Here is a 111,334-nt window from a genome sequence, read left to right on the forward strand (position 1 = left end):
AGACGACATCGTCGGCGAAGATCTCCAGCTCCGGCTTGGTCGAGAACTCGCCGTCATCCGACAGAAGCAGCGTGTTGCAGGCCATCTTGGCGTTGGTCTTCTGCGCGTATTGATGCACGTTGATGCGGCCCTGGAAGACGCCGCGCGCCTTGCCGGTTACCACGTTGCGGATCACTTCGGTCGACGTGGTGTGCGGCACGGCATGGTCGAGCACCATGGTCACATCGGTGTGGGTGTCGCCGGCGAGAAGATTGATGCCGCGCAATTTGAAGTCGGCGCCCTCGCCTGTCGTCCTGACCACGACCTCCTGGCGCACGAGCCTGCCGCCGGCGTTCATGACGAACAGCGTCAGCTTCGCGTCCTTGCCGATATGCGCCTTGAACTGGGCGAGATGCGTGGCCGTGTCCGGCTGCTCCTGCACGATGAGCCAGGTCACCTCGGCGCCGTCGCCGATCACGAGCTGGCTGACCGAAGAGACGAGCGCCTCGTCGCCCTCGCCTGCCTGACGCTCGACGACAATCGCCTTCGCACCGGCGCCGACACGCGCCAGCAGCCGCACATGCGACTGGCCGCCGGCCTGCAGGTTCTGCAATTCGACCGGCTTTTCCAGCTCGGCGCCGTCGGCAATATCGACGAAATAGCCGTCGGCGACGAAAGCCGTGTTCAGCGCGCCGATCGCGTCGTCGCTGCCATAGGGATCCAGGCCGGGCGCGACGCTGCCGTCGGTCAGCTTCTCCGACAGGCGCTGCACCGTCACGCCGTCGATCTCCGTTAGCTTCATCTGCGAGACGCCGTTCAGCACCGGCAGCACGGCCGAGCCTTCAAGAACGGGCGCAAGCGCCTTGACGACGGCGCCGGCCTCGAAAGCCGGCACCGACGTCAGCAGCCGGCGCAGGTCCGTATAATGCCAGGATTCGACGCGGCGCGTCGGCAGGCCGTGCTTGATCGCCTCGATCGCATCGTCGCGCTTGACCATCACCGCGCCGTCGCCGGGCAGCAGCGACAGCCGTTCGCCGAAGGCGTCGATCAGCGCCGTCTCGGCCAAGGTCCGCTGGGGCTGTGCATGCATGTTCATGACTTTTGCCTCGACCGCTCCCATGTCACGCGGCTTGCCCGATCACGCCGGCATAGCCATTGGCCTCGAGATCGAGCGCCAGCGACTTGTCGCCCGACTTGATCACCTGGCCCCTGTAGAGCACGTGCACCGTATCAGGCACGATGTGCTCGAGCAGGCGCTGGTAGTGGGTGATGACGACGATGGCCCGGTCCGGCGAGCGCAGTGCGTTGACGCCGTCCGAGACGATCTTCAGCGCGTCGATGTCGAGGCCGGAATCGGTTTCGTCGAGAACGCAGAGCTTCGGCTCAAGCAGCTTCATCTGCAGGATCTCGGCGCGCTTCTTCTCGCCGCCGGAAAAGCCGACATTGAGCGGCCGCTTCAGCATGTTCATGTCCATGTTGAGCGAGGCTGCGGCGTCCTTCACGCGCTTCAAAAATTCCGGGATCTTCAGCGGTTCCTCGCCGCGCGCCTTGCGCTGCTCGTTCATCGCCACCTTCAGGAATTCCATGGTCGCGACGCCCGGTATCTCCATCGGATACTGGAAGGCGAGGAAGATGCCGGCGGTGGCGCGCTCGGCCGGATCCATTTCCAGGATCGACTGGCCGTTATAGAGGATGTCGCCTTCAGTGACCTCATAGTCCTCGCGGCCGGCGAGGATATAGGAAAGCGTCGACTTGCCCGAGCCGTTCGGCCCCATGATGGCGGCGACCTCGCCGGCTTTCACCGTCAGATTCAGGCCGCGGATGATCTCGGTGCCGTCGTCGACGATGCGGGCGTGCAGGTTTCTGATCTCAAGCATTGTTCTTTTCTCTAGTTAACTCGCCAGGGGGTGAGGGCAAACTTCCCCTGATCGTCCAAGTGGATCCATTCACCGAACTCCATAGCCAAATCGATCACGTTGTGCACATAACTGTGCCGGACCTTAAGATCGGCGGATTTGCTCGCCTCAACGGGATCGACTTGGGTACGAAGCCTACGGCCATTTAGAAAAATTGATTCATCGACAAAGTAGAAGAACGTCATCCTGAAGTTGCCGGTGTAGTCACCACCAAACCGCTCTGCGGCTTGTCCGTGATCATAGTCGAAACCTAGCGATTTCAACCTATCGTACCAAGTAAGACAGGTTCCCTTTGCAGGCAGATAGTTGCTGACAAGGTGCAACGTATCCACGTCAAATCTATCTTCCCGCTTGGTAGCGGATTTGGTAGCCACGCCGGATAAACCACCCAGTGTACCGCTCACGTAGTCGGGCCATTCCCGCCATTCCCCCCACCACGAGGTGCTGTGAAAATAGCTTAGCTCAGATGCGTCTACGCCTGACCGGAAAGCGCAGAATTGACGCCAAATTTCCATGAAAATCCGTTCCCGGCCTCCGAAATCCGAGGCAGGTCTTCCAGCCAGGGACGAAAACCACGCAGCCATAGGAGATTCAACGTCTTGCTGAACCCCTTCCGAGCTTTGCAGTGCCGCCGTTTTACGGCCGAAGAGTTTCACCCCACGCTCCCCTCGAGGCTGATGCCGATCAGCTTCTGCGCCTCGACGGCGAACTCCATCGGCAGCTGCTGGATGACGTCCTTGACGAAGCCGTTGACGATCAGCGCGATCGCCTCTTCCTCGGGGATGCCGCGCTGCATGACGTAGAACTTCTGGTCCTCGGAGATCTTCGAGGTCGTCGCCTCGTGCTCGAACTGCGCCGTCGAATTCTTGGCTTCCATGTAAGGCACGGTGTGCGCGCCGCACTGGTCGCCGATCAGCAGCGAGTCGCAATTGGTGAAGTTGCGCGCGTTGGTCGCCTTGCGATGCGCCGAGACCTGGCCACGATAGGTATTCTGCGAGAAGCCGGCGGCAATGCCCTTGGAGATGATGCGGCTCGACGTGTTCTTGCCGAGATGGATCATCTTGGTGCCGCTATCGACCTGCTGATAACCGTTCGACACCGCGATCGAATAGAATTCGCCGCTGGAATCGTCGCCGCGCAGGATGCAACTCGGATATTTCCAGGTGATCGCCGAACCGGTCTCGACCTGCGTCCACGAGATCTTCGAGCGATCGCCGCGGCAATCGCCGCGCTTGGTGACGAAATTGTAGATGCCGCCCTTGCCCTCGGCGTCGCCGGGGTACCAATTCTGCACCGTCGAATATTTGATCTCGGCATCGTCGAGCGCGATCAGCTCGACCACCGCAGCGTGCAGCTGGTTCTCGTCGCGCTGCGGTGCCGTGCAGCCTTCGAGATAGGAGACATAGGCCCCCTCCTCGGCGATGATCAGCGTGCGCTCGAACTGGCCGGTGTTCTTCTCGTTGATGCGGAAATAGGTCGACAGCTCCATCGGGCAGCGAACGCCCTTGGGCACGAAGACGAACGAGCCGTCGGTGAACACTGCCGAATTCAGCGTCGCGTAGAAATTATCGGAGGTCGGCACGACCGAGCCGAGATATTTTTTCACCAGCTCCGGATGCTCGCGGATCGCTTCCGAGATCGAGCAGAAGATGACGCCCGCCTGCGCCAGTTCCTTCTTGAAGGTGGTGACCACCGAAACGGAATCGAACACGGCATCGACCGCGACGCGGCCCGATTTATAGACGTTGTCGCTGGCTTCCTCGAGCTCCGAGGCATCGGTCTTCTGCACGCCGGCCAGGATTTCCTGCTCCTTGAGCGGAATGCCGAGCTTCTCGTAGACCTTGAGCAATTCGGGGTCGACCTCGCTCAGCGACTTCGGCCCCGGCGTGCTCTTCGGCGCGGCGTAGTAGTGGATGTCCTGGAAATCGATCTTCGGATAGTGGACGCGCGCCCAGGTCGGCTCTTCCAGCGTCAGCCAGCGGCGATAGGCCCCCAGACGCCATTCCAGCATCCAGTCCGGCTCATCCTTCTTGGCCGAGATGAAGCGAATGATGTCTTCGCTAAGGCCCTTGGGGGCCTTGTCCATCTCGATCTCTGTCTGGAATCCGTATTTATACTGGTCGACGTCGATCTTTCGAACCCGATCGATCGTCTCCTGCACAGCAGGCATAAGCGTTCTCCATCCACGCCGGGGTCAAGGCCCGGCAGTTTTCAAACTATGGCACCGCCGAAATCGCGTCCCAGGGAGGGACTCGCGGCGGAGTAAGTTTCATATAGTGCGTGTCCGCCGGAAATTCACCCGGCCAGGACAAAACGCACGGCTCTACCAGGCCCTAAAGCCTGAATTCTTGTTCAGGCAGCGGAAATCCGAGAACCGCAAGGCGTTTCTCGCTCCGATGCTCCGCCGTCAGGCGGCTTCTTCCTTGCCCGCGCGGCGGGCGACGATGCCGGCCAGTGCCGCCCGAAACGCCGCGATATCGTCGGCGCCGGTCGCACGGCCGATCGAGACGCGCAAGGCGCCCAGGCTGTCGCCATGCCCCATCGCCTTCAGCACATGGCTTGGCCCGACCTTCCCCGACGAGCAGGCTGAACCCGCCGACAGCGCGACGCCGGCGAGATCGAAAGCGATCTGCGCCGTTTCGGCCTTGACGCCGGGAATAGCGAAGAATGTCGTGTTGGCAAGCCTGGGAGCGCCATTTCCGAAAATTTCCGCGTCTGGCGCGAGGTCGCGCACGATCGCCTCGACCTCGTCGCGCCGGCTCGCGATGGCGTCCATGTCGGCGAGACTGGCCAGCGCGGCACGCGCCGCAGCGCCGAAACCGGCGATCCCGGCGACGTTTTCCGTGCCGGCGCGGTGGCTCTTCTCCTGGCCGCCGCCATTGATCAGCGGGCGCGGCATCATCAGGTCGGATGCGGCCACGATCGCGCCGACGCCCTTCGGGCCGCCGATCTTGTGCGAGGACAGGATCAGATAATCGGCATAAGGAATTGACATATCGAGCGGAATCCGCCCGGCAGCCTGCACGGCGTCGACGACCAGCACCCCGCCGGCGGCCTTGACGATCTCGCCGATGCGCCCGATCGGCTGGATAACGCCGGTCTCGTTGTTGGCGGCGTGGATCGCCACCAGCGGCAGACCAGCGGCCTTGTCATGCGCGGCGAGCGCGGCGGCCAGCGCCTCGATATCGGCAATGCCGTTCGGGTCGACGCCGATCTTCGTCACCTGCGCCGGCGCGAAGCGTCCACCATTCAGTATGCAGGGATGGTCGGCTTCGGAGACGAAGAGATGGCACATGCGGATCGATCCGCGTCCCATCTGCCAGTCGGGCGTAAGCAGCGTCGAGGCGGCTTCGGTGGCGCCGGAGGTGAAGACAATATGTTCAGGCTTGGCGTTGACCAGCCGCGCCACGTCGCGGCGCGCGTCCTCGACCAGCCGGCGCGAGGCGCGCCCTTCCGTGTGGACCGATGACGGATTGGCGGCATCAAGCGCGCCGACCATCGCTGCCCGCGCTTCCGCAATGAGCGGCGCGCTGGCGTTGTAGTCGAGATAGGCGCAGATTGCGGCCATTTTCGCTCAGTTCGTCCTTCCGCCGACTATCCCGCGAGGATAGCGCGTTATTTCCTTGAAATTGCAAGGCAAGCCGTCCTATTTACCCGGCTTGCGGCGCGGGCGGCCGGACCATCGGGTTTCGGCCTCCCAGTTTTGAACAATTCTAAACTAGCTTCTAGGAACACGCTCGCCCGGCGTCAAGGCCACAGAAGATGTGGGGCCGCGGGTGAGTCGGGATCAGGAAAGTTCCGGGCGAGCGCATTCATATGCCATGTGGAGTATTTTATGCCTGAGGTCATTTTCGCCGGTCCGGCTGGTCGCCTGGAGGGACGTTATCAGCCCTCGAAGGAAAAGAGCGCCCCGATCGCCATCGTGCTGCATCCGCACCCGCAATTCGGCGGCACGATGAACAACAAGATCGTCTACGACCTCTTCTACATGTTCCAGAAGCGCGATTTCACCACGCTGCGTTTCAATTTCCGCGGCATCGGCCGCAGCCAGGGCGAGTTCGATCATGGCACCGGCGAATTGTCGGACGCGGCCGCCGCGCTCGACTGGGTGCAGTCGCTGCATCCGGATTCGAAGAGCTGCTGGGTCGCCGGCTATTCCTTCGGCGCATGGATCGGCATGCAGCTCCTGATGCGCCGGCCCGAGATCGAGGGTTTTATTTCGGTCGCGCCGCAACCCAACACCTACGACTTCTCGTTCCTGGCGCCCTGTCCGTCGTCCGGCCTCATCATCCATGGCGATGCCGATAAGGTGGCGCCGCCGAAGGATGTGCAGGGCCTGGTCGACAAGCTGCACACGCAAAAGGGCATCACCATCACGCAGAAGACGATCCCAGGCGCCAACCATTTCTTCGCCAACGATTCCGAACTGCTGATCCAGGAGTGCGCCGACTATCTCGACCGTCGCCTGGCGGGCGAGCTGGCCGATCCGAGGCCGAAGCGGCTGCGCTAAGCGCGGAAGGCCGCCAGTCAGGGCGTCTTAAGGAATCTGGGTTTGATCGACTCCGGCCTCGACCGTATCGGCTGTCGAAGCCCTGCCTCTTGGCGCGCGGGACGGTACCAACCGGAACGTCCGCTTGCGCACCGGCAGCTTCGAACCGGTCTGGCCGAAGATGAAGCCGAGCCGGGCAAACACCAGCCCCGATAGCACCGCGAACGCCAGTCCGAGCCCGAAGCCCGCGACCGTGTCGCTGGGATAGTGCGCGCCGACGAAGATGCGTGTCGAAGCGATGCAGGCGGTGATCGCCAGCGCGATATACCAGCGCCGCGGGAACAACAGCAGCAGGATGCCGAAGACGGCGCCCATCGTCGTGGCATGGCCGGACGGGAAACCGGCAAAGCGCGCGTCCATGGCGAAAGGATGCAGCGACAGGACGCCAAAGCTGTCGAAATAAAGCGGCCGGGCGCGGCCGATTCCGTATTTCAGCACGTTGACCGCAAGACCGGAAAGGCCGACGGCGCATAGCACCAGGAACGCGAAACACGTCCAGTTGTAGACGATCATCCGGCCATGCCGGGACAGGCCGCGCCAATCCGTCAGATTGGCGGCGACGAGGCAGAGTGCCGCTGGAATGAGATACCAGCCGCCGAGGCCGAATTGCGTGAAGAAATCGGTGAAGCGCGCAAAGCCGGAGGACCATTCGCCGCGCATCTCGCCCGCTCCGGCGTCGAGGCGCAGGAAGATCGCCACGGTGAGCAGCGCCCAGGCCATGAGCCAGACGCTCCACAGAATTCTCGGATAGCGCGCCGGACGCACGGCAAAGCGTCGCCTCACGATCGACATCGTGTCGCGGAAATTGCCGAGCGAGCGGCGGTAGAGGGCAAGGGGCGGCGCGGCGGACATGGCTGGGCGCTTATAGGGACATTCGATGCCCGACGCTATTCATCACGGCGCCACCCGGTAAAGCCCGAGCGACAGCTTGTCTCCCGACGAATAGTTGATGCCGTCGATCTCGGTCAGCCGCTTTGCCGACTTGCCCTGAGCGGCCAGCACGTTGGTAAGCTTCTGCTCGTCCTTGATCGGCGCCAGCCCGAGCGCGCAGGATGGATCGGCGAGCAGATGTTGCCCCACGCCCTCGATGTCGGTCAGCACGGTCTTGGTGCCGACCAGGAAGACCAGGCTTGGCTCCTGGAACTTCGCCGAGGCAAGCACCGTGGTGTCGCAAGGGCGGTTGGCGTCGACAGCGGCCTTGACGGCGGGGCTCAGCCAGATCGGTTTCAGCGACGGCGCGATCACGCCGAACAGCAGGCTGAAGGTGATGCCGGCGCCGACCGCGATGGCCGCGATGCGCGGCAGCGGCACCTGCAACTGCCTGGGGAAGGCAAGATAGCCGGTGACCAGAGCGGCGATCGCCGCCGGTATGCTCCACCAGGAGAAGGTCTTGGCTAGGTAAAGCGGCGCGCCGACGCAGACCACGGCAAGGCCGATCGCCACCACGGCAAGGCCGAAAGCCGTCGCCCACCACAGCCATGTCTGCCAGCGCTTCAGCGGCGCGTTGGCCTTGTCCGCCGGCAAGGTGAGCAGCCAGCCGACCAGAAGCGCCATGCCCGGATAGGCCGGCAACACGTAATGCGGCAGCTTGGTCGGAATCGCCTCGAACACCAGCCAGAACGGGATGTACCAGGCCAGGCAGAAGCGCAGCCGCGGATCGTCCCAAAACCGGTTGATAGCCTGGAGCCCGGCGCCGACCGCAATCAGCCCGAAGGGCCACATGAACAGCGAATAAGTCAGCATATAGAAGCCGGGCGGCAGGCCGTGCGATTCCTCGCCTTGCGCCACCTTGTTCAGCATGTCCTTGCCGACCGCTTCCTGGAAGAAGGCCCCGCCGCTCTTCCAGGTGATGAGGATAAGCCACGGGAGCACGATCGCCAGCACGATCAGGACGCCGCGCACCAGCTTCATCTTGAGGAGCCAGCGCCAGTCGCGGTCGAAGGCAAAGAGGGCAGCGGCGGTCAGCAGCGACAAAAGCGGTGAAACCGGGCCCTTGATGAGGATACCGAAGCCTTGCGCGATCCAGAAAATCCACGGCAGATGCCCGGGAACCGGATCGTTGCGCTTGGCTGCCCAATACACCTGCGCCAGCGCGCCTTGCGCCATCACGCAGCAGGCGAGAAGCATGGCATCGGTCTTGGCGTCGCGCCCCTCGAAGGCGGTGGCGAAGATCGCCGCCATCATCAGGCCGGCGGCCAGCCCGGCATTGGCGCCGAAGAATTTTGTCCCGGTCCAGCCGATGCCGACGACCGCGAGCGCGATGCCCAGCATCGAGACCAGGCGATAGACCCAGATCGGCGCCGCGGCCCCCTCGCCGCTCAGCGCGACCGCCGCCGACTGCAGCCAGTAGATGCCGATCGGCTTCTTGTAGCGCGTGACATCCTGCAGGCGGATATCGACATAGTCGCCGGTCTCGACCATCTGCTTGGTCGACTGGACGAAACGGGATTCATCGCGGTCGACCGGCGGCAGGCTTGCCAACCCGCTGACGGTCATGACGATGCTGAACAGAAAGAGGAAGAGGGAGTTCCTGTTCATCGCGGGAGCTTTTCCGATCTGAAACTGCGGGATGGCCCCGTCGCGGTGCATGGCGCCGTGTCTTTGCGCGGCGCCTCATTACGCCAGCAAAAAGGGCGAAGCAAGGACGCCGGCGCCGCATACGCCGGACGCAAAACCGGAAACCACTCTGCTGATCGCGTGTTTGTTGGTTGAAGCGCGATCGGACGCAAAACCGGAAACCACTTTTGCTGATCGCGCTTGGATGCTAAACGCGCGCCTTCATATCAAGCATGGCCAAGCGCCCGGCGACCTCCAGGAAGAAAAAATGTCCGCCTTCAAATCCGATTTCCTGCGCATCATGAGCGAGCGCGGCTTCATTCACCAGATTTCGGATGAATCGGCCCTCGACCAGCTTTTCGCCAAGGAAACGGTGAGCGCCTATATCGGTTTCGACGCCACCGCCAAGAGCCTGCATGCCGGATCGCTGATCCAGATCATGATGCTGCATTGGTTGCAGCAGACCGGTCATCGGCCGATCGCGCTGATGGGCGGCGGCACGTCGATGATCGGCGACCCGTCCTTCAAGGACGAGGCGCGCAAGCTGCTCACTCCTAAGGACATCGAGGACAATCTCGTCGGCATCCGCCGCAATTTCGCGCCTTACCTGAAATTCGGCAGCGGCCCGGGCGACGCGGTCATGGTCAACAACGCCGACTGGCTGATGCAGATCAACTACGTCAATTTCCTGCGCGATGTCGGCCGGCATTTCTCCGTCAACCGCATGCTTGCCTTCGATAGCGTGAAGCTGAGACTCGATCGCGAGCAGTCGCTGTCCTTCCTCGAATTCAACTATATGATCCTGCAGGCCTACGACTTCGTCGAGCTCTACAAGCGCGTCGGCTGCCGGCTGCAGATGGGCGGCTCGGACCAGTGGGGCAATATCGTCAACGGCATCGACCTCGGCCACCGCATGGAGGGCGTGCAGCTCTTCGCCATGACCACGCCGCTGCTCACCACCTCCTCCGGCGCCAAGATGGGCAAGTCCGCCTCGGGCGCGGTCTGGCTCGATGGCGACATGCTCTCGCCTTACGAATTCTGGCAGTACTGGCGCAACACCGAGGACGCCGATGTCGGGCGCTTCCTGAAGCTCTACACGACCCTGCCGCTCGACGAGGTGGCGCGCCTTGAAAAGCTCGGCGGCTCGGAGATCAACGAGGCGAAGAAGATCCTCGCCACCGAGATCACCGCCATGCTGCATGGCCGCGAGGCGGCCGAGACCGCAAGCGAGACGGCGCGCAAGACTTTCGAGGAAGGCGCGCTCGCAGACACTCTGCCCAGCGTCGAGGTCGCCAAATCGGACCTTGAGTCAGGCGTCGGCATCCTGGCGCTGTTCGTGAGCGCCGGGCTGGCCGGCTCGAACGGCGAAGCGCGCCGGCATGTCCAAGGCGGCGCCGTGCGCATCAACGATCAGCCCCTGACCGACGAGCGCCGCGTCGTCACGCTTCAGGATCTCGGCCCGGAAGGCGTCGTGAAGCTTTCGCTCGGCAAGAAAAAGCATGTGCTGGTACGGCCGATCTGATCGGCCGAACCTTACTGCGCAGTTTGGGACGGTTGCTGCCTGTACTCGAAGATCGAGCGGAATATGCCCGGCGCCACCACCGATAGCGGATTGATGTTGAGCGTCGGCTTGTTGGCATTGCCGCGCAGCCGGTAGGTGACACCGATCAGGCCGCGGTCGCGCCCGTTGCCGAGCAGCGGCCCGAACAGCGGCAGCTCGCCGAAGATGCGGTTGAGGCCATAGACCGGCATGAAGGTGCCGGTCATGTCCATGTTGTTGTTGGGATCGTAAAGCGTGCCCTGGAAGGTCGTGCCGATGCGCGGGCCGCGCAGCAGGCCGTTCGCCAGTTTCAGATAGCCGGAGCCCTTGTCGATCTCGGCAAAGCCGCGCTCGAACTGCACCCTGGACGTGTCGATGTTGCTTTTGACGGCTTGGTTCAGGCTGCGTGTATCGCCAGCCGGCGTCGTCGACACGATCGAGGCCAGCTTGGGCTCGTTGACGACATAGAAGTTGCGGGCATCCACCTGTCCCTTCATCGGCCCGTCGCCGGCGCCCGAGAGCGACAGCGTGATCGCGCCGCCTTCCATATGCTCGTAGACATTGAGGAAACGCAGGATCGCGCCGGCATCGGCAGACTTCACCCTGAGCACGCGGCCGCCTTCGCTGGTGGTGTTGTTGATCGTGATCGCGGCGCCCGAGCTTGCCGCGGCGGTGACGTTTAGCCCATTCACCCGCGATCCGGCGGCGCTGTATTCGAGCTTGAGGTTGGAGAGCACCTCGTCATGAAAACCGGTCAGCGATGTCACATCGGCGCTCACCGAGATCGCGTCGCTGCCGGCGCCCTTCGTGGCTGTATCGACATCCGAGGTGAACTGTTTGATCAGCGAGCGGGCGTCGAGCGACGCGCCGCTGACATCGACAGCGTAGCTCTTGCCTGAACGCTTGACCGAAACGGCGATGTCGTCGCCTCTGTTCAACGCGACTTTGCTGAAGCGGGCCGCGGACAGCGAGCCGTTGACCAGCGTCACATTGCCGTCGATCGAGAAGCTTTTTCCGTCGAGAGCGAAATCGGTCAATGTGGTGGTGCTGCCGGACTTCGCCATGTCGAAAGCGACCTTGGCGGGAATGCCGGCGCCCTTGCTCCAGCCCGCCCACGGAATGTCGAGCCTGGCATTGGTCAGGTCCGCCGAAACCTGCTGGGCGCCCTCGCCGCTCTTGTCGATCGCCACCTTGATGGTTCCCGACAGCAGGGCCGACAGTCCAGGCATGCTGGCGTTGCGCGTCTTGTCGTCGAGGACCAGCGTAACCTTGCGGCTTCGCGCCGGCCCGTCGTCGGCGAGCGGCTCGACGAGATCGAGGTCGGCCGGAATGCCGTTGAGCTTGGCCTCGGCGGAAATCACCGCCTGCTTTGGCCCGACGGTGATCGAGCCATCGGCGTCGGTCACGGTCTGGTCCTCGAAAGGCTTCGCCAGCGACAGGTCCCGATAATCGAGCGAAACCAGCCAATCTAGCTTCGAGGTGTCCATGCCCTTGGTCAGCGGAATGTCCGCTCTGACATGGCCGGTGACGGTGCCGGACAGGTCTTCCGGTGCCAGTCCGACATGGCGCATGGCATTGATCGGCTCATAGGAGGCCAGTTCGGCGATCGCCGGCGCCTCGCCCGCCACGTCGATGTCGAGCCCCCCGATCACAATCGGTCGGTTTGCATTCTTGACCGTCAGCGTGCCGCCGCTTGCCGCCACAGTGCGGCCGCTCGGCATATAGACGCTGCCCGAGGAGAGCGCGATATCGACATCGTTACCATGGAACGCAACCGCGCCGACGGCGTCGCGGACCGGCGGGATGCGCCCGGCGGTATCGAAGCGCGACCCTTCGATCTGGAAACGGCCGAATACTTCATCGCCGGTAAGCGGCACGCCGTTGCCGAGGCGCCCCGGCGCGACCTGGAACTGCAGATTGGCGTCGGTCACCGTGCCGCCGAACAAGTTGCCCAGCACCCAAAGCCGCGCGTTGCGGGCCGAGAACCACGGCCACAATTGCTTGACATGCGAGACTGGCATGTCATGCACGTTGAGCGACAGCGATACCCCTGGCGGGCCGTGGTCGATGAAGGCGACGGTGGCCGCGCCCAGTACCTCGCCCGGTCCGCCGGAGCGCACGCCGATCTGCTCGGCAACGAGCTTGCGGCTCTTCGGCTGGTAGACACCGGCGATACGGGCCAGGAACTGAAGCGCCGGTTCCTGCGATTCCGAAGGCGCCAGCGTCGAGCCGTCGCTGGTGAGATCATAGCGGTAGGCGGGCTCCTCCCCCGCAGCTGCCGGCTTCGGCCCGATCGATCCGGCAAAGTTGAAGCTGGAGCGGCTGCTCCTGATCAGCAGCCGGTCGACCGAGATCTTGTTTGAACCGGCCACCAGCGTGGCATCGGCTTCGACATCGGTCGGCAGCAGCCCGCGCTCGCCCAGGTCGAGCACCGAACCGTTGAGGGAGAGCGAAGCCGCGAGGCGCGACGGGTTGTCGCCCGACGCTTCCGAGCCCGAAAGCTTCAATGCGATCGAACCCAGCTTGGCGCCATCGGCCGGGGCGGCCTCGGTCGAACTGCCCTTGCCGGGGGCGCCTTCTATCTCGAGATTGGCGTCCAGCGACGAAATGCGCCTTGCCGTCGCATCGCGCGTCGCCGAGGCGGTCAAAGTCGCGTGCCGGCCATCGACATCGGCATCGTAGGAAACCTGCATGCGTCCCGCGCCTGTCTGCGCGACGGTCGCCGAGGCGATGGTCACGCGCTTGACCGGTCCGGCGTCCGGCAGCTTGAACTCGACATTGCGCAGATCGATCTGTCGCATCGAGTCCTCGCGCACGGCATCAAGCGCGCCGTTGACGCCTGAAAACACCGCCGCCGACACTTTCTCCGGGTCGACAAGGCCATCCGCGTTGCGCAGCGCCGCCGTCAAGTCGCTGCCTCCGGAGGGCATGGCCCCCACCACGATATGGGCATCGGAAAATCTGGCGCTCGTCAGCCGGACGTCGCCCGAAAGCAGCGGCAGAAGGCGCATGCCGAAACGTACGCGTCCGATATCGGCCATCGGCTTGCCGTCGGCCGTCTTCAGGCTGACATCGTTCACCTGCAGGGCGACGAAGCTCGACCCGTCGAGCGTCAGCCGAGCCGGGCCGACGGCGACGTTGACATCGATGCCGGCCAGCTTCTCGATGGCTGTCTCCGCCTCAGTCCGCAGGCGCTCCGTGCCGATGCCGGAGGCGCCGAGGACATAGACACCCGCCGCCGCCAGAAGCATGAGCGCGCAAAACCCGGCAAACACCCGGCCGAGGACGCGGAAACGCCGCCGCACGGCTGCCCGGCCGAGCGGCGGCACGCTGCACGCGGACGGAAGCCTCGCCAGGTCGGTGATCTCGTCACGCCTGAACCTGATCTTCTCGTGCTGCGGTTCTTCCTGATCCAAGCAATATTCCGTTGTGACGAACTCGTCGTGGACGAATCCCCGCCTCACGTTATATCGATGATTTCCCGCGCGTAACCGCAAACAAGGGCATCGATATGGCTGACCTCGAGGTGGGCGACGCAGCGCCGCAATTCGATCTTCCGCGTGACGGCGGCGGCTCTCTCAGCCTCGCGGCGTTCCTGGGCAAGCCAGTGGTACTTTACTTCTATCCGCAAGACGACACCACAAGTTGCACCGCCGAGGCCATCAGCTTCTCGCAGTTGAAGCCGGAGTTCGAGAAGGCCGGTGCCGTGGTGATCGGGCTGTCGCCTGATAGCGCGAAGAAACACGACAAATTCAAGGCGAAGCACGATCTCACGGTCGATCTCATCGCTGACGAGGAGCGCAAAGTGATCGAGGCCTACCGTTTGTGGGTCGAAAAGACGATGTATGGGCGCAAATATATGGGTGTCGAGCGCGCCACCTTCCTGATCGGGAAGGACGGGCGGATCGCCCGTATCTGGCGCAAGGTTCGCGTCAAGGGCCATGCCGAGGCCGTGCTGGAAGCCGTTCGCGCGCTCTGAGCGTCGCCAAAGCCCGCCAAAGCAATCGACAATTATGGTCGTTACTCGTCAGATGCCTCAGGCTTCGGCTGCCGCCGCGTCCTCCAGGATTTCGAACGATGGCTCACCTGATCGGCCAGCGCGGCAAGATGGCCACGCAAGCCGCGCGCGCCCATCATGGACGACAGCGTGACTGATTGCGTGGCAAAGCGCCGCTTGAAATCCTCGCCGCCGCAGAGAAAATCAATCGTGGCAAGGCCGCGGTCGAACGACCATTGGATATAGTCCATCATCAGTACCATACCCGGCGAGGCGCGCTCGTATTCGGGATCATAGGTGGTGACGAAAGCCATCATCGTGCCGTGCTGCTCGAAATTGATCGAGACGGCGACGATCGTGTCGTCAAGCTCCAGCACGAAGATGCGCAACAGCCCGAGGTCGGCCAGCACCGAAATAAGCGCGGCAAGAACCGGCGAGCCCTTGTCGAACAGATCCGAGGCACGACCATGGCGGGCGAGCCAGAGGCGTTTCAACGTCGCGACGCGCTCGAGCACCGGTTCGCGCGGGTCCTCCGCATCCAGCAGCCGGAAACGCAATGCACCGCTTTCTTCCATGAACTTGCGGCCGCGACGATAGTTCTGCCGGCCCTTCTTGGACAACGTCTCGAACCATTGCGCCCCACACTGCCAAGAGCCGGCGACACGATAGCTGAGTTCAGTGCGGTGGTTGGGCCGAAGCGCCTCGCCGTGAGCCGGTTTCAGCAGGGCATGAACACCGGCATCCGGCAGCAGGCGGTTGAGATAGATCAGGTCGAAGCCACCGTGGTCAAAAACATACTGCCAGAGGCGGGAGATCGCCCGCGGGTCGCTGTCAGGTGCAACCAGCGCGTCGCCATAGTCACTGTGATCCTTCGCCGCCCATTCGAGGATGCGGATGCCGGAACGCCTGAAGGTCGCGAGCGCTATCACCCCATCGAGCCGGTCGCCGTTCCAGGCGAGCCCAATCCTGAGCGCGCGCCGCTCCTGCTGCGGGGTGGTGCGCCACCAAGCCGCGATCCAGTCCGGGTGCTGGAAGACAAGCCCGCCAGCCCGCTGCCAGAGCGCGGCCCAGGCCGGTGCGATCTCGGCCAGGCGGGCCGCCGTTGTCACGACTTCGAAGGTGCGTGTCCGCGGGATTGCGAGCACAACGGGAGCGTTCATGGCCGTGTCCCCTCCGAGGCTCGCGAGGCGCGTGACCGTGGCCTTCCGGGCCGGATGCGCTTGGCGATATGTCCCCACATCCGCTTCAGCGGCATGACGTAAAGGCCTGCGAGCGACTGATAGTCGCGCACATCGCGGTCGACCAGCCCGAACTTGAAGTCCTCGTCGGGCCTCGGCACACACAATGTTCCGAAGAGCCGGTCCCAGAACGAGAAGAGCAGCCCGAAGTTCTTGTCGTAGTGGCGCGGATCGACGCTGTGATGCAGCTGATGCCAGTGAGGACACAGGATCAAGTTGTTGAGCGGGCCGAACGAGATCTTGAAATGCGTGTGCCTGACGAAATCCATCATCAGGATGTTACGCATGACATAGACGTTGACGCCAAAAACGGTCAGTTCGACAAGGTTCAGCGAAATCAGCGACCAGATGCCGAAGCAGAGCCCCACGACGATGCCGTCCCAAGCTCGGTTCATCAACTCGTCGAGCGGATGGACCCGGTCCTTGGTGATCCCGACCATCACCTCGGCCGAGTGATGCACCTTGTGCAGTTCCCAAAGCAGCGGATAGCGATGCTGGGCGACATGATAGAGGTAATAGGAAATGTCGTAGGCGAGGAGCATGCTGACGGTGAAGATCAGAACCGTCACCGGCCCTGCCGGCCCCTCGGTCAGAGGCGGCTGGAAGTGGAACAGTGTCGAAAACAGCCAGTTGGTCCCGTACCCCACCACCGTGACGAAGACGATTCCGGCGGGCAGCATCAGGAAAGGCATCAGGGCCTTCTTCGTGATCCAGAACAGCAGGTCGGCCTTCGCGGAAGGATGGGTGATGACCTCACGCGGGATGGCGAACTCGAAAAACTCCTTCCAGCTCTTCTCCTCGACCGCGCGCCAATAGGCCACAAGCGCGCTGACAAAGGCAGTCAGCAGCAAAAGCCCGGTCGCCAGCAGACTGGTGCCCGAAATCTTGTCGAGGATCTTGCCAACCAGATCGCCCAGCATTCCCACCGCCACGTTGAATCCCAAATACCAACACGCCTTTACTCTAAAAACGTCAACTAAACGCAATCGAAGACAGTTAAGAAACCCGAGCCTTGCTCTGCGAGCTCCAGGCTGCTCCTGGCAGAACTTTGGTGCTCATCGCCAACGCGACATGGCGTCCGCGTCCTAAAGATTTTCGCGCAACCTCGTGCCCGCACTGCGTGCATCCGGCGCCGCGCGGTCGACACGGCAAGCCTTTGTTAACCCTAATAATGTGTAATCAGGCTTGTCGTTGGTCCGTAACGAAAGCTTGGTCCCCGTGAAACCAACCGGTCAGTCAGCTGTCTTCGGCAGGCGTAAGGAACCGCACACGGTCATCATCGCCCGGGGCGACGAGATCAGGCATTTCACCATCCGCCCCTGGGTCGCGGCCTTCATCGGCTCGGCTCTGGCGGCGATCGCCATCGGCTATCTGCTCGCGACTTCCTATCTGGTGCTGCGCGACGACCTGATCGGCGCCACGACGGCAAGGCAGGCGCGCATGCAGCAGGCCTATGAGGACCGCATCTCGGCCCTTCGTGCCCAGGTCGACCGCATCACCAGCCGCCAGCTTCTCGATCAGCAGCTGATGGAGACCAAGGTCAGCGAGCTGCTGGCCAGGCAGACCCAGCTCAGCGAGCGGCACGGACGGCTCGGGCCGATCCTCGAGCGCGCCGAGAACGAGGTCGGCGACATGCCCGCGACGGGCTCAACGGCACCCAAGCCCGACGAGCACGCCGAGGTCACCGGCAGCCTTTCGCAGGCGCCGACCTATTCCGTCGCATCCTTGGACGCCGGCGATACAAGGTCCTTCTCGCTCTGGTCGACACGGTCCGATCCGCTTGACGGCGAAACGGCGGCCGATCGCGCCGACAAGCTGTTCGTCTCGATCAATGCCTCGTTGAAGGCCATCGAGGGCCAGCAGCTTTCGCGCATCGCCACGCTTGCCGACAATGCCTACAAGAATGCCGATGCCATAGCCCAGGCACTGGAAGCGGCTGGCCTGCCGGTCGACGGCGAACTGAACAAGAGCGATGTCGGCGGCCCGCTGGTTCCGCTTGATCCCTCCACGGGTTTCGACAGCAAGGTCAAGGAGTTGGACGAGGCGCTCGATGCGCTCGACCAGGTCAAGAAAGAGGCGCGCAAGCTGCCGCTCGCCAATCCCGCCCCGGGTCGCACGGTGACCAGCCCCTTCGGCGTGCGCACCGATCCGATCCTGGGCAGCGCCGCCCTGCATACGGGAATGGATTTCAGGGCGCCGATCGGCATGCCGGCCAAGGTCACCGCCGCCGGCGTCGTCACAAGAGCCGGCTGGGCCGGCGGCTACGGCCGCATGGTCGAGGTCGACCACGGCAACGGCTTTGCCACACGCTACGGACATCTGAGCGAGATCGATGTGAGTGTCGGCCAGAAGCTCGCCGCCGGCGACGTCATCGGCAAGACCGGCAGCAGCGGCCGCTCGACGGGTCCGCACCTGCACTATGAAGTGCGCCACGATGGCGAAGCGGTCGACCCGCTGCGCTTCCTCACCGTTGGCAAGAAGGTCGCGCAGTACCTTTGACCGGCTGATCCAAACCGGCGCCGTGCCCGATCTCGATCATCCGATCGACAATCCCGGCGTCGATATCGGCCGCGGCTCGCGCCGGCCAGTCAGGCTTTGACATGGATATCCCGCGGGAATCTCGTCAGCGTCTCGTTGCCGGCATCGGTCACCAGAATGGTTTCGCTGATCTCGATGCCCCAGCCGTCCATCCACATGCCCAGGATGGAATGAACGACATTGCCGGGCTGGAGCACCGTCTTGTCGCCCGGTCTCAGGCTGATCGTATGCTCGCCCCAATCCGGCGGATAGGCGAGGCCGATGGAATAGCCGATACGCGATTCCTTCTTCAGCCCGTGGCGCTCTATGACCTTGCGCCATGCGGCTTCGACCGCTTCGGCGGTCGTTCCCGGACGTGCGGTTTCGAGCACCGCATCCATGCCCTCGATCACCGCCTTTGCCGTGTCTGCGACGCGAGCCGGCGTCTTGCCGAGTTGCATCGTCCTGGCGAGCCCCGCCGCATAGCGACGGCAGACGCCGGCAAGCTCGAGCGCGATCGTTTCGTCCTTCCCGAACCGCCTGTCGCTCCACATGATGTGCGGCGCGGACGCGTTTTCGCCGCCGAGGATCGTCGGCGGCAGCGCCGTGATGTCGCCGGCGAAATCCGGGCTGCCGGCGATCTGCGCCGCCTGGATGGAAGCAATCGCGTCGCATTCACGCATGCCCGGCGCGATGACTTCGTAGGCCCGCGCGACCGCCGCCTCGGCCAGCCTTGATGCGTTGCGCAGATAGGCGATTTCCGGCGCCGACTTCACCGCGCGGATCCAGTTCACGAGCAGATCGGCATCGTGCCATTTCGCATTGGGCAGCCCGGCGACGAGCCGTGCATGGGCCTTCGGCGAGAAATAATAGGCTTCGAGCTCGACGCCGATGTTGCGGCTGCCCCAGCCTTTGGCGACGATCCAGGCCGCGATCCAGTCCATGGGATGACGATCGGCGCGCTGAACGTGGTCCTCCGGAAATCCGATCACGTTTTCCGGCTTCATCCAGGCCGTCAGCAACCCGCCGGCCGCATCCATGGCGCGGCCGATCCAGACCGGCTCGGCGTCCTCGATCGGCACGAGCACCACCTGGGGCGTGTAGAACGACCAGCCGTCATAACCGGTGATGTAATGCTGGTTGGCGACGTCGTTGACGATCAGGAGTTCGATGCCGCGCTTGGCCATCTCGGCGCGGATTTTTCCGAGCCGCTGCTGGTATTCTTCGCGGGCAAAAGGCAGTTCAATCATCTTTTCTCCTCACCGGCTCGATCTGGTCGGGACGAAGCCCTGTCGTCCACCATTGCGGTGGTTTTGACCGGCGACAATCGGCCAGGACGATGCATGGGCAGGGCCTAGCCGAACGGGGGAGCGATTGACTCGAAGCAAGTTGTAGGATGATATGTATCACCCGATATCCAGACATGAACCTTGATGACCGTTCATCGCCTCTCGCCGGAAATCCTCAGCGCCATGGAAGGTGCCGTCGGCCGAAACGGCATTGCCGTCGAGCCGGCTGGAATGGCGAAATATCTGGGCGACTGGGCGGGCGACTATCAGGGTGACGCTCTTGCCGTGCTGCGACCTGGTTCGGTAGCCGAGGTGCAGGCGCTGATGCGCCTGTGCAATGAGCTCGGACTCGGCGTCGTTCCACAGGGCGGCAACACCGGCCTGGTGTCAGGCGCGATCGACAGCAAAGGCGGCGGCCTGGTTGTCTTAAGCCTGGAGCGGCTGAACGCCATCCGGCAGATCGATGCGGATAATTTCACGCTGCGTGCTGATGCAGGCTGCGTGCTGCAGACGATCAAGGACGCCTGCGAGGCGCGGGATTGCCTTTTCCCGCTCGCGCTCGGTGCGCAAGGCAGCTGCCAGATCGGCGGCAATGCGGCCACCAACGCCGGCGGCGTCAACGTGCTGCGCTACGGCATGGCGCGCGACCTGATCCTGGGCCTCGAAGTGGTGCTGGCGGATAGCGAGCTGTGGAACGGCTTCTCCGGTCTGCGCAAGAACAACAGCGGCTATGATTTGAAGCAGCTTTTCATCGGCTCGGAAGGCACGCTGGGGATCATCACCGGTGTCGAGGTCAAGCTGTTTCCGAAGCCGGCCAAGACAGAGACCGCCTATCTCGGCCTGGCCTCGTTCGAAGCGGCCGTCACGCTCTTCAACCGGGCACGCCGCGACTGTTCGGACCTGATCTCCGCTTTCGAGATCATCGGCGCCGAATGCATCGAGCTTGCCCGGCTGGTCGACCCCACGACGAGAGCGCCGGTCCCGGCACCCGTCCAGGTGCTGATCGAATTGTCGTCCAGCGCCGCCATCGATCTCAACGGCCTGCTGGCCGGGTTCCTCGGCGATGCGGTGGAGAGCGGCCTTGTGACCGACGCGGTTCTCGCCGCGAGCACCGCGCAGGCCAGGAGATTTTGGGCGATCCGCGAAGGCCTGGTCGAAGGCCAGGCCAAGCGCGGCTATCATGTGCGCACCGATCTGTCGGTGAAGATTTCCGATATCCCGGCCCTGATCAAGCAGGCCCGCCGCTTCGTCGCAAACGATCATCCCGGCTGGATTCCCCTCGCCTACGGCCACGCCGGCGACGGCAACATCCATTTCAACGTGCTGCCGCCGGCCGAACTTGCCGAGCACGAGGCTCGTGCGCGTGGTGCCGAGGTCGTCGCCGGGCTCTATGAAATCGCCGCCGGCCTCGGCGGCTCGATCAGCGCGGAGCACGGCATCGGCCGCAGCCGCCGCAAGGAGTTCTGGGCCGGACTATCGCCGACGCATCGCCGCATGGTCGCGGCGCTGAAGAATGCCCTCGACCCCAAGGGCCTGATGAATCCCGGCTGTCTGTTGCCCGCGACGGAGACTTTTCCATGAAGCAGAGACTGGCCGCCATCGGCACCGTCGAGACATTGCCGCATCGGGTCGCGGCCTTCCTCAGCCGCGAGATCGAGTCCGGCGAATTGAACCCCGGCGCGCGCCTGCCGACCGAGCAGGAACTGTCCGAAAAATTCGGCGTCAGCCGCAACGTGGTGCGTGAGGCGATCGCCCAGCTCAGGGCCGACGGCATGATCGAGGCGCGGCAAGGCATCGGCGCTTTCGTGCTGGCGCCCGAGCAGCGAGCGGCGATCCGCATCGACCGCGAGGCGCTCAAGGACACGCACAACATGGAGCGGCTGTTCGAGCTGCGCTGCATCCTCGAGGCCGAATCGGCAGCGCTTGCCGCGGCGCGGCGCAATCAGGGCCATCTCGATTCGATCAAGGCTGCGCTCGACCGCATGGGCGGCGAGGAGCGTTGGGAAGAAGGCAGCATCGACGCCGATCTGCTCTTCCACCGTGAGATCGCGCGCGCCACCGGCAACAGCTACATCCACACCTTCATCTCGTTCGTCTGCGAGCAGATCCGCCACTCGATCCACTACGCGCGCATGACCAATCCGCTGCACGATCTCGTCGAGATCAATGTCGGCGAGCATGTGCGTATCTATGAGGCTCTGGTGGCGGGCGATCCGGCGGCGGCGGAAGCGGCGATGCGGGCGCACATCGTCGGCGCCGCCAACCGCGTCGGCGTCAAGCTGCCGCTCTCGAAAGCCAACGGAGCGAAATAGCCATGCCGGCGAGCGTCACCCGCATCTCCGATGTCTGCCTGCTGGTCGAAAACATCGAAAGGACGGTCGAGTTCTACGTTGAAAAGCTCGGCTTCCGCCTGCGCCGCCGCGCTGAAGGCTTTGCCGATTTCCATGGCGAGGGCGTGACGCTCGCCGCTTGGGAGCTCGACCACATCAACCGGCATACGGGCGTGTCCAACCTGAGATCGCCGCGCCATGCGCACAAGGTCTGCGTCGCCGTGCAGCTCGACACGCCGGCCGATATCGACCGGCTGTATGGCGAACTCAGCGCCAAGGGCGTGCCCTTCTACGGCCCGCCCGAAAACTACGTCTGGAACGCGCGCTGCGCCTATTTCACGGACCCGGACGACACGCTTTGGGAGCTTTACGCCTGGCTCGACGGCGGCCCTGGCGACTACCACGACGAACAGCCGTAGACGACGCCGAGCCGAAGGGAACGGCGCCTGGAGAAGAGACGAGAAAAGTCTGCAACAGGAGCGAAAAATGAGTGGGAACAGGGACTTCGAATTGAATCGCCGCGCTTTCGTGAAAGGCGGCATGGCTGCCGTGGCGGCCGTATCTGCCGGCATGCAGCTGGTGCTGACGCCCGGCGCCAAGGCCGCCGGCAAGGTCGTCATCCAGTATGACTGGCTGATGTCCAACGGCCAGATCGGCGACATCGCGGCCGTCGCCAATGGCTACTTCAAGGACGCCGGGCTCGAGGTCGAGTTCAGCCCCGGCGGTCCGAATGCGTCGACCGTGCCGCCGGTGATCTCGGGCGCCGCGCAGCTTGGCCAGTTCTCGGAAACGCCGCAGCTCTATTCGGCCCGCGCCAGCGGCGTGCCGATCAGGATCATCGCCTGCGGCTTCCGCACCGGTCCTTATGCATTGACGTCCAAGCCCGCAAAACCGATTCGCGGCGTCGCCGATCTCAAGGGCCAGAAGATCGGCATCCAGCCGACGGCGCGCTTCGTCATCGACGAGATCCTGGCCAAGAACGGCATCGATCCGTCGGAGGTGACCATCGTCAATGTCGGCTTCGACAAGGCGCCGCTGGTTCGCGGCGATGTCGACGCGATCGGCGGCTGGATTACCAACACGCAGGCGCTCAGCGTCGTCGGCGACGACCGCATCGACCTCTTGACGCGTGACCTCGGGCTGAGCTCCTACGCCGATGTCTATTTCGCGACCGACGCGGCAATCGAAAAGGATCCTGAGACGCTGGCGAAGTTCATCGGCGCCGTCGGCAAAGGCTGGGGCTGGGTCCACGCCAACCCGCAGGAGGCGGTCAAGAAGATGGTCGCCGCTTATCCCGAAATGGATCTCGGCTGGGAGGAAAAGACCGTCAATCTGGTGCTGAAACTCTCCTTCGACGGCGCAACCGCCAAGGATGGCTGGGGTACGTTCGACCCGGCCTCGATCGAGGAGCAATTGGCGCTGCTCGACAAGGTTGGCCAATATCCGAACGGCCGCCCGGCGACCGCCGATGTCTACACCACCAAGATACTCGAACTCTCGGCCGCCGACCGGCCCAAGCTCGACGCGCCCGCCGCGTGATGCCGGACGCGATCGAAGCGCGACAGCTGGATGTCGGCTATGGCGGCGGCCGGCAGACAGCCGTCAAAGTGCTCGCCGGCCTCGACCTCACCGTCGCGGCCGGTTCCTTCCTGTCGATCCTGGGGCCGTCCGGCTGCGGCAAGTCGACCTTGCTCAGAGTGGTGGCCGACCTGCTCGACCCGCTTGGCGGCTCGATCAGCGTGCTGGGCGAAACGCCGCATACGGTGCGCTCGCGCCGCGATGTCGGCTTCGTGTTCCAGGATTCGACCCTCCTTCCCTGGCGCACGGTGCGCGACAATGTGCGCCTGCCGCTCGGCGTCGGTCAGGGCAGCCTGACGCGCAAGATCGAGGATCGCAGCACGGAACTGCTGGAATTGATGGGGCTCGGCGGCCTCAGTGAGCGCCTGCCGCATCAGCTCTCCGGCGGCCAGCGCCAACGCGTGGCGATCGCGCGTGCCTTGCTCGGTGAGCCCAAGTTGCTTTTGATGGACGAACCCTTCGGCGCGCTCGACGAGATCACGCGCGACCGGTTGAACGACGAACTGCTGGCGCTTTGGCGGCGCAGCGGCACGACTATTCTTTTTGTCACGCATTCGATCGCCGAAGCCGCCTATCTCGGCGAGCGCGTCATCGTGCTGGCCGCCAATCCTGGGCGCGTCGTCAAGGACCTCGACATGCGGCCCTTCAAGCGGGAGGGCAACCGCTGCAAGCGCGAGGATCCGGCGATCGTCGCCGCCATGGCGGACCTGCGCGTCGCGCTGGAGCGCGCATCGTGAGACAGGCGCCGCTCTCCCCGCAAATGACGGTCGCGCTTCCCATCCTGGGCGCGGCTTCGATCCTGCTTGCCTGGCAATATCTTTTGCCGTTGCTCGGCGTGCCGGCCTATATCGTGCCGACGCCGACAGCGATCTTCGGCGTGTTCCAAAAGAATTTTGCGCTCCTCATCGACAATCTGAGGCCGACGCTGATCGAGGCGCTGGCCGGCTTCGTCATCGGCAATTTCGCCGCCGTGCTGCTCGCCGTGCTCTTCGTCCACAGCCGCGTCCTGCAAGCCGCCTATTTCCCGATCGTGCTCTTCTTCAACACCATTCCGATCCTGGCGCTGTCGCCGATCATCATCCTGATCTTCGGACTCGGCATGACGCCGAAGATCGTGATTGCCGCGGTAATCTGCTTCTTCCCGACGCTGGTGAACATGATCCGCGGCCTCGATTCGGCGAGCGACAACGAGCACGAGCTGTTCCGCGTGCTGTCAGCGACACACTCGGAGATTTTCTGGAGCCTGCGTCTGCCCCGTGCCCTGCCGATGCTGTTCTCTTCGCTGAGGATCGCGTCGGCCACCGCCGTGATCGGCGCCATCGTCGGCGAGTGGATCGGCTCGGACAAAGGGCTCGGCGCGCTGATCATTCAGGCGACCTTCAACTATCAGTCCGATCGGCTTTATGCGGCGATCGTGCTGTCGTCGTCGCTGTCGATCGCGTTGTTTTGCCTCGTCGTCCTGATCGAGCGGCGAATCATCAAATATTGAGCAAGACGGCGGCCCCCGCGCCGTGTGCTCACGCATCGAGATAGGAACATCCTCCCGAGCAGGCATTCATCGCGCATTTATTCGGCCTGCGGTAGGATGCCGGCGTGCAACCAAACCGGGAGACAATTCGTGTCAAAAGCTTTTCACGTCTCGATCCGAACGATGCTGGCCTTCATATGTCTGGCCGGGCTGGTCGCCGTGGCGTCCGCCCTTTTCCCCGCCTCCGCCTCGGCGCAGCAACTGCGGCGATGCGCCAATGAAGGCGGCATATGCCGCTTGCCCTACCCCACCCAGGTGATCTACGGCGCCCGAGGCCGAACCACCGCACGGTTTTTCGACCGTCGGGCTGTGCCCTGCTCGAACCGCCTGTTTGGCGACCCTGCTCCCGGCCGCGAAAAGGCCTGTTATTTCGTGGCGCGAGGTGGCGGCGGCTATGGCGATGACGACGACTACGGGGACGACGATTACGGCTCACGCCCCTACCGTGGCGAATGGGTCGCCTGCGCCAGGGAGGGTGAGTTCTGCGATTTCAGCGGCCGCGCGATGGTCAGATACGGCGCACGCGGCCAGTACACGCAGGATGTTTTCAGGAACGGCGTCAGATGCGGCAACGACGCCTTCGGCGATGACCCCGCTCCTGGCGCTCACAAGCGCTGCTACGTCAGGCAGTAGCCGTGCCTGAACCCGGCGCGCAATAAGGTGGCGGCCCAAGCAAGGGCCGTCGCCGCATTCTGCTTCAGCTTGTCCGGCAGGCTGGTGGGCGATGACGGGCTCGAACCGCCGACATCTTCGGTGTAAACGAAGCGCTCTACCAACTGAGCTAATCGCCCGCTTGAGCGCGGACCTTTAAGCAGTTAGGGCCGTATTCGCAAGGCTAAATGAACAGACGGCGCACCCGTCGGGGCGCGGATTTCGCCAGCCTCGGCGCCGCTGTCAAAAAACCTTCTCCTGATTGCTATAATGCTTGAATGCCGCGCTTGACACCCGCAGGCGAACCCCTTATCCACCGCCCCAACGACGAACACGCCTGACACGTGCTCGTCAAGTGCGCGGGTGTAGCTCAGTCGGTTAGAGTGCCGGCCTGTCACGCCGGAGGTCGCGGGTTCGAGCCCCGTCACTCGCGCCATTTAACTTCCTGAAATCTATGTGTTTTTTCCAATTTCTGAGCGAAGCCTGGGCGGGACTGTCCGTCCATGTAAGCACCATGTAAGCGATCTCACTGGCGGAGGTAGCGTGGCCGATATAAAAGTCCCTTTCACCACTAAGCAAGGCAAGCAGGTCCTTATCGTCTTCGACGACATGGGCGAGCGAGTCGCGATCTATGCGAAGGTGAACGGAAGCGACCAACAAGTCGGCACGTTCGAATTTGATCATAGTCCCGAGGGTGATGGCCTTCTCATGACGTTGGCCGACATCAATCCAGACTATAAGAGGCAGGGCGTCGGTCAGAAGGTACTTGAAGAAGTCACGAGGCAAACCGGGCAAGAAATTTGGGCTCGCGACTTCGACGGCATAAAGCGTGATGACGGCAGCCATCTGACCGGCGACGCTCCGCCTTTCGTGCAAGCGATGAAAGAAAAGGGGCTGATCCTAAAATCAGCCGCCGATTACCCAGATCCTCCCCACGATGACTATGACAGATAGCCCGGCCGCCGAGCAGCCGGGCCTTGCATACGGAGGCGCTCAGACGTTGTTCGCGGCGGCGACCATATAGCGCGCAAGCGAGAGTTCAAGTAAGTCGGCCATGTTTCTCAGACGATCGCGCACTCCAATTAGCCCGTCACCGTAACATACAGCTAGCGATCCGCCCTCCGACTTTTTCCCTTGTCCATCGCGGCGACCGTTTCGATTAACTCGGGCTTGGACTGCCTCAAACTGGATGCTGCCAGACGGATCGTTATCAGGCAGTTATGCCACTCTTCGTTTGTTGGAAGCCCCCCCGCCAACTCTCGGTAGAGGTCTCCCGAAAGAGGCTCCCATTCGCCAGCCGCCAACACGGAAAAATCCTCATCACTCTCACCGGCGGTCTCCGCCGGGGGCTCTCGGTTCGCAAGGCGCCGAACGTCTTCCGCTACTGAAGCGTGCGCGTCGTTTGCGTTGGCATAATCCTGAAGCCGAAGCCTCTCGCCCGCCCTCAGCTTCACCATCATGCCGTCAATGGTATAAGCCGGGACGGCGAAGATCCTCATTCCCCTCTCCCATTCTTCGGCACAGGCGGCCTCGAACTCTTTCTCGCCAGCGTCATAGCCGAGGAAACGAAGCTGCTCGTCGTGCCTCTCGCGGTATGCGTCCCATTCGGCCTTCACCAAGACGCGCTGCTGGTCCACCTTCTCTTGCCATGCCTCCACCGGAGCTGGGCGCGGCCACTTGCCGTCCTTCACGTCTGCGACCGTAGCCTTATCCAGTGCTGCACGGTTCATTTCCGAGAGGTCTTCTGGCATTTGTGGTGCCTTCCAGTCCATCGGATGAAGCGGACGCGGCCCGGCGTCCTTCTCGGCTTTCTTACTTTTGCGCGCCTGGGATCGTTCGATTTTCTTCAGCCGCGCATGCGCGACATCCAACTCTTTGTCGAGCCGGAACAATTCGGCGTCAGGATGCCCTTGCCACTCTGCGTCGTTCGTCTCCTCTGCAGGAGCCAGACGCGAAGCCGCTGCAGCGGTCGCCAACGCAGCCGTAGCTGCAGCCGAGGATGCAAGAATTGCGCGACGATCGACATGCTGGTTCATGAAACTCTCCTGTGCAAACCGTTCGGATGTGTTTTCCGCAAGCGCATGCGAGAACAGTCGCAGTTTACGAAAGAAGGCTATCTGAAGTAGATCCTGTGGATAAGCTACAACCTTGCCAAAAGAGGTTGTGAGCGCAGCCAGTGCGCGAGTCATTGCCCAAGAAGTCATGTTTATCGGTCCCCTGGTTTTACCGGCTGTTCAAGGCCGGGCTGCAAACCCCTGCAGCTATATTCGGCGGTCGGCGCCGAAGCCGGGAGTTGAACACCTGCCAGGACGACAGGCCTAAGCTTTTTAGGGGTTTCCCCCACTGGACAGCGGCTTAGCTCCCGGCCATATTCGGCCGGTCGGAGCCGCGCCGCCAAGCGCGTCCGTTGTGCGCAGGAAACCTGCACACTCTCGCCCGCTCTTCCTCGCCAAAGGAAGAACGACCTCGCCAAAGGTCACTATGCGGGCACAGTCCTAGTCCGGGTGTTCAAGCCCACGGACACGCTGCGCTGATTTGCAAAAATCGTCAAGAATGCTCCCCTTCCTAGGGGAAGTATTTCTTGTGCAAGGCCGCTTTTCAGCACGGGCTAAGAGATGATACGTTCTCGATAGTTGATCCGGGGGGATCGGGAAATGTTGTTTCGAACAGCATTGGCTTTTGCCGCATGCTTGGTGCCGAGACTGGCATCGGCCAACGATGACGTTTTGCAGTTTCAAATCGAGAGCGAGCTGGCTTACTTGAAAGTCGGTTACGGGATTGAGAGCGTAGAAGTGCGGGCTGAGGGCGTCGGCACCAAAGTTCTCATCGGCGTAGATTCCGTCGTTTCCAACTTCAGCGATGTCATGTGGGACACTGCGCAGCGGGCAAGTCTCATGAGCCCGGCGCCTGTCTTGCTCTTGGCCATCGAACAACATTCCGCGTTCGAAGGAGCTACCGGGAAGCGTCTCTGCTATCTGCGCGCTCGCAAGGGCCAGGTTTTTGAGGGGACGTGCTGATGAGGAAACTGCTTTGCGCCTTGGCGCTACTGGCCTTGAACGGCTGCGCAGCCGATTACCTGAACAACTACGACACAATGACATTGGCCTCTGGCGACGCCAACAACCAGAACCAACTCCTGCAGACGGTCAATCCCTACAATCCAGCATCGAACAACACGAGGATTGAGGGCGACGGTGCCAGAAGCGTTGCCGTCGTCCAGAAGTATAGACAGCCGAGCGGCGCCAATACAGCAGCGATTTCGGCGCCCACGCTTCCCCCGCCGCCAGCGCCGGAGCATTGAGCAATGGCCGATGACGTCTACCTGCGAACGTATCGGAAGTATGGCGGCCGAAAGGGGGGACTGACTGCCGTCAACGATTTGATCAATAAACTCCCGTTGGCCGCTGATCGGGTGCGCGTCATGGAAGGTCTTGAGCGCACCGGTCGGTGGGAGATCAAATGGCACCACACAGCTCGGGAAGGCGTCAAGCACAGGGATGACGGCTTTGTGAAAGCCTACCTTGGGCGGGAAGATTAGAGACACCCTATTGAAGCATCGGTTACGAAGCAGGCTTTCCCTCCTCGACAAGGCCGCGGCCCGATTAAAATTCTGGCTGGCTTTCCCATTCGTTCGGGCAGCATTCAATCTGCGCGAGCGTAGGCGTGATCGCTTACGATATCCAAGGCGGTGGTTGAGTCCGCAACAGATCGTCAGTCTTGATCTCAGCTTGATCGACGATGAGGATCAACCGAAGATCGATCGCAGCATTCTGGATCTTTTGGTCGCTAGAAGAGACCAGATAAAGGCCAACAGTAGCAGGGTTTCTGTCGTCAACCTCTCCCTATCGGTTTTCCTCCTGGCTACGTATTTCAAGGTTGGCGCAGATGTGAGCGTGCTCGGAATATCGATTAAGGACTCCCCCGGAGTGCCTGAATTTCTCCTCGCAACAAACGCCACTATGGCATTGTACATTTCGATCCTACAAGGCAATGTGTCCATCCTTGAGGGTGCAATTGGCCACTTAATTGGAAAGGTCTTCCCCCTCGGGATGTCCAATGTTATGCGTGCGGCACTATTAAGCGATGCTTCAATAGGGAAATATTTACCACTTAATATGCATCATCTTCTATTTACTGACTTGCATAGGCGTCTTGAGAATTTTCTCGCCTACTTTATGATTGTCGTTGCCTTCGGTCTTGCCCTCGTGATTATAGGATTTAATGCTGCATTGATCTATAGCATCTGGCAACAGTCGTCCATTGGTGTATACAGCAAGATCGTTGTATTCTATGTCGCTATCTGCGGTTTTTTTCTCTTTTGTCTATGTTTTTGACGAGGCTTCCGACCGCCTTTACCGACTATTCGCTCTTGCATCAGATGCAAATAGCAGAGCAGCTAAATCCAAAGCATGCTGAGGAAATTAGAAGGCAGGCTTATCGATCCTCCATAGAAGATCAGGGTGATTTGGAGAGAAGGGGTTTCATCAAGCCGCGCTCACCCGACCTGCGTAAATGATCGTCCCGCTCTACATCGCCGCAATCGGCCCTTGCGATGCTCGCCAGCGTGGTCTGGCGCTATCAGCGGCGCAATATGCGCGGGATGGTGGCAAGCGCTACTATGGCGATCTAGTGCTTCCCGTGCGCTAAGGAGGGGATCATGAGGCCTGACTATAGCGGACGACTTGCTTTCATTGGTGTTGCCCTGCCAATCTTTACTGTCGTGATGGTTATGATGTTCGGTTCGGAAGGCGATCCCATCACTGATTGGCTCTATAGGTGGTCTACGCTGATTACCGGCGTGGCGGCTGTCGCGGCCGCAGTGATGACCATCCGCCAAATGCAGCAAACTGACGAGGCGCAAGAGGATCGCCACAGACAGCTCGTTGGCCTGAGTCTACGTGCTGATCAACTTAGAGCGGAAAGGGCTACGTTTCCCGCTGCCCTGGACATTCGAATATGGGTTGATGATGTCGATCGGCTCAAGCTGCGCAACACGATCGAGGAAGCCATAGGCGAACTGGATATGAACGATAGCTTCGAAGTAGCCACGCGAGCTTTTGCCTTGCAAAACATCCTCAAAAGGCGGGCGCTCATCGAAGCGACCGATCTTTTTGGCCACCGGCTTTTCACGATCTACGAAGAACTTGTAGCGAAGTCTGACTCCGTAGCATTGGAAATCGCGGATTCGGCTGGCGGTCGTCTGAACTTTGGCGTCACGGATTCTGACCGTGAACTTGCGCGTGCGGTGTTGATGGATTTGGTGGGAGCCAAACCGTACTTAGAGGAGTTGGCCACACGGCTGATCTGGCTCGACCAGGCCTATCGCGACGGGCCGTCCTTGCGGTCGGCCGATTGATCGCCAGCGCGGTCTACGCACGTAAGGCTCTCGGCTCAGGCGCGGCGGAGCGTTCTTGGGACTTGAAAAAGAAGCTGATCAGATTCGTCTCTAACTTCCGCTCGCTCCGCGTCGCCATTAGAAACGGCTGCAATTGCCGCTTCCTTGGCGAGGCCAAGATCGTCGATGTTGATATCGCTCCACTCGACGCGGCCTGCTTGAAAATAATGGACGGGGTAACGCATGTTCTTTTTCCTTTTGGGTTGCCGAGGGGTCATCATATCAGCTCCGAGGTGATTCCTGTAGGTTCTTCCGCTGCCCCGGCGTCACTGCATGGTTCGTGAATTGCAGGTTCCTGTCATCTCGGCCGGCGGCGCGGCACTCATGGCAATAGATCACCTTCACCAAATCCCAATGAAGGCAGCCGTGATCCGGGCCTAGCCGTTTAACCAGTTCAGCGACATCGAGCAGCGCCGCGTCCGCCTGCATGTGAGACAATAGACCGAGAGGCCAGTGCCGGCCTGGAGCTTCTTGCCAAGCGTGTCTTCAACGAACGGAAACTTGTTGCCCATCGCGATCTCCAAAGAGGTCGCCCCATCCGCCGCCGATATAGGACACCTCCTGACACTCGCCAAGAACGAAAGCAGAACATTTACGTTCCATTAGCGACGGCTTGACTAAGCCGCTGCACGCCCCAGACTCATCCCTTATGGCGAAGGGCTCTTTCAATATTGGCGATGAGGTCGCCATCACCGCGACCGTGCGCAGACGGGTGGCTGAGGATCGCGTGAGCGTATCGATCCCATCCTACAACCAGCCGCATTCCATCGTCGATCGGACATCGAAGGTGAAGCACGGCCAGCCGATCGAGCTGATCGGCGATGTCACCCGCGTCGACGAGGGCAAAGTGACGGTCAATCTGGGTGTGCCGGTCACCGTCAACGCCAATACGGTGAGGCTGGTGAGCGCCTACGTCCCTCCGAAGAGAAAGACGCCACTGATAGACAAAGCGACATGAGAACAAAAGGGGGATTCACAGCGAATCCGGTTCGATCTATGATTCAGTCATGGAACACGCGCTTGATGATCTTGCTCGCATCCTGAAGACCCCACCAGACCGTTTGCGGGACCGCTATGGCGCCTTGGCGCTCCGCCTGGCCGAAAGCCTCTGTGCCGGCCTCGCTGCCGGCATTGGCTTTGCCATCGTCCACGCCTTTGCCGGTTAGGCTTGCTTTAGCTCCCGCTTAAATCCTATGCTCCTCTCGGGAGACAAGGGGCGTGGGCAGGCGTTTTCACGGCGTTGGTGACAACCGATAACCGCCGACGCGTTATCGGTACAGGCGGGCTTCAGCTCGTGCGCCCTGGTAGGGCGAACGCTGGTTCTGCAGCGAAACGGTGAGCCAGGAGTTTAATGACGCTTGTTTTGACTCTCGCGGCGACCGGCATTGTCGTCCAAGTGGGCGATAGACTCATCTCGGAGAAGGGTTCCCTTAAGCCTGTCGACGAAATAGCCACGAAGCAAGTCCTCTATCGGGCCAAGGACGCGCTTGTAAGCATCGCCTATGCCGGCCAGGCAACGATGGCCGGTGTGCCGACCGATGAAATGATCGCCGCTTACCTTTCTGGCGACATCAGTCTTGGAAAGCGCAATTTCAGCGAAAGGTTTGTTTTAAAGAGCAGCGAGCAAAACAACCAAATCTGGCCGCTCAAGCATGCATTGGGGCATCTTCTGCGTAAGCTAATATCGCACATATCCGTTGGAAATACTCTCGAACTCTCAATCACCGGCTTCGTTATCGACGCCGGTGAGGCAAAGCGCTTCATTCAGACTTACAAGCTCAATCCAGATGGGAAGCGCAACGTGGAGCGTCCGCCCCCCAACGCGAAGGGCCTTTGTCAATCTCTGGGGCGTGGTAGGGAGACCGAAAGCAGCACAAAGCGACGTCCAGTATTCGTCGGCTCTGAAGGAAGCTGGCGGCACATGGACCTTTGAAGATCTCAATTCCTTCATCTCAAACCCGGCTTTCGCTTTGCCTGGAACAGACATGATTTTCCCGGGCCTGCGAGACGAGAACCAGCGAGCAAACCTGATCGCTTACCTACGGACCTTGAGCGACAGGCCGTTGCCACTTCCCGAGAATTGATTGCTCCTGCGAAAATGCGGCGCGACTGCGCTTCGGCGAGGCCCGCGCCCTCCTGGCTGAAGAAGACCGGCCGATTGTCGTCGTCGCAGAGCTGGTCGGTATCCAACGTTGGCAAATTTCAGGCGTCAATTCAAAGCGTTGAAGGGGCCGCCAGGCGAATGCCGCAGCAGGTTTGCCGTCTAAGATTTTTGATCCCGGAACCATTCCAATCTTGTCCCGTTCAGCCAACGGGCGAAAAGACGGGAGAGACAAGATGGCTGTGAGATGCCGGATTTCCATCGACGATGAGAGGGATGTCGACGAGCTCGCCTTCCAGGAATTGCCGCGGGTTGGCGAAAGCGTGTCGATACCGGTCGGAGAGTCGAGCAGGGACCTTCGTGTGCTTCGTGTCGTGCATGTGCCCGGCAGCGAGCAAGGCGCAACGACGATGCTGGAGCTGACCAGCAGGATTCTTTAGCGCTGCCCCCTCGGAATCATTCGCCCAGCACAACCCCGGAAGCGACGATCTGGGCCGTCCGTTCGGTGAGCTTCTGGCGCTTTACCAGCGTGGGCTTTTCGTAAGGCTTTTTCATCCTACCGTTCCAAATCGGCGCGCAGACAGGACGATGAACGCGCTCGCCTCAGTTGCGTTCCGCAATAAGGGGCCGCTAAAAAGCCGCAAAAAATGGAAGGCGGGAGGTCTCAGGCCCTGGCGAGCAGCGCCTCGACCTCCTGCGATGTCGGCATGGAAGGCGCAGTGCCGGGGCGGGTCACCGAGATGCCGGCGACCGCGCAGGCAAAGCGCACGGCCTCCAGCGGCTCGACGCCTTTTGCCAGGGCGGCCGTGAGACCGCCGTTGAACGCGTCACCCGCTCCCGTCGTCTCGATCACCGGACCGGCATTGACCGCGTCGACATGCTCCGAACTGTTCTTGGTGTGGAGCAAAGCGCCCTTCTCGCCGAGCGTCACGATGACTGCGCCGACACCCTTGGCCAGCAGCGCGTCGGCGGCGCGGCGGGCGTCGTCGATCGAGGAAACCTTGATGCCGGTCAGCCCTTCGGCCTCCGTCTCGTTGGGTGTGACATAGTCGCAGAGCGCGTAGACGCTGTCGGGCAGGCTGGCGGCGGGGGCGGGGTTGAGGATGGTCGTCACCCCTGCCCCGCGCGCGATCTCGAGCGCCTTCAATGCTGCGCCGATCGGCTGTTCAAGCTGGGTAACGAAGACGCCGGCGGACCGGATCAGGTCGGCATGCGCCTCGATGTCGGCAGGCGAGATCAGCATCGCCGCGCCCGGGCTGACGATGATGGCGTTGTTGCCGCTGCCTTCCTCGACAAAGATGTAGGCCGCGCCCGTATAGCTGTCCGGCGTGTCGATGACGGCGCTTTTCACACCTGCGTCCTTCCAGGTCTGCTTCGCCATGTCGGCAAAGGCATCGACTCCGAGCCTGGTCAGGAAAGTGATGTCGGCGCCGAGCTTGCCTGCCGCCACGGCCTGGTTCGAGCCCTTGCCGCCCGGGCCGAGCTTGAAGGAATTGCCGAGGATCGTTTCGCCCAGGCGCGGCTGGCGGTCAGCGCGATAGGCGGTGTCGGCGACGAACACGCCCAGGATCACGACAGGCTTCATGATGACGGGCTCGCCTGTGGCCATGTCCTTACTCCGCCTCCGGCGGCACGACGCCCTTGCGGAAGGCAAAGCAGCCATAGAAGCGGCGCTCGCCGGTCTGGATCACGCAATAGGCTTTCTTGGAACGCTCGTAGAAGGCGTAGCGCTCGATCGAGATCATCGGCCAGGGCTTGCCCTCGGCGGCGTCGATCTCCTTCTGCACCTCCCTCTGCACCGGCGGGATTTCGTTTGGTTTGCCGACGATCTCCATGCGCGCTGCCGCATCGTCGACGAAAGTATCCAGCGGATAGAGCGACAACACCGCCTTCACCACCTCCGCCGCCGTCGCGTCGATACGCAACAGCTTGCCGAGCACCGTCTGCCTGGCCACGGAATCGGACGGGAAATTGGTGTCGGCGATGATCAGGTCGTCGCCATGGCCCATCGCCCGCAGCGCCTGGAGCACATCGGCATTGAGCAGCGGGTTGATCCCTTTGAGCATGGTTTCCTCTTGAAGGGTTGTGTGCGGTTAGAGACGCTTGCCGGTTGCGGCGTCGAAGAGGTGGACCTGGTCGAGACGCGGCTTGAGCTTGAGCGTGTCACCGGGCTTGAAGTCGTGTCGCTCGCGGAATAGCGCCACCATCTCGCCCTCGCCGAACCGTACGAACACCAGCGTCTCCGAGCCTGTCGGTTCGACCACCGAAATCGTGGATGCTACGCCGTCGGGATGGATTTCCAGGTGCTCGGGGCGCACGCCATAAATGACGGCCTGGCCGTCCGCCGCGGCGATATTGGTCGGCATCGGAAACGCCGAGCCTGCAATGTCGACCACGGGCTTCCCGCCCTTTTTAACGGTGCCCTTGAGCAGGTTCATCGCCGGCGAGCCGATGAAGCCGGCGACGAACAGATTGGCCGGCCGGTCGAACAGCTCCAGCGGCGCGCCGACCTGCTCGATGCGGCCGTCGCGCATCACCACGATCTTGTCGGCCATGGTCATGGCCTCGATCTGGTCGTGGGTGACGTAGATGGTTGTGGTCTTCAGCCGCTGGTGCAGCTCCTTGATCTCGGTGCGCATCTGCACGCGCAGCTTGGCGTCGAGGTTGGAAAGCGGCTCGTCGAACAGGAACACCTGCGGGTTGCGCACGATGGCGCGGCCCATGGCGACGCGCTGGCGCTGGCCGCCCGAAAGCTGGCGCGGGTAGCGCTTGAGATAAGGCGCGAGGTCGAGGATGTCGGCGGCACGCTTCACCCGTTCGGCGACGACGGCCGGATCGGTGCCGCGCAGCTTCAGCGCGAACGCCATGTTCTGCTCCACCGTCTTGTGCGGGTAAAGCGCGTAGTTCTGAAACACCATGGCGATGTCGCGCTTCGCCGGCGGCAGGTTGTTGACGACCCGGTCGCCGATCGAGATCGTGCCGCCGGAAACCGTCTCAAGCCCGGCCACCATCCTGAGCAGCGTGGACTTGCCGCATCCCGACGGGCCGACCAGCACGACGAACTGTCCGTCGGCAATATCGACGCTGACCTCATGCAGGACCTTGACGGTTCCGAACGCCTTGGCCACACTGCTGATCGCGACTTGAGCCATCGTCTCCCCTTTATCGTTTGCGGTGAAGCTAGCCATTGCGAACGGCAACGGCAAGTCGGTATCTTATAGATAAAAAGCCAATCTTGTTGACAAGGTAATCGATTACGCGAATAGTGGCGAGTGCCAATCCGAGAGCAGGCCTGTTATCCTGAAATCGGAGATCCGGCGACGCAGGGTGGGGTCCCACGTCCGGTATGATCGAGGAGAACCGAGAGGCGTTTCGACGTCTGAGAGATTGGCACTTCAATTCAAGCATTGTTGTTCTGGGAGGAACCTGTAGATGAGAGTCGATCTGTATGAAAAACTGATGCGCGCCGGCGCCAGCCGCCGCGATGTGCTGAAGGGTGCGGCCAGCATGGCCGCAATCGCCGCCGCCTCCGGCGCCGGGCTCGGAGCACTGACGAAGCCTGCGGCCGCCGACGACAGTCTGCGCGCGAAAATCCTGCAGATCCCGGGCGTCGGCAAAGGCCAGCCGACGGACGCCGACTTCCAGAAGGTCGGCGAGCTCTGCCTCGAAGCGACCAAGGCCAATGTCAAGGAAGGCGAGTTTGCCGGTGTCGAGCTCACCTTCATGGGCCTCAACAACCAGAACCTCCACAACGTGCTGTTCCGCGGCTTCCTGAAGCCGTGGGAGGCCTATACGGGCGCCAAGATCAGCTGGATCGACCTTGCTCAGGCCGACTACAACGCCCGTCTGCAGCAGTCTATCGCAACCAAGACCGTCGATTTCGACATCATCGAGATGGGCGCGCCTTTCGAAGGCGATGTCTGCGGCAAGGGCCTTACCTCCGAGATGCCCGATTGGGTCAAGAAGCAGATCGATTTCGACGACCTCGTCAACTACCTGAAGCCGCCGGTCGGCACCTGGGACGGCAAGCAGTATCGCGTGACGATCGACGGCGACGCGCACAATTTCAACTACCGCACCGACGTGTTCGCGGATGCCGATCTCGCGAAAGCCTGGAAGGAAAGCGGCGCCACGACCGAATGGGGCGTGCCGAAGACCTGGCAGGAAGTGCAGGCCGTCACCAAGTTCCTCAAGGGCAAGCAGTTCAAGGGCCAGGACATCTATGGCTATCTGGACGCGCCCAAGCCCTGGGGCGGCTTCGGCTTCTATTTCCTCGGCAGCCGCGCCACAGCTTACGCCAAGCACCCCGACGACAAGGCCTGGCTGTTCGACGCCGACACGATGAAGCCACGCATCAACAACCCGGCCTGGGTGCGCGCCATCCAGGACGTCATCGACGCCCTGCCGTCCGAACCCGCCGACCAGATCAATGCCGATCCGAACACCACTGCCTTCCAGCAGTTCCTAGCCGGCACCGGCTCGATGATCCCCTGGTGGGGCGACGTCGGCTCGAATGTGAAGACCAATGACTCGTCGGTCATCGGCGATGTCACCGGCTTCTCGATCCTGCCCGGCTCCGACGACGTCTACAATTCCAAGACCGGCAAATGGGAAAAGCTCGCCAGCGGGCCGAACTATGCGCCGAACTGCGCCTATCTCGGCTGGGGCGTCTATGTCATGGCTCGCGTCGATTCCGACGAGAAGAAGAAGAAGGCCGCATGGTCGGCCGCCGCCCATCTCGGCGGCAAGGACCTGTCGATCTGGACGGCGATGTATCCGTCGGGCTTCCAGCCCTACCGCAACTCCCATTTCAACGTTCCCGAATGGGTGGCCGCCGGCTATGACGAGGCCTTCATCACCTCCTACCTGAAATCGGAAGGCGATTCCTACAACCATCCGAACGCTGCGATCGAGCCGCGCATCCCCGGCATCTTCCAGTACTACTCCGCCGCCGAGGACATCCTGGCCAACACCTTTGCCGGCAAGATGAAGGCGCAGGAAGGCGCCGACGCCATCGCCGCGGCCTGGGAAAAGCTGACCGACCAGATCGGCCGCGAGAACCAGATCAAGCTCTACAAAGCCTCGCTCGGCATGTAGGCTGGCTTATGAGACGTCGCGGCCCGGTGGCACATCGTCACCGGGCCGCATTTTTACCGGCTCGGCCGGTTTGATGCGTTTGAGCAATTCCAGGAAAAGTGTGAGCGGTTTTCCGTCCGGAATTGCGTAAAACAAAGAGATGGAGCGGTTCGCCGTTTCCGTGAAACGGTGAAGCGCTCTAGAAGGCGAGAGGCGTGGCTGAACAGACTTCGACCGTGAATGCGTGGCCGGCACATCCGGCCGACCTGATCCCGGCAGGCCGCAAGCGCCTCGGCTGGGGCCTGCTGGCCATTGCAACCCTTGGCCTGCTGGCGATCATCGTCGTGCAGATCCTCTACAAGACCGAGATGTCCACGGTCGGTTTCGACACATGGCGCCCTGTGGTCTACGCCTACATCTTGTGGGGCGCAGCGCTTGGCGCCTGGCAGGTGCTGACGCGCGGCGAGGACGGGCAGCGAGCGCTGTTCCTTTTGCCGGCCCTGCTCTTCACCATCGCCATGGTGATCTTCCCGACGCTGTTCGGCTTCTACATCGCGCTGACCGACTGGAATCTCAGCTCTTTCAGCGGACGCAGGTTCAACGGCCTCGACAATTTCTGGCAGATGCTGGCCGACCCCTATTACCGCAACGCGCTGTTGAACATGGTGCTCTATGTGCTTGCGGTGCTGGTCGAATATGTCATCGCCTTCGGCCTGGCGCTCCTGCTCAATGCGCAGATCCGGGCCCGCAAATTCTTCCGCATCGTCTTCCTGCTGCCGCTGATGCTGTCGCCGGTCGCGGTATCCTGGATGGTCGGCAAGTCGCTGATGGAGTACCGGTTCGGACCGGCGGCGACGCTGGCGCGTCATCTTGGCTGGAACAATCCCGCCTTCTTCTCCGATCCGATCACTGCTCGCATCTCGATCATGATGCTCGACGCCTGGACCTTCATCCCCTTCATGATGATCATGCTGCTTGCCGGCCTGCAGGCGATGTCGCGCGAGGTGCTGGAAGCCGCCCGCGTCGATGGCGCGACCGCATGGCAAACATTCTGGCAGGTGACCTTTCCGCTGATGCTGCCGGTATCGGTGACAGCCGTGATCCTGCGCATCATCTTCAAGCTGAAGCTTGCCGACATCATCATCACCCTGACTTCAGGCGGCCCCGGCGGCGCCACCGATTCCGTGTCGAGCTTCATCTATCGCGAATACCGCGACCGCTCGAATGTCGGCTACGGCACCATGCTGGCCATGGCCTATCTGGTCATCATCGTCGTGTTCGTGACCTGGCTGCTGAAATTTGCCAGTCGCTTCGTGCGCAACGTCAACTGAGCGGCATCATGAGCGTCCAGACCACCGACTACACCGTTTCCGAAATCCGCTCGCCGGCGGCCTTCATCGCCAGCCGCGTCTTCATCTATGGCGCGCTTGCCTTTTGGGCATTCGTCTGCCTGTTCCCGATCTATTGGACGATCACCACCTCGTTCAAATCGGCGGTCGACGTCACCCAAGGTCATCTCATTCCCTTCGTCGACTTCACGCCTGACTGGAAGGGCTGGCGCTCGCTCGGCCTGTCGCCGGATTCGATCTCCCAGACTTCGACCGTGCGCGACGAATTCCTCAAACGCTTCATGAATTCGGTCATCACCTCGGTCGGCGCATCGAGCCTCGCCATCATCATCGGCAGCCTCGCCGCCTATGGCCTTGTCCGCTACCGCTACAAGTTCGCCTGGTTCAAGAACGAGGACATCTCCTTCTTCTTCCTGTCGCAGTTGATCCTGCCGCCGGTCGTTCTGGCGCTCCCCTTCCTGGTGCTCTACCGCGAAGTGGCCCTCCTTGATACGCGCATCGGGCTCGTGCTCCTCTACACGCTAATGGTGCTGCCGATCGTCATCTGGATCATGCGCGACCAGTTCAACTCGATACCCGTTGAATTGGAGGAGGCAGCCCTTGTCGACGGGCTGTCGATCTGGGGCGCCTTTTTCCGCATCGTCATGCCGATCGCGTTGCCCGGCATGGTCGCCGCCTTCATCCTGGCGATGGTGCTGTGCTGGAACGAGTATTTCTTCGCCGCGCTTTTGACATCGGCCGATGCCAAGACCATCCCCGTCATGGTGGCGAGCCAGACCGGCTCGCAAGGCATCAACTGGTGGTCGATGGCGGCCTTGGCCACCGCCGCGATCGCGCCGCTGGCCATCATCGGCATCGCGCTCGAGCGTTATCTGATCATGGGCATGACGGCCGGCTCAGTGAAGTAGGATGACTTCCCCTTCCCCCCTTGTGGGGGAAGGTGGCCGCGAAGCGGCCGGATGAGGGGTGTTCCAGGGAAAGCCGACGTCTCACTCCGCTGGAACACCCCTCATCCGTCCCGGCGCTGCGCCGATCCAGCTTCACCCACAAGGAGAAGGAAGAACCGCGCCTATCGCACCAGAATCGACCGCAAATGGTCGAGGATCATCGCGACCCCGATCTTGCCGAGACCCGCCGAGGCTTCCGCCGCACTTTTCGTGTACCAGCCGGTGTTGTCGGCCAAATGCTTCTCGTCCACCGCTTCCGGGCATAGCGCCAGCATCAGCGAGGTTTCGCCGATGCCAGCATGGTCGAACGGATATTTGCCGTTCATCGCGGCCGGCATCAGCGGGTGCACCTGGACCCAGTTGAAGACATTCTCACCCTGCGCATGGCCGGCATAGTAATCGGCCATCGCGTTCGAGCCCCACCAGCCCTCGCCGCGCTCCTTTTCGAGGAAGCGGAAGATTGCCTGCCGGCCGGCGGTCTTGAAGGCGAGATCGGTCGGCATGCCGGCCGCGAAATTCTCGGTCTGATGATGAATGATGGCGTGAATGTTGCGGAAGCCGATGCGCAGCAGCCCATAGAACAATTCCTCCGCGAAAGGCGAAAGCGCCGGGCCGCCGACCTGCACCGAGCCGCTGCCTTCCGGCGCCGCCACCGCATAGCTTGCCGCGCCGTAATAGAAGGGCGGCAGGATGACGATGTCCCTTTCCTTCTCGATCAGTTCCACCGTCTTGATCACCGCCAGCGTGTCCATGCCGACCGCCATGTGCTCGCCGTGATATTCGAGCACGCCGAGCGGCAGCACCACCGGCCAGTTCTCCTCGATCGCCTTGCGGATCTGGTACGGCAGCATCAGCTCGTAGCGCATCCCCTACTCCATGTTGGTGTGCCTGGCGCGCATCGCTTCCGGCGTCGCGTTGGTCAGGCGTTTAAGCTTCAGCACCATGATTTCGAACAGAAGAAACAGCGCGCCTTCGAACAGCGAGCCCATCGGCAGCACCGAGCTTCTTGCCTCGCCCTGGTCGCTGGCCATCGTCTGCGCCGGGATGACGAGCGTGAAGTCGGCGAGTTTGGCGGCGCTCCTTTCCGGTTCTGCCGTCAAGAGCAGCACCTTCGCGCCGGCCTCGCGGGCAACCCGCATCAAGGTCAGCACCGTGGCGGTCTCGCCGGGACCTGAGCTCGCCAGGAAGACGTCGCCCTGCCCGAGCGGCGGCGTGGTCATGTCGCCGACGACCGAGACCGGCAGGCCGAGATGGTAGAGCCGCATGGCGAAGCCCTTCACCTGAAGCGCCTCGCGGCCGCAGCCATAGGCAGCGATCCTGCCGGCGCCGGCAAGCATTTCGCAGGCGACGTCGATGCGAGCTTCATCCGTGCGCGCCAGCACCGCGCCAAGCTCGTCCAGCGCGGTCGCAAACATCCCTGATGCGGCTTTGGTCATGACAGCTCACCTTGCCTGCCGGGGCGTCGCTTGCCTCTATGGAATTGCGGCTCGCGACCACGAAAGGCTTGTTTTTGTTCATGCTACCATTACGAAAATCGCTGTCCAACGAGCCTCGGCACTTTTGCTGGGCCACGAGCGTGATAGTGTCATGTCAGACAAATCACTCCGGGACATCGTCAGACATGAAGACACGGCACTTCGACCGCATCGGCAATGGCGGCATCACCTTCACCGAGCTCGGCTTCGGCACCGCGCCGCTCGGCAATCTCTATCGCGCCATCTCGGACGAGGACGCCAATGCCACTTTGGAAGCGGCATGGGCGACCGGCTGTCGCTACTATGATACGGCACCTCTTTACGGCCTCGGCCTGTCGGAAACCCGCCTCAACCCGTTTCTGCGCGGCAGGAAGCGCGACGACTATGTGCTGTCGAGCAAGGTCGGGCGCATCATGCGCGTCGCCCCGCCGGACCAGCGCACCGGCATCGGCAAGTTCTTCGAGACGCCGTCGCGCCGGGAAGTCTACGACTACTCCTATGATGGCGTCATGCGCTCCTTCGAGGCCTCGCTGGAGCGCCTCGGGGTCGACCGTATCGACATCCTCTTCGTCCACGACGTCGACATCTTTACCCATGGCAGTAAGGAAGCTTCCGATGCCCGCATCGAGGAGTTCATGTCGTCCGGCTATTACGGGCTGCTTTCGCTGCGCGACCAGGGCGTCATCAAGGCCTTTGGCGGCGGCATCAACGAGTGGCAGGTGGCACAGACCCTCGCCGAACGCGGCGATTTCGACCTGTTCCTGCTCGCCGGCCGCTACACGCTGCTCGAGCAGGAGGCGCTTGCCACCTTCCTGCCGCTTTGCCAGAAGCGCGGCATCGGCATCGTGCTGGGCGGCCCCTACAATTCCGGCGTGCTGGCGACCGGCCCGAAGCCCGGAGCCTTCTACAATTACAGCGAGGCGCCGAAGGAGATCCTGGATCGCGTGGCGCGCATCGAAGCCGTCTGCAAGCGCCACAACGTGCGCCTGATCGAGGCGGCGCTGCAGTTCCCGTTGCAGCATCCTTCGGTGGTGTCGGTGATTCCTGGCGGCCAGCGGCCATCCGAAGTCGAAAGCAACCGCGCGCTGCTCGACACCAAGATACCGGCGGCGCTGTGGGCGGATTTGAAACAGGAAGGCCTGATGCGCGCCGACGCGCCAACGGCCTGAATGGCCTGCGAACAGCCATAAAAAGAGAAGCCGGGCTTGCCCGGCTTTTCTGTTCTTAAAAGAAAAAGGTCTTAGTTGACCGCGTCCTTGAGGCCCTTGCCGGCCGAGAACTTCGGCACGGTACGCGCCGGAATCTTCACTTCCGCGCCGGTCTGCGGGTTGCGGCCGGTCGAAGCAGCGCGTTTTGACACGGTGAAATTTCCGAAGCCGACAAGCCGGACATCGCCGCCCTTCTTCAGTTCGCCCGTGATCACGGAGAACACCGCATCGACAGCGGACTGCGCATCAGCCTTCGAAATGCTTGCGGAGTCGGCGACGGCGGACACCAGTTCGTTCTTGTTCATAAAAATTCCCTTCCATGAGAAAACCGGAACTACGACTCATCCGGCAGGAGACGGACTTTAGAAAGAAGCGCTCCGGAACCCAAGCCGAAAACCGCGGAATTCCGGGCTTTTTTCCACTTTTTCGTGGCTTTTCACACGAAAAAAGCCGGGCTTGAAAGCCCGGCTCTCTCTTTGTGCGCTGCAATATTAGCAAATGCTAATGAGCAAGCGACTTTCCAGCATCGTCGCCGCTGTCGACCGGAGCCGGCGCATTGACCGGTTCGACCCACTCGATCGGCTCCGGCATCCTGACCAGCGCGTGCGCGAGCACCTCGCCGACCCGCGAGACCGGGACGATCTCCATGCCGTTCTTCACATTGTCCGGAATCTCCGCCAGATCCTTGACGTTCTCTTCCGGGATCAGCACCTTCTTGATGCCGCCGCGCAGCGCCGCGAGCAGCTTCTCCTTCAGGCCGCCAATCGGCAGAATACGGCCGCGCAGCGTGATTTCGCCGGTCATCGCCACATCGGCGCGGACCGGAATACCCGTCAGCACCGACACGATGGCCGTGGCCATGGCCGCACCGGCAGACGGGCCGTCCTTCGGCGTGGCACCCTCCGGCAAATGCACGTGGATGTCGCGCTTGTCGAACAGCGGCGGCTCGATGCCGAAATCAATGGCGCGCGAGCGGACGTAGGACGCCGCCGCCGAGATCGATTCCTTCATCACGTCGCGCAGATTGCCGGTCACCGTCATGCGGCCCTTGCCGGGCATCATGACGCCTTCGACCGTCAGCAGCTCGCCGCCGACTTCCGTCCAGGCAAGACCCGTGACCACGCCGACCTGATCGTCGGCCTCGATCTGGCCGAAGCGGAAGCGCGGCACGCCGAGATAATCGGCGAGGTTGTCCGCCGTGATCTTCACCGTCTTCTTCTTGGTCCGCAGGATCTCGGTCACCGCCTTACGGCCGAGCTTCATCAGCTCGCGCTCCAGGCTGCGCACGCCGGCTTCCCGCGTGTAGGTCTGGATGATGCCGCGGATCGCGTCCTCGCCGACCGAGAATTCGTTCGGCTGCAGGGCATGGTCGCGGATCACCTTGGGCATCAGGTGACGCTTGGCGATCTCGATCTTCTCGTCCTCGGTGTAACCGGCGATACGGATGATCTCCATGCGGTCCATCAGGGGCGCAGGGATGTTCAGCGTGTTCGCCGTCGTCACGAACATCACGCTCGACAGGTCGTATTCGACCTCGAGGTAATGGTCCATGAACGTCGAGTTCTGTTCCGGATCGAGCACTTCGAGCAGGGCCGAGGACGGATCGCCGCGGAAGTCCTGGCCCATCTTGTCGATCTCGTCGAGCAGGAAGAGCGGGTTGGACTTCTTGGCCTTCTTCATCGACTGGATGACCTTGCCGGGCATCGAGCCGATATAGGTCCGCCTGTGGCCACGGATCTCGGCCTCGTCGCGCACGCCGCCGAGCGCCATGCGGATGAACTCGCGGCCGGTGGCCTTGGCGATCGACTTGCCAAGCGAGGTCTTGCCGACGCCGGGCGGGCCGACGAGGCACAGGATCGGCCCCTTCAGCTTCTTCTGGCGGCTCTGCACGGCAAGATACTCGACGATGCGTTCCTTGACCTTGTCGAGGCCGAAGTGATCGGCATCGAGCACGTCCTGCGCAAAGCCGAGGTCCTGCTTGACCTTGGAGTTTTTGCCCCACGGGATCGACAAGAGCCAATCGAGATAGTTGCGCACGACCGTCGATTCAGCCGACATCGGCGACATCGAGCGCAGCTTCTTCAACTCGGCCTCCGCCTTTTCGCGGGCCTCCTTGGAGAGCTTGGTCTTCTTGATGCGCGCCTCGATCTCGGCGGCCTCGTCGCGGCCATCCTCGCCCTCGCCGAGCTCCTTCTGGATCGCCTTCATCTGCTCGTTGAGGTAGTACTCGCGCTGCGTCTTCTCCATCTGGCGCTTGACGCGCGAACGGATGCGCTTTTCCACCTGGAGCACGGAGATTTCGGCTTCCATGAAGCCCATCGCCTTCTCCAGACGCTCCTTGACGGAAAGCGTTGCAAGCATCTCCTGCTTCTCGGGGATCTTGATGGCGAGATGCGATGCAACCGTATCGGCGAGCTTGGAATAGTCGTCGATCTGGCTGGCGGCACCCACCACTTCGGGCGAGATCTTCTTGTTCAGCTTGACGTAATTCTCGAAGTCGGTGACGACCGAGCGGGCAAGCGCCTCGATTTCGACCTCTTCCTCTTCCGGCTCGGCGAGCGCCGTGGCGCGGGCCTCATGGAAATCGGCACGGTCGGTGAACGAGACGATCTTGGCGCGCGAGGCGCCCTCGACCAGCACCTTCACGGTGCCGTCGGGAAGCTTCAAAAGCTGCAGCACATTGGCGAGCGTGCCGATGTCGAAAATCGCACCGGGCTCAGGATCGTCGTCGGCTGCATTCATCTGGGTGGCAAGCAGGATCTGTTTTTCCTGACCCATCACCTCTTCCAGCGCCTTGATCGACTTTTCACGGCCCACGAAGAGCGGAACGATCATATGCGGGAACACGACGATATCGCGCAGTGGGAGGACTGCGAAAACGCCGTCGCCGGAAGCCTTGGATATCTTGGCCATTGTCCAACCTTTCATGTCGCGGCCGCTTATTTTAGCCAACCGCGAATCTCATATTAACGACCGAGCGTCGTTCCGCCTACCACCGTTTGTGACGGGAATTTTACAGCACAGAATTCGGCGCCTCGGCCTTCTGCTGTTAGGTGGATGTAACCGAGGCAAAGATCAAGGGTTAACACGGTCGTTCGAGCCCTTCCACTGCTCGCCTCCCCGCCCTTGACAGCAAAACGGCGCCACGCGGGCGCCGTTCCATGAAAATTGTCGGGCGCAGTGCCATTTCAGGCGCTGACATTGCCCTTCTTTTCCTTCTGCTCGGAGTAGATGTAGAGCGGCCGGGCGTTGCCGGACACCACCTCTTCCGAAATCACCACCTCGCGCACACCTTCAAGCGCCGGCAGCTCGAACATGGTGTCGAGCAGGATCGCTTCCATGATGGAGCGCAGGCCGCGTGCGCCAGTCTTGCGCTCGATGGCGCGCTTGGCGATCGCCGACAGCGCGTTCTCGTGGAACGTCAGATCGACATTCTCCATCTCGAACAGCCGCTGATATTGCTTGACCAGCGCGTTCTTCGGTTCGGTCAGGATCTGGATCAGCGCCGGCTCGTCGAGGTCTTCCAGTGTCGCCAGGACCGGCAGACGACCTACGAATTCCGGGATCAGGCCGAATTTCAGGAGATCCTCCGGCTCGACCTGGCGGAACAGGTCACCAGTGCGCCGATCCTCGGGCGAAGCCACGGTGGCGCCGAAGCCGATCGAGGTCTTGCGGCCGCGATCCGAGATGATCTTGTCCAGCCCCGCGAAGGCGCCGCCGCAGATGAACAGGATGTTGGCGGTGTCGACCTGCAGGAATTCCTGCTGCGGATGCTTGCGGCCGCCCTGCGGCGGCACGGAGGCGACCGTGCCTTCCATAATCTTCAGGAGCGCCTGCTGCACGCCCTCGCCCGACACGTCGCGGGTGATCGAGGGATTATCCGACTTGCGCGAGATTTTGTCGATTTCGTCGATATAGACGATGCCGCGCTGCGCGCGCTCGACATTGTAGTCGGCCGACTGCAACAGCTTCAGGATGATGTTCTCGACGTCCTCGCCGACGTAGCCGGCCTCGGTCAGCGTCGTGGCGTCGGCCATGGTGAACGGCACGTCGATGATGCGGGCGAGCGTCTGCGCGAGAAGCGTCTTGCCGCAGCCGGTCGGGCCGATCAGAAGGATATTGGACTTGGCCAGCTCGACGTCGTTGTTCTTGCCGGCATGCGCCAGGCGCTTGTAGTGGTTGTGAACCGCCACCGACAGCACGCGTTTGGCATAGGGCTGGCCGATGACGTAGTCGTCGAGGACCTTGAGGATTTCCTGCGGTGTCGGCACGCCTTCGCGCGACTTCACCATCGAGGTCTTGTTCTCCTCGCGGATGATGTCCATGCACAGCTCGACGCATTCGTCGCAGATGAAAACCGTCGGCCCCGCGATCAGCTTGCGGACCTCGTGCTGGCTCTTGCCGCAAAACGAGCAGTAGAGGGTGTTCTTTGAATCACCGCCGCCGTTGCTGACCTTGCTCATTTTTCTGTCCTTTCACCGACGCCCGCCGACCGTCTGGCTTTGAGTGACGTCTTCACCAATCTATCGCGGGAATCCGCCACCGCCAGTGTCCCGGCTCACACAGCGCATTCCGTACGAAACACAAATCAGAAAACGCGGCAATGATTCGCAGCAACCCCACGCAAAGCTAAGCCGTCGAAAATCAACATAGCCTTAACGTAGGCAATCCCAACGCCTGAGGGAACAGCCAAATGTGGCCGAAATGCCGCAAGACGCGCCAAAACCGCGTTATGCTGCCATTTGCCGTCGAGGTCAGGCTGAAGCGGTGGCTGTCTCGACCGCCTCGCGGCTGGAAATGACCTTGTCGATCAGGCCGAAGTCCCTGGCCTCGTCCGCGGTCATGAAATGGTCGCGGTCGAGCGTCTTCTCGATCTCGTCATAGCTCTTGCCGGTATGCTTGACATAGACCTCGTTCAAGCGGCGCTTCAGCTTGATGATGTCCTGCGCATGACGTTCGATGTCCGAGGCTTGGCCCTGGAAGCCGCCGGACGGCTGATGGACCATGATGCGGGCGTTCGGCGTGGCAAAACGCATGTCCTTGTGGCCGGCGGTCAGAAGCAGCGAACCCATCGAAGCAGCCTGGCCGATGCAGAGCGTCGACACCGCCGGCTTGATGAACTGCATAGTGTCGTAGATCGCCATGCCCGAGGTGACGACGCCGCCCGGCGAATTGATATAGAGGTTGATTTCCTTCTTAGGGTTCTCCGCCTCGAGAAACAAAAGCTGTGCACAAACCAGCGTCGCCATCCCGTCCTCGACCGGCCCGGTGATGAAGATGATGCGTTCCTTCAAGAGGCGCGAGAAAATGTCATAGGCACGCTCGCCGCGGTTGGTCTGCTCGACCACCATCGGAACGAGGTTCATGTAGGTTTCAACGGGGTTCTTCATGGACTACCCTTGTAGGAGATGGATTCCGGCACCTTGATATATCAGCAATCGCGCGGAATCGTTCTGGATTGGTTACGACCTAAATAGGATGCCGGCTCACCCTAGCGCAAGGCCGCCTCTCCTAGCCATCTGGTTAAGCCGAATCAAGCGCGGTAGGCCCGCGGAGCACGGGCGCGCTCTGGCCTAATGAGACGGGCCCAGTCCCCGCCGGCCCCGTAAGGCGCTCGCAAGTAGCAATTCCTTAACCGCGATGTTTAACGAAAAGCCTTGAAATCGCTGTCCGCCCCCGGAGCTTCCGTTACAGTCCTGCGTTGTGAAGGCGTTCTTTTCAAACGGGGAATGTCATGATCCGCAAAAGCTCCGCATCGCTGGCGGCAGTCGCGATGCTTGCCAGCGTCTGTGAAACCGCCGCAGGCGGGCGCGCGCTCGAATGCTACGAGCCGATCCACAGGCCGGCACTTTACGATACCCTCTACGAGGACGTGATGCTGAACCCTGGCGGACAGGTGGTCGACTACGACGCGCCGATTTACGGCACCTATCAAGGCGTGGAGCAGATCGCGCCGCCGCGCGTCACCTACGAGACCGCGCCGGCGGTCACACGCACGGTCTACCACACGGTCAAAGTCGACGATGGCGGCTATGCCTGGGAATGGCGCGTCATCCATGGCCGCAAGGTGCTGTGCAAGGTATGGCGCAAGGCCCGCTATGCGCGCGTCGCCGAGACGGTAGTAATCCAGCCGGAGCGCGTCCGGCGCGTCGTTCAGCCGGCGGAATTTGAAGCGGTTGCCCACGAAGTGCTGGTGCGGCCGCAACAGGTCCGCATCCGGGAAATCCCGCCGTCTTACGGGACGGTAGCGCGTAGGGTGGTGGTGCGGGAAGGTTCGACCAGCTGGCGGCGCGTGCACATTCCGCGGCATTGCCAGGATTAGCCGGTACTTCGCCTACGGGTTGCAGCCGGCCGGGCGGTGGTGTCGCGCGCCGGCCGGAGCTGTCCCCGGGTCAGGCGAGGTCGATGTCGAGGATCGCCATTGAGAAATTGTAGTCGCCGTCGTCCTCGTCCTTGAAGACGATGCCGAGGAATTCGTCGCCGACATAGACTTCGGCCGAGTCTTCCTTGCGCGGACGCGCCTTCACCTGCAGCTTGGGATTCTGGAAGACGCGCTTGAAATAGGCGTCCAGCTTTCTGATTTCGTCAGGCTTCAAAAGACTTCTCCGAAATGTCGGCTTAATTCATGGGAACGCGCTTCTGACACGCCGACGATGGCGATGTAAAGGCAAGCCGACAGGATAACACGTGACAACCGGCACTTGAAAACCGTGGCCGGATTCCGGTCACCAGGCGGGCTGGCAGTCTCAGATGTCGAAGCTGACCACGTGGTCCATGCTCTGCGACGGCAGGAGCTGGTCCATCTGTCGCGAGGGCTGGTCGCAGCCGGTTTCCCCCACGACCCGCGCCGGCACGCCGGCGACCGTCTTGTTGTGCGGCACGGGCGACAGCACCACCGAACCGGCGGCAATCTTCGAGCAATGACCGACCTCGATATTGCCGAGAATCTTGGCGCCGGCGCCGATCAGCACGCCGCGGCGGATCTTCGGATGACGGTCGCCATTGGCCTTGCCGGTGCCGCCCAGCGTCACGCCGTGCAGGATCGACACGTCATCCTCGATGACCGCCGTCTCGCCGACGACCAGCCCGGTGGCGTGATCGATAAAGATACCCTTGCCGATGCGAGCGGCCGGGTTGATATCGGTTTGGAACACCGATGACGACCTGCTCTGCAGGTAGAGCGCGAAGTCCCGGCGGCCATGGTTCCACAGCCAGTGCGCCAGACGATGCGTCTGGATGGCGTGAAAACCTTTGAAATAGAGCACCGGCATGATGAAACGGTCGCAGGCCGGGTCGCGGTCGTAATAGGCCTGGATGTCGACGCGCACCGTCGTGCTCCAGTCAGGATCGTCGTCCAGCATGGCTTTGAAGGTCTGGCGGATGAGATCGGAGCCGATATCCTGGTGATCGAGGCGCTCGGCAAGCCGGTGGATCACCGCTTCTTCCAGGCTCTGCTGATTGAGGATCGTCGAATAGAGGAACGCCGCCAGCAACGGATCGCGGTTCACCGCCTCCATCGCTTCGTCGCGGATCGACCGCCAGATCGGATCGACCGGCTGCACCCTGCTGGGGCGGGCAATCGTAATGCTGTTCATCGACGCTCTCCGGCTTCCTCATTCTCCGGCGGCACATATAGGCCACATCATAGCACGGTTGAACTCAATTTTCCTTAGTGCTTTGTCAAATGGACCTGGTTCACGCAAATTCAAGCGGCGATGGAAAACGAACCCTTGATCGGGAGCGCATTCGAAATCGCCTCGATTGTCGTCTTCCCAAACGTAGGAAACGGGCACAGTCCGGCGTCAGACCTCATTGCGGCAATGCCGTTCCGGCCTGTTCCGCCACCATGTAAGCGGCGTACCAGTCAGGCCAGTTCTTGTCGTACTGTCCGCCAGCGCGTTTCTCATGTTCGCCGTGTGCCGCCGCGGCCCGCCGCAGCGCGGCCGCAAGTTCCGGGGATGAAGTGAACGTCGTATCACCCGCATCGACGCGCCCGGGCAAGCGCTGGGTGATCTCCTGCAGCAGCCAGCCATTGCCGTCCGGATCGCTGAATGTGACGAACGAGGAATAGCTGCGCCCCTCCGGATGCCGGCCTTTGATCGGCGGCTGGCCGGGGCCGTTGCGGTGGAAGATGTCGCTTGCCTCGACGCCACGCGCCACGAGTTCAGCCCGGGCCGCTTCAATATCGGACACGATCAGATAAAGCACTTTCGCCGAACCAGGCGCGGCCGATGTGAGGCCCGTGCCGAAATGGATCGAACATGGCGAACCCGGCGGCGTGAACTGCACGACTCGGAACGCGTCGCCGACCACGAAGTCAGCATCGAGCCTCCAGCCCAAGCCGGCATAGAAGCCCTTGGCTCGATCGACATCGGCAACTGGGATGACGACCGCCTCCAATTTCATGTCGATCGTGCCAGGTTTCGTCCCGCCGGTCATGTCACGCTCCTTGGGTTCGATCTCGGCAGCTTCCCTCCGTCGCGCATTTTGGTCAATCGGATACATATGCTCTTGAAGCCGGCGGCGACTTGCGTTGTCGTGCCAGCGTTAGCCGCCCGGAAAAATTTGTCATGGAAAAAGAGACGCTGATCGATGTTGCGCTGAAAGCCGAGCTTTGCGCCCTCTATCAGGCCGGGGACCGGCACTATCACAACCTCGCCCATATCGAGGCCATGCTGGCGCTGGCTGAAGAATACCGAGACCTACTCGACGACCCGGGCGCCATCGAAGCGGCGATCTGGTTTCATGACGCGATCTATGACAGCCGCGCCAAGGACAATGAGGCAAAAAGCGCAGACCTGGCCGAGAAAAAGCTCGCCGGGCGCGTCGATCCTCATCGCCTAGCCCGCATAGCGGCGATGATCAACGCCACCGCCACCCATCAATTGCCGCCTTTGCGCGACGAGGGCGCGCTCAACGATGCGGCCCTTTTGCTCGACATGGATCTCGCGATCCTCGGCGCCGAACCGGCGGTGTTCGATGCTTACGAGAAGGCGGTCCGGCTGGAATATGGCTGGGTGGAGGAGCCGATGTGGCACGCCGGCCGCTCGGCCGTCCTGAAGAGTTTCCTCGCCCGTCCACACATTTTCTATACGACCGAGTTCAGGGATCGGTTCGAGGCGCAGGCCAGGGAAAATCTCAGCCATTCATTGCAGGCCCTGCAAGACCAGCCCTGATAGGCCCATACTCACGCAGGGCTTTGCCTCTATGCCCAAATTCAAGGCCCTGCGATCGCTATCGAACGTGAACCGCTCTGGGATGGCCGCCACCATGGAAAACAGCTTCCACCAACCCGTCGACGCAGCGCAGGTGCCGCGCTTTGCCGGGCTTTCCACTTTCATGCGGCTGCCAGCCGTGCCGGGCGCGAAGGGGCTCGACATCGCCCTTGTCGGAATTCCATGGGACGGCGGCACGACCAACCGGGCCGGCGCCCGCCACGGTCCGCGCGAAATCAGGAACCAGTCGAGCCTGATGCGCCGGGTCCACCATGTCTCGGGAACCGAACCGTTCTCCATCGCCAATATTGCCGATGTCGGCGACGTCTCGGTCAACCCGATCAACCTGCTCGATGGGTTGAAGCGCATCGAGGACGGCATTGCGGCGATCGTAGCGGACGGTGCCCTGCCGCTCGCCGCGGGCGGCGACCACCTGACGACGCTGCCGGTGCTGCGCGCCGTGGCCCGCAAGGCGCCTGTCGGCATGGTTCACTTCGATGCGCATTCCGACACCAATGACCGCTATTTCGGCGACAATCCCTACACGCACGGAACGCCTTTCCGCCGCGCGATCGAGGAGGGGCTGCTCGACCCGAAGCGGATTGTCCAGATCGGGATCAGAGGCTCGATCTATGAACCGGGCGAACACGATTGGGCGACCGCTCGGGGCGTGCGCATCATCTATATGGAAGAATTCGTCCGGCGCGGCGTCGCTTCCGTCATGCAGGAGGCGCGCGATCTCGTCGGCGACAGCGCGACCTATGTGACGTTCGACATCGATTGCATCGACCCGTCCATGGCACCCGGCACCGGCACGCCGGAGATCGGCGGTTTCACGACACGCGAGGCGCAGGAGATGGTTCGATTGTTGGGCGGATTGAATTTCGTCGGCGCCGATGTCGTCGAGGTCGCGCCTCCCTTTGATGTCGGCGGCATGACGGCGCTGGCCGGCGCGACGATGATGTTCGAGCTGCTGTGCGTCATGGCGAGGTCCCTCGCCGACAGGAGGGCGCAGGGCTAGCGCGACGTGCAGATCGACCATTTGTCAGCCCAGCAGCGCCGCGCTCAGAGCGGGTTTTCGGCGTAGAACTCGAGCACGCGCTGCTTGAAGCTCTTGTCGCCGACGGCGAGCATGTGGTCGCGGCCCTCAATATGAAAGGCCCTGGCATTCGGCATCAGCGCCGCAAGCTCGTCCGGCGAACCGCCGATGTCGTCCTTCGTGCCGACGGCGATCAGTGTCGGCTGGGCGATGCGGGCCATGTCATCCTCGCTCAGCAACTCGCGCGACTTTGCGATGCAAGCCGCAAGCGCGCGACGATCGCTGCGCGTCTGATCCGCGAAGGCGCGAAAGGAGCGGCCGCGCGGATGCGTGGTCTGGGAAGGGTCTTCCGCCAGCAGGGCAGCAGCGATCGGGTCCCAGTCGCCGACCCCGTCGACCATGCCGATGCCGAGGCCGCCGAGCACCAGCGTCGCCACCTTCTGCGGATCGGAGAGCGCCAGGAAAGCCGAGACGCGCGCGCCCATCGAATAACCCATGACATGCGCGCGCTCGATGCCGAGATTATCAAGCAGCGCGGCCGCATCGGACGCCATCTTGGCCGGCGTGTAATCGGCCTCGTCATAGCTCTTCGACGACGAGCCATGGCCGCGATGGTCGAAGGCGATCGCCCGGTAGCCGGCGTCGTTCAGCGTCTTGAACCAGCCCGGCGAGACCCAGTTGACGTAGTGGCTCGAGGCAAAGCCATGGATCATCAGCACCGGGTCGCCCTGCCCCGAGGCCGGCTGGCGATCGAGATAGGCAAGTTCGAAACCGTCATGGGAAAAGAACTGCATCGGCAGATTTGCTTTTTCAGTTGGCGCCAGTACCGATAGCCGGGTGGCGCAACAGATCGCCTTCCTTGATGCCGTCCCTGGCGGCTGTGCCGGCCTTGAGCTCAAGCACGAAGCGCACGGGTTGTCCCGGCGAGATGATCGCTTCGGATTCGGGCTCGCCGCGCTTGATGGCTTTGATCCTGCCATCCTCACCGATGAAGATCAGGTCGAGCGCCATCGGCGTGTTCTTCATCCAGAAGTCCACCTCGTCCGTTCTTTCAAAGACGAACAACATGCCGTGATCGTCTGCCATGGTCCGGCGAAACATCAGTCCCGCCTCGCGTTCGGCGGAGGTATCGGCGATCTCGATGGAGAAGGAATGCTCGCCCGAACCGGTCGACACCACAAGCGGCGTCCGGTCGATCGGCAGCAGCATCGCATCCGCCGAACTTGGCTTCGCAGCGATGAAACAGGCGGCGAAAACGATCGCGGCGCAGAATATGCCCGCAGTCAGCCAATTGCGATGAACCATGCGTACCTCGTCCAGACGCTCGTCCTAACCCATGATCCGGACAAGTGGAACCGGTTTTCGGACAAGATGGTCGCGCCGCGGCAAAGGGACTTTTCGAGTTGCGTCGAGAAGCCCTCAGTGCGAGACCGACAAGGTACCCATATCGGGGTGGATTTCGGCGGCCATAAGGCCTTTGTCGCCGCGCCCGAACCGAACGAGCACGACTTGGCCGGGCCGGAGCTCGGTTATGCCGTAGCGCCGCAGCGTCTCCATGTGGACGAAGATGTCTTCCGTCCCCTCGCCCCGCGTCAGGAAGCCGAATCCCTTGGTGCGGTTGAACCACTTGACCAAGGCTCGCTCGAGGCCGCTCTCCGGGTTGACGGTGACGTGGGTGCGCTGTTCCTGCTCTGCCGGGTGGACGGCCGTCGAAGCATCCATGGAAAGGACGCGGAAAGCTTGCAAGCCGCGCTCGCCCTGTTTCACCAGGCAGACGACCCGCGCGCCCTCGAGCGCCGTCTGGAAACCGTCCCTTCGAAGACATGTCACATGGAGGAGAATATCACCCGAGACGCCGTCGTCCGGAAGAATGAAGCCGTAGCCCTTGGCCACGTCGAACCATTTGATAGCGCCGGCGATTTCGACAAGCTCGGCGGAGTCGCCGCCATTGTCCCGCTGCAAGGCGTCGTCAAGGCTTCCGTCCCGCCTCGTGAAAGAGGCTTTTTCCCCCATAAGAATGCCCCCTTTTTTCCAACTGAACTGCAACTGATTCTTGCCAAGAGATTAACACTGCGGCTTCCGGGGTGTGCAAGGGCTGACGTGCCTTTTTTCACCGTTCAGCACCGGAAAGGCTGAAATGTCCTTTGCCGGCGCTTCCGGAAGCCGAAATCGCAGGGCCTGAAGTCGACCGTGCCGCCCCTATTGTCGGACGATTGCCCTTTCCCCGGACGGCTCCTATGGTGCGTTCCAACCCAACACTTTGAGGAAGCCGCCATGCGCTATCTGCACACAATGGTCCGCGTCGCCGATATCGACCAGTCGCTCGATTTCTACTGCAACAAGCTCGGCCTCAAGGAGGTGCGCCGCTACGAGAACGAGCAGGGCCGCTACACGTTGATCTTCCTCGCCGCGCCGGAAGACGAGCAAAGCGGCATCCATGAGAAGGCGCCGCTGATCGAATTGACCTACAATTGGGACCCGGAGGACTATAAGGGCGGCCGCAATTTCGGCCACCTCGCCTATGAGGTCGACGACATCTACGCAACCTGCCAGAAGCTGATGGACAATGGCGTGACCATCAATCGTCCGCCGCGCGACGGCAACATGGCTTTTGTCCGCTCGCCGGACGGCATCTCGATCGAGCTGCTGCAGAAAGGCCCGGCCAAGGCGAAGGCCGAACCATGGGCCTCGATGCCGAACACGGGGGCCTGGTAAATCCACCCCGATTTGACCGGGGGCGGCTGGCGTTTCGCCCGACGCTGCTTATCTATCCGCAATTGGCGCCAGCCTCATCCAGGCTGGCGTTTCTTCATCCGCCAGGAGAATTCCATGCTGACCAGCCGCGCCGATGTCGCCACCGAACATGCCAGCCGCTACCTGCAGCAGCTCTGCAAGCACTGGTCGCATAAATTCCCGGTCGAGTTCGACCCGCAGCACGGCGCCATCCAGCTCTCGATCGGCCGCACCGTGATGGATGCCGACGATCGGGCCCTGCACATCGCTGTGGCCGCCGACGACGAAGCGTCGCTGGAGCGGCTGGAGAGCGTGGTCGCGGACCATATCAAGCGTTTCGCCTTCCGCGAGGAACTAAGCTTCGATTGGCAAAAGGCCGCCTGAGCCGGAGCAATTCCGGGAAAAGTGCCTCGGACAGTCAGCCGCCGGCCTTGCCGGCCATGTCGAGCAGGGCCAGCACGCTGCGCCAGTTACGCGCCGTGCCCGGCACCTTCAAGGTACGCGGAATGAGGTTGGCGAACACCGATTTGCCGAGCCCGTCCGGCGCATGAAGATAAAGCACGTCGCCCTTGATCTCGAAGCGCTCGGGGCCGGAGCATTTGTCGGCGAGCCGCTTCGTCTCCTCGGCGGTCGGCTCCCGTTCCAGCGCATAAGCGTGCAGCTTGGTCGGCTCGCCGGCCACCTCGGGATAGGGATTGTCCTTCACCAGCCGCTCGAACCAGCCGGCATCGCGCACCATGATGCGCGAATGAAAACCCCACTTCTTCTCGAAGGCAGCCTCGATCTCCTTGGTCAGCGCCGCCGCGTCCCCCTTCTTCGCCCGGAACACGACATTGCCGCTCTGCACATAAGTCGCGACATCGCTGAAGCCGAGACTTTCGAAAAAGGCTTTGAGCTCCGCCATTTTGACGATGCGGTTGCCGCCGACATTGATGGCGGAAAATAGCGCAACGAAAACCGGGCCCTTCATATGATGAACCCCGCCAGCGTCTCGTTGTCGGTGATATCCTGATATTGCACGCCTTCGGCGTCGAAATTGGCTTTCAGCAGGTCGAAATTGCGCCGGTCCTTGGTCTCGATGCCGATCAGCACCGAGCCGAAATTGCGCGCCGACTTTTTCAAATACTCGAAGCGGGCGATGTCGTCGTCGGGACCGAGCATTTCGAGGAAATCGCGCAGCGCGCCCGGCCGTTGCGGGAAGCGGATGATGAAATACTTCTTCAACCCCTCGAAGCGCAGCGCCCTCTCCTTCACGTCCGGCAGCCGCTCGAAGTCGAAATTGCCGCCGGAGACGACCGCGACGATGGTCTTGCCCCTGATCTCCTTGCGCGAAAAATCCTTGAGCGCGTCGATCGCCAGCGCGCCGGCCGGCTCCAGCACGACGCCCTCGACATTGAGCATCTCGATCATGGTGGCGCAGAGCCGGTTCTCCGGAACCAGCCGCACGGTATCGGCGGTGAAGTCCTTGAGATGGCGCAACGGCTCGCGTCCGATCTCGGCCACCGCGGCACCGTCGACAAAATTGTCGACCTTGGCGAGCTTGACCCGCTTGCCGCCGGCAAGGCTCTCGCGCAGGCTCGGCGCGCCCGCCGGCTCGCAGAACACGAAACGCGGATCGCGATGCTGGTCGGCGAAATAGTGGGTCACACCGGCGGCGAGGCCGCCGCCGCCCACCGGCAGCATGACGATGCGCCCGCCCGGCATCTGGGCCGCGATCTCGTAGGCAACCGTCGCCTGGCCCTCGATAATGTCCTTGTGGTCGAAGGGCGGCACCATATGCGCGCCGGCGGTTTCGGTGAATTCGAAGGCGGCGCGGTAGCAATCGTCGAAGAAGTCGCCGACCAGCCTGATCTCGACGAAATCGCCGCCGAACAGCCGCGTCTTGTCGATCTTCTGCTGCGGTGTCGTCACCGGCATGAACACGACGCCCTTCTTGCCGAAATGGCGGCAGACGAAGGCAAAGCCTTGGGCGTGATTGCCTGCCGAGGCGCAGACGAACAGCTCGGCATTATTGCCGGCGGCGAGCGCCTTGCGGAAGAAGTTGAACGCGCCCCTGATCTTGTAGGAGCGCACCGGCGTCAGATCCTCACGCTTCAAAAGGATGCGCGCGCCTGTCTTCTTGGACAGGTAATCGTTCTCCTGCAGCGGCGTTTCCGGAAAGATTTCGCGGATCGCCTCGGCGGCAGCGGCGACGCGAGAAGAGAAGCTGTTCAATAGAAGTCCCTCATTTGGTCTCGGCGGTACGCCAGGACAGCCATATCCCGCGCCTGCAATCTTCCTGCCGCCGTTTTGGCTTTCGCGCAACAGTGCGATGGCCGTCGCCCGACGCTGGGCCAATTTCCGCTGGACACGACTTACTTTAGCCGCACTTCGGCTGTCCGGGAGATTTCCGCGGAGGTGGACGGCCAATCGTGGCCGGAGTGGAATGCCAGTGAAAGTGTCGACGTGCGGTTGAAGACAATTCTGATCATTGCCTTTGCCCTGCTGATAGCAGGCTGCGCGGGCCAGCAGACGCAGGAAATCCTGGGCAGCGTCGTCGTGCCGACGACGGCGACCGAGATCGCCGGCAACCACTCGATCTTCATCGCCACCACACGCAAGCGCTCCGACGACCCGAACAAGGTTTTTGACGGCGAACGCTCGGCGACCCTCAACTATGCGCGTGTCAACGTCACTGTTCCCCCCATTCACCAGACCGGCCAGATCGAGCGCCGTTCGCGCGGCAAGTCGAACGACCCGACGAAATATTTCATGGCCTCCGAAGTCGTCGGCTACGACACGCAGCCGAAATTCGCCAGCGCCCTCAACACCGACATCGACGCCCGCGGCGGCCGCGTCATGGTTTTCGTCCACGGCTACAACACCGGCTTCGACGACGCCGTCTACCGGCTGACCCAGATCGTCCACGATTCCGGCTATCCGGGCACGCCGGTGCTGTTTTCCTGGGCCTCCGGCGCCAAGACCACCGACTATGTCTATGACAAGGAAAGCGCCGCCGCCGCCCGCGACCAGCTGGAGGTGACGTTGCGGATGTTGGCGCAGACCGGCGCCCGGCGCATCGACATTGTCGCCCATTCGATGGGAACCTGGGTGACGATGGAGACGCTGCGCCAGCTTGCCATCACCGGCGACCGCGATCTCGGCGGCAAGCTCGGCGACGTTGTGCTCGCCTCGCCCGACATCGATGTCGACGTCTTCAAGAGCCAGATGCGCCGCTACGGCAAGCCGGACAAGCCCTTCATCCTGCTCCTGTCGGACGACGACCGGGCGCTGCGGCTCTCCGGCCTGATCGCCGGCGCGCGGCCGCGCGTCGGCGACTATCGGGATGCCGCAGATCTCGCCTCCTATGGCGTCACGGTGGTCGACCTCTCCAAGATCAAGGGCGTCGACAGTTTCAATCACACCAAATTCGCCGACAATCCGATGATGGTGCAGATGATCGGACAGCGGCTGCGCGAGGACGATGGCTTTGCCAGCGATCGTGATGTGACGGACCGCATCCGTCAGCTGGCTGCGCAGTAACCGTATCGGTGCGGGTTCCGCGCCGCAGGGACTTTGAACTGGACCCGGCCGCTCTCTGGCTTTATCGCAGTAGCAGGAGATGTTGCCGCCCTTGGGGGACCCCGGGTGATTGCGCATGTGAAGATCGTTGTCGGCCTTGCCTTCACGCTCGCCCTCGCCGGCTGCGCCGGTCCCACGCATGATCTTCTCAACCGCAAAACAGTTACAACGCCTGCCTCCGACATCGCCGCCACGCATGAGATCTTCGTCGCCACCACCCGCCAGCAGGCGACCAAGGATCCGCGCCAGGTGTTCGACGGCGACCGTTCGCTGACCACCAGCTACGCCCGCGTCGACGTCACGGTGCCGAAGAGCCATCAGGTCGGCGCGATCGAACGTGCCAAGGGCTCGGCAGACTCCAATCCGGCCAAGCAGTTCACCGCCACCGACGTCGTCCACTATGGCGACGCGCGGCAATTCGCCAAGGCGGTCGGCGCCGACATTTCCATGCGCGGCGACCGCGCCCTGGTGTTCGTGCACGGCTTCAACAACGGTTTCGACGACGGCATCTACCGCATCACGCAGATAGCGCATGACACCAAATATCCCGGAACGCCGGTGCTGTTCTCATGGGCATCGAGCGCCAAGGCGACCGGCTACATCTATGACAAGGACAGTTCGACCGCCGCGCGCGACGATCTCGAGGCGACGCTGCGGATGCTTGCCAAGACACGCGTCAAGAGCATCGACATCATCGCCCATTCGATGGGCACCTGGCTGACGATGGAGGCGCTGCGCCAGCTCGCCATCACCGGCGACCGCGATCTCGGCGGCAAGCTCGGCTATGTCATCCTCGCCTCGCCCGACATCGACGTCGATGTCTTCAAGAAGCAAATGATCCGCTACGGCAAGCCGGACAAACCCTTCGCCATCCTGCTTTCGGGCGACGACCGGGCGCTGAAGCTGTCGAGCTTCATTTCCGGCGACAAGCCGCGCGTCGGCGACTACGGCAACGCGGCCGACCTCGCTGATTACGGCGTGACGGTCGTCGACCTGACCCACGCCAAGGGCGGCGACGGCCTGAACCACGCCAAATTCGCCGATAACCCGATCCTGGTGCAATTGCTGGGCAACCGGCTGCGCACACCAGCCGGGCTTGCGTCGGACGAGCCCGACCCGACGCAGCTCAACGATATCGGCCAAGGCCTCGGCAAGGCGGTCGGCTCGGTCGCCGAGGTCGTCATCACCACGCCGTTCAGGGTCTTGACCATCGCTACCGGCGGATAGCTGACGCTCGGATAAAAAGATCGACCTTCTGGAACGTCGTCACGTCGACCAGGCCGACGTCCGAGATCCTCAGCTCCGGAATGACCACGAGCGCCAGCAGCGAGTGCTGCATATAGGCGTTGTTGAGCGAGCAGCCGACCTTGCGCATCGCCTCGGTCAGTTGATCGGCCTTGGCCGCGACGATCTCGGCGCGTTCGTCGGACATCAGGCCGGCGATCGGCATCTCGACGAGCGCCAGTTCCTTGCCCTCGGAATAAAGCACGACGCCGCCGCCCACCTCGCTCAGCCGGTTCACGGCCAAGGCCATATCCTCCTTGTTGGTGCCGACGACAATGATGTGGTGCGCGTCATGCGCCACGCTGGACGCCATTGCGCAGTCTTTCACATAGCCGAAGCCGGAGACGAAGGCGTTGGTGACGCCGCCCGTGCCGCGATGCCGCTCGACCAGGGCGATCTGGCAGATGTCGTTGCGGCGATCCATGGCGACCAGCCCGTCCTCAACCGCCAGATCGGCTTCCAGAGCCCGCGTCGGCGCCTGGTTCTCGATCACGCCGATCACCCGCGCCCGCACCTCGTTGGCGCCCGCCGGCGCGGAAATGTCAAAATCCTTCGCCGCGAGCTTCTTGCCGAGCTTGACCGTGTTCTTTGCGGATTGCGGATAGTCATAGGCGGGGATGTCGATCTCGAGCTTGCCGGCCTTGGCCACCCGGACGCCGCGGGCATAGACCTCGTCGATGGTCATCCGGGCAAGGTCCGAAACGATCAGCAGATCGGCCAGCCGTCCGGGCGCGATGGAGCCGATCTCGCGCTCCAGCCTGAAATGCTGCGCCGTGTTGAGCGTCGCCATCTGGATCGCCGTCACCGGCTTCAGTCCCTGGCTGATAGCATGCCGCACCACGCGATCCATATGGCCTTCATGCACCAGCGTGCCGGAATGGCTGTCATCGGTGCACAGGATGAAGTTGCGCGGGTCGATGCCGTCTTCGGTCACCGCCTTGATCTGCGCTGCGACGTCGTACCAGGCCGATCCCAGCCTCAGCATTGCCTTCATGCCCTGGCGCACCCGCGCGATCGCGTCCTCCGCGCGCGTGCCTTCATGGTCGTCCTCCGCTCCGCCGGCGACATAGCCGTGGAAGGGCAGGCCGAGATCGGGCGATGCATAATGCCCGCCCACCGTCTTGCCGGCCCTGACCGTCTCGGCGATCTCGCCCGACATCACCGGATCGTTGGCAGCGACGCCGGGGAAATTCATCACCTCGCCAAGCCCGATGATATTTTCCCAGGTCATGGCCTCGGCGACGTCGGCGACCGTCAATTCGGCGCCGGCATGCTCCAGCCCCGGCGCCGACGGCACGCAGGACGGCATCTGCACATGCACGTTGATCGGCATCGCGACCGCCTCGTCATGCATCAGGCGCACGCCCGGCAGTCCAAGCACATTGGCGATCTCGTGCGGATCGATGAACATCGAGGTCGTGCCGTGCGGGATGACCGCGCGGCAGAACTCCGTCACCGTCACCATGCCGCTTTCGACATGCATATGCGCGTCGCAAAGGCCGGGCACCAGATAGCGCCCGCCGGCATCGACGACCTTCGTCCCCTGCCCGATGGCATGGCTGGCGTTCGGCCCGCAATAGGCGAAGCGGCCGGCTGCGATCGCGATATCGGTGCCGGGGATGATCTCGCCCGAATGGACGTTCACCCAGCGACCGTTGCGGATGACCAGATCGGCCGGCTTTCGGCCCATCGCGACGTCGACCAGATGTGTCGCCACTTGCGTCCACGGCTTTGGCTTTGCGGCGCTGGTCGGCTTGGCGTTCGTCATGGGCTTGAGTCCTCTGCGTAGGTCACTTTGGCAAATGTCGGCGTCCGGAGCCAGAGCGTCAGGTCGTAAACCACTGTTGCAGAGATGCAATTCCGTTTCGCGGCGAATGGGGCTAGTCTGTTCCGAGGAGTCGTTCGAAACCGCCATTTCGGAGCGATCGATGCGTCGACTGACGCTTGCCAGTGCCGGGTTTCTTGTCCTGCTGTCCGGATCCGCCGGGGCGGCGGATCTGGGTGCCGATCTGCCGATGACCGCGGCCGGCTTCGACTGGACCGGCTATTACGCCGGCCTGCAGGCCGGCTATGGCTGGGGCCGGTCCGACATCAGCGTCGAGGGCGGTTCGGTGAAGCCCGATATCGATGGCGGTTTCATCGGCGGCCATGTCGCGGGGCTCTGGCAGTTCGACCAGGCTGTGATCGGCGCCGAGGCCGATCTGAACTACGCCTCGATCGACGGCACCGCCGAGGCCGGCCCGGCAAACACATTCGGCACCGACATCAAATGGTTCGGATCGATCGATGCCAAGGCCGGCTACGCCATGGATCGCGTGCTGATCTACGGCATCGGCGGCGTCGCTTTCGCCGGCATCGAGACCTCGCAGGCAGCAGGCACGGCCTTTGCCCAAACCCGCACCAGCACCGGCTGGACGCTCGGCGCCGGCGTCGACTATGCCTTGACCAACAATGTCGTCGTCGGCGCGCAATACCGCTACTACGATTTCGGCAAGGAGCATTTCGATGCGCCGGACACCTTCGCCGACCGCGACCAGGACGTGAAGCTGCAGACGCTGGGCGTGAATTTCAGCTATAAATTCTAGGGTTTGCGGCACCGCGACGATGCGCACCCCCCCCTCGCAGGTCTTGAAAATTCAGGTGGCCGGCGCCCGCAGGGGGCGGGGGAATGGGTAGGGGCCTGATGGACGCCGGCCTCGGCGGATCGATCCGCCGAGGCGCAAACATTAGCGCTCCCAGGGCAGGCCGTAATAGCGTGATCGCGCCACTTTCCCACCGCCCTGCCCGCCTAGCGGACATGCTTGGCTGAACGGTCAGGATCGGTCCGAAGCCCTCTTTCCTTCAGGCATGGCCTCGAGACACTCCTCCAGCCGCCGCAGCCGGGCCTTTTGCCAGCGCAACGTGTGGGCGACCTCGTGCAGGTTCCATTTGGCCTTCGAATTGGCGGCCTCGATCAGCCCTCGTTCGAGCCGACCGATCTCCCTGCGCAGCTGCTGCGCCTCCTCCTCCCGCAGTCCCCTGATCCAGCCTGGCCCACGCATGGTTCCACCATCAAAGCCGGCCGTAGACTCGCACATAAAGGCTAATGGGATCAGTTCGGAGAAGTTGGCATTTTAAATATCGCTAATATTAAATCTGCACTTGAGAACGGGCCGGACGGCGGCACAAAGCGCAGCCGATCCGAAACATGGCTTGACGGCTCATATCTGGCATCTGAAAAGGGCACGCCTGCGGACGTGGCGGAATTGGTAGACGCAAGGGACTTAAAATCCCTCGATCTCTGATCGTACGGGTTCGATTCCCGTCGTCCGCACCACCCTTCGCTCTTCGACGAGTCCTCCGAAGCCTTGGCGAAGGAGGAGCTTCGGATGGCAGGCCACCTCCAACGCGCGATCGGCTCAACCTTTCATCGGATTGAGCTTCAGATGCTGGATCAGGATGATCGTCTTGGCATCGACGATGCGGCCGTCGGCGATGCCGGCCAGCGCCTCGTCCAAGGGCATTTCCAGAACCTCGATGTCCTCGCCTTCCTCCGGCGCACCGCCGCCGTCGGAAATGCGGTCGGCCGGCGAATAGCGCGCGGTGAAGAACCAGAGCCGCTCCGTCACGCTGCCCGGGCTCATGAACGGCGAAAACAGCCGCTCGACATCCTTCAGGTGATAACCCAGTTCCTCTTCCGCTTCCTTGCGGATGGCGGTTTCGGGATCGTTCTCGTCGAGCAAGCCGGCGCAAGCCTCGATCAGCGGCTCGTGGTGGCCTACGGCGTAAGCCGGGAAGCGGAATTGACGCACCAGGAGGACGGTCGAGCGCTGCGGATCGAAGGGCAGGATCACGGCGCCGTCGCCGCGATCGTAGGTCTGGCGGGTCTGCGTCTCCCATCGCCCGTCGCGGCGGCGATAGTCGAGCACCGTCTTCTTCAGCACCGCCCAGTCGTCCGAAAGGACCTCCTGCGAACGGATGCGAATGCGATCTTCCATGACGACCTCCGTATTGGTCGCAAAGGCGTAGCGGTGAAAGGTGTCGCAGGCAATCCAGGAAACCGACTGGCCTCGAAACCGATTGGTCCAGCGGGGGAGTCTCACCGGCTCGTGTCTGGCGCGTCGCGTCGCGACTGCCTAGATAGCGGTATCTCTCCAGGAGCCCGTTTCACATGACGTCATCGCTTTTCCAGCCGATCACCCTCGGCGGCCTCACCTTCCCCAACCGCATCGCGGTTGCCCCCATGTGCCAGTATTCGGCCGAGGACGGCTCGGCCGGCGATTGGCATCTCCATCACTGGATGAACCTGGCAATGTCGGGCGCCGGCATGGTGACCGTCGAGATGACCGATGTCGAGCGGCGCGGGCGCATCTCGCATGGCTGCCTCGGCCTTTATTCGGACGACAACGAGGCGGCCGCGAAGCGTACGCTCGACGCCGCCAGGCGCGTCGCCGCGCCCGCCACGAAATTCGGTGTCCAGCTTGCCCATGCCGGCCGCAAGGCCTCCAACCGCAAACCCTGGGAAGGCGGCGGTCCGCTGCAGCCGGGCGAAGATCCCTGGCAGACGGTTTCTGCCTCGGCCATCGCCTACGACACGGGCTGGAACGTGCCGCATGCGTTGGAGGAGGACGAGATCCTGGAGCTCATTGCGCGCTTTGCGCAGGCGGCCGCACGCGCCGAACGCTCCGGCTTCGACTTTGCCGAACTGCACGCCGCGCATGGCTATCTGATCTTCCAGTTTCTCTCGCCGCTCTCCAACCAGCGTACCGACCGTTGGGGCGGGTCGCTGGAAAACCGCATGCGCTTCGCTCTCGAAATCGCCAGGGCGGTGAGAAAGGCCGTCCCGTCCATGATGCTGGGGGCGCGCCTTTCGGTTAAGGAATGGGTCAAAGGCGGTTTCGACATCGAGGACGCGATCGAGGTGGCCAAGGCGCTGAAGGCCGAGGGCATCGCCTATATCTGCTGCTCCAGCGGCGGCAATTCGCCCCTGCAGCAGGTGCCGCCCGGTCCCGGCTACCAGGTGCATCTGGCGGAGGCCGTGCGCAACGGCGCCGGCATTCCGACGCGCGCCGTGGGGTTGATCGACGATCCGAGCCAAGCCGAGGCGATCGTCGCCGACGGCCGTGCCGACATGGTGGCGCTGGCGCGCGCATTCCTCGCCGACCCGCGCTGGGGCTGGCGCGCCGCCGCCGCCTTCGGCGAGGAAATCCATCCGGCGCCGCAGCTGGCGCGTTCGGTGACGACGATGCGGCATTGGATGAAGGCCGCCGGCTAAAGCAATTCCCGGGGTGACACCGTCAGGCTCGGCGGCTTCGCCGTGGCTTTCCGTCCGAATTGCGTCAAAACAAAACCGGAAATCGGCCGGGTCCTGAGACGTTTGGGCGCAGGATCCTCGCCACAACTGCAACCAATTTGGCCGCTTTACGTTGGCGGCCATGATGGACAACAAACCCTTTGAAAAGCCGGTGGTGGTCGAGCTCGGCCATGTCGGCAAATACCGCCAGATAAGCAGCACCCGCGAGGCCGCCGAGTGCCTGATGACCGTTTGGCCGCTCAATCGCGGCGATCGCCATCGTTATGCTCTCGACACTTGCCTCAAAGCGCTGGAAGGTTATCGTTCGACAGCGGACGCGCGTCGCGCCCTTGTCGAGGCAGCCAGGGAATCGGAAGTTCTGGTTCCCGAAGACAGGCTGCCCGACGGAAAGCTGCACTGAGCACGCTTCTTAACCGGAGGATTCCATGGCGAAGCTGACTTACAAGATCGTCGAGCATGATGGCGGCTGGGCCTACAAGGTCGGCTCGACATTTTCCGAGACTTTCCGCACGCACCAGGAGGCGCTGCGCGCCGCCGAGATCGCCTCGTCCGAACAGCAGGTTGCCGGCACCACCGACGGCATCCAATATGAGGACGCCGAAGGCACGTGGCACGACGAACTCGCCGACGGCCGCGACCGGCCGCAAACCGAAGTCTCCGACTAGGCGAGTTGGAACCGCCCCGCGACCGGCGAAGCCGGAAGGCCTCGCACCGGCCGTTGGTGGCTATGCGGCACTACTTACCGCAGTAGTTATCGTTGACGTTCTGTTGCGAGTTGGCATCCGGACCGGGTGTGTTGTGGGCGCACGGCCCCATGCCACCGGTATTCCCGTAGGTGGTCAGCCCGGAGCCACCATTGATGCTGCCTGTGGTATAGGGATCTACCTGCTGCCTCGTGTCGGGACGATGATCGCGGTGCCACCACCACCAGTCATCGGATGACTGCGCCATGGCTGCGCCACCCATGGCCAGCACCAGCGCCGAAGCTGCAATGAGTCTTGTAATCATTGGATTCTCCATTCTCTTGATCGCCAAAAAAACGGGCGCCAAGGCCCTGGCGACACCAACGAAACCCTGGGTTGGGTGCGAAGGTTCCCCTGGAAATTCCGGGTAGGACAGAATGTCCGACACATTTGCGTGACGCCGCTTGAAGAGCCGCGAGCCCCCGCCAAGGTCAATTGCGGTCAATGCGCGAAAGCGCGCGCCGCGATACGCTGGACGAAGGCGACGACCCGTTCGGGGTCCGTAAATTGCGGCATGTGGCCCAGGCCTTCGATCCGCTCAAAGTCGAGGGCGTCGATCTTGTCCAGCATCGGTTGGCCATGGACCGCCTCGCCGATCACCTGGTCGCCGGTGCCGAACAGAATGCCTGCCGGCATCGCAATTTCGCGGTAAGACCGTTCGATTTCGCCAAGATCCCGTTCCACGGCCACGACGTCGGTGGAGGTGGCGAAATAGTGGGATGGACGCAGCCCAAGCCATCCGCCGCCGCCGATCATGTAGTCAGCCGGAACCGCTTGCGGCGCGAAAATGAACTGCAGCGTCGGCTGCGCATAACGGAGGCTGAGCGGTATCGCCACCGTATAGGCCAGGACGCGGCGCAGCAGCCGTGACGGAACATAGAGCAGGTCAAATCCCTGACGCCCCCTCGCTTCCTGATGCGTCAGCGGCGAGAGCAGCGCGATGCCGGAAATCGCTGTCGGATGGCCGGTCGCCAGCGCAAGCGCGATGGCCCCGCCGAGCGAATGGCCGACGACCAAAGGCCGCTCCAGGCGCAATTCCTCGATGAAGCGCCGCACGATATCGGCCTGCTCGGGCAGCCGGCCGGTGGCCCCGCTCGCCCGAACTGAATAGCCCGAGCCCGGCCGGTCGAGGGCGATCAGCCGGTAACCAGGACCGAAGCGGCCGAACAGCGTCTGGCGGAAGTGGTGGAGTTGAGCGCCGAGCCCGTGCACGAAGACGATCGGCCTGCCCTCGCCCTCTTCCACATAGTGGATGCGGTTGCCGTCGATCTCGACGAATTTTCCGCAAGCCGGCACCAGTCTTTCGGCCTTTGCCGCGATCCGCCAGGTCGCAAGCATCAGCGCGAGCACGACAAGCACGATGGCGGCAAGCAAGCCGGCAAGCAGCCACAAGACAATCGATATCAGCATGTTTTCACCCGGCCCGACCGACCGCACCATATCGGCAACGGCAGCCGCCACAAGCGCGCACCCGACACATCCGGGTTTCGCATTGCCGCCGGCGGCCGGCCGCGTTATCTCAAGCGACCTATTGTGCCGGAGCCCACCATGCCTGAAATCGTCACCGCCGCCATGCTCGTCATCGGCGACGAAATCCTCTCCGGCCGCACCAAGGACAAGAACATCGGCCATCTCGCCGACATCATGACGGCGATCGGCATCGACCTAAAGGAAGTGCGCATCGTCCCCGATGAGGAGGACGAGATCGTTGCGGCGGTGAATGCCCTGCGCGCTCGTTATACCTACGTCTTTACCACCGGCGGCATCGGCCCCACGCATGACGATATCACCGCCGACTCGATCGCCAAGGCCTTCGGCGTGCCCTGCGAATACGACGCCAGGGCCTATGCGCTGCTCGAAGCAAGCTATGCCGGGCGTGGCATCGAATTCACCGAAGCGCGCAAGCGCATGGCGCGCATGCCGCGCGGCGCCGACCATATCGACAATCCCGTCTCGGTCGCGCCGGGCTTCCGCATCGGCAACGTCCATGTCATGGCCGGCGTGCCGTCGATCTTCCAGGCCATGCTCGACAATGTGGTGCCGACGCTCAAGGCAGGCACCAAAATGTTGTCGGCCACGGTGCACTGCCCCTTCGGCGAGGGCCTGATCGGCGGGCCGCTAGCCGAGATCCAGAAGGCGCATCCCGACACGATCATCGGCTCCTATCCCAAATATGGCGACGGCAAGTTCTGGACCGAACTCGTCGTCCGCGCCCGCAGCGAGGAAGCGCTCGAGGCCGCGCGCAAGGACGTCGAGGAGATGGTGGCGGGCTTGGCCAAGGCAGGCTGATCCGCGGCTGGAACCAGTCAATGCGCTGAGGCGTTCCCTTGCCGCGCAGATGCGCGGGGTAAACAATTGAGGGACCAGCCATGCGCTTCAAGACGATTGTGGCCATTTTGCAGAACGAACAGGACGCCGAGCGCGTGCTCGATTGCGCCCTTCCGCTTGCCGAAAGATTCGAGAGCCATCTCGTCGGCATCCATGCCGAGGCGCTTCCCGTGCCCTACACATCGGCCACGGGCTTTCCCGACACCGAATTCCTGCAGGTCTCGGCCGAGATGAACAAGGAGCGCGCCGACAAATTGCAGGCCTATTTCCTCAAGCGGATCGAGGAATCCGGCCTCTCCTTCGAATGGCGAAGCCTGGAGAGCTTTTCCGGCGACAGCGCGCTGACCGGCATATCGAGCGTGCGCGCCGCCGATCTGATCATCGCCGCGCAGCGTGACACCGGCGGCGATCCGAGCGCCGATGTCGACACGCTGGTCTACGATGCCGGCCGGCCGGTGCTGGTCGTGCCGCATGACGGCCCGCTGGTGACAACCTTCAGGCGTGTGTTGCTGGCCTGGAACGGCAGCAAGGAAGCGGCCCGCGCGGCCTTCGACGCCCTGCCCTTCATTGCCGAGGCCGACAAGACCGACATTCTCGTCATCGATCCGCCCGAGAGCCTGGACGAATCCCCCGAGGCGGCCGGCGCCGAGATCGCGGCCGCCCTGTCGCGCCACGGCGCCAATGTCAGCGTCTCGGTGCAGAAGTCGGATGGCTCGGCAATCGACGATATCATCCAGTCGAGGATAGCCGAGTCCGGCACCGACCTGCTCGTGCTCGGCGCCTACAGCCACTCCTGGCTGCGCCAACTCCTGTTCGGCGGCGTCACCCGCACGGTGCTGCGCAGCACGAATGTAGCCGCTTTCCTGTCGCGGTGACGCCGGAGCAATTCCGGGAAAAGCGCGACACGGTTTTCCGTCCGCGATGATATCTCAGTCACGCTCTCCAAACGGAGGTCCACCGGTCTCCCGCGGAAGATCGTCGGAAATTCAAGTCGAGGGTCGTCTCACCCGCCGTGGTCAAACATCATCCGGGGGCGTCCATCCGCTGTCCCTTGCCAAGAGCAAGGCTTTCCAGCTAATTCCGCCCGCATTCCATTGTTTCTGCGCGCTGATGGCGCGCGCTTGCGGAGTGCGCGAACATGTCCCTTCCCGAAAAAGCCTTTCCCGTCTCCTGGGACCAGTTCCACCGCGACGCCCGCGCGCTTTCCTGGCGGCTGTCCGGCGCCAACAAGGGACAATGGAAGGCGATCGTCTGCATCACGCGCGGCGGCCTGGTCCCCGCCGCCATCATCGCGCGCGAGCTCGGCATCCGCGTCATCGAGACGGTGTGCGTGGCCTCCTATCATGACTACACCAGCCAGGGTCAGCTGCAGGTCCTGAAGGAGATCTCGCCTCCGCTGCTCGCCGATGACGGAGCCGGCGTGCTGATCATCGACGACCTGACCGATACCGGCAAGACGGCCGGCATAGTGCGCGCGATGATGCCGAAGGCGCATTTCGCGACGGTCTATGCCAAGCCGAAGGGCCGTCCGCTGGTCGACACATTCGTCACTGAGGTCAGTCAGGACACCTGGATCTACTTCCCGTGGGACATGGGCTTCACTTACCAGAAGCCGATCGCGGACGATCACGCCGGCTGAACGGCCACCTTATTTTCCAGAGAATCTGCCTTAAACTTGGGTCGTCTAGTCGTGCCAAGGAGCACGACTACTTTGCGGGATTGACTTTTTCTGGTGAGATTTTCCGACGGAGTGAAGTTTTTTACTTTTAAAGCTCATAATTCGCCGTAAGATTCGTAAGGTGGCAAACGATTCTGGAGGCTGGGGCAGCTTCTTACCATGTTGACGAGGCCGACGACGCACAACCAGATGGCCGAAAGAGTCCGGCGGCTCTTCGGCGTTGCGCCTTGTCGCCTGCAGGTTGCCGCCTTGCCTTGGCGCGAGAGTGAGAACGGCGTCGAGATCATGCTGATCACCAGCCGCGACACCGGTCGCTGGGTGCTGCCCAAGGGTTGGCCCGAAGCTAGGGAACCGCTTTGCGAAGCCGCCGCCCGCGAAGCAGGCGAGGAAGCCGGACTGCGCGGCTCCATATCGCATGTTGAAGCCGGCCGCTATTTCTACGCCAAAGTCCTCGCCTCCGGCGAGGAAGTGCCTTGCGAGGTACTGGTCTTTCCGCTGCATGTCGACCGCGTCGCGGATCGCTGGAAAGAGAAGCGCGCGCGAACGCGCAAATGGGTTGGCCCGAACGAAGCCATCCGGATGGTCAACGAACCCGACCTTTGCCAGATCATTGCCGGCTTCTGCGCCGCGCCGCGCAAGTTCGCCTGACCCGCTCAGGCAAGGCCAAAATCGTCGGAACTGAGCCGGGTCCAACGATCGCCCATCAACCCGCCGATGAAAATGTCGCCGGAGCGGACAGCTTCGGTGACCTCGGCGATGCGCGAGCGGACCATCGTGCCCCCGGCATAGCGGAAGAAGACGTCCTTGTGGCCGAAGAGTTGCGGCATGAACCGGTTCTGCGTCTGCCCGGCAATGCCGACGCAGCCCATCTCCCGCGCAGCCGCGATGAGGCCGTCCAGTGTCGCTCCCCAGTGGGATCCGGACGCCTGGATTTGCAATAGGTTCGCGATGCCGCCGGCCTGGCCGTAGAAGGCGTAGCAGCCCAGCATCCTGCCCGTTTCGTCGTAAGTCCCGCCGAAATGAAGTGGCCCGTCGGCCCGCTTCTCGGCCGCCAGCGCGAGCAGCCGCGGCAACTCCTCGCCCTTCCAACTCGGCCGAAGGGAGTAATCGGTCATGAGGGCAGGCAGTTGCTCCGCAAATTGGGCAGCATCGATCGGCTCCCGGTGGACCCGTTGGGATAACGAATGCTGGGCCGATGGCTCGAACCTTCTTCCTGCAAGAGCGTCGAACGCTCTCGCGCAAGGATCGAGCGCCAGGCGAGGCAGCCCGGGCCATTTACGGCGCAGCACGGCAGCGGCCATGGCGCCCGGCCGGAAAATGCAGGTCCACTCCAGGCAATGCACCGGCAGCAGCTGATACTTCATCGGACGCGCGAACGCCAAGGATGTCCGGTTGGCGGAATCGGTCAGGTACAGGTCGAATTCACCCTGATGCAGGGCACGCAGCAATTGCGGGCCGGCCCAACCGTGATCGATGCTGGAGTCGGTCATGAAGGGACCGATGATGGCCGCGCTCAATGCCCTTCCATTGAGCTCATAGCGGGCTTTCAGAACGCCCATGAAGCCACCCAAGCGGCCCTGCGGGTTGATCTGGACAAGAGCCTTGCTCTCATCCCCGTCCAGGTAAAGCCCCCTCATATAGTCCGCCGTCTGCGCGATCGCTCGATCGCGCTGGCGGCGACGATGGCGAAACTTCATCAGGAACAGCGCGGCGACCTGCTCGAGATCCTCGGCGGTTAAAGGCCGAACCGAGCCATGCTGGGATTCCAGTGGCGCAACCACCGGACTCGCGGAAACAAGATTCATCGTGATTGCCTATACGAAGCGCTAAAGGCGGTCGTGCTTCTCAAAGGAAATCTCCGCCTGGTCGGCTTCCTGCAAAAAAATCCTATAGGCCTTCTTCTGCCATATCTGATTTTCTTTTCTGTAAATACATTAAAATCATTGTTTGAATGTACGTGAATAGCTAAAATCTAAAATATAATTTCCTAAAAATTTCAATATATATAAAGTAATTTGAAAAACATATTGAACCCCTCTAACCGCATGACGGGAGAGCGGTTGCAACCGTGTTGCGGCTGATGGCGCCCGGCGGAGGCCGGGCGCCGTCCTTTCCTCAGGCGACGAGGCCCTTGGTCAGCTCGAGCGCCTGACGCTCGAACAGCCGCCGGTAGATGCCGCCGTTCAGCCGGATCAGTTCGTCATGCGAACCTTCCTCGGCAATACGCCCGCGATCGAAGACCAGCAGCCGGTCGAGCGCGCGCACCGTCGAGAGCCGGTGCGCGATCACCAGGGTCGTGCGCCCGGCCATCAATCGCTCCATCGCCTTCTGAATCAGCACTTCCGATTCCGAATCAAGGCTCGATGTCGCCTCGTCCAGGATCAGGATGCGCGCGTCGGCCAGGAAGGCGCGGGCGATCGCCACACGTTGACGCTCGCCGCCCGACAACTTCACGCCACGCTCGCCGACCAGGGTTCCATAGCCCTTGGGCAGGCTGGTGATGAAATCATGCGCGCTCGCGAGTTTGGCCGCATGCTCGATCTCGGCCTGGCTGGCGCCGGGCCTGGCATAGGCGATGTTTTCGGCGAGCGACCGGTGGAACAGGATCGGCTCCTGCTGAACGATGGCGATCTGGCTGCGCAACGAAGCCTGCTCGACCTGCGAGATGTCCTGCCCGTCGATCAGTATCCGCCCGGCACTCACATCATAAAGCCGCTGGATCAGCTTGACGAAGGTCGTCTTGCCAGAGCCCGAATGCCCGACCAGCCCGATGCGCTCGCCGGCCGCGATATCGACCGAGAAATCGCGGTAAAGCGGCAGAAGGTGGGTGCCGTAGTGGAACGTCACCTTGTCGAAGGCGATGTGCCCGTCGCCGATCCGGATCGGGCGAGCGCCGGGCCGGTCCTCGATGCCGAGCGGCTCGGACTGGAAGTCGACCAGTTCCTCCATGTCGTTGATCGAGCGCTGCAGGTTGCGGATGTGCGTGCCGATGTCGCGCAGATAGCCCTGCAGCACAAAGAACGAGGTCAGCACGAAGGCGACGTCGCCGGCGCTCGCCTGGCCCCAGGTCCACAACATGAGGGCAAGACCGATCACCGCCGCCCGCATAGCCAGCAGCAGCACCCCTTGTGTGGTGCCGTTGGCGGTGCCGCGCATCCAGGTGCGGCCGGTGCGCAGGCGCCATTTGGCGACGACGCGCGCCAGCCGCGCTTCCTCGCGAGCCTCCGCGCCGAAGCCCTTGACGACGGCGTTGCAGCTCACCGCGTCTGCCAGCGAGCCGCCCAGCCGCGTATCCCAGCTGTTGGCGAGCCGTGCAGCAGGCGCGACATAGCCGAGCGACAGCATCGCCGTGACAGCGATGAACAGCACCGAACCGGCGGCCACCACGGCCCCCATCAACGGCCAGAACCAGCCGAGCAGCAGCGTCGATCCGACGAGCATGACGACCGACGGCAGCAGCGCGATCAGGATCGTGTCGTTGAGCAGGTCCAGCGCCCACATGCCGCGCGTTATCTTGCGCACCGTCGATCCGGCAAAGCTGTTGGCGTGCCAGTCCGTCGAAAAGCGCTGCACCCGATGGAAGGCATCGGCCGCGATGTCCGACATCATCTTCAGCGTCAACTCGACGATGCACAGGAATGCGACATTGCGCAGCACGACACCAGCCAGCGCCAGCGCCATCAGCATCAAGAACGCCGTCATCGCCGCATTCCAGGCGACTGCGTCGGTTCCGGCGCCGCTGGCGACGGCATCGACCAGGCGGCCGGAATAGAAGGGTGTCAGCACGTCGGCGAGCGTCGAGAGCAGGAAGGCGCCCATGATGAGCGAAAGCCGCCATGGCTGGCGGCGCCAATGGCTGAACGTAAAGCCAAGCACGCTGCGAAAGGCGCTTGCGCGCAGGTCGATCTTGAAACGAGCCATGATGTCATCCAGGCGCAAACGAGCCCGGTCCCGGTAAAAATCGAATTGGAAAACCCGCGTCCGCGCGTTGCGGCGACCCTGAAAGCGGGAGGTTCAGTATGGTAAGGCCGCCTGCCCTGAGGCGGCGACGGGCAGCGGCAGATGCCTGGTCCGCGTCTAGCTCTCCGAGAAACGCTCGGGGCGCCGGCGCCGACCTAGGCCTCGCGGCCTCGCATAACGATGTCAAATCCTGCCATACGGTCCTCCCGGAAGGGAATCGCGGAAAGGTTGTTATAGGCAGGCATCAGCCGATCGCCAAGTCGGCCCGTCGCCAAAACGACATCTGGTCCAAGCACTGCGACGAATTTGCAACAACGGCCGGTTGTGGCCGGGCCTCAGGCAGCGGGTGAGCGATCCAGTCGCATATAGCGCCCTTCCGCCCGGAATCCGAACTTCTGGTAAAGGCTGTGAGCGTCGCTGGTCGTGAGGCTCCAATGAGAGACGGACTTCATATCGGGATGATCGAGCAGTGCCTGCACAAGCCGTTTGCCGATGCCATGCCCACGACGCTCCGGCCAGACGATGACGTCGGCAAGATAGGCAAAGACCGTGTAGTCGGTGATCGCGCGGGCGAATCCGACCTGCTTGCCATCGAGATAGGCGCCGACGCAGAGCGAGTTGTCGAAGGCGCGGCGGTTGGCCTCATCAGTTCGCGACGCACCCCAATAGCTTTGCATGAGCAGATCGGAGGTTGCCCGGAAATCGATCCGCGACAGGTCGAAACTGATTTCAACATCCTGCATGCGCGGCGCAATCTGGCGGACTAGCCGCGGTCCCGGAACCGGTTGGTGATCGGATAACGGCGGTCGCGGCCGAAATTCTTCCGTGTGATCTTCACGCCGGGCGCCGCCTGGCGGCGCTTGTATTCGGCGATGTAGAGCAGGTGCTCGACGCGCGTCACCGTCGCCCGGTCGTGGCCGCGCGCGACGATGTCCTCGACGCTCATCTCGTTCTCCACCAGGCATTCCAGGATGTCGTCCAGCACCGGATAGGGCGGCAGGGAATCCTGGTCGGTCTGGTTCTCGCGCAGCTCCGCCGACGGCGCCTTGTCGATGATGTTCTTCGGGATGACCTCGCCGGACGGCCCAAGCGCGCCCGGCGGCACATGGTTGTTGCGCCAGCGCGACAGCGCGTAGACCTGCATCTTGTAGAGATCCTTGATCGGGTTGAAGCCGCCATTCATGTCGCCGTAAAGCGTGGCGTAGCCGACCGACATCTCGCTCTTGTTGCCCGTGGTGACCACCATCGAGCCGAACTTGTTGGAGATTGCCATCAGGATCGTGCCGCGGGCGCGGCTCTGCAGGTTCTCCTCGGTGATACCTTCCTGGGTACCCTCGAACAGCTGGGTCAGCGCGTGCCTGAAGCCTTCGACCGGCTCGGAGATCGGCACGATGTCATAGCGGCAGCCAAGCGCGCGCGCGCAGTCCTCGGCGTCCTTCAGCGAATCCTTCGACGTATAGCGGTAGGGCATCATGACGGTGCGCAGCCGCTCTTCGCCCAGCGCATCGACAGCCAAAGCGGCGCAGATCGCCGAGTCGATGCCGCCGGAGAGGCCGAGCACCACGTTCTTGAAACCGTTCTTGTTGACGTAGTCGCGCAGACCCAGCATGCAGGCCCGGTAGTCGGCCTCTTCGCGCTCGGGGATCTTCGACATCGGGCCTTCCGAGCAGACCCAATGATCGCCTTTCCGTTTCCAGGTGGTGACGGCGACCGCCTCCTCGAACTGGCTCATCTGGAAGGCCAGCGTCTTGTCGGCCCCGATGGCGAACGAGGCGCCGTCGAAGATCAGCTCGTCCTGGCCGCCGAGCTGGTTGGCATAGATCATCGGCAGGCCGGTCTCGATGACCTGGCGGATGACGACCTGGTGGCGAACGTCGATCTTGGCGCGATAGTAGGGGGAGCCGTTCGGCACCAGCAGGATCTCGGCGCCGCTTTCGGCCAGCGTCTCGCACACGGCGATGTCGCCCCAGATGTCCTCGCAGATCGGAATGCCGATGCGCACGCCGCGGAAGTTGACCGGACCCTGCAGTTCCGGCCCGGCCTGGAAGACGCGCTTCTCATCGAACTCGCCATAATTCGGCAGGTCGAGCTTGTAGCGCTCGGCGATGATCTTGCCGCCGTCGGCGAAGACGATCGAGTTATGCGTGCCGGTCCGGCGCTTCAGCGGCGTGCCGACGATGACGCCCGGCCCGCCATCGGCCGTGTCCTCGGCGAGGTCCTGCGCCGCCTTCTCGCAAGCCTTCAGGAAGGAAGGCTTCAGCACCAAATCTTCCGGCGGATAGCCGGCGAGGAAGAGCTCGGTGTAGAGCACCAGATCGGCGCCCTGGCGCGCCGCGTCCGCCCTCGCCTCGCGCGCTTTTGCCAGATTGCCGGCGACGTCGCCGACGGTCGGGTTGAGCTGGGCGACGGCAATGCGCAGGATATCGGGAGCGGTCTTGGTCATGGTACGGATTTAGCGTGGCTGAAATCGCCCCGCAATGGCGTTTGGTTGTGCCACTTAGGACTAATCGGCGGAGCCGATTATGTCCCTGATCGATTGAAGATCGTATCCTGACTAATCGGCGGCTCCGGCAGAGCCGACTATCTCCCTGATCGATCGACGGACGTCGATCGATCCCAACCACCTAGTCGCTCATATATTCGCGCAGCGCCTCTGCCGAGCGGTTCTCGCCGATCGACATCGCCAGGATGCGCGAGATGTGGCGGCGCGGCAGGCCGGTCTCGGCCGACCATTGGTTGATCTGCGCCTGGATCTTGTCGAGGTCCCGCTTCGAGGTCGGGTTTTCGGCGATGTCGAGGCCGGCATCGCGCAATGCCGCCGCCATGTCGGTGGAGACGACAAACGTGTCCCATTCGAGCCAGCGCAGGAAATACTGGCCGGTGTTGCCGCCGAGCCGGCTGCCATGCTTGGCGAGATACGCGGTCAGGCCGACCTGATCGTCCGCGGGCCAGGAGGCGATGAATTTGCCGAAGCTGCCATGTTCCTTCGAGACGCGATCGACGAAGGCGGCATTGTCGCGCACCGACTTGATCTTCTGCGGATTGCGCACGATGCGGCTGTCGGATGCAAGCTCGTGCCAGAAGTCGTCCGGCTGGAACAGAAGCCGCTTCGGCTCGAAGCCGAGGAACGCTTCCTCGAAACCTGGCCATTTCTGCTCGATCACCCGCCACACGAAGCCGGCGGCGAAAATGCGCTCGGCCATGGTTGAGAGGATGCGGTCGTCGGGGATCTTTGCCACCGCCATATTATCGGGCGCGGGGCCAAGCAACGGCGCCAGCACGGCCTCTCCGCCCTTGCGCTTTGCCGCCCGTGCATGGATTTTCTGGAAATCGAGCATCATTGTCCCCGCTTGTTCGCCGCAATCTATCACTTCACGTCCGGCCCGGCAGCCTCTACCTCTATCGACGCCCGGCCGAAGGAGAGGACAAATGAACAAGATCGTCGAGGACATGGCGAACCGTCTGCTCAAGCGAAAGCCGGACGGTTTCGGTCCGCTCGAGAGCCGCGTGCTCCAGTCGACGCTCGAGCGCACCACCATCACCCGCGACACCAACAAGGCCGTGGCCTTCCACGAGACCTATGGCGACCGTATTGCCGACACCATCGCCAGGATCGGCGGCTCCTGGTCCTTCATCCTGAGCTTCCTGGCCTTTCTTGTTGTCTGGACTGCCGGCAACGCCTGGCTGCTCACCCGCGACGCCTTCGACCCCTACCCTTTCATCTTCCTCAACCTTGTTCTGTCGATGCTGGCGGCTATCCAGGCGCCGGTGATCATGATGTCGCAGAACCGCCAGACCGAGCGCGACCGCATCGACGCCGCCCATGACTACGAGGTCAATCTGAAGGCCGAGATCGAGATCATGGCCCTGCATGAAAAACTCGACGAGCTTCGCCATAGCGAGATCATCGGCATGCGTGACGAAATCCTGCGCATGGCCGAGCAGATCAGGCGCATTGACGAAAAACTGTCCGCACGGCCCACAACGGAATGAGCGAGACCATCCACCGCCTCATCGAGCAATACGGGCTGATCGCGGTCTTCCTGGGTTGCGTGGCCGAAGGCGAAAGCGCGGCGATCCTGGGCGGCTTCTTCGCTCATCAGCATGTTTTCGTGCTGTGGCAGACTTTCTTTGCCGCCTTCCTCGGCGCCTTCGCCGGCGACACGTTCTTCTTCACCCTGGGGCGCAGCTTCGCCGAACATCGCTATGTGAGACTGTTGCGCAGGCGTCCGGGCTTCAGCCGAGCCTATCGCCTGCTCAACACCCATCCCAACATTTTCGTGCTGACTAACCGCTATATCTACGGCATGCGCCTGGTCGGCGGCGTCGCCGCCGGCCTGTCGACCGTGTCCATGCCGCGTTTCGTCATCCTGAATGCCATCTCGTCCGCGGTCTGGTCGGCCCTGTTCAGCGGCATCGGCTATGTCTTCGGCCTGGGCGCGGAGGAAATCGTGGGCCAGGCGTTTGCTCGCCATCAGCGCCTGCTCATCGCCCTCGGCGTCGGCATAGTTATCGCCGTGGTCGCCTGGTTGGTAGGCCATCACTTCGCGAAGCGCGAACGCGCCAGGGAAGACCAGGCAGGATCTTGATCAATCCGCGAGGATCAGATCGGCGCGCCGACAAGGCGTTCGATGAGGGCGATGCCCCAGACGCCGCCGGCGATCACGATCGAAATCAGCACGGCCAGCGAACCGCAGTCCTTCGCAAGTTGGATGTCGATGTGGAATTCGCGCGAGATTGCGTCGCAGGCCGCCTCGATGCCGGTGTTGAGCACTTCGACCATGATCAGGAGCAGCACAGCACCGATCAGCAGGGCATAGCCGCGCCAGGAAACCGAGATGAACCAGCCGGCCGGCAAGGCGAGCGCCAGCAACAGCAATTCCTGCTGGAACGCCTTTTCGTGGGCGGCCAACTTGCGGAAGGCCCGCACTGAATTGATGAAAGCATCGATCAGCCGCTGCATTCCTCTGCCCCTTTGCGAGTCACCGGCAGGGGATATCGCAATGGTGGGATCAAGGGAATAAGGCAGCCGCTGCAAAATTCATCCGCCCGCGACCTTTATCGACGGCGCCGATTTCTCGAACTGCGGCAACCCGTCCTCGATCGAATAATAATCGCCCTTGTCGCCGACGAAGATGTGGCATTCGCCCCGAAGCCCGCTCGGTTCCTCGAATGAACCAGCCATAACCGAAACATATGCATCGCCTTTCGGCTTCCAGAACAGCACCGAGCCGCATGTCTTGCAAAAGCCACGCTTGGCGAAGTCGGATGCCTCATACCAGGTGAGATTTTCCATGCCTTCGATAACGATGTCGGCGTCCGCTACATTGGTTGCGGCGTAGAAATGGCCGCTCTGCTTGCGGCATTGTGAACAATGGCAATAAATCACGCCGCGTAGCGGGCCCTTCGTTCTGAAACGCACCGCCCCGCACAGGCACGATCCGCTATGATTGTCGTCCATTCCGGCCTCCTTCGACGTCGTCTGCACCGTTCATTGCCGGATAGAATTCCAGTTTTGAGATCACCGGGCACCGGCAAATGCGACACCGAAGCGACGCGTTTCAGAAGCTGCCCCTGCACCGCTTTGCACCCTGTGGTAGCAAGGACAATGAGGAAATGCAGGCTATTAAGGAAACTTTAGCAGGACTGCATTTATCGTTCCCACAAGCGATGGTCGTGTTGGGGACGCGCCGTCGCAATTCTGATTCAAATCCCCGCGTGAGCGAACGCCGGCGGTGGCAGGTCTCCGGTCGCACTGAAGGGGCAGTGAACAGACATGAAGCCGGCAGCCATTCCGACCGACAGGAATACCGACATCGCCAGCACCGTCGTGACGACGATGCGACAGCTCGGCGTGCTTGGCCTGCCGCGTAACTATGAAATCTTCTACGAGGCGCTCAGCAGCAGCAATCGCGAACTCAGCCTTGCCGTCGTCTCGTTGAGCAACCGCCCGACCCAGGAAGATCTCGACCGCATCGGACGGAGCTTCTTCCCGCAGCACCACGGCCCCGCCATTGTCGAGCACGCCCGTGAGGTGGTCGCCAAGGAGCTCGAGGACATCGCCGCCCTGTTGCGCAGCGAGCGCTCGCATATCGAGAAGTATGGCCGCATCCTCGACGAGACCTCGAGCGGCCTGAGCAATCGCAGCCTGCTTTCGCAAGAACTCCTGCAGAAGATCGCAGGCGCGATGTCGGCCGCCACCAGCTCGACGATCGACCATGGCCGTCAGATCGCCAGCACGCTCAGCGAAAAGACAGCCGAGCTTGAAAGCGTCAAGTCGAAGCTCGAGGAATACAAGCGGCTCGCCGACACCGACCCGCTTACGCAGCTGTGGAACCGCCGCGCCTTCGACAAGGAGATCACCCGGATCTACAACAGCAACCGCGGCATATTGTTCAACGCCTTGATCCTTGCCGATATCGATCATTTCAAGGACATAAACGATCGCTATGGCCACCCGGTCGGCGACAGGATCCTGCAGATCATCGCCGAGATCTTCCAGTCCAGCGTGCGTGCCGACATATTTGTCGCGCGCACCGGCGGCGAGGAGTTCGCGCTTATCGTCGAAGGCGCCAGCGAGGAAGCCACATACGAGATCGCCGAGCGCATCCGCGCGCTAATCGAGCAGACACCGTTCACCAGCAGCCAGACCGGCATGAACTACGGCACCGTTACCGTATCGATGGGCATCTGCATGGCCTCGGAGGCGGAAAACCCCGAGGATCTCTACACCAAGGCCGACCAGGCGCTTTACCGCTCCAAGGTCGGCGGCCGCAACCGTGTGACAAAGCACTCGGCCACGGTCAGCCGGGCTGGCAAAAGCTGGCTGCTTTACAAGAAAGACTGACACACCCCTTTCCAGGCGAATTTTTGTGGATTATATTTTCCACAGAAATGAAAGGGTGCGCTTATGCAACGTCCAGTCGCGGCCGCGACGGCGGCCGAAAATGCCGTCGTCACCAAGGCCACGCTGCGCGCGGCCGACCTGCTCGATATCACCGCCAGGACGCTTGCCTTGGTCATCGGCGTGTCGGAAGCAACGGTCTCGCGCATGCGCCGGCAGGAATTCCTGCTTGAACGCGGCACCAAGCCGTTCGAATTGGCGGTGCTGTTCGTGCGCCTGTTCCGCTCGCTCGACGCCATCGTCGGCGGCGACGAGACAGTCGCCCGGGCGTGGCTGAAGAATCCCAACACCACGCTCGACGGCACGCCGCTCGAAAAAATCCTGACGATTGCCGGACTTGTCGATGTCATTGCCTACCTGGACTCCCGGCGCGCTCTCGTCTGAGGCCGTCCGGCTCGAAGGCAAGTACTGGCGGATGGTCGAGGCGCAGCACCGCGTCTCGACCCTTAAGCTCATCGACACGCTCGACGAGCAGGCGCTGCTTGAGGATCTCATCGAGGACACCAAGCCGCGGATCCCGCTTGAGTGCCGCCATCTCCACTATCTGTTGGCGACGCCTTTTCGCTACGGCTCCGTCTATCCGTACGGCTCCCGCTTCCGCCGCGCCGGCAAGACGAAAGGCGTCTACTACGCTGCCGAGACGGTGCTGACGGCGGTGGCGGAGATGGCCTTCTACCGCTTGCTGTTTTTTGCGGAGTCGCCGGCGACGCAATGGCCGAGCGACGCGGCGGAATACACCGCCTTCGCCGCCGCGATAAAATGCGACCGCGCGATCGACCTGACACGGCCGCCGCTCGATCGCGACGAACAGGCCTGGACGCAGCCCACCGACTACACCGCCTGCCAGGCGATCGCCGATGTCGCGCGTGAGGCCGAGCTGCAGGCGATCCGCTATCGCTCGGTGCGCGATCCCAAGGGCGTCAATATCGCGCTGTTGACGTGCAAGGGCTTTGCCAAGGCAAAACCGCTGGAGCCGCAGACCTGGCGCATCCGAATCGGCTCTTTCGGCCTTCAGGCGATCTGCGAATTCCCGGACAAGCGGCTGGAATTCTCACGCACCGCCTTTGCCGATCCCCGATTGGCCGGCATGCGCTGGGAGCGGGCCACCTGATATCGGCGATGAGCAGTATTGAGATTCAGCCGAGCAGAAGATCGTCATTCGCAGGCCGACCTCTCCTGAATATCGATACAGTTTAGGCCAGGATGTTGACGGCACGCGCCGCCACCAGCGCTATGGTCAGGAGCGAGATCATCGCTTCGGCCATCATCAGGAGCTTCGCGCGCTGCGTGAGCGGCAAGGTGTCGGTCGGCGAGAACGCCGTGGCATTGGTAAAAGCCAGGAAGACATAGTCGACGAAGCCCGGCAGCCAGCCCTGTATCTCGCGATCTGGTAGCGTCATTTGCGGAAACAGGAAGTCTGCCTGCGCGCGCTTGACCAGCCCGCAGGTCGGCGGGCCTCCCCGGTCAGTGCTCCAGAACCACAGCGCAAAGACAATCACATTGGTGACCCAGATGTTGAGCGCGTCGACGAGCAGCGTCGTGCCGGCCCCGGCATGCCCTTCCAGCAACGCCCGCACCAGGAAGGCCAGCGACCCGCAATTCATGATGCTGATGACGCCGGTCATCACCAATGCTGCGCGGCGGATATAGAGGCGCAATCGGCCGATCGCGTACCAATGCTCATGGTCGACGGCGTTGCGCGTCGCCATTTGCGTCCAGGCCGTCGCGATCGACAGGGGCGCCAGCAGCGCCGCCTCCACTGTAGGGGCCAGCCAGCGCGGACCGAACGACAGGTTGTTGATGACCAGAAGCTGCAGGCAGATGACGACGAGAACCGCGGCGCGCGCCGACCAGAAATCGAGGCCCCGGTGATGGATGACGGCATGCTGATGGCGCATAGAGGAACCTGTATTGCTAAAACCGCGGCGCTACGGACGGGCTCCGGCAATGATCGGCCGGCCGGTCCTGCCCGAAGCGCCGGCGACGGGTTCCATCGCAATCTTGGTTTTACAATGTTGCGGAAGAATACTTTTTCGTAAGCTTTTGCTATCGGACTGTTCAGCAATCCATCGGTATGATTTTAGGCCCGTATGTCGAGAACCAGTGAATCCGTGCATGTCTGGCCCGCCGCGGCTGCGGCGGAAGACGATCTGTCTTCCATCTGGAACGGTCTGGTCCGGCATCCATGGCGGTTACTGGCGCTTTTGTGCCTGATCCAGATCGCCTGCTGGACCGTCATGCCCGCGCTCGTCAACGTTGGGCCGCCGCGCGACGTCGTCGAGGGTTTCATGTGGGGACGCGAATGGGTGCTGCTGACCTACAAGCACCCGCAACTCCCCTGCTGGCTGCTCGAGATCAGCCACCTGCTCACCGGCTCGTTCCGCTGGCCGCAATATATGCTGTCGCAGTTGATGATCTCGACGACTTTCGTCCTGGTCTACCTTCTCGCGCGCGACATCATGGGCCCGACCCGGGCGATCGCCGCCGTGCTCTTGATGCCGTCGATCTATTTCTTCGGCTGGCCGACCCCGCAATTCAACCATGATTACGCGCAAATGCCGTTCTGGGCCGCAATCTCATGGTTGCTGTGGCGCTCGGCGCGCGACGGCCGTCCAGGCTGGTGGCTCGCCCTCGGCCTCGTCTCGGGCATCGGGCTCTACGCAAAGTTCTCGACGGCTCTGCTACTGGTGTTCGGTGGTATCTGGATTTTGTACGACGCCCGCGCTCGAAGCCGGCTTGCCACCCCATGGCCATGGCTCGGTCTTGCGGTTTTTCTGAGCCTCGCGGCGCCGCTGGCAATTGCGCTTTTCCGCCTCGATTTCCTGCCGCTGACCTATGCGGAGCATCGCAACGCCTGGGTGCTCGCTAACCGCGCACGGCTCTACTATATCGGCGTTCAGCTTGCAGGGCTTGCCGCTCTTCCCGCCGTTCTTGCTATTTCCGGCCTGCTGCGACGGCAGGCCGACCCCGCACAGGGCCCCTTACCGGCCCACCCCGCCCCCGAGCGCCGCGCGGTTGTCTACCTGGCATGGATGGGTCTGGGGCCGGCGCTCCTGATCATGGCCGCCTCGCTCTTTACCGGCACCGGCGAGTCCTGGGGCGCGACGATGTACAATCTCGTCGGCGCCCTGGCGATCGCGCTTCTGGGCCAGCGACTGGGACCTGTGGAATTGCGGCGGCTGATGGTGCTGGCCTTGTTATGCGTGGTCGGCATATCGAGCGCATATGCGATGACCCGCTGGACGGGTTGCAACGTCCTCGGTCGCCTGCAACCGATGTGCTGGCCGGCACGATCGATCTCGCAGACGGCCGAAGCGATCTGGCATGAGACGGTACCAGGACCACTGGGCATCGTCGGCGGCGAGGACGGCGTGGCTCAGCTTGCCGGGTTGGAAGCGGCGGACCAGCCGTCGATTTTCACGACGCTCGACAGGCGCCTTGCCCCCTGGATCACGGACCAGCGCCTGCGGGATCAGGGCCTGCTGCTGGTATGGCCGACCGGTTGGAGGCTCTCCCCGCAACAGCAGGCGTGGATCGCCGGCCTGCCGGTCAAGACCGTGCCGTTCGACTGGTCGCTCAAGGCACCGCCGCTGGAGATCAGCTTTGCCGTCATTCCGCCCGGCAGGACCAGTTTCCCGAGCGATCCGCCCGGACCGCCCGATCCGGAATGACCCGCGATCCGACTTGAAGTTTATCGGCCCGACGTCAAAAGGCGCCGGCATGGCTGCCAGCGCCTCCGACGATAGGCGTCAAGCCTCTGTTCAGGCGTTGGCGGCCTGCTTGTGCTGGACCGGATGGCTCTTCTTGAGCAGGTCCGAGACCAGGAAGGCGAGCTCGATCGCCTGATCGGCGTTGAGGCGCGGGTCGCAATGGGTGTGATAGCGGTCCTGCAGGTCTTCCGCCGTGATGGCGCGGGCGCCGCCCGTGCATTCGGTGACGTTCTTGCCGGTCATCTCTATATGGATGCCGCCCGGATGCGTGCCTTCCGCGCGATGAACTTCGAAGAAGGTCTGCACTTCCTTGAGGATGCGGTCGAACGGCCGCGTCTTGTAGCCGGCCGCCTCGATCGTGTTGCCATGCATCGGATCCGACGACCAGACAACGTTGCGGCCTTCCTTCTTAACTGCCCGCACCAGCTTCGGCAGATGCTCGGCGACCTTGTCGGAGCCGAAGCGCGCGATCAGCGTCAGACGGCCCGGCTCGTTTTCGGGATTGAGCAGGTCGATCAATTCCATCAAGCCGTCCGGCGTCAGCGACGGCCCGCATTTCAGGCCGAGCGGATTCTTGATGCCGCGGCAATATTCGATATGCGCGTGATCGGGCTGGCGGGTGCGATCGCCAATCCAGATCATGTGGCCGGAGGTCGCGTACCAGTCGCCGGAGGTCGAATCGACGCGCGTCAGCGCTTCCTCATAGCCGAGCAGCAGCGCCTCGTGGCTGGTGTAGAAATCCGTCTCGCGCAGCGCGAAATTGGTTTCGGACGTGATGCCCACCGCGCGCATGAAATCCATCGTCTCGGTGATGCGGTTGGCGAGCGATTCGTATTTTTCTCCCTGCGGGCTGTCGGCGACGAAGCCCAGCATCCAGCGATGCACGTTCTCAAGGCTGGCATAGCCACCCTGCGCGAAGGCGCGCAGAAGGTTGAGCGTCGCGGCGGACTGGCGATACGCCATCTCCTGGCGCGCCGGATCCGGAATGCGCGAGGAGGCGTCGAATTCGATACCGTTGATGATGTCGCCGCGGTAGCTCGGCAGCGTCATGCCGGCCTTGGTCTCGTTGTCGGACGAGCGCGGCTTTGCGAACTGGCCAGCGACGCGGCCGACCTTCACCACCGGCTGCGCGCCGGCGAAGGTAAGCACCACCGACATCTGCAGGAAGACGCGGAAGAAGTCGCGGATGTTGTCGGCGCCATGCTCGGCAAAGCTCTCGGCGCAGTCACCGCCCTGGAGCAGGAAGGCTTCGCCGGCGGCGACCGCCGCCAGCTGCTTCTTCAGCTTACGCGCCTCGCCGGCAAAGACCAGCGGCGGATAGGTCGCAAGCCGCGCTTCCGTGGCTTGCAAAGCCCCAAGATCCGGGTAGGCCGGGACCTGCTTGATCGGCTTTGCTCTCCACGAATTCGGCGACCATTTCGTCATCGCTGCACCCAACGCCCTTCCAGAGCAACTCCAGGAAAGTGTAACGGCTTTCCGTCCGGAATTGCGTCAAATAAACCGGCGAGCGTGCTTGCCCGCCATTCCAGCCTCGATACGAGGTCGCGGCTCCTTACACGAAGCCGATTACCTATTCTAGCCGGGTTTTTCAGTGGTGGCGAATGCGTTGAGCTGCTCGGCTTCCAATGTAGACGTCGTTACGCGGCCTTGTCGACGAGCCGCGCCAGTTGCGTCATCACCACGGCCGAGCCGGCGAGCCGCTTCTCCGCGTTCGGCCAGTCGCGGATGAAAACGACGCTATGGTCGGCCCTGATCTTGGCCAGCGATCCCTGCTCGCCGATGAACTTGACCAGCCCGACCGGATTGGGGAACTCGCGCTTGCGGAAATGAATGACGACGCCCTTGGGCCCGGCATCGAGCTTCTCGACATTGGCCTTGCGGCAGAGCGCCTTGATGAAGACGATCTTCAACAGGTGCGTCACCTCTTCCGGCAAAGGCCCGAAACGGTCGATCAGCTCGGCGCCGAAGCCGTCGATCTCCTCGGTGGTTTCGAGGTCGCCAAGGCGTCGGTAGAGCGCCATGCGGAGCTGCAGGTCGGGCACATAGCTTTCCGGGATCATCACGGCGGTGCCGACGGCGATCTGCGGCGACCAGCCGCCGTCCTGCGCCTCGCCGGTATCCTTCACCTCGGCCACCGCCTCTTCCAGCATCTGCTGGTAGAGCTCGAAGCCGACCTCCTTGATATGGCCGGACTGCTCTTCGCCCAGAAGATTGCCGGCGCCACGGATGTCGAGGTCGTGGCTGGCGAGCTGGAACCCTGCGCCGAGTGTGTCGAGCGACTGCAGCACCTTCAGCCTGCGCTCGGCCGTATCGGTGAGCTTGCGGTTCGCCGGCAGCGTGAACAGCGCATAGGCGCGCACCTTCGAACGGCCGACGCGGCCGCGCAACTGATAAAGCTGCGCGAGGCCGAACATGTCGGCGCGATGGATGATCAGCGTGTTTGCGGTCGGGATATCGAGCCCGGATTCGACGATGGTGGTCGACAGGAGCACGTCATACTGACCGTCGTAGAAAGCGTTCATGATGTCGTCGAGCTCGCCCGGCGGCATCTGGCCATGCGCCACCGCCACTTTCAGCTCCGGCACGGATTCCCTCAGGAAATCCTGGATTTCGGCCAGGTCGCTAATACGCGGCACGACATAGAAGGAATGGCCGCCGCGATAGCGTTCGCGCAGCAGTGTCTCGCGGATGACCAGCGGATCGAAGGGTGAGATGAAGGTGCGCACCGCCATGCGGTCGACCGGCGGCGTGGCGATCAGCGAGAGCTCGCGAACGCCGGTCAGCGCCAGTTGCAGCGTGCGCGGGATCGGCGTCGCCGACAGCGTCAGCACATGCACGTCGGACTTGAGATCCTTCAGCCGCTCCTTGTGCTTGACGCCGAAATGTTGCTCCTCGTCGATGATCAGCAGGCCGAGGCGCTTGAACGAGATCGAGCTGCCAAGCAGCGCGTGCGTGCCGACGACGATGTCGACCGTGCCTTCGGCGATGCCCTTCTTGGTCTCCGCCAATTCTTTTGAACCAACCAGGCGCGACGCCTGCGCAATGCGGATCGGCAGGCCCGAAAAGCGCTGCGAGAAGGTTTTGAAGTGCTGCCGCGACAACAACGTCGTCGGCACCACGACCGCGACCTGGAACCCCTCCATGGCCGCTATGAAGGCGGCGCGCAACGCAACTTCCGTCTTGCCGAAACCGACGTCGCCGCAGATCAGCCGGTCCATCGGTTTGCCGGCGCCGAGATCATCCAGGACGGAATCGATCGCCGTCTGCTGGTCGTCGGTCTCCTCATAGGGGAAACGGGCGGCGAACTCGCCATAAAGCCCTTCCGCCGGGATCATGGAGGGCGCTGCACGCATCTGCCGCTCGGCGGCGATGCGGATCAATTGCCCGGCCATATCGAGCAGACGCCGCTTCAGCCGTGCCTTGCGCGCCTGCCAGGCGCCGCCGCCCAGCTTGTCGAGCGTCGCCTCAGCCGAATCCGAGCCATAGCGCGACAGAAGCTCGATGTTTTCCACCGGCAGGAACAGGCGATCGTCGCCGGCGTAGTGGATTTCGAGACAGTCATGCGGCGCGCCGAGCGCTTCGATGGTGCGCAAGCCGATGAAGCGGCCTATGCCATGGTCGGCATGGACGACGATGTCGCCTGCCGACAGCGACGAGGCTTCGGCTATGAAATCGGAGGCCTTCTTCTTGCGCTTGGAACGCCGAATGAGCCTGTCGCCGAGGATGTCCTGCTCGGCGACGACGACCAGATCGTCGGTCTCAAAGCCGGATTCGAGCGGCAGCACGGCAAGGCCCGCCTGCCCCGGCTCTAGCTTTTCGACCTCGGCCAGCGTCGCGACAGGTTTCAGATTACTGAGATGGTGCTCCGCGAGAATTTGCCCGAGCCGGTCGAGCGAGCCTTCAGTCCAGCCGGCGACGACGACGCGGCGACGCGCCGCGCGCTCGTCGGCAATGTGCTTCACGACGACGTCGAAGACGTTGATGTTGGGATCGGCGCGCTCCTCGGCAAAGCTGCGGCCTTGCCGCGAGCCGCCATGGAAGACTTTTTTGCCGCCGACGTCGGGGGCGTCGAAGACGGTGAAGTCTATGTCCTCGCGCGGTCCGAGCGACGCCTTGAGGTTTTCGGGCGAGAGATACAGCAGATCCGGCGCCACCGGCTTGTAAGGTACGGCATCCTTGAGCGCGCTGTCGGCCTGCTTCCGCCGCGCCTCGTAATGGTCGAGGATCAGCGTGTGGCGCTCGGCCAAGGCCTCATGTGCCAGATGGTCGAACACGACGGGCGCGTCCGGCAGATAGTCGAACACGGTCTCCAGCCGCTCGTAGAAGAAGGGCAGCCAGTGCTCCATGCCGGCGAAGCGGCGGCCTTCGCTGACCGCCGCGTAGAGCGCGTCGTCGCGCGACGGCGCGCCGAAGGCCTCGATATAGGACCGGCGAAAGCGGCTGATCGTTTCCGGTGTCAGCGCCACCTCGCTCATCGCTTGCAGCGACATCGACTTGCGCTGCCCGGTGGTGCGCTGCGTCGCGACGTCGAAGACGCGGATCGATTCCAGCGTGTCGCCGAAGAAGTCGAGCCTGAGCGCCTCGCTCCAGCCGGGCGCGAAAAGGTCGAGGATGCCGCCGCGCACCGCGAATTCACCAAGCCCGCGAACGGTCGGCACGCGCTCGAAGCCGGAGGTCTCCAGCCGCGCGATCAACGCATTCATGTCGATCTGGTTGCCGGGCTTGGCGTGGAAAGTCTGAGCTTCGATCAGCTCGGCCGGCGGGATGCGCTGCAGCAACGCATTGGCGGTGGTGAGGATCACCGCGCGATGCGGTTTCTTGGCCAGCGCGATCATGGCCGAAAGCGCGTCGAGCCGACGCGCCGCGGCATCTGCGCCGGGCGAAACGCGGTCGTAAGGCAGGCAGTCCCAGGCCGGCAGCTCCAGCACCGGTAGGCCGGGCGCGGCAAAGGCGAGCGCCTCGATGATCGCCGGCAGCCGCTGGCCGTCGCGCGCGACGAACAGCAGCGGCTTGTCGGGCGCGATCTCCTGCGCCGTCCGCACCAGGGCGAAGGCTTCGTAGCCGTCGGCGACGCCGTCGACGATGAACTGGCCGGCGCGGCCCTTGGGCAGGCCAATGGAAGGAATGAGGGTCATGGATATGCGTTTTTCAAAATGTCATGGTCCGACGCGACGCCAGGATCTTCCGCAGAACCGCGCAGTCGATATCGGGCGAAACTGGGCGCTCGCCGGTGACCATCGGGAAAAATTCGGTGTCGGGAATTTCGAGAAGTCTCTCATATTGGTCGATTTCATCGCCGGTCAAGGCGCCGATCTCGGCGTCGGCGAAGGAACCGAGGATCAGGTCCATCTCGCGCATGCCGCGATGCCAGGAGCGGAACAGGAGCTTGCGGCGGCGCGCGTCCAACCCCTCGCTTGATCGCTGTGTTCCGGTCATGGCGCCGCATCCCTGTCCAAAGCGGCGCATATAGCGTGGATAGAGAGCGGTGTCAGCCTTTGCGCTGCCCTCGTCGCGACATAAGCTGACACGATGCGTCCCACCGTCCTCGATCCCTTGTTCGTTCCGATCACTTCGCTTGCTGGCGTCGGCCCGAAGGTCGGATTGCTGATCGAGCGTGTCGTGCCGGCCGACCTCGGCGATCGCGCTGCGCGCGCGGCCGACCTTCTGTTCGTGCTGCCCAACACCGTCATCGACCGCCGCAACCGGCCTGGCATCGCGCTGTCGGCCGAGGGCCAGATCGTCACGCTCGAGGTGCGCGTCGACCGCCATCAGCCGCCGCCGCGCGGCAACAGGTCGGTGCCGTACAGGGTTTACGCCCATGACGACACCGGCGAGGTCGCACTGACCTTCTTCCATGCCCATGCCGCCTATTTGCAGAAAATGCTTCCTGAGGGCGAGCGTGTGGTGATCTCGGGCCGCATGGAGTGGTTCAACGGCCGCCCGACGATGGTCCATCCCGACCACATCGCGCCGATCGACGAGGCCGAGGGCCTACCGTTGGTCGAGCCGGTCTATCCGCTCACCGCCGGCCTCTCGGCAAAGGTGCTGCGCCGCGCCATCGGACAGGCGCTTGGCCGCCTGCCAGAACTGCCGGAGTGGCAGGACGACGCCTTTATGCGCCGCCACACCTTCCCGATCTTCGGCGACGCGCTCGCCCGCATTCATAATCCGAAGGATCCGATCGACGTTGCCGTCGAAGGTTCGGCCTGGCGCCGTCTTGCTTACGATGAATTGCTCGCCGGGCAGGTTTCGCTGGCGCTGGTCCGTTCCAGAATCCGCCGTCTCTCGGGTCGGCCGCTTACCGGCGACGGCAGCATCGTCGAGAAATTGCGAGCTGCCCTGCCCTACAAGCTCACCACCAGCCAGGAATTCGCGCTCGGCGAAATCAACGCAGACCTCGCCGATGCCGAGCGCATGCTGCGCCTGCTGCAGGGCGATGTCGGCTCAGGCAAGACGGTGGTGGCGCTGCTCGCCATGGCGCGCGCGGTCGAGGCCGGCGGCCAGGCGGCCCTGATGGCGCCGACCGAGATCCTGGCGCGCCAGCATCTGGCGACGATCGCACCGCTGGCGGAAAAAGCCGGCCTGCGCCTCGCTATCCTGACCGGGCGCGAGAAGGGCCGCGAACGCACGGAGACGCTTGCAGGTCTTGCCGGCGGCGCGATCGACATCGTCGTCGGCACGCATGCGCTGTTCCAGGAAAGCGTGACGTTCCACGACTTGGTGCTTGCCGTCGTCGACGAGCAGCACCGCTTCGGCGTTCATCAGCGTCTCGCCATCACCGCCAAGGGCGATGCGCCCGATATGCTGGTGATGACGGCAACGCCCATCCCGCGCACGCTGGTGCTGACCGCCTTCGGCGACATGGACGTCTCGAAGCTCACCGAAAAACCGGCCGGCCGGCAGCCGATCCGCACCGTCACCTTGCCGATGGAGCGGCTGGATGAACTGGTCGGACGCATGCTCGATGCCGTCGCCGATGGCCAGAAAATCTACTGGATCTGCCCGCTGGTCGAGGAATCCGAAGAGATCAAGCTGATGTCGGCGGAGGACCGCTTTGCTTCGCTGAAACCGCTCTTCGGCGACCGGATCGGTCTCGTGCACGGCCGCATGAAGGGTGCGGAAAAGGACGAGGCGATGCGCGCCTTTAAGCAGGGAGAAACGCGCATCCTCATCGCCACCACCGTGATCGAGGTCGGCGTCGACGTGCCCGACGCCACGATCATGGTGATCGAGCATGCCGAACGCTTCGGCCTTGCCCAGTTGCACCAGTTGCGCGGCCGGGTCGGGCGCGGCGACAAGCCGTCATCCTGCGTCCTGCTCTACAAGGAGCCGCTCGGCGAGACGGCCAAACGCCGGCTCTCGGTGATGCGCGAGACAGAGGACGGCTTCAAGATCGCCGAGGAGGACCTGAAACTGCGCGGCGAAGGTGAGTTGCTGGGCACCCGCCAGTCCGGCACACCAGGCTTCCAGGTGGCGCGCCTCGAACTCCATGCCGATCTGCTCGAAGCCGCGCGCGACGACGCACGCCTGATCCTGTCGCGCGACCCGGAATTGCAGTCCGAACGCGGCGGGGCGCTGCGGCTGCTGCTTTATCTGTTCGGCCGCGATGAGGCGGTGCGGCTGCTGCGCGCCGGCTGAGCGGCGCCAATCGCCGGGTTGGCGAGGCCGCCTTCGACGGGCTCGCCGTTCAGCGTCACCAGCTTGGCCTTGACCTCCGGCGCCACCATGCCGGCCGAAACGATCAGCTTGGCGCCGTCCTCGATCGACATGTCGAGCGGCACGATCTCGGATTTGTGCACATACATCAGGAAACCGGTGGTCGGATTGGGCGTGCAGGGCATGAACACCGCAATCAGCGGATCGCCTTCCTGATCGAGCTTCTGGTTGATCTCGGTTTCCTTGTCGCTGGCGACGAAGACCAGCGACCAGACGCCCTTTCTCGGATATTCGACCAACCCGACCTGGCGGAACATGTCGCCCTTGTTCGACAGCACCGTCTCGAAAATCTGCTTCAGCGAGCCATAGATGCCACGCACCAGCGGCATGCGGCCAAGCAGCCGCTCGCCGAAATTGACAATGGCGCGGCCGACGATGTTCGCCGTCAGGAAACCGATCAGCGTGATCAGCACCAGCGCCACGATCAGCCCGAAGCCCGGAACCGGGAACGGCAGATAGGTATCGGGATTGTAGCGGGCTGGAATATAGGGTTTTACCCAGGAATCGACCCAGCCGATAAGCGACCAGGCGATATAGACCGTGATCGCCAGCGGCGCGCAGACGATGAAGCCGGTCAGGAAATAATTCCTTAGCCGGGTCATGCCAGAGGTCTTCAGGGCGTCGGACATGGGTTCACCGCGGCGCAGGTTGCAACGCTGAGATTAGTGAACCGCGAGCCGGTTTGGAACTGCGAAGTTTTTAAAGAGCGATCGTCAGGCCGCTGTATCCAGCGGCACGGCGCGACCTACTCCACGGTCACCGATTTCGCCAGATTGCGCGGCTGGTCGACGTCGGTGCCCATGAAGACGGCGGTGAAATAGGCCAGCATCTGGATCGGCAGCGCGTAGATGATCGGCGAGATGATCTCCGGCACTTCGGGCAGGATGATCGTCTCCATCGTCTTGATGCCGGCCTGCGCCGCGCCCTTCTTGTCGGTGATCAGGATGATCTTGCCGCCGCGCGCCGCCACTTCCTGCATGTTCGACACGGTCTTTTCGAAGATACGGTCATGCGGCGCAATGACGATCACCGGCATGTTCTCGTCGATCAGCGCGATCGGCCCGTGCTTCAGCTCGCCGCCGGCATAGCCTTCGGCGTGGATGTAGGAGATTTCCTTGAGCTTCAGCGCGCCTTCCATGGCCAGCGGAAAATTGGTGTCGCGGCCGAGATAGAGCACGTCCTTGTAGCGCGACAGCTCGCGCGAGATGCGCTCGATCTGCTCGTCAAGCTTCAGCACCCGGGTGGCATAGCGCGGCGCCTCGGAAAGCTCGCGCACCAGCTGCTTTTCCTCATCGCGCGAGATCGTGCCGCGCGCCACGCCCGCGCGGACCGCGAGCGCAGCCAAGACGGACAGCTGGCAGGTGAAAGCCTTGGTCGAGGCGACGCCGATCTCCGGCCCGGCCAGCGTCGGCAGCACGACGTCGGATTCGCGCGCCATGGTCGATTCGCGCACATTGACGACAGCGCCGATTTTCATGCCGGCCTTGCGGCAATAGCGCAGCGACGCAAGCGTGTCGGCAGTCTCGCCCGACTGCGAGATGAAGAACGCCGCGTCATTGGCCGAAAGCGGCATCTCGCGATAGCGGAACTCGGAGGCGACATCGATGTCGATCGGCAGCCGTGCATAGCGCTCGAACCAGTATTTGCTGATCAGCCCGGCGAGATAGGCGGTGCCGCAGGCCGAAAGCGCCAGGCGGCCGATCTTGGCGAAGTCGAAGGGCAGGTCGAGTGGCTTCGACACCCCCGATGCGAAATCCAAGTAATGCGCCAGCGTGTGTGAGATCACCTCCGGCTGCTCATGGATTTCCTTTTCCATGAAATGGCGGCGGTTTCCCTTGTCGACCATGAAGCTGGTCGACAGTGACTGCTGGCGCTTGCGGTCGACCTGTCTGCCGTCGATGTCGTAGATGGTCACGCTTTCGCGACGCACGACCGCCCAGTCGCCGTCTTCGAGATAGGTGACCGCATTGGTGAAAGGCGCCAGCGCAATGGCGTCGGAGCCCAAAAACATCTCGCCCTCGCCATGGCCGACGGCCAAAGGCGGTCCGTTGCGGGCGCCGACGATCAGGTCCTCGTCGCCCTTGAACATGATTGCCAGGGCAAAGGCGCCGGAAAGCCGCTTCAGCGCCGCATGCGCGGCTTCCACCGGCTTCAGCCCCTTGGCGAGCTCGCGCGCCACCAGATGCGCGACGACCTCGGTGTCGGTCTGCGAAGAGAAAGAGTAGCCGTCGCGGGTGAGTTCGTCGCGCAGCTCGGCGAAATTCTCGATAATGCCGTTGTGGACAATGGCGACGCCCTCGGAAAAATGCGGATGCGCATTGGTCTCGTTCGGCACGCCATGCGTCGCCCAGCGTGTGTGGCCGATGCCGATCGTGCCGTCCAGCGGCTCGTCCTTCAGCCGGCGTTCGAGATTGACCAGCTTGCCCTCGGCGCGGCGGCGGCCGAGCTCGCCCCTTTCGATGGTGGCGACCCCGGCCGAGTCGTAGCCGCGATATTCAAGCCGCTTCAGCGCATCGACGATGAGCGGCGCGACTTGGCTTCGGCCAACGATTCCAACGATACCGCACATGGCGATTGCCCCCGATTCCAAGCAGAAAACCCAGCGCTATCTATGGATTGCCGGCCTGCCGTAAAAGTCACTTTGCGTTTCGTTCCATGTCACCGGGAACGGTTTTGTACGATTGGACATTCTCAGATCGCCCTTGCAATCCGGTTACCGCAAACGCTCGTCTTGTCGCTTAGACGGTTTGGCGGTGTTCATCACCATGTAAACATTTGAGGCCGGAGCATGTCATCGTTCGAACGACGAACACCACGCCACAGTTGGCAAAGGCCCGTATGGCGAACGCTCCTTGGGGCCTTGCCTCGGCTCGAATTGGGCAGTTTATTCGACCAATGAGCAAAGCGACGCATACCGTAACGCTGTGGCGGCCGATCGACCGCAGGAGTTGACGCTGATCAAGGCTTTGGGCATGCGCGAATTTCCGCCGCGCCTGCCCGATCAGCCGATTTTCTATCCGGTGCTCACTGAAGCCTACGCTGTCCAGATCGCCCGCGACTGGAACGTGCAGGCGAGCGGTTCCGGCTTCGTCACGCGGTTTGAGGTCCTGAAAAGCTTCCTCGACGGCTATCGCGTCGAGCACGCCGGCAGCAGGGCGCACCTCGAATATTGGATACCCGCCGAAGACCTGCCTCAATTCAACAAGGCAATCGTCGGCGAGATCGTGGTAACGGCTGCTTTCGGCAAAATCGCCGAAAGCACCACCTGAAACCCTATTCCGCCGCAGCCTTCTTCTTCGCCGCGGCGGCCGAGGCGAAGCGCTCGCGCAACTCCTTGCCCTTGCCGGGAATCGTCTTCTGGCGGGCGCGGCCGAAGGCCAGCGCGTCGTCGGGCACGCTCTCGGTGATCACACTGCCGGAGGCGATATAGCCGCCTTTGCCGATCGAGACCGGCGCCACCAGCGAGGAATTCGAACCGACAAAGGCCCCCTCGCCGATGTCGGTGAAGAATTTCGAGTAGCCGTCATAATTGCAGGTGATGGTGCCGGCGCCGATATTGGCTGCTGCACCCACGCGCGCATCGCCGATATAGGTCAGGTGGTTGACCTTGGCGCCCTCTTCGATCGTCGCCTGCTTGACCTCGCAGAAATTGCCGACCTTTGCCTTGTTTCGAAGATCCGCGCCGGGCCGCAGCCGGGCGAACGGCCCGACATCGCAATTTGAGGCGATCGTTGCGCCCTCGATATGGCTGAAAGCATGGATCTTGGCGCCCGATGCGATCTTGACGCCCGGCCCGAACCAGACATTCGGCTCGACGATCGTATCGGTGCCGATCTCGGTATCGTGCGAGAAATAGACGGTTTCGGGCGCGATCAGCGTAACTCCGGACAGCATCGCCTCGCGCCGCCGGCGCGTCTGCCAGATGGCTTCCGCCTCGGCGAGTTCGGCCCGGTTGTTGATGCCGAGCGCGCTTTCGAAACTCGCTTCCGTCGCTACCACGTCGAGCCCTTCCGCGCCGGCGATCTCGACGATGTCGGTGAGATAAAATTCGCCCTTGGCGTTGTTGTTGCCGACCTTGTCGAGCAGCCGCAGCGCATGCTTGCCCGCCACCGCCATCATGCCGGCATTGCAGAAGCCGATCTTTTTCTCTTCCTCCGAGCAGTCCTTCTCCTCGCGGATGGCGATGAGATGACCGTCCTTTTCGATCAACCGGCCGTAGCCGGTCGGGCTTGGCGGACGGAAGCCGATGACCGCGACGGCGGCACCCTCTGCCAGCTTCTGCCGCGCGGCGGCCAGCGCCTGCGCATCGATTAGCGGCGTGTCGCCGAACATCACGAGAATATCGTCATAGCCCTTTGATATCGCTTCGCGCGCGGCAAGGACCGCATGCCCGGTGCCGAGCCGCTTCTCCTGCACGAAGGTCTCCGCCTTCGGCGCGAATTTCTGCACCGCCTTGCGCATCTCGTCTGCGCCGTGGCCGATCACCAGCGCCACACCGGTCGCGCCGGCAGCCTCAGCGGCTTTCACGACATGCGCCACCATCGGCAGGCCGGCAATGGCATGCAGCACCTTGGGCATCGCGCTTTTCATGCGCGTGCCTTCGCCGGCGGCGAGGATGACGGACAGGCAGGTTCTCTGGCTCATGGATGGGCGACCGTATGAAAAAGGTTTGAATCAACGCATGTTAACAGCGCAGGCCATGCTGCACCAATGCGGTTAAATTCCGGTGAGATGGCAAAGCCAAGTCTCCAAGTACGAACGTCGGGTGTGATGCCCGATACAAAAGCACCGCCACGGTGGCGTCAGCCGGTTACACAGGTCAGGAAATATCCCCGGCCTGCTGGGGGTGCTGCGTCGCAAGCGGGATGGCGAAATCTCGTGAAGGCAAGGTCGAGCTGCGTTTTCCGTTCCACATCGGCGACGGGCGGAGACTGGGAGAGATGGATACCATGCGCGTGGCGCGTCTGGAAGTTGGCGGGACATGGACGCGGAGCGGCACGCGTGCAGGCGCTTGGCCGAGCGGTGCGATGACCGTGCGGCGCCACCTCGCTGCGATCCTGGCTTGCGACGTGGTCGGTTATTCGCGCCTGATGGAGCGCGACGAGCGCTGCACGCTCGAGCGGCTGAAGATCTACCGCAAGGACCTCCTCGAACCGCTGGTCTCCGAGCATCAGGGTCGGATCGTCAAGCTCACCGGCGACGGCATGCTGTGCGAATTCGCGAGCGTCGTCAACGCGGTGACCTCGGCGATGGCGATCCAGCGGACCCTGGCAGAACGCGAGGCGGAGACCCCCGAGGAAGAGAGGATTCGCTTCCGCATCGGCGTCAATCTCGGCGACGTGGTTTGCGAGGAGGACGGCGACCTCTACGGCGACGGGGTCAACATCGCCGCCCGCCTCGAAAGCGTCGCCGATCCCGGCACCGTTGTCGTCTCGGGCACCGCCTACGACCACCTTCAGGGCAAGCTCGACTGCGGCTTCACGCCGCTCGGCGAGCTGCGCCTCAAGAACATCGAGCGGCCCGTGCGCGCCTACCGCGTCGAGTCCGACGCCAGCGCTGCCCCGCCTCCCCTGCCCGAGAAACCCTCGATCGCGGTTCTGCCTTTCACCAACATGAGCGGCGACCCCGATCAGGAATACTTCGCCGACGGGCTGGTGGAGGACATCATCACGGGATTGAGCCGAGTGAACTCCTTCTTCGTGATCGCCCGCAACTCGTCCTTCACCTACAAGGGCCGGGCGGTGGACCTGCGCCAGGTCGGGCGCGAGCTGGGCGTCCGCTACGTGCTCGAAGGCAGCATCCGCAGGGCAGGATCGCGGGTGCGTATCAGTGGGCAGTTGGTGGACGCGATCAGCGGGCACCATGTCTGGGCCGACCGCTTCGAGGGCGATATGTGCGACATCTTCGACCTGCAGGACAAGGTGACCGAGAGCGTCGTCGGCGCTGTCGAGCCGAGCATCCGGCTGGAGGAAATCAAGCAGGCGCGCATGAAGCCGACCGACTACATGAGCGCCTACGACCTCTACCTTCGCGCGCTGCCGCGCTTCTACAGCATGACGCGCGAAGGCTTTGCCGACGTGCGTCGGCTCACCAACGAGGCGCTTAGCATCGACCCCGGCTTCAACTTGGCGAAGGCACTCGGCGCCTATATCCGCAGCATATCCGTGAGCCAGTGCTGGCACGAGCCCGAGGATACCCGGGTCGCCACGCGCATGGCGCGCGAGGTACTGGCGGAAGCGCGCGACGACCCCACGAGCCTGCGCTTCGCCGCGCAGGTGATCGCCTACAGCGCGAAGGACTACGAGATGGCGCTGGCCACGATCGAACGATCCCTGCTGCTCAATCCCAATTCGGCGCAGGGCCATACGAGCTGCGGTTGGGTCAACGCACATTCCGGCCGCCCGCTCGTCGCGATCGAGCACTTTCACAGGGCAATGCGGCTGAGCCCGGTCGACCCCGAGAAGGGCATCGCGCTCTCGGGCATCGGGATGAGCTACCTGATGCTCGAGCGCTACGAGGAAGCGCTGGCATGGGGAGAACGCGCGCTGCAGGAGATGCCGAACTACGGCTCCTCGCACCGGGTGGTGATTATGGCGCTGGTCAAACTCAACCGGCTGGAGGAGGCGCGGGCGGCGGCGCGGCGGCTGATGGAGGCGTTCCCGACCTACACGCTCACCCTGCAGAGACAGATCAACCCATGGCAGGACAAGGTGTTCGGCGAGCGTTACGTCGAGGCGCTGGGCATCTCCGGCGTGCCGGAGTGATCGTCGCGGCGGAAATTCCGGTGAGACGGCGGAGCAGGTGACTCGATGGGTTGTCTGAACATAGTGGTCGCCCCAGGTCTCCATAGCAAATTATGGAACACGAGATAGAGGGCACAGGACCCTTCGATGCTGATCTCTACAACGGGTTCACAGCTCGACTCTCTGCCAGCAACTAAACTACCCCAGCCTTCCCAGCACCGGGAAATTCTCCAAGAGCCAATAGGACGCGCTCTGCACGCCGCCAGTGAGGAAAAACACGCCGGCGACGACCAGCAGCGCGCCGATCGCTTTCTCGACACGGCCGAGATGGACGCGGAATTTGCCGAGGAAGCGCATGAAGGCGCCGGAAAACAGCGCCGCGATCAGTAACGGGATGCCGAGGCCCAGCGAATAGGCGGCAAGCAGCAGCGCGCCCTCGCCAACGGTCTCGCGCCCGCCGGCCAAAGTCAGGATCGGCCCCAGCACCGGGCCGATGCAAGGCGTCCAGCCGAAGGCGAAGGCCAGCCCCATGACATAGGCCGCGATCATGCTGGCCGGCTTGCCCTGCGACTGGAAGCGCGCCTCGCGCGACAAAAGCGGAATGCGCAGGACGCCAAGGAAGTTCAGGCCCATGATGATGATCAGCACGCCCGCCGCCATCGCCAGCGGTTCCTGCCAGACACGCAGCAGGCGGCCGATGGTCGAGGCGCCGGCCCCAAGCGCCACGAAGACGGTGGAAAAGCCGAGCACGAAGGCCACGGAAGCATAAAGCAGCGCGCCGCGCGCGCCCTCCTTCGCCGTGACGCTCTGATTGCCGCGGAAATCGTCGACGGAAACGCCGGCCATGTAGCAGAGATAGGGCGGCACCAGCGGCAGCACGCAAGGCGACAGGAACGAGATCGCCCCTGCCCCGACCGCGCTGACATAGCCGATGTCCAATGCCATCCAATGAGTCCCGATTGTGCTAGCGACGATATAGCGATGCGGGCACGCCCCTGCCAATCACCATTGTGTGGCAAGTCGCCGCTTCGCCGCAGGAAGAAACAGGCAAACGCGTTGACCGAACAAGCGCGCGATAGCCGCCCGCCCGGTTCGAGGCGCGCATACATCCATCCCCAAAAAATGTGATCTTTGCCATACACTCTAAGAGTGTATCGTCCGCGGCCGCTTCCCAAATTGGCCGCTTCCCCTTGACCGATGGCAAAAGCACGGCCATGTGAGCGACGAAAAGAGTGGGATTTCGTCGCGCGTCGCGGAGTTCTTCCGCCACCTCACAGCTGATTAAGAGACCTCATGGACGTCGTCGTCGTCGAATCGCCGGCCAAGGCGAAGACAATCAACAAATATTTGGGCAAGAACTATAAGGTTCTGGCCTCGTTCGGCCATGTCCGCGATCTGCCGGCCAAGGACGGCTCGGTGCGGCCCGACGAGGACTTCGCCATGTCCTGGTCGGTCGACACCGCGTCGGGCAAGCGCCTCGCCGACATTGCCAAGGCGGTCAAGGATGCCGACGGGCTGATCCTCGCCACCGACCCGGATCGCGAGGGCGAGGCGATTTCCTGGCATGTGCTGGAAGTCCTGAAGCAGAAGCGCGCGCTGAAGGACAAGCCAGTCAGCCGCGTCGTCTTCAACGCCATCACCAAGGCCTCGGTGCTCGATGCGATGGCCCATCCGCGCCAGATCGACGCGCCGCTGGTCGACGCCTATCTCGCCCGCCGCGCGCTCGATTATCTCGTCGGCTTCACGCTGTCGCCGGTGCTGTGGCGCAAGCTGCCGGGCGCCCGCTCCGCCGGCCGCGTCCAGTCGGTGGCGTTGCGCCTGGTCTGCGACCGCGAATCCGAGATCGAGCGCTTCATCCGCGAGGAATACTGGCAGATCGCCGCTATCCTCGGCACCCCGCGCAACGACAGTTTCGAGGCGCGGCTGACCGCCTTCGCCGGCAAGAAGCTGCAAAAACTCGACATCGCCAACAAGGCGCAGGCCGACGACATCAAGGCGATGCTCGAAGGCGCGACCTTCAAGGCATTGTCGGTCGAGGCCAAGCCGACAAAACGCAATCCCGGCCCGCCCTTCACCACCTCGACGCTGCAGCAGGCCGCCTCGTCAGGCCTCGGTTTCTCGGCCACGCGCACCATGCAGGTCGCGCAAAAGCTCTATGAAGGCATGGACATCGGCGGCGAGACCGCCGGCCTCATCACCTATATGCGTACCGACGGCGTGCAGATGGCGCCGGAGGCGATCGAGGCCGCCCGCAGCGCCATAGTCAGCGAGTTCGGCGCCAAATACCTGCCGGAGAAGCCGCGTTTCTATACCACCAAGGCGAAGAACGCCCAGGAAGCCCACGAGGCGATCCGGCCGACCGATTTCAAGCGCACGCCGGCTTCCGTTCGGCAATATCTCGATGCCGACCAGGCCCGGCTCTACGAGCTGATCTGGAAGCGCGCCATTGCCAGCCAGATGCAGCCGGCCGAGATCGAACGCACCACGGTCGAGATCGAGGCGGTCAACGGCGCCCGCACCGCGGAGCTGCGCGCGATCGGCTCCGTCGTCCGCTTCGACGGCTTCATCGCCGCCTATACCGACCAGAAGGACGAGGACGCGGAGGACGAGGAGAGCCGCCGCCTGCCCGAGATCCGCTCCGGCGAGCAGCTTGCCCGCCAAGCGATAAATGCCACCCAGCACACCACCGAGCCGCCGCCGCGCTACTCCGAGGCGTCGCTGATCAAGAAGCTGGAAGAGCTCGGCATCGGCCGGCCGTCGACCTACACCGCGATCCTGAAGACGCTCGAGGACCGCGATTACGTCACCATCGACCGTCGCAAGCTCGTGCCGCAGGCAAAGGGCCGGCTGCTCTCGGCCTTCCTCGAAAGCTTCTTCGAACGTTACGTCGAATATGACTTCACCGCTTCGCTCGAGGAGAAGCTCGACGAGATTTCCGACGGCAAGCTCGCCTGGAAGGACGTGCTGCGCGACTTCTGGAAGGATTTCTCCGGCGCCGTCGACGACATCAAGGAACTGCGCGTCGCCGACGTGCTCGATGCGCTCAACGAAGAACTCGCGCCGCTGGTCTTCCCGGAGCGCGAGGACGGTTCCAATCCGCGCATCTGCCCGAAATGCGGCACCGGCAATCTGTCGCTGAAGCTCGGCAAGTTCGGCGCCTTCGTCGGTTGCTCGAACTATCCCGAATGCTCCTACACCCGCCAGCTCGGCGACGCCGCCAATCCCAACGGCGAGAACGGCAATGGCGAGGACGGCGTCAAGCTGCTCGGCAAGGATCCTTACACCGCCGAGGAAATCACGCTGAGGAGCGGCCGTTTCGGCCCCTATATCCAGCGCGGCGAGGGCAAGGAGGCCAAGCGCTCCAGCCTGCCCAAGGGCTGGACGCCCGACTCGATCGACCACGAGAAGGCGCTGGCGCTGCTGGGTCTGCCGCGCGATGTGGGAAAACATCCCGAAACCGGCAAGATGATCTCGGCTGGCCTCGGGCGCTACGGCCCGTTCGTGCTGCATGACGGCACCTACGCCAATCTGGAGAGCATCGAGGACGTGTTCTCGATCGGCCTGAACCGCGCCGTTTCGGTGATCGCCGAGAAGCAGCAGAAGGGCAAGGGTGGCCGCAACGGCGCCACGCCGGCGGCGCTCAAGGAATTGGGCGATCATCCGGACGGCGGCGGCAAGATCGTCGTTCGCGACGGCAAATACGGCCCGTACGTCAACTACGGCAAGGTCAATGCGACGCTGCCAAAAGGCAAGGACCCGCAATCGGTGACGATGGAAGAAGCGCTCACCCTGATTGCCGAGAAGGAAGCCAAGGGCGGAGGCGGCAAGAAGCCCTTCCGCCGGGCAGCGAAGAAGGGATAGCAGGACGTGGCGCGCAGGATCTCCGGAAGAAGCCACGGCGATCCGCGCAACGCCGACACCAGGGCCAAGGTCAAGGACGACTATCGTCCCTCGCGTGACGAGGTCCTGCGCTACATCGCCGAAAATCCCGATCGGTCCGGCAAGCGCGAGATCGCCAAGGCCTTCGCGCTGCGCGGCGAGGACCGCATCTGGCTGAAAGACCTGTTGCGAGACCTGCAGGATGAAGGCCTCCTCAACAAGGAGCGCAAGCGCCTCACCCGCGCGGGCGCCGTGCCTCATGTCGCGGTGCTCGACATTTTCGGCCGCGACGATGAGGGCGTGCTTCTGGCGAATCCGAGCGAATATACCGGCGCCGGCTCGCCCCCCGTCATCGCTATCCGCATCTCGCGCGCCGCCGGCGGCCCGGTCCCCGGCATTGGCGACCGCGTGCTTGCCAAGACTTTCCCGACCGACGATCCGTCAGGCCCTGCCTATACCGGGCGGGTGATGAAGATCTTCGAGAAGCGCAGCGACGCCGTGCTCGGCGTCTTCCGCGTGCTGAAGGACGGAACGTTCCGCATCGAGCCGGTCGAACGGCGCCAGCCGGAACTGATCGTCGACAAGGAATTCCAGAACGGCGCCAGGAATGGCGATCTGGTGGAGGTGGAGCCGGCGCGGGCATCCCGTTACGGACTGCCCCGGGCAAAAGTGCTGGCGGTACTGGGCTCGCTGAGCAGCGAGAAGGCGGTCTCGATGATCGCCATCCACGCCCATGACATTCCCCATGTCTTTCCTGCCGACGTGATTGCCGAGGCCGAAGCGGTGAAGCCGGCGACGCTCGATCACCGCGAGGACTGGCGCAGTCTGCCGCTGGTGACCATCGATCCGGCCGATGCCAAGGACCATGACGACGCGGTCTTCGCCACGCCCGACACGGACGAGAAGAATCCCGGCGGCGTTGTCATCACCGTGGCGATCGCCGATGTCGCAGCCTATGTCCGCTACGGCACGCCGCTCGACCGCGAAGCCCTGAAGCGCGGCAATTCGGTGTATTTTCCGGACCGCGTCGTGCCGATGCTTCCTGAACGCATCTCCAACGATCTCTGCTCGCTGCGCGAGGGCGAAGACAGGCCGGCAATCGCCGTGCGCATGACCTTCTCCTCGGAAGGCCGCAAACTCAGGCATTCCTTCCACCGCGTCATGATGAAGTCGGCCGCCAAGCTCGCCTACCCGCAGGCGCAGGCCGCGATCGACGGCGCGCCCGACGACAAGACACGGCCGATCCTCGACAGCGCTTTGAAGCCGTTATGGGACGCCTACGCCGTGCTCAGGCGCGGCCGCCAGTCCCGCCAGCCGCTTGAGCTCGACCTGCCCGAGCGCAAGATCCTGCTGAAGCCTGACGGCACGGTCGACCGCGTCGTCGTGCCGGAGCGCCTCGACGCGCATAAGCTCATCGAGGAATTCATGATTCAGGCCAATGTCGCGGCCGCCGAGACATTGGAGGGCAAGAAAGAGCCGCTCGTCTACCGTATCCATGACGCGCCGTCGCTCGCCAAGCAGGAATCGCTGCGCGAGTTCCTGGCAACGCTCAGCCTGTCCTTGGCGCGCGGCGCGCAGATGCGGCCGAGCCAGTTCAACGGCATTCTGGAGCGGGTGCGCGGTGCCGACAACGAGGCGCTGGTCAACGAAGTGGTGCTGCGCTCCCAGAGCCAGGCGGAGTACTCGCCGAAGAACATCGGCCATTTCGGCCTCAACCTCAGGCGCTACGCCCATTTCACCTCGCCGATCCGCCGCTACGCCGATCTGATCGTGCACCGCGGGCTGATCGCGGCGCTTGGCCTCGGGCCCGGCGGCCTGGCGCAGCAGGAGGCGGACCGGCTGGAAGAGGTCGCCGCGCTGATCTCGGCGACCGAGCGTCGAGCCATGGCGGCCGAGCGCGATACGGTCGACCGGCTGATTGCCGCCTATCTCGCCGAGCGCGTCAACGACACGTTCGACGCGCGCATCTCCGGCGTCACCAAGGCGGGACTCTTTGTCCAATTGCCGCAGTATGGCGCCGACGGCTTTATTCCGGTGTCAACTCTGGGCGGCGACTACTATATCTACGACGAAACCGCCCGATCGCTGTTCGGGGAACGCACCGGCAAGGGCTATCAGCTTGCCGATCGTGTCGAAGTTCGGCTGGTCGAGGTCGCGCCAATGGCCGGTGCGATGCGTTTCGAGATGCTGACCGACCCGAAGCCCCTGCCCGGCTCGAGGCGGTCGTTCCACAAGGCCAAGGGCCGCGCCCGCGCGTCGCAATCGCGTTCGGGACCGCGCGGCAGGAGACGATAATGCCAGGTAACTTTCAAGTGCAAGAACAGGTTTTCGGCGGCGAGCATCATTCGGGCCGCGTCGCGCGTCCGTTGTGGACTGCGATCAAGCGCGGGATACTCGGCCGCTGCCCGCATTGCGGCAAGGGAAAGCTGTTCCGCGCTTTCGTGAAGCCCGTGGACAAGTGCGAGGTCTGCGGCGAGGAGCTGCACCACCATCGCGCGGACGACCTGCCTGCCTACCTGGTCATCGTCATCGTCGGTCACATCGTCGTTGGCGGCTTCATGGCCGTCGAGGCCGCGTCGACACTGTCGACCTGGCAGCACGCGCTGATCTGGGTTCCGCTGACCGTTATTCTGGCCGTCGCACTGCTGCAGCCGGTCAAGGGAGCTGTCATCGGCCTGCAATGGGCGCTTTATATGCACGGCTTCGGCGACGAGAAGGGCGAATTCGAGAGCCATTGATAAGCCAGGCCGCACCGCGGTCGGCCCTGGTGCAAAGGCCGCGACGCGCAAGCCACTTTCACATCAAGGAAGTTTCCGCTAGGTCGAGCGCATGGAAGGAATGACCAAGGCGGATGTCGACAAGCTCGATAAGGCCCTGGCCGTGCGCAGCGGCCGGGCGCTGCGTCCGCGTGATGCCGCGACCCTCATTCTGCTCGATCGCCGGGACAAGGACGTCTTGGTGCTGATGGGCCGGCGTCATGCCGGGCACGCCTTCATGCCCGGAAAATTCGTCTTCCCCGGCGGCCGCACCGATCCCGCCGACAGCCGCGTTCCCGTCGCTGCCCCTCTGGGTGGTGAGGAAGAAGGCAAGCTGGCCGCAGGCCCCGGCCGTGCCAGCGCGGCGCGGGCCCGCGCAATCGCCCTGTCGGCGATTCGCGAGACCTATGAGGAAGCCGGCCTGCTGATCGGCCGCAAGGGCACCTTCTCGACCGCAAAGCGCGACTGGCAGGGTTTCGCCGAACACGGCGTGATCCCCTCGCTGGACGCGCTCCGCTTCGTCGCCCGCGCCATCACTCCGCCCAATCGCGTGCGCCGTTTCGACACGCGTTTTTTCAGCGCCTGGCGCCACGACGTTGCCGTGGAATTGCCCGGCGGCGGTCCGACGAACGAACTCGAAGAACTCGTCTGGCTGCCGCTTGCCGATGCCCGCAAGGCCGACATCCCCGACATCACCGGCATGGTCCTGGAAGAACTGGAAAGTCGGCTTGCCGAAGATCCATTGTTGCGGCCGGGGGGCGCCGTGCCGTTCTTCCGGCTCGTCCGCAACCGCTTCGTCCGCGAAGTCCTTTAGAAGCAGAGCATTTTGATCTCATGACGGTCGATACCCAACAACAGGGCGACGAACGCGTACACTGGCTGCCGATGGTCGCGGCGATCTCCTCGATCAGCGTCGTCGGCATCGCCATAGGCTTAGGCATGCCGCTGCTCAGCGTCATTCTGGAAAGCCGCGGCCATTCCGCTTCGATGATCGGTCTCAACACCGCTGTCGCCGGTCTCGCCTCGATTGCCGGCGCGCCGCTCGCTACGCCGCTTGCTATGCGGCTCGGCGTCGCCTGGACCATGCTGTTGATGATTGCCATCGGCGCGCTCGCCTTCGTCGGCTTCCATTTCGCGCCGGACTTCTGGATGTGGTTTCCGCTCCGCGTCGCCCTGCATATCTCGCTGACGGTATTGTTCATCCTGTCGGAATTCTGGATCAGCACCTCCGCCCCGCCGAACCGGCGCGGCCTTGTGCTTGGCATCTACGCCACCGTGCTGTCGCTCGGCTTCGCCGCCGGACCATGGCTGTTCGCCCATCTCGGCAGCACAGGCTTCCTGCCGTTCGGCGTCACCATAGCGCTGGTGACGCTTGCCGCCATTCCGGTGCTTGCGGCCCGCAACGAGAGCCCGAGCATCGTCGCCGACAGCGAAACCAGCCACTTCCTGCGCTATATCTGGCTGGTGCCGACCGCGACCTTCGCCGTGCTTGTTTTCGGCGCCGTCGAGACCGGCGGTTTCTCGCTCTTCCCCGTCTATGGCAGCCGTATCGGCTATTCGGAAGCCGACGCCGCGCTGCTCCTGACTATGATCGGGCTCGGCAATGTGCTTCTGCAGATCCCGATCGGCATGATCAGCGACCGCGTTTCCGACCGCCGCTACCTGCTGCTGGCCTGCGCCACGGTCGGGCTCATCGGCACGGTCTTCATGCCGTTCTTCGCACAGAACTGGCATCTGATGGCGGCCCTCCTGTTCGTCTGGGGCGGCGTCGTCGCCGCCATGTACACGATCGGCCTTGCCCATCTCGGCTCGCAGCTGTCCGGCCATGAGCTGGCATCGGCCAATGCTGCCTTCGTGCTCTGCTATGGTGTTGGCATGGTGCTGGGTCCGCAGGCGATCGGCATCGGCATGGATGCCTTCGGCCCATCCGGCTTCGGCTGGTCGCTGGCCTTCTTCTTCGCCGCCTACATGGCTCTGATCCTGGTCAGGCTGGTGCGCAAGATTCTCTAGGCGATGCCGCTGAAGCGTCGGGCATCCTGACATCACCGTGTCAGCAGCACCCCTGTTATAACCTGCCTCCGACGCGAGGTAGGAGAATTGCGATGGTCGACAGCGGCTTTGAAACCAGATCCCTCAGGATGGAACTGCTTCTGCTCGTCACATTCCAAGCGCCGGCCGCCGATGTCGACCGCATCATGGAGGCCGTGGTGGCGATCACGCCGCTGCGCATGGGCAAGTATGACGCCAACGCCTATCAGTCGGCGCAAGGCATCGAGCGCTACCGGCCGCTCGAAGGCGCCGCGGCCGGCGCTGAGACCGAACTGCGCCGGCGACCCGGCACCGTCGAAGTGTCGTTCGAGATCGCCGACGACCAGGCGCTCGCCGCTCGTGTCGTCGAGGCGATATTCCAAGCCCATTCCTATCAGGAGCCCGTCATCCGCATCCAGCCACTGCTCGCCAGCCGTTCCAAGGGTCTTGACGACCGCGCCAATCCGAACCGCTGGTGGAACACCACGGGCGACTGGAAAAAGGCGGGGCAATTGGTCGAGCATAACGCTTGAGACGTGGACACGGGCCATGCCGAAATGAGGCGAAGAAGGCGCTCGGGCTTGACTTTCCAGGCGCGTTCTTTATGTGTCGCGCCAAGTTTCCCGCGTCCGGGTGTTTTCCCCGTGCTTCAGCGGCCAAAACTCCACGAACATTAACGGACGAAAATCATGGCCAAAGCCGCAAACATCAAGATCAAACTTCTGTCGACCGCCGACACCGGGTTCTTCTACGTCACCAGCAAGAACAGCCGTACCAAGACGGACAAGCTCTCGTTCCGCAAGTACGATCCGGTCGCCAAGAAGCACGTCGAATTCAAGGAAACCAAGATCAAGTAATCTGGCTATCCCGAGAAATCGAAACGCCGCCCTCTGGGCGGCGTTTTTGTTTTAGGAAGGACCGGACGACAAAAAGGGGGCCGGTCGGCGGTTGGCAGCGGTACGAGGAGGCCACTATGTGCCAGCGCCGGCCGGCCGACCCCACGGACCCAGGAGATGCGGCGGACCTGAGCATCATGGGGTATTTTTGGATCGAGCCGGCTACTCTACCCTCGCGCCGGCCTCGTCTTCTGTCTATGCGTCGCAGATTTGCGCAAGACCTCATAAAAATCAACCATTTCTTAACCACCGCTCACGAATCGCTTGGGTTAAGGTAAATTCGTAACCCTGTTGCAGCGCTGGAGAATCGTCGCCTTTATGCCGAGCATGTCTCCCGAAAGTGGAAACCGGATTCAGGATAAAGACAGGCGCGTGCGGGGTCTGAAAGATCGCGACGCGTTTTAGGCAGCCTTGGCGACCACCCTGTTGCGGCCGCCGCTTTTGGCCTCATAGAGCGCCAGGTCGGCGCGCTTCATCAGCGCGGCGACGCTGTCGGTCCCTTTCAGGAGAGACGACACGCCGACGCTGACCGTGACCTCGATCGCCTTGCCGTCGGCACCGATGGCAAAAGCTGCCTGTGCGATCTCGGCGCGAATGCGTTCGGCCACCTTCTCGGCGACCGCGCCGTCGGTGTCGGGCATGACCACAACGAACTCCTCGCCGCCGAAGCGGCAGGCGAGATCGATGCCGCGCACATTCTTGCGCAGCCGCCGGGCGAACTCGCGCAGAACGTCGTCACCGCCGTCATGGCCATGGGTATCGTTGATCGACTTGAAGCGATCGAGATCGGTGATCATCACCGACAAGGGCCGCCGTCGCGCCACGGCGCGATCGAACAGTGTCTGCAGATGGCTGTCGAGGTAGCGGCGGTTGTGCAGCCCGGTCAGCCCGTCGATCACCGCCATCTCGATCGTCTGGGCGACGCTCGCGCGCAACTGATCGTTGTATCGCTTGCGCCGCACCTGTGTGCGCAGGCGCGCCGTCAGCTCGTGCTGGTCGATCGGCCGGATCAGGTAGTCATTGATACCAAGTTCCAGACCACGCAGGATGCGGCCCTCCTCGCCCTCGTCTGCGAGCAGCATGATCGGCAGGAAGCGGGTGCGGTCGAGCGAACGCAGCTGCGAGCAGAGTCTCAGCGCATCGAAGTCGGAGAAGGCAGTCGAGATCAGCACGCATTCATACGCCGTCTCGGCCGCCTGGAAGAACCCCGCATTCGGGTCGGTCGCGACATCGAGCTCGGCGGTGTTGCGCAGCATCTTCTGGATGCGTTCGACGGAAGTTTTGCGCTCGTCGATGAGCAGCACCCGCGGCTTTGCGTCTTCGGTCGCGAAATCGCGGCTCAGAAGTTCCTCGATGCCGATATTGCGCGTGGTCGAGGCACGCAGCCTGAGCTCGTCGGTCAGCGACTTCAGCCTGACCAGGCTCTTGACGCGTGTCATCAACTGCAGGTCGTTGACGGGCTTGGTCAGGAAATCGTCAGCGCCCGCCTCGAGGCCGCGTACCCGGTCCGACACCTGGTCGAGCGCGGTGATCATCACGACAGGGATATGCGAGGTCGCCGGATCGCTCTTCAGGCGCTTGCAGACCTCGAACCCATCCATGTCCGGCATCATCACATCGAGCAGCACGACGTCGACCTTGCCGTTCTC

Annotated in this window: 108 protein-coding genes and 3 tRNA genes (2 of these 111 running past the window's edge); 57 read left to right on the forward strand and 54 right to left on the reverse strand. The window is 62.9% G+C overall.

Translation table 11 applies throughout. The features are described from left to right. From sufD to LB523_RS10405, 5 genes are all read right to left on the reverse strand, one after another. A protein-coding gene (gene sufD / locus LB523_RS10385; protein WP_224602558.1) for a Fe-S cluster assembly protein SufD crosses the window boundary here: on the reverse strand, positions 1–1,075 show its 5' portion. The gene continues 197 nt to the left of window position 1, outside the view; the window shows 1,075 of its 1,272 coding nt (coding positions 1–1,075); it begins with the start codon at positions 1,073–1,075; the stop codon falls past the left edge of the window. A gap of 25 nt (positions 1,076–1,100) precedes the next feature. Next, entirely contained in the window at positions 1,101–1,856 is a 756-nt protein-coding gene (gene sufC / locus LB523_RS10390) for a Fe-S cluster assembly ATPase SufC (RefSeq protein ID WP_140840206.1), read from the reverse strand. Between the two features lie 11 nt (positions 1,857–1,867). Then, positions 1,868–2,551 carry a hypothetical protein gene (locus LB523_RS10395; protein WP_224602559.1) on the reverse strand — a complete coding sequence of 228 codons (684 nt, stop codon included), beginning with the start codon at positions 2,549–2,551 and terminating at the stop codon, positions 1,868–1,870. Then, positions 2,548–4,065: a Fe-S cluster assembly protein SufB gene (sufB, locus tag LB523_RS10400; protein WP_140542626.1), complete on the reverse strand. Its 1,518-nt coding sequence runs from the start codon at positions 4,063–4,065 to the stop codon at positions 2,548–2,550. Before sufB ends, LB523_RS10395 begins: the two co-directional genes overlap by 4 nt. A gap of 237 nt (positions 4,066–4,302) precedes the next feature. Next, a complete protein-coding gene (locus tag LB523_RS10405) occupies positions 4,303–5,463 on the reverse strand; it encodes a cysteine desulfurase family protein (protein WP_224602561.1) in 1,161 nt (386 codons plus the stop codon). A 267-nt stretch (positions 5,464–5,730) separates the two neighbouring features. On the opposite strand from LB523_RS10405, the gene LB523_RS10410 reads away from it, so the two are divergent. Continuing rightward, positions 5,731–6,405, forward strand: a complete 675-nt coding sequence (locus LB523_RS10410; RefSeq protein WP_095765174.1) for an alpha/beta hydrolase — start codon at positions 5,731–5,733, stop codon at positions 6,403–6,405. 27 nt (positions 6,406–6,432) lie between these two features. Here the strand turns inward: LB523_RS10410 and LB523_RS10415 are convergent, their stop codons facing one another. Both LB523_RS10415 and LB523_RS10420 read right to left on the reverse strand, forming a co-directional pair. Beyond that, positions 6,433–7,296: a phosphatase PAP2 family protein gene (locus LB523_RS10415; protein ID WP_224602564.1), complete on the reverse strand. Its 864-nt coding sequence runs from the start codon at positions 7,294–7,296 to the stop codon at positions 6,433–6,435. 42 nt (positions 7,297–7,338) lie between these two features. After that, complete coding sequence (locus LB523_RS10420; RefSeq protein WP_224602565.1) at positions 7,339–8,982, reverse strand: ArnT family glycosyltransferase; 1,644 nt, start codon at positions 8,980–8,982, stop codon at positions 7,339–7,341. Between the two features lie 286 nt (positions 8,983–9,268). Between LB523_RS10420 and tyrS the strand changes: the two genes are divergently transcribed. Beyond that, positions 9,269–10,522 (forward strand): tyrosine--tRNA ligase, encoded by a 1,254-nt coding sequence (gene tyrS, locus LB523_RS10425; RefSeq protein WP_224602566.1) that lies wholly within the window; start codon positions 9,269–9,271, stop codon positions 10,520–10,522. Between the two features lie 11 nt (positions 10,523–10,533). On the opposite strand, the gene LB523_RS10430 is transcribed toward tyrS, so the two are convergent. Then, positions 10,534–13,956: a DUF3971 domain-containing protein gene (locus tag LB523_RS10430; RefSeq protein ID WP_224602567.1), complete on the reverse strand. Its 3,423-nt coding sequence runs from the start codon at positions 13,954–13,956 to the stop codon at positions 10,534–10,536. Positions 13,957–14,051: 95 nt separating this feature from the next. On the opposite strand from LB523_RS10430, the gene LB523_RS10435 reads away from it, so the two are divergent. Beyond that, positions 14,052–14,519: a peroxiredoxin gene (locus LB523_RS10435; RefSeq protein WP_140840217.1), complete on the forward strand. Its 468-nt coding sequence runs from the start codon at positions 14,052–14,054 to the stop codon at positions 14,517–14,519. Positions 14,520–14,560: 41 nt separating this feature from the next. Here LB523_RS10435 and LB523_RS10440 read toward each other — a convergent pair whose 3' ends face one another. After that, positions 14,561–15,697: a GNAT family N-acetyltransferase gene (locus LB523_RS10440; protein WP_224602568.1), complete on the reverse strand. Its 1,137-nt coding sequence runs from the start codon at positions 15,695–15,697 to the stop codon at positions 14,561–14,563. Beyond that, a complete protein-coding gene (locus tag LB523_RS10445; protein WP_224602569.1) occupies positions 15,694–16,695 on the reverse strand; it encodes a sterol desaturase family protein in 1,002 nt (333 codons plus the stop codon). Before LB523_RS10445 ends, LB523_RS10440 begins: the two co-directional genes overlap by 4 nt. A 298-nt stretch (positions 16,696–16,993) precedes the next feature. Between LB523_RS10445 and LB523_RS10450 the strand changes: the two genes are divergently transcribed. Beyond that, a complete protein-coding gene (locus tag LB523_RS10450) occupies positions 16,994–18,274 on the forward strand; it encodes a M23 family metallopeptidase (protein WP_224602570.1) in 1,281 nt (426 codons plus the stop codon). Positions 18,275–18,363: 89 nt separating this feature from the next. Here LB523_RS10450 and LB523_RS10455 read toward each other — a convergent pair whose 3' ends face one another. Next, entirely contained in the window at positions 18,364–19,542 is a 1,179-nt protein-coding gene (locus tag LB523_RS10455; protein ID WP_224602571.1) for a M24 family metallopeptidase, read from the reverse strand. 183 nt (positions 19,543–19,725) lie between these two features. Here LB523_RS10455 and LB523_RS10460 point away from each other — a divergent pair, with 183 nt between their 5' ends. From LB523_RS10460 to LB523_RS10490, 7 genes are all read left to right on the forward strand, one after another. After that, positions 19,726–21,162 carry an FAD-binding oxidoreductase gene (locus LB523_RS10460; RefSeq protein ID WP_224602573.1) on the forward strand — a complete coding sequence of 479 codons (1,437 nt, stop codon included), beginning with the start codon at positions 19,726–19,728 and terminating at the stop codon, positions 21,160–21,162. After that, positions 21,159–21,893: a FadR/GntR family transcriptional regulator gene (locus LB523_RS10465; protein WP_140840225.1), complete on the forward strand. Its 735-nt coding sequence runs from the start codon at positions 21,159–21,161 to the stop codon at positions 21,891–21,893. Before LB523_RS10460 ends, LB523_RS10465 begins: the two co-directional genes overlap by 4 nt. Positions 21,894–21,895: 2 nt before the next feature. Further along, positions 21,896–22,330: a VOC family protein gene (locus LB523_RS10470; protein WP_224602575.1), complete on the forward strand. Its 435-nt coding sequence runs from the start codon at positions 21,896–21,898 to the stop codon at positions 22,328–22,330. Between the two features lie 67 nt (positions 22,331–22,397). Next, positions 22,398–23,450, forward strand: a complete 1,053-nt coding sequence (locus tag LB523_RS10475) for an ABC transporter substrate-binding protein (RefSeq protein WP_224602577.1) — start codon at positions 22,398–22,400, stop codon at positions 23,448–23,450. Then, entirely contained in the window at positions 23,450–24,226 is a 777-nt protein-coding gene (locus LB523_RS10480; protein ID WP_224602579.1) for an ABC transporter ATP-binding protein, read from the forward strand. Before LB523_RS10475 ends, LB523_RS10480 begins: the two co-directional genes overlap by 1 nt. Continuing rightward, positions 24,223–24,978 (forward strand): ABC transporter permease, encoded by a 756-nt coding sequence (locus LB523_RS10485; RefSeq protein WP_140840231.1) that lies wholly within the window; start codon positions 24,223–24,225, stop codon positions 24,976–24,978. Before LB523_RS10480 ends, LB523_RS10485 begins: the two co-directional genes overlap by 4 nt. 129 nt (positions 24,979–25,107) lie before the next feature. After that, positions 25,108–25,650: a hypothetical protein gene (locus tag LB523_RS10490; RefSeq protein WP_095765589.1), complete on the forward strand. Its 543-nt coding sequence runs from the start codon at positions 25,108–25,110 to the stop codon at positions 25,648–25,650. Between the two features lie 82 nt (positions 25,651–25,732). On the opposite strand, the gene LB523_RS10495 is transcribed toward LB523_RS10490, so the two are convergent. Then, positions 25,733–25,808 (reverse strand) — tRNA-Val (locus LB523_RS10495). Positions 25,809–26,027: 219 nt separating this feature from the next. Here LB523_RS10495 and LB523_RS10500 point away from each other — a divergent pair. Further along, positions 26,028–26,104: transfer RNA gene (locus tag LB523_RS10500), tRNA-Asp, on the forward strand. Between the two features lie 107 nt (positions 26,105–26,211). Further along, on the forward strand, positions 26,212–26,622 hold the full coding sequence (locus tag LB523_RS10505; RefSeq protein ID WP_224602581.1) for a hypothetical protein: 411 nt from the start codon (positions 26,212–26,214) through the stop codon (positions 26,620–26,622). A gap of 152 nt (positions 26,623–26,774) precedes the next feature. On the opposite strand, the gene LB523_RS10510 is transcribed toward LB523_RS10505, so the two are convergent. Continuing rightward, the gene (locus LB523_RS10510) at positions 26,775–27,704 is read right to left on the reverse strand and encodes a hypothetical protein (RefSeq protein WP_224602583.1); all 930 of its coding nucleotides are present in this window, start codon (positions 27,702–27,704) and stop codon (positions 26,775–26,777) included. Between the two features lie 618 nt (positions 27,705–28,322). Between LB523_RS10510 and LB523_RS10515 the strand changes: the two genes are divergently transcribed. The 5 genes from LB523_RS10515 (at position 28,323) to LB523_RS10535 (ending at position 31,024) form a co-directional block, all read left to right on the forward strand. Next, the gene (locus tag LB523_RS10515) at positions 28,323–28,685 is read left to right on the forward strand and encodes a hypothetical protein (RefSeq protein ID WP_224602584.1); all 363 of its coding nucleotides are present in this window, start codon (positions 28,323–28,325) and stop codon (positions 28,683–28,685) included. Continuing rightward, the gene (locus LB523_RS10520) at positions 28,685–28,969 is read left to right on the forward strand and encodes a hypothetical protein (protein WP_224602585.1); all 285 of its coding nucleotides are present in this window, start codon (positions 28,685–28,687) and stop codon (positions 28,967–28,969) included. Before LB523_RS10515 ends, LB523_RS10520 begins: the two co-directional genes overlap by 1 nt. 3 nt (positions 28,970–28,972) lie before the next feature. Continuing rightward, positions 28,973–29,206: a hypothetical protein gene (locus LB523_RS10525; protein ID WP_224602586.1), complete on the forward strand. Its 234-nt coding sequence runs from the start codon at positions 28,973–28,975 to the stop codon at positions 29,204–29,206. 190 nt (positions 29,207–29,396) lie between these two features. Then, complete coding sequence (locus tag LB523_RS10530; protein ID WP_224602587.1) at positions 29,397–30,002, forward strand: hypothetical protein; 606 nt, start codon at positions 29,397–29,399, stop codon at positions 30,000–30,002. A 323-nt stretch (positions 30,003–30,325) separates the two neighbouring features. After that, positions 30,326–31,024 carry a hypothetical protein gene (locus LB523_RS10535; protein ID WP_224602588.1) on the forward strand — a complete coding sequence of 233 codons (699 nt, stop codon included), beginning with the start codon at positions 30,326–30,328 and terminating at the stop codon, positions 31,022–31,024. A 35-nt stretch (positions 31,025–31,059) separates the two neighbouring features. On the opposite strand, the gene LB523_RS10540 is transcribed toward LB523_RS10535, so the two are convergent. Beyond that, complete coding sequence (locus LB523_RS10540; protein WP_224602589.1) at positions 31,060–31,248, reverse strand: hypothetical protein; 189 nt, start codon at positions 31,246–31,248, stop codon at positions 31,060–31,062. 464 nt (positions 31,249–31,712) lie between these two features. Here LB523_RS10540 and LB523_RS10545 point away from each other — a divergent pair, with 464 nt between their 5' ends. After that, a complete protein-coding gene (locus LB523_RS10545; RefSeq protein ID WP_224602590.1) occupies positions 31,713–32,021 on the forward strand; it encodes a hypothetical protein in 309 nt (102 codons plus the stop codon). Positions 32,022–32,064: 43 nt separating this feature from the next. Here the strand turns inward: LB523_RS10545 and LB523_RS10550 are convergent, their stop codons facing one another. Further along, the gene (locus tag LB523_RS10550) at positions 32,065–32,214 is read right to left on the reverse strand and encodes a hypothetical protein (protein ID WP_224602591.1); all 150 of its coding nucleotides are present in this window, start codon (positions 32,212–32,214) and stop codon (positions 32,065–32,067) included. Positions 32,215–32,414: 200 nt separating this feature from the next. Here LB523_RS10550 and LB523_RS10555 point away from each other — a divergent pair, with 200 nt between their 5' ends. Next, positions 32,415–32,996, forward strand: a complete 582-nt coding sequence (locus LB523_RS10555; RefSeq protein WP_224602592.1) for a hypothetical protein — start codon at positions 32,415–32,417, stop codon at positions 32,994–32,996. Positions 32,997–33,400: 404 nt separating this feature from the next. Then, positions 33,401–33,604 carry a hypothetical protein gene (locus LB523_RS10560; RefSeq protein ID WP_224602593.1) on the forward strand — a complete coding sequence of 68 codons (204 nt, stop codon included), beginning with the start codon at positions 33,401–33,403 and terminating at the stop codon, positions 33,602–33,604. A gap of 16 nt (positions 33,605–33,620) precedes the next feature. Here the strand turns inward: LB523_RS10560 and LB523_RS10565 are convergent, their stop codons facing one another. The 4 genes from LB523_RS10565 to LB523_RS10580 form a co-directional block, all read right to left on the reverse strand. Further along, on the reverse strand, positions 33,621–33,719 hold the full coding sequence (locus tag LB523_RS10565) for a putative RiPP precursor (RefSeq protein ID WP_208648418.1): 99 nt from the start codon (positions 33,717–33,719) through the stop codon (positions 33,621–33,623). A gap of 109 nt (positions 33,720–33,828) precedes the next feature. Beyond that, on the reverse strand, positions 33,829–34,773 hold the full coding sequence (gene rbsK / locus LB523_RS10570) for a ribokinase (protein ID WP_224602594.1): 945 nt from the start codon (positions 34,771–34,773) through the stop codon (positions 33,829–33,831). Between the two features lie 4 nt (positions 34,774–34,777). Then, entirely contained in the window at positions 34,778–35,230 is a 453-nt protein-coding gene (locus LB523_RS10575; RefSeq protein ID WP_224602595.1) for an RbsD/FucU family protein, read from the reverse strand. Positions 35,231–35,257: 27 nt separating this feature from the next. After that, positions 35,258–36,316: an ABC transporter ATP-binding protein gene (locus LB523_RS10580; protein WP_140840238.1), complete on the reverse strand. Its 1,059-nt coding sequence runs from the start codon at positions 36,314–36,316 to the stop codon at positions 35,258–35,260. A gap of 280 nt (positions 36,317–36,596) precedes the next feature. On the opposite strand from LB523_RS10580, the gene LB523_RS10585 reads away from it, so the two are divergent. The 3 genes from LB523_RS10585 (at position 36,597) to LB523_RS10595 (ending at position 40,497) form a co-directional block, all read left to right on the forward strand. Beyond that, complete coding sequence (locus LB523_RS10585; protein WP_095765158.1) at positions 36,597–38,261, forward strand: ABC transporter substrate-binding protein; 1,665 nt, start codon at positions 36,597–36,599, stop codon at positions 38,259–38,261. A 194-nt stretch (positions 38,262–38,455) separates the two neighbouring features. Then, the gene (locus tag LB523_RS10590; RefSeq protein ID WP_224602596.1) at positions 38,456–39,571 is read left to right on the forward strand and encodes a carbohydrate ABC transporter permease; all 1,116 of its coding nucleotides are present in this window, start codon (positions 38,456–38,458) and stop codon (positions 39,569–39,571) included. An 8-nt stretch (positions 39,572–39,579) separates the two neighbouring features. After that, positions 39,580–40,497, forward strand: coding sequence for a carbohydrate ABC transporter permease (locus LB523_RS10595; RefSeq protein ID WP_224602597.1), 918 nt, complete (start codon positions 39,580–39,582; stop codon positions 40,495–40,497). A gap of 161 nt (positions 40,498–40,658) precedes the next feature. Here LB523_RS10595 and LB523_RS10600 read toward each other — a convergent pair whose 3' ends face one another. Then, positions 40,659–41,402 (reverse strand): creatininase family protein, encoded by a 744-nt coding sequence (locus LB523_RS10600; RefSeq protein WP_224602599.1) that lies wholly within the window; start codon positions 41,400–41,402, stop codon positions 40,659–40,661. A gap of 3 nt (positions 41,403–41,405) precedes the next feature. Then, the gene (locus tag LB523_RS10605; RefSeq protein ID WP_224602601.1) at positions 41,406–41,972 is read right to left on the reverse strand and encodes an SIS domain-containing protein; all 567 of its coding nucleotides are present in this window, start codon (positions 41,970–41,972) and stop codon (positions 41,406–41,408) included. Positions 41,973–42,157: 185 nt separating this feature from the next. On the opposite strand from LB523_RS10605, the gene LB523_RS10610 reads away from it, so the two are divergent. After that, the gene (locus LB523_RS10610; RefSeq protein ID WP_224602603.1) at positions 42,158–43,180 is read left to right on the forward strand and encodes an aldo/keto reductase; all 1,023 of its coding nucleotides are present in this window, start codon (positions 42,158–42,160) and stop codon (positions 43,178–43,180) included. 71 nt (positions 43,181–43,251) lie between these two features. On the opposite strand, the gene hupB is transcribed toward LB523_RS10610, so the two are convergent. From hupB to LB523_RS10630, 4 genes are all read right to left on the reverse strand, one after another. Continuing rightward, complete coding sequence (gene hupB, locus LB523_RS10615) at positions 43,252–43,524, reverse strand: DNA-binding protein HupB (protein ID WP_027166452.1); 273 nt, start codon at positions 43,522–43,524, stop codon at positions 43,252–43,254. Between the two features lie 196 nt (positions 43,525–43,720). After that, positions 43,721–46,132 carry an endopeptidase La gene (gene lon, locus LB523_RS10620; RefSeq protein ID WP_224602605.1) on the reverse strand — a complete coding sequence of 804 codons (2,412 nt, stop codon included), beginning with the start codon at positions 46,130–46,132 and terminating at the stop codon, positions 43,721–43,723. Positions 46,133–46,407: 275 nt separating this feature from the next. Next, positions 46,408–47,682, reverse strand: a complete 1,275-nt coding sequence (clpX, locus tag LB523_RS10625; protein ID WP_040981372.1) for an ATP-dependent Clp protease ATP-binding subunit ClpX — start codon at positions 47,680–47,682, stop codon at positions 46,408–46,410. Between the two features lie 291 nt (positions 47,683–47,973). Next, positions 47,974–48,609 carry an ATP-dependent Clp protease proteolytic subunit gene (locus LB523_RS10630; protein WP_095765152.1) on the reverse strand — a complete coding sequence of 212 codons (636 nt, stop codon included), beginning with the start codon at positions 48,607–48,609 and terminating at the stop codon, positions 47,974–47,976. 344 nt (positions 48,610–48,953) lie between these two features. Between LB523_RS10630 and LB523_RS10635 the strand changes: the two genes are divergently transcribed. Then, a complete protein-coding gene (locus LB523_RS10635) occupies positions 48,954–49,541 on the forward strand; it encodes a hypothetical protein (RefSeq protein ID WP_224602607.1) in 588 nt (195 codons plus the stop codon). Between the two features lie 70 nt (positions 49,542–49,611). Here LB523_RS10635 and LB523_RS10640 read toward each other — a convergent pair whose 3' ends face one another. The 3 genes from LB523_RS10640 to LB523_RS10650 all read right to left on the reverse strand — a co-directional run bounded on the left by LB523_RS10640 (position 49,612) and on the right by LB523_RS10650 (position 51,658). Beyond that, positions 49,612–49,815, reverse strand: a complete 204-nt coding sequence (locus tag LB523_RS10640) for a DUF3126 family protein (RefSeq protein WP_027166457.1) — start codon at positions 49,813–49,815, stop codon at positions 49,612–49,614. Between the two features lie 150 nt (positions 49,816–49,965). Next, positions 49,966–50,814 (reverse strand): serine O-acetyltransferase, encoded by an 849-nt coding sequence (cysE, locus tag LB523_RS10645; RefSeq protein WP_224602609.1) that lies wholly within the window; start codon positions 50,812–50,814, stop codon positions 49,966–49,968. A gap of 214 nt (positions 50,815–51,028) precedes the next feature. Then, positions 51,029–51,658 (reverse strand): VOC family protein, encoded by a 630-nt coding sequence (locus tag LB523_RS10650; RefSeq protein ID WP_095765585.1) that lies wholly within the window; start codon positions 51,656–51,658, stop codon positions 51,029–51,031. A gap of 131 nt (positions 51,659–51,789) precedes the next feature. Between LB523_RS10650 and LB523_RS10655 the strand changes: the two genes are divergently transcribed. Beyond that, positions 51,790–52,395 (forward strand): hypothetical protein, encoded by a 606-nt coding sequence (locus tag LB523_RS10655; protein ID WP_224602610.1) that lies wholly within the window; start codon positions 51,790–51,792, stop codon positions 52,393–52,395. Positions 52,396–52,489: 94 nt separating this feature from the next. After that, positions 52,490–53,455, forward strand: coding sequence for an agmatinase (gene speB, locus LB523_RS10660; RefSeq protein WP_224602612.1), 966 nt, complete (start codon positions 52,490–52,492; stop codon positions 53,453–53,455). Between the two features lie 44 nt (positions 53,456–53,499). On the opposite strand, the gene LB523_RS10665 is transcribed toward speB, so the two are convergent. The 3 genes from LB523_RS10665 to LB523_RS10675 all read right to left on the reverse strand — a co-directional run bounded on the left by LB523_RS10665 (position 53,500) and on the right by LB523_RS10675 (position 55,486). Then, on the reverse strand, positions 53,500–54,267 hold the full coding sequence (locus LB523_RS10665; RefSeq protein ID WP_224602614.1) for an alpha/beta fold hydrolase: 768 nt from the start codon (positions 54,265–54,267) through the stop codon (positions 53,500–53,502). Positions 54,268–54,283: 16 nt separating this feature from the next. After that, positions 54,284–54,778, reverse strand: a complete 495-nt coding sequence (locus tag LB523_RS10670) for a DUF192 domain-containing protein (RefSeq protein ID WP_224602616.1) — start codon at positions 54,776–54,778, stop codon at positions 54,284–54,286. A gap of 114 nt (positions 54,779–54,892) precedes the next feature. Next, on the reverse strand, positions 54,893–55,486 hold the full coding sequence (locus tag LB523_RS10675; protein WP_095765583.1) for a cold-shock protein: 594 nt from the start codon (positions 55,484–55,486) through the stop codon (positions 54,893–54,895). 261 nt (positions 55,487–55,747) lie between these two features. On the opposite strand from LB523_RS10675, the gene gloA reads away from it, so the two are divergent. Both gloA and LB523_RS10685 read left to right on the forward strand, forming a co-directional pair. Further along, the gene (gene gloA / locus LB523_RS10680; RefSeq protein WP_224543788.1) at positions 55,748–56,188 is read left to right on the forward strand and encodes a lactoylglutathione lyase; all 441 of its coding nucleotides are present in this window, start codon (positions 55,748–55,750) and stop codon (positions 56,186–56,188) included. 114 nt (positions 56,189–56,302) lie between these two features. Continuing rightward, on the forward strand, positions 56,303–56,590 hold the full coding sequence (locus LB523_RS10685; protein WP_224525489.1) for a DUF2218 domain-containing protein: 288 nt from the start codon (positions 56,303–56,305) through the stop codon (positions 56,588–56,590). A 34-nt stretch (positions 56,591–56,624) separates the two neighbouring features. Here the strand turns inward: LB523_RS10685 and LB523_RS10690 are convergent, their stop codons facing one another. Continuing rightward, a complete protein-coding gene (locus tag LB523_RS10690) occupies positions 56,625–57,176 on the reverse strand; it encodes a DUF1697 domain-containing protein (protein WP_224602617.1) in 552 nt (183 codons plus the stop codon). Continuing rightward, complete coding sequence (gene ilvA, locus LB523_RS10695) at positions 57,173–58,420, reverse strand: threonine ammonia-lyase IlvA (RefSeq protein ID WP_224602619.1); 1,248 nt, start codon at positions 58,418–58,420, stop codon at positions 57,173–57,175. Before ilvA ends, LB523_RS10690 begins: the two co-directional genes overlap by 4 nt. Positions 58,421–58,651: 231 nt before the next feature. Between ilvA and LB523_RS10700 the strand changes: the two genes are divergently transcribed. Together LB523_RS10700 and LB523_RS10705 are read left to right on the forward strand one after the other, a co-directional pair. Further along, a complete protein-coding gene (locus LB523_RS10700; protein ID WP_140840540.1) occupies positions 58,652–59,728 on the forward strand; it encodes an alpha/beta hydrolase in 1,077 nt (358 codons plus the stop codon). 105 nt (positions 59,729–59,833) lie between these two features. Continuing rightward, the gene (locus LB523_RS10705) at positions 59,834–60,994 is read left to right on the forward strand and encodes an alpha/beta hydrolase (RefSeq protein ID WP_224602621.1); all 1,161 of its coding nucleotides are present in this window, start codon (positions 59,834–59,836) and stop codon (positions 60,992–60,994) included. Here the strand turns inward: LB523_RS10705 and ade are convergent. Further along, entirely contained in the window at positions 60,981–62,819 is a 1,839-nt protein-coding gene (gene ade / locus LB523_RS10710; RefSeq protein ID WP_224602623.1) for an adenine deaminase, read from the reverse strand. The genes LB523_RS10705 and ade overlap by 14 nt on opposite strands. 160 nt (positions 62,820–62,979) lie before the next feature. Between ade and LB523_RS10715 the strand changes: the two genes are divergently transcribed. Then, on the forward strand, positions 62,980–63,636 hold the full coding sequence (locus tag LB523_RS10715) for an outer membrane protein (protein WP_224602624.1): 657 nt from the start codon (positions 62,980–62,982) through the stop codon (positions 63,634–63,636). A 228-nt stretch (positions 63,637–63,864) separates the two neighbouring features. On the opposite strand, the gene LB523_RS10720 is transcribed toward LB523_RS10715, so the two are convergent. Continuing rightward, positions 63,865–64,092 (reverse strand): hypothetical protein, encoded by a 228-nt coding sequence (locus tag LB523_RS10720; RefSeq protein WP_224602627.1) that lies wholly within the window; start codon positions 64,090–64,092, stop codon positions 63,865–63,867. A 189-nt stretch (positions 64,093–64,281) separates the two neighbouring features. On the opposite strand from LB523_RS10720, the gene LB523_RS10725 reads away from it, so the two are divergent. Then, positions 64,282–64,367, forward strand: a tRNA-Leu gene (locus LB523_RS10725). Positions 64,368–64,449: 82 nt separating this feature from the next. Here the strand turns inward: LB523_RS10725 and LB523_RS10730 are convergent. Further along, positions 64,450–65,028, reverse strand: a complete 579-nt coding sequence (locus LB523_RS10730) for an NUDIX domain-containing protein (RefSeq protein ID WP_095765140.1) — start codon at positions 65,026–65,028, stop codon at positions 64,450–64,452. Positions 65,029–65,201: 173 nt separating this feature from the next. Here LB523_RS10730 and LB523_RS10735 point away from each other — a divergent pair, with 173 nt between their 5' ends. The 3 genes from LB523_RS10735 (at position 65,202) to LB523_RS10745 (ending at position 67,009) form a co-directional block, all read left to right on the forward strand. Continuing rightward, the gene (locus LB523_RS10735) at positions 65,202–66,305 is read left to right on the forward strand and encodes an NADH:flavin oxidoreductase/NADH oxidase (protein WP_224602629.1); all 1,104 of its coding nucleotides are present in this window, start codon (positions 65,202–65,204) and stop codon (positions 66,303–66,305) included. Positions 66,306–66,465: 160 nt separating this feature from the next. Then, the gene (locus LB523_RS10740) at positions 66,466–66,744 is read left to right on the forward strand and encodes a DUF982 domain-containing protein (protein ID WP_095765138.1); all 279 of its coding nucleotides are present in this window, start codon (positions 66,466–66,468) and stop codon (positions 66,742–66,744) included. 25 nt (positions 66,745–66,769) lie between these two features. Then, positions 66,770–67,009 carry a DUF2188 domain-containing protein gene (locus LB523_RS10745; protein ID WP_095765137.1) on the forward strand — a complete coding sequence of 80 codons (240 nt, stop codon included), beginning with the start codon at positions 66,770–66,772 and terminating at the stop codon, positions 67,007–67,009. 70 nt (positions 67,010–67,079) lie between these two features. Here the strand turns inward: LB523_RS10745 and LB523_RS10750 are convergent, their stop codons facing one another. Both LB523_RS10750 and LB523_RS10755 read right to left on the reverse strand, forming a co-directional pair. Further along, entirely contained in the window at positions 67,080–67,352 is a 273-nt protein-coding gene (locus LB523_RS10750) for a hypothetical protein (RefSeq protein WP_224525477.1), read from the reverse strand. Between the two features lie 176 nt (positions 67,353–67,528). After that, a complete protein-coding gene (locus tag LB523_RS10755) occupies positions 67,529–68,497 on the reverse strand; it encodes an alpha/beta fold hydrolase (RefSeq protein WP_224602631.1) in 969 nt (322 codons plus the stop codon). 138 nt (positions 68,498–68,635) lie between these two features. Between LB523_RS10755 and LB523_RS10760 the strand changes: the two genes are divergently transcribed. From LB523_RS10760 to LB523_RS10775, 4 genes are all read left to right on the forward strand, one after another. Continuing rightward, a complete protein-coding gene (locus LB523_RS10760; protein ID WP_224602633.1) occupies positions 68,636–69,376 on the forward strand; it encodes a competence/damage-inducible protein A in 741 nt (246 codons plus the stop codon). Between the two features lie 80 nt (positions 69,377–69,456). Continuing rightward, a complete protein-coding gene (locus LB523_RS10765) occupies positions 69,457–70,290 on the forward strand; it encodes a universal stress protein (RefSeq protein WP_224602635.1) in 834 nt (277 codons plus the stop codon). A gap of 263 nt (positions 70,291–70,553) precedes the next feature. Further along, positions 70,554–71,054 (forward strand): xanthine phosphoribosyltransferase, encoded by a 501-nt coding sequence (gene gpt, locus LB523_RS10770; RefSeq protein WP_095765134.1) that lies wholly within the window; start codon positions 70,554–70,556, stop codon positions 71,052–71,054. A 198-nt stretch (positions 71,055–71,252) separates the two neighbouring features. After that, positions 71,253–71,741: an NUDIX hydrolase gene (locus LB523_RS10775; RefSeq protein WP_224525466.1), complete on the forward strand. Its 489-nt coding sequence runs from the start codon at positions 71,253–71,255 to the stop codon at positions 71,739–71,741. Between the two features lie 5 nt (positions 71,742–71,746). Here the strand turns inward: LB523_RS10775 and LB523_RS10780 are convergent, their stop codons facing one another. From LB523_RS10780 to LB523_RS10800, 5 genes are all read right to left on the reverse strand, one after another. Then, a complete protein-coding gene (locus LB523_RS10780; RefSeq protein WP_224602637.1) occupies positions 71,747–72,898 on the reverse strand; it encodes a hypothetical protein in 1,152 nt (383 codons plus the stop codon). Positions 72,899–73,208: 310 nt separating this feature from the next. Continuing rightward, positions 73,209–75,014, reverse strand: a complete 1,806-nt coding sequence (locus LB523_RS10785) for an ABC transporter ATP-binding protein (protein WP_224602639.1) — start codon at positions 75,012–75,014, stop codon at positions 73,209–73,211. 374 nt (positions 75,015–75,388) lie between these two features. Then, on the reverse strand, positions 75,389–75,796 hold the full coding sequence (locus LB523_RS10790; protein WP_224602641.1) for a GNAT family N-acetyltransferase: 408 nt from the start codon (positions 75,794–75,796) through the stop codon (positions 75,389–75,391). Positions 75,797–75,816: 20 nt separating this feature from the next. Next, positions 75,817–77,496: an NAD+ synthase gene (locus tag LB523_RS10795; protein ID WP_224602642.1), complete on the reverse strand. Its 1,680-nt coding sequence runs from the start codon at positions 77,494–77,496 to the stop codon at positions 75,817–75,819. A gap of 181 nt (positions 77,497–77,677) precedes the next feature. Further along, positions 77,678–78,391, reverse strand: coding sequence for a DNA-3-methyladenine glycosylase I (locus LB523_RS10800; protein WP_224602823.1), 714 nt, complete (start codon positions 78,389–78,391; stop codon positions 77,678–77,680). Between the two features lie 91 nt (positions 78,392–78,482). On the opposite strand from LB523_RS10800, the gene LB523_RS10805 reads away from it, so the two are divergent. Together LB523_RS10805 and LB523_RS10810 are read left to right on the forward strand one after the other, a co-directional pair. Then, entirely contained in the window at positions 78,483–79,046 is a 564-nt protein-coding gene (locus LB523_RS10805; protein ID WP_224602644.1) for a DUF1003 domain-containing protein, read from the forward strand. Then, the gene (locus LB523_RS10810) at positions 79,043–79,642 is read left to right on the forward strand and encodes a DedA family protein (RefSeq protein ID WP_140840291.1); all 600 of its coding nucleotides are present in this window, start codon (positions 79,043–79,045) and stop codon (positions 79,640–79,642) included. The genes LB523_RS10805 and LB523_RS10810 overlap by 4 nt, the downstream gene beginning before the upstream one ends. Positions 79,643–79,656: 14 nt before the next feature. On the opposite strand, the gene LB523_RS10815 is transcribed toward LB523_RS10810, so the two are convergent. Together LB523_RS10815 and LB523_RS10820 are read right to left on the reverse strand one after the other, a co-directional pair. After that, on the reverse strand, positions 79,657–80,016 hold the full coding sequence (locus tag LB523_RS10815) for a diacylglycerol kinase (RefSeq protein WP_095765126.1): 360 nt from the start codon (positions 80,014–80,016) through the stop codon (positions 79,657–79,659). Positions 80,017–80,094: 78 nt separating this feature from the next. Continuing rightward, positions 80,095–80,514, reverse strand: coding sequence for a GFA family protein (locus LB523_RS10820; protein ID WP_224543771.1), 420 nt, complete (start codon positions 80,512–80,514; stop codon positions 80,095–80,097). A 315-nt stretch (positions 80,515–80,829) separates the two neighbouring features. Here LB523_RS10820 and LB523_RS10825 point away from each other — a divergent pair, with 315 nt between their 5' ends. The 3 genes from LB523_RS10825 to LB523_RS10835 all read left to right on the forward strand — a co-directional run bounded on the left by LB523_RS10825 (position 80,830) and on the right by LB523_RS10835 (position 83,068). Continuing rightward, complete coding sequence (locus tag LB523_RS10825; RefSeq protein ID WP_224543770.1) at positions 80,830–81,900, forward strand: GGDEF domain-containing protein; 1,071 nt, start codon at positions 80,830–80,832, stop codon at positions 81,898–81,900. Positions 81,901–81,963: 63 nt separating this feature from the next. Continuing rightward, the gene (locus LB523_RS10830) at positions 81,964–82,341 is read left to right on the forward strand and encodes an antitoxin Xre/MbcA/ParS toxin-binding domain-containing protein (RefSeq protein WP_140840295.1); all 378 of its coding nucleotides are present in this window, start codon (positions 81,964–81,966) and stop codon (positions 82,339–82,341) included. Beyond that, positions 82,301–83,068: an RES family NAD+ phosphorylase gene (locus LB523_RS10835; protein ID WP_224602646.1), complete on the forward strand. Its 768-nt coding sequence runs from the start codon at positions 82,301–82,303 to the stop codon at positions 83,066–83,068. The genes LB523_RS10830 and LB523_RS10835 overlap by 41 nt, the downstream gene beginning before the upstream one ends. A gap of 82 nt (positions 83,069–83,150) precedes the next feature. Here LB523_RS10835 and LB523_RS10840 read toward each other — a convergent pair whose 3' ends face one another. Then, positions 83,151–83,855 carry a hypothetical protein gene (locus tag LB523_RS10840; RefSeq protein ID WP_095765123.1) on the reverse strand — a complete coding sequence of 235 codons (705 nt, stop codon included), beginning with the start codon at positions 83,853–83,855 and terminating at the stop codon, positions 83,151–83,153. Positions 83,856–84,047: 192 nt separating this feature from the next. Here LB523_RS10840 and LB523_RS10845 point away from each other — a divergent pair, with 192 nt between their 5' ends. Continuing rightward, positions 84,048–85,628, forward strand: a complete 1,581-nt coding sequence (locus LB523_RS10845; RefSeq protein ID WP_224602648.1) for an ArnT family glycosyltransferase — start codon at positions 84,048–84,050, stop codon at positions 85,626–85,628. A gap of 90 nt (positions 85,629–85,718) precedes the next feature. On the opposite strand, the gene LB523_RS10850 is transcribed toward LB523_RS10845, so the two are convergent. The 3 genes from LB523_RS10850 to LB523_RS10860 form a co-directional block, all read right to left on the reverse strand. Next, positions 85,719–87,092 carry a class II 3-deoxy-7-phosphoheptulonate synthase gene (locus LB523_RS10850; RefSeq protein WP_224602650.1) on the reverse strand — a complete coding sequence of 458 codons (1,374 nt, stop codon included), beginning with the start codon at positions 87,090–87,092 and terminating at the stop codon, positions 85,719–85,721. 212 nt (positions 87,093–87,304) lie between these two features. Continuing rightward, complete coding sequence (gene mfd / locus LB523_RS10855; protein ID WP_224602652.1) at positions 87,305–90,802, reverse strand: transcription-repair coupling factor; 3,498 nt, start codon at positions 90,800–90,802, stop codon at positions 87,305–87,307. Between the two features lie 13 nt (positions 90,803–90,815). Then, positions 90,816–91,103, reverse strand: coding sequence for a succinate dehydrogenase assembly factor 2 (locus LB523_RS10860; protein WP_140840305.1), 288 nt, complete (start codon positions 91,101–91,103; stop codon positions 90,816–90,818). A 93-nt stretch (positions 91,104–91,196) separates the two neighbouring features. Between LB523_RS10860 and recG the strand changes: the two genes are divergently transcribed. Next, positions 91,197–93,305, forward strand: coding sequence for an ATP-dependent DNA helicase RecG (gene recG, locus LB523_RS10865; RefSeq protein ID WP_224602654.1), 2,109 nt, complete (start codon positions 91,197–91,199; stop codon positions 93,303–93,305). On the opposite strand, the gene LB523_RS10870 is transcribed toward recG, so the two are convergent. Together LB523_RS10870 and glmS are read right to left on the reverse strand one after the other, a co-directional pair. Beyond that, positions 93,257–94,012: a DUF502 domain-containing protein gene (locus LB523_RS10870; protein WP_224602655.1), complete on the reverse strand. Its 756-nt coding sequence runs from the start codon at positions 94,010–94,012 to the stop codon at positions 93,257–93,259. The genes recG and LB523_RS10870 overlap by 49 nt on opposite strands. Positions 94,013–94,128: 116 nt before the next feature. Beyond that, positions 94,129–95,952 carry a glutamine--fructose-6-phosphate transaminase (isomerizing) gene (gene glmS / locus LB523_RS10875; protein ID WP_095765116.1) on the reverse strand — a complete coding sequence of 608 codons (1,824 nt, stop codon included), beginning with the start codon at positions 95,950–95,952 and terminating at the stop codon, positions 94,129–94,131. A gap of 403 nt (positions 95,953–96,355) precedes the next feature. On the opposite strand from glmS, the gene LB523_RS10880 reads away from it, so the two are divergent. Continuing rightward, on the forward strand, positions 96,356–96,652 hold the full coding sequence (locus tag LB523_RS10880; protein WP_318011954.1) for a hypothetical protein: 297 nt from the start codon (positions 96,356–96,358) through the stop codon (positions 96,650–96,652). Positions 96,653–96,656: 4 nt separating this feature from the next. On the opposite strand, the gene glmU is transcribed toward LB523_RS10880, so the two are convergent. Next, positions 96,657–98,027 carry a bifunctional UDP-N-acetylglucosamine diphosphorylase/glucosamine-1-phosphate N-acetyltransferase GlmU gene (gene glmU / locus LB523_RS10885; RefSeq protein ID WP_224602656.1) on the reverse strand — a complete coding sequence of 457 codons (1,371 nt, stop codon included), beginning with the start codon at positions 98,025–98,027 and terminating at the stop codon, positions 96,657–96,659. A 221-nt stretch (positions 98,028–98,248) separates the two neighbouring features. Between glmU and LB523_RS10890 the strand changes: the two genes are divergently transcribed. Then, positions 98,249–100,147, forward strand: a complete 1,899-nt coding sequence (locus tag LB523_RS10890; protein WP_224551605.1) for an adenylate/guanylate cyclase domain-containing protein — start codon at positions 98,249–98,251, stop codon at positions 100,145–100,147. A gap of 177 nt (positions 100,148–100,324) precedes the next feature. On the opposite strand, the gene LB523_RS10895 is transcribed toward LB523_RS10890, so the two are convergent. Beyond that, on the reverse strand, positions 100,325–101,071 hold the full coding sequence (locus LB523_RS10895) for a cytochrome c biogenesis CcdA family protein (protein WP_224602657.1): 747 nt from the start codon (positions 101,069–101,071) through the stop codon (positions 100,325–100,327). A gap of 348 nt (positions 101,072–101,419) precedes the next feature. On the opposite strand from LB523_RS10895, the gene topA reads away from it, so the two are divergent. The 7 genes from topA to rpmG all read left to right on the forward strand — a co-directional run bounded on the left by topA (position 101,420) and on the right by rpmG (position 109,646). After that, positions 101,420–103,987, forward strand: coding sequence for a type I DNA topoisomerase (topA, locus tag LB523_RS10900; protein ID WP_224602658.1), 2,568 nt, complete (start codon positions 101,420–101,422; stop codon positions 103,985–103,987). 6 nt (positions 103,988–103,993) lie between these two features. After that, a complete protein-coding gene (gene rnr / locus LB523_RS10905) occupies positions 103,994–106,300 on the forward strand; it encodes a ribonuclease R (protein WP_224602659.1) in 2,307 nt (768 codons plus the stop codon). Further along, positions 106,300–106,743, forward strand: a complete 444-nt coding sequence (locus LB523_RS10910; RefSeq protein ID WP_224602660.1) for a DUF983 domain-containing protein — start codon at positions 106,300–106,302, stop codon at positions 106,741–106,743. The genes rnr and LB523_RS10910 overlap by 1 nt, the downstream gene beginning before the upstream one ends. A 91-nt stretch (positions 106,744–106,834) precedes the next feature. Next, the gene (locus LB523_RS10915; RefSeq protein ID WP_095765108.1) at positions 106,835–107,575 is read left to right on the forward strand and encodes an NUDIX hydrolase; all 741 of its coding nucleotides are present in this window, start codon (positions 106,835–106,837) and stop codon (positions 107,573–107,575) included. A 20-nt stretch (positions 107,576–107,595) separates the two neighbouring features. Continuing rightward, positions 107,596–108,771 carry an MFS transporter gene (locus LB523_RS10920; RefSeq protein ID WP_224602661.1) on the forward strand — a complete coding sequence of 392 codons (1,176 nt, stop codon included), beginning with the start codon at positions 107,596–107,598 and terminating at the stop codon, positions 108,769–108,771. A 92-nt stretch (positions 108,772–108,863) separates the two neighbouring features. After that, positions 108,864–109,322: a hypothetical protein gene (locus LB523_RS10925; RefSeq protein ID WP_224602663.1), complete on the forward strand. Its 459-nt coding sequence runs from the start codon at positions 108,864–108,866 to the stop codon at positions 109,320–109,322. 156 nt (positions 109,323–109,478) lie between these two features. After that, positions 109,479–109,646 carry a 50S ribosomal protein L33 gene (rpmG, locus tag LB523_RS10930; protein ID WP_006201775.1) on the forward strand — a complete coding sequence of 56 codons (168 nt, stop codon included), beginning with the start codon at positions 109,479–109,481 and terminating at the stop codon, positions 109,644–109,646. A 440-nt stretch (positions 109,647–110,086) separates the two neighbouring features. On the opposite strand, the gene LB523_RS10935 is transcribed toward rpmG, so the two are convergent. After that, positions 110,087–111,334: the 3' portion of a PleD family two-component system response regulator gene (locus tag LB523_RS10935; RefSeq protein WP_095765104.1), read on the reverse strand. It continues 126 nt past the right edge of the window; 1,248 of the gene's 1,374 nt are visible here — the last part of the coding sequence; the start codon falls outside the window, past its right edge — the gene reads right to left on this strand; it ends in the stop codon at positions 110,087–110,089.

This window comes from Mesorhizobium sp. ESP-6-4 (genome assembly GCF_020164735.1).
In the GTDB taxonomy this organism is placed as follows: domain Bacteria; phylum Pseudomonadota; class Alphaproteobacteria; order Rhizobiales; family Rhizobiaceae; genus Mesorhizobium.

Excerpts from the sequence above, each read along its gene's own strand:
- sufC (WP_140840206.1), bottom strand. The coding sequence starts at position 1,856 with ATGCTTGAGATCAGAAACCTGCACGCCCGCATCGTCGACGACGGCACC.
- sufB (WP_140542626.1), bottom strand. The coding sequence starts at position 4,065 with ATGCCTGCTGTGCAGGAGACGATCGATCGGGTTCGAAAGATCGACGTC.
- LB523_RS10405 (WP_224602561.1), bottom strand. The coding sequence starts at position 5,463 with ATGGCCGCAATCTGCGCCTATCTCGACTACAACGCCAGCGCGCCGCTC.
- LB523_RS10410 (WP_095765174.1), top strand. The coding sequence starts at position 5,731 with ATGCCTGAGGTCATTTTCGCCGGTCCGGCTGGTCGCCTGGAGGGACGT.
- LB523_RS10415 (WP_224602564.1), bottom strand. The coding sequence starts at position 7,296 with ATGTCCGCCGCGCCGCCCCTTGCCCTCTACCGCCGCTCGCTCGGCAAT.
- LB523_RS10420 (WP_224602565.1), bottom strand. The coding sequence starts at position 8,982 with ATGAACAGGAACTCCCTCTTCCTCTTTCTGTTCAGCATCGTCATGACC.
- tyrS (WP_224602566.1), top strand. The coding sequence starts at position 9,269 with ATGTCCGCCTTCAAATCCGATTTCCTGCGCATCATGAGCGAGCGCGGC.
- LB523_RS10435 (WP_140840217.1), top strand. The coding sequence starts at position 14,052 with ATGGCTGACCTCGAGGTGGGCGACGCAGCGCCGCAATTCGATCTTCCG.
- LB523_RS10440 (WP_224602568.1), bottom strand. The coding sequence starts at position 15,697 with ATGAACGCTCCCGTTGTGCTCGCAATCCCGCGGACACGCACCTTCGAA.
- LB523_RS10445 (WP_224602569.1), bottom strand. The coding sequence starts at position 16,695 with ATGCTGGGCGATCTGGTTGGCAAGATCCTCGACAAGATTTCGGGCACC.
- LB523_RS10455 (WP_224602571.1), bottom strand. The coding sequence starts at position 19,542 with ATGATTGAACTGCCTTTTGCCCGCGAAGAATACCAGCAGCGGCTCGGA.
- LB523_RS10460 (WP_224602573.1), top strand. The coding sequence starts at position 19,726 with ATGACCGTTCATCGCCTCTCGCCGGAAATCCTCAGCGCCATGGAAGGT.
- LB523_RS10465 (WP_140840225.1), top strand. The coding sequence starts at position 21,159 with ATGAAGCAGAGACTGGCCGCCATCGGCACCGTCGAGACATTGCCGCAT.
- LB523_RS10470 (WP_224602575.1), top strand. The coding sequence starts at position 21,896 with ATGCCGGCGAGCGTCACCCGCATCTCCGATGTCTGCCTGCTGGTCGAA.
- LB523_RS10475 (WP_224602577.1), top strand. The coding sequence starts at position 22,398 with ATGAGTGGGAACAGGGACTTCGAATTGAATCGCCGCGCTTTCGTGAAA.
- LB523_RS10480 (WP_224602579.1), top strand. The coding sequence starts at position 23,450 with ATGCCGGACGCGATCGAAGCGCGACAGCTGGATGTCGGCTATGGCGGC.
- LB523_RS10510 (WP_224602583.1), bottom strand. The coding sequence starts at position 27,704 with ATGAACCAGCATGTCGATCGTCGCGCAATTCTTGCATCCTCGGCTGCA.
- LB523_RS10515 (WP_224602584.1), top strand. The coding sequence starts at position 28,323 with ATGTTGTTTCGAACAGCATTGGCTTTTGCCGCATGCTTGGTGCCGAGA.
- LB523_RS10520 (WP_224602585.1), top strand. The coding sequence starts at position 28,685 with ATGAGGAAACTGCTTTGCGCCTTGGCGCTACTGGCCTTGAACGGCTGC.
- LB523_RS10525 (WP_224602586.1), top strand. The coding sequence starts at position 28,973 with ATGGCCGATGACGTCTACCTGCGAACGTATCGGAAGTATGGCGGCCGA.
- LB523_RS10535 (WP_224602588.1), top strand. The coding sequence starts at position 30,326 with ATGAGGCCTGACTATAGCGGACGACTTGCTTTCATTGGTGTTGCCCTG.
- LB523_RS10540 (WP_224602589.1), bottom strand. The coding sequence starts at position 31,248 with ATGCGTTACCCCGTCCATTATTTTCAAGCAGGCCGCGTCGAGTGGAGC.
- LB523_RS10545 (WP_224602590.1), top strand. The coding sequence starts at position 31,713 with ATGGCGAAGGGCTCTTTCAATATTGGCGATGAGGTCGCCATCACCGCG.
- LB523_RS10555 (WP_224602592.1), top strand. The coding sequence starts at position 32,415 with ATGACGCTTGTTTTGACTCTCGCGGCGACCGGCATTGTCGTCCAAGTG.
- LB523_RS10560 (WP_224602593.1), top strand. The coding sequence starts at position 33,401 with ATGGCTGTGAGATGCCGGATTTCCATCGACGATGAGAGGGATGTCGAC.
- LB523_RS10565 (WP_208648418.1), bottom strand. The coding sequence starts at position 33,719 with ATGAAAAAGCCTTACGAAAAGCCCACGCTGGTAAAGCGCCAGAAGCTC.
- rbsK (WP_224602594.1), bottom strand. The coding sequence starts at position 34,773 with ATGGCCACAGGCGAGCCCGTCATCATGAAGCCTGTCGTGATCCTGGGC.
- LB523_RS10575 (WP_224602595.1), bottom strand. The coding sequence starts at position 35,230 with ATGCTCAAAGGGATCAACCCGCTGCTCAATGCCGATGTGCTCCAGGCG.
- LB523_RS10580 (WP_140840238.1), bottom strand. The coding sequence starts at position 36,316 with ATGGCTCAAGTCGCGATCAGCAGTGTGGCCAAGGCGTTCGGAACCGTC.
- LB523_RS10585 (WP_095765158.1), top strand. The coding sequence starts at position 36,597 with ATGAGAGTCGATCTGTATGAAAAACTGATGCGCGCCGGCGCCAGCCGC.
- LB523_RS10595 (WP_224602597.1), top strand. The coding sequence starts at position 39,580 with ATGAGCGTCCAGACCACCGACTACACCGTTTCCGAAATCCGCTCGCCG.
- LB523_RS10600 (WP_224602599.1), bottom strand. The coding sequence starts at position 41,402 with ATGCGCTACGAGCTGATGCTGCCGTACCAGATCCGCAAGGCGATCGAG.
- LB523_RS10605 (WP_224602601.1), bottom strand. The coding sequence starts at position 41,972 with ATGACCAAAGCCGCATCAGGGATGTTTGCGACCGCGCTGGACGAGCTT.
- LB523_RS10610 (WP_224602603.1), top strand. The coding sequence starts at position 42,158 with ATGAAGACACGGCACTTCGACCGCATCGGCAATGGCGGCATCACCTTC.
- hupB (WP_027166452.1), bottom strand. The coding sequence starts at position 43,524 with ATGAACAAGAACGAACTGGTGTCCGCCGTCGCCGACTCCGCAAGCATT.
- lon (WP_224602605.1), bottom strand. The coding sequence starts at position 46,132 with ATGGCCAAGATATCCAAGGCTTCCGGCGACGGCGTTTTCGCAGTCCTC.
- clpX (WP_040981372.1), bottom strand. The coding sequence starts at position 47,682 with ATGAGCAAGGTCAGCAACGGCGGCGGTGATTCAAAGAACACCCTCTAC.
- LB523_RS10630 (WP_095765152.1), bottom strand. The coding sequence starts at position 48,609 with ATGAAGAACCCCGTTGAAACCTACATGAACCTCGTTCCGATGGTGGTC.
- LB523_RS10635 (WP_224602607.1), top strand. The coding sequence starts at position 48,954 with ATGATCCGCAAAAGCTCCGCATCGCTGGCGGCAGTCGCGATGCTTGCC.
- cysE (WP_224602609.1), bottom strand. The coding sequence starts at position 50,814 with ATGAACAGCATTACGATTGCCCGCCCCAGCAGGGTGCAGCCGGTCGAT.
- LB523_RS10650 (WP_095765585.1), bottom strand. The coding sequence starts at position 51,658 with ATGACCGGCGGGACGAAACCTGGCACGATCGACATGAAATTGGAGGCG.
- LB523_RS10655 (WP_224602610.1), top strand. The coding sequence starts at position 51,790 with ATGGAAAAAGAGACGCTGATCGATGTTGCGCTGAAAGCCGAGCTTTGC.
- speB (WP_224602612.1), top strand. The coding sequence starts at position 52,490 with ATGGAAAACAGCTTCCACCAACCCGTCGACGCAGCGCAGGTGCCGCGC.
- LB523_RS10665 (WP_224602614.1), bottom strand. The coding sequence starts at position 54,267 with ATGCAGTTCTTTTCCCATGACGGTTTCGAACTTGCCTATCTCGATCGC.
- LB523_RS10670 (WP_224602616.1), bottom strand. The coding sequence starts at position 54,778 with ATGGTTCATCGCAATTGGCTGACTGCGGGCATATTCTGCGCCGCGATC.
- LB523_RS10675 (WP_095765583.1), bottom strand. The coding sequence starts at position 55,486 with ATGGGGGAAAAAGCCTCTTTCACGAGGCGGGACGGAAGCCTTGACGAC.
- gloA (WP_224543788.1), top strand. The coding sequence starts at position 55,748 with ATGCGCTATCTGCACACAATGGTCCGCGTCGCCGATATCGACCAGTCG.
- LB523_RS10685 (WP_224525489.1), top strand. The coding sequence starts at position 56,303 with ATGCTGACCAGCCGCGCCGATGTCGCCACCGAACATGCCAGCCGCTAC.
- LB523_RS10690 (WP_224602617.1), bottom strand. The coding sequence starts at position 57,176 with ATGAAGGGCCCGGTTTTCGTTGCGCTATTTTCCGCCATCAATGTCGGC.
- ade (WP_224602623.1), bottom strand. The coding sequence starts at position 62,819 with ATGACGAACGCCAAGCCGACCAGCGCCGCAAAGCCAAAGCCGTGGACG.
- LB523_RS10715 (WP_224602624.1), top strand. The coding sequence starts at position 62,980 with ATGCGTCGACTGACGCTTGCCAGTGCCGGGTTTCTTGTCCTGCTGTCC.
- LB523_RS10720 (WP_224602627.1), bottom strand. The coding sequence starts at position 64,092 with ATGCGTGGGCCAGGCTGGATCAGGGGACTGCGGGAGGAGGAGGCGCAG.
- LB523_RS10730 (WP_095765140.1), bottom strand. The coding sequence starts at position 65,028 with ATGGAAGATCGCATTCGCATCCGTTCGCAGGAGGTCCTTTCGGACGAC.
- LB523_RS10735 (WP_224602629.1), top strand. The coding sequence starts at position 65,202 with ATGACGTCATCGCTTTTCCAGCCGATCACCCTCGGCGGCCTCACCTTC.
- LB523_RS10740 (WP_095765138.1), top strand. The coding sequence starts at position 66,466 with ATGATGGACAACAAACCCTTTGAAAAGCCGGTGGTGGTCGAGCTCGGC.
- LB523_RS10745 (WP_095765137.1), top strand. The coding sequence starts at position 66,770 with ATGGCGAAGCTGACTTACAAGATCGTCGAGCATGATGGCGGCTGGGCC.
- LB523_RS10750 (WP_224525477.1), bottom strand. The coding sequence starts at position 67,352 with ATGATTACAAGACTCATTGCAGCTTCGGCGCTGGTGCTGGCCATGGGT.
- LB523_RS10755 (WP_224602631.1), bottom strand. The coding sequence starts at position 68,497 with ATGCTGATATCGATTGTCTTGTGGCTGCTTGCCGGCTTGCTTGCCGCC.
- LB523_RS10760 (WP_224602633.1), top strand. The coding sequence starts at position 68,636 with ATGCCTGAAATCGTCACCGCCGCCATGCTCGTCATCGGCGACGAAATC.
- LB523_RS10765 (WP_224602635.1), top strand. The coding sequence starts at position 69,457 with ATGCGCTTCAAGACGATTGTGGCCATTTTGCAGAACGAACAGGACGCC.
- gpt (WP_095765134.1), top strand. The coding sequence starts at position 70,554 with ATGTCCCTTCCCGAAAAAGCCTTTCCCGTCTCCTGGGACCAGTTCCAC.
- LB523_RS10775 (WP_224525466.1), top strand. The coding sequence starts at position 71,253 with ATGTTGACGAGGCCGACGACGCACAACCAGATGGCCGAAAGAGTCCGG.
- LB523_RS10780 (WP_224602637.1), bottom strand. The coding sequence starts at position 72,898 with ATGAATCTTGTTTCCGCGAGTCCGGTGGTTGCGCCACTGGAATCCCAG.
- LB523_RS10785 (WP_224602639.1), bottom strand. The coding sequence starts at position 75,014 with ATGGCTCGTTTCAAGATCGACCTGCGCGCAAGCGCCTTTCGCAGCGTG.
- LB523_RS10790 (WP_224602641.1), bottom strand. The coding sequence starts at position 75,796 with ATGCAGGATGTTGAAATCAGTTTCGACCTGTCGCGGATCGATTTCCGG.
- LB523_RS10795 (WP_224602642.1), bottom strand. The coding sequence starts at position 77,496 with ATGACCAAGACCGCTCCCGATATCCTGCGCATTGCCGTCGCCCAGCTC.
- LB523_RS10800 (WP_224602823.1), bottom strand. The coding sequence starts at position 78,391 with ATGCTCGATTTCCAGAAAATCCATGCACGGGCGGCAAAGCGCAAGGGC.
- LB523_RS10805 (WP_224602644.1), top strand. The coding sequence starts at position 78,483 with ATGAACAAGATCGTCGAGGACATGGCGAACCGTCTGCTCAAGCGAAAG.
- LB523_RS10810 (WP_140840291.1), top strand. The coding sequence starts at position 79,043 with ATGAGCGAGACCATCCACCGCCTCATCGAGCAATACGGGCTGATCGCG.
- LB523_RS10815 (WP_095765126.1), bottom strand. The coding sequence starts at position 80,016 with ATGCAGCGGCTGATCGATGCTTTCATCAATTCAGTGCGGGCCTTCCGC.
- LB523_RS10820 (WP_224543771.1), bottom strand. The coding sequence starts at position 80,514 with ATGGACGACAATCATAGCGGATCGTGCCTGTGCGGGGCGGTGCGTTTC.
- LB523_RS10825 (WP_224543770.1), top strand. The coding sequence starts at position 80,830 with ATGAAGCCGGCAGCCATTCCGACCGACAGGAATACCGACATCGCCAGC.
- LB523_RS10830 (WP_140840295.1), top strand. The coding sequence starts at position 81,964 with ATGCAACGTCCAGTCGCGGCCGCGACGGCGGCCGAAAATGCCGTCGTC.
- LB523_RS10835 (WP_224602646.1), top strand. The coding sequence starts at position 82,301 with ATGTCATTGCCTACCTGGACTCCCGGCGCGCTCTCGTCTGAGGCCGTC.
- LB523_RS10840 (WP_095765123.1), bottom strand. The coding sequence starts at position 83,855 with ATGCGCCATCAGCATGCCGTCATCCATCACCGGGGCCTCGATTTCTGG.
- LB523_RS10845 (WP_224602648.1), top strand. The coding sequence starts at position 84,048 with ATGTCGAGAACCAGTGAATCCGTGCATGTCTGGCCCGCCGCGGCTGCG.
- LB523_RS10850 (WP_224602650.1), bottom strand. The coding sequence starts at position 87,092 with ATGACGAAATGGTCGCCGAATTCGTGGAGAGCAAAGCCGATCAAGCAG.
- mfd (WP_224602652.1), bottom strand. The coding sequence starts at position 90,802 with ATGACCCTCATTCCTTCCATTGGCCTGCCCAAGGGCCGCGCCGGCCAG.
- LB523_RS10860 (WP_140840305.1), bottom strand. The coding sequence starts at position 91,103 with ATGACCGGAACACAGCGATCAAGCGAGGGGTTGGACGCGCGCCGCCGC.
- recG (WP_224602654.1), top strand. The coding sequence starts at position 91,197 with ATGCGTCCCACCGTCCTCGATCCCTTGTTCGTTCCGATCACTTCGCTT.
- LB523_RS10870 (WP_224602655.1), bottom strand. The coding sequence starts at position 94,012 with ATGTCCGACGCCCTGAAGACCTCTGGCATGACCCGGCTAAGGAATTAT.
- glmS (WP_095765116.1), bottom strand. The coding sequence starts at position 95,952 with ATGTGCGGTATCGTTGGAATCGTTGGCCGAAGCCAAGTCGCGCCGCTC.
- LB523_RS10880 (WP_318011954.1), top strand. The coding sequence starts at position 96,356 with ATGCGCGAATTTCCGCCGCGCCTGCCCGATCAGCCGATTTTCTATCCG.
- glmU (WP_224602656.1), bottom strand. The coding sequence starts at position 98,027 with ATGAGCCAGAGAACCTGCCTGTCCGTCATCCTCGCCGCCGGCGAAGGC.
- LB523_RS10890 (WP_224551605.1), top strand. The coding sequence starts at position 98,249 with ATGGCGAAATCTCGTGAAGGCAAGGTCGAGCTGCGTTTTCCGTTCCAC.
- LB523_RS10895 (WP_224602657.1), bottom strand. The coding sequence starts at position 101,071 with ATGGCATTGGACATCGGCTATGTCAGCGCGGTCGGGGCAGGGGCGATC.
- topA (WP_224602658.1), top strand. The coding sequence starts at position 101,420 with ATGGACGTCGTCGTCGTCGAATCGCCGGCCAAGGCGAAGACAATCAAC.
- LB523_RS10910 (WP_224602660.1), top strand. The coding sequence starts at position 106,300 with ATGCCAGGTAACTTTCAAGTGCAAGAACAGGTTTTCGGCGGCGAGCAT.
- LB523_RS10915 (WP_095765108.1), top strand. The coding sequence starts at position 106,835 with ATGGAAGGAATGACCAAGGCGGATGTCGACAAGCTCGATAAGGCCCTG.
- LB523_RS10920 (WP_224602661.1), top strand. The coding sequence starts at position 107,596 with ATGACGGTCGATACCCAACAACAGGGCGACGAACGCGTACACTGGCTG.
- LB523_RS10925 (WP_224602663.1), top strand. The coding sequence starts at position 108,864 with ATGGTCGACAGCGGCTTTGAAACCAGATCCCTCAGGATGGAACTGCTT.
- rpmG (WP_006201775.1), top strand. The coding sequence starts at position 109,479 with ATGGCCAAAGCCGCAAACATCAAGATCAAACTTCTGTCGACCGCCGAC.